This is a genomic window from Marivirga lumbricoides (assembly GCF_014636295.1).
Taxonomy (GTDB): Bacteria; Bacteroidota; Bacteroidia; order Cytophagales; family Cyclobacteriaceae; genus Marivirga; species Marivirga lumbricoides.
Genome location: NZ_BMEC01000003.1, coordinates 288358 through 403700, shown reverse-complemented (window position 1 = coordinate 403700; position 115343 = coordinate 288358). Strand labels below are relative to the sequence as shown.

Genomic DNA, 115343 nt, shown 5'->3' with positions numbered 1-115343 from the left:
AGAAAAAAACATTTAAACACGTATAATTTGTCCTGAATGTACTGAAATTGGCTATTTCACTCTTTTATTTGGCCTAAAATTACTTAAAGAAAGAAGCGAAATTCCATTTAAAAATTAAAAAAGTATTATTTCTCTCTACTTTACAATAAGCAAATAAGGTTCTGTCAGTCAGTCTGGCTTAAAAGATTATTTAAAACTTTTTTGTGTGCTGCAATTATGTCTTCTAAATCTGTAGTGCTTAATGCCGTAGATAAAAACCATGATTCGAACTGTGCAGGTGGTAGGTAAATACCTTCCTGTAGCATTCCTTGGAAGTATTTTCCAAACATCGCTGTATCTGAGCTCTTAGCTGATTCAAAATCCGTAACAGGCTGTTCTGTAAAAAACACACTAATCATTGAACCTAATTGATTGATGGTATAGTTTTTACCTATCGCTGAATTTGCAAGAGCCAGCTGCTCGGCCAGGTACTTGCCGGAGCTTTCTATTTGCGTGTAAACTTCAGGGTGCTCATTGAGGTAGGTAAGGATAGCGAGTCCGGCAGACATTGCAATAGGATTTCCTGAAAGCGTTCCAGCCTGATAAACAGGCCCTTGAGGGGAAACATAGTCCATAATTTCTTTCTTCCCGCCATAAGCGCCAACAGGCATGCCTCCGCCAATAATTTTACCAAGCGTGGTTAAATCCGGCTTTACACCAAATATACCTTGCGCACCGGCTTTAGATAAACGGAAACCCGTCATTACTTCATCAAAAATCAGAACAATACCTTCCTTATCACAAATATCCCGAAGACCTTGTAGATAATTACTTTCTGGTAACACACACCCCATATTACCTGCTACAGGCTCCACAATGAGTGCTGCAACCTCTCCTTTATTTTTTTCAACTAAATCCTTAAGGGCCTTCAGATCGTTAAATGGTGCCGTAAGTGTGTCTTTCGCAGTCCCTTTAGTAACACCAGGTGAATTTGGAGTACCCATAGTGGCTGCTCCGCTTCCTGCAGCTATCAAAAAGCTATCGCCATGGCCATGATAACAACCCTCAAACTTAATTATTTTATCTCTTCCGGTATAGCCTCTGGCTACTCGAATGGCCGACATGGTGGCTTCTGTGCCTGAGTTTACCATCCTAACCTTTTCTATTGAAGGAACCATTGAACAGATTAATTCTGCCATCTCTACTTCCTTTGCTGTGGGTGCTCCAAAAGAAAGTGAGCTCTTTAAAGCCTCGGCAACGGCTGCTTCAATTAGCTCGTTCCCATGTCCCAAAATCATAGGACCCCAGGAATTAATTAATTCTATGTATCTGTTGTTATCTTCATCATACATGTAGGCTCCCTTAGCACTTTTTACAAATATGGGGTTTCCTCCCACTGCCTTAAAGGCCCTTACCGGTGAATTAACACCTCCCGGAATTACATGTTGTGCTTTCTCGAATAAGTCTTTGCTTCTCGTTAAATCTTTCATATTAGCTTTAGCTTGAAATTTTTAATCAGTCCTCTCAACAGGATTAATTCAGATTGAGCATCTTCAGGTCTAATTTTTCCAACTTTAATATAGGCACCAGCTGATTATCATTAGAATTAGTATAGTCAAAACCATAAAATAGTTCACCCTTCACTAAACCGGAAGTATATAAACCATGTTGAAAATAGTTACCATATTTAATCAATTGTTTACCGAAAATCATCATTGCTTCATAGCCGTCATAGCTAAACTGAGTAGGCAATACATTATATTTTTCGATATATTCAGATTTAAAATTGGCTACTACCTCCGAACTGAAATCAAAATAATTCTGCCCTACCATTAGGACGCCCATTCTTTCTAATTGTTCAAAAGAAATTTGATCAATATCCAACCAATCTTCAAAACCTATCACTGTTAGTCCATCTCTCCTGGTATCAACAGCACTCAACACATTGGAAATAAGAATGTTATTATCTAATGATGCTACCATAATATGGCCAAGACTGTCCTTATTCAGGTATAAAGAATCTTCCGGGCTAACCCGCACTTTTACTGAACGACTTGTTCTCATTGATCCGTTTCTGCTACCCGTAAAAACAGTGGTCAATTTTTTCAATACTTCTGTGGACTCCTCCGCTGTTTCCACTCTTTCCATCCATGAGATTTTGAATGATTCAGCCTCAAGGTATTTTCTGTAAGCATGTGCATAAATGGAATCCTGAGAAGAACTTCCATATAGAATAGTGGCTCTTTTTCTCGGAAAGTTTTCTATAACATACTCAGCTGCTTTTTTAGCTCTTGTTTCAGGTGTGGATTTAAGTAGAAAGGAGTATGGGTTGGTCCCTATTACTGTTGAGTTGGTGGAGAGAGGATTAATCATATTAATCCTGTTTTTGAAAGTATAATCCTTCATCAAACTTACCGGATCAGGATACAAAGGCCCTATTACCAGGTCCATTTGTAGCAACTCTCCCCTAGCCAGGATTTTTGCAGTTGTGGCACTATCTCTTTTGGTATCGTAAGTAAAGAGATTTATTTTCTTTCCATTGCTATTTAGCTTTTCCGTTGCCAACTGAATGCCTTGATACAGGTCTAAAATAAACTGATTGGCTTTGCTACCTTTGCTTGTACTTAAGCTTGAAGCCATAAAAGGAAGCATTACCGCTACATTGTAGGTATTTTTCTTTTGAGAGACATTTTTATCAAAGAAATCGTACTTCGACTTATTTAAGCCAAAGGACTCTATCAAAAATTCCAGTAATTCATTTGGCCTGTCGATCAAGGGCTTTTCACTGATTACATCAGCCAAATGTTGAGCAAGCATTTTATCGTAAGGGTTTAATTCAAGTGCCTTTTGAAGAACAGGAATACTATCATAACTCACAAGATGTTTTTTCTCTACTGCTTTTGCCAGTTCTTTTAAATCTTTCTTCTGAATAGCATTTAGTACCTCAAGACCTTTTATTAATTGGCCCTGATCAAGCAGCATATGACCATACCAAATATTCAACTCATCAATTTTATCCCATTGAGGATGTGTAATTCTTATTTGCCGATACTGCTCGAGGGCTTTTTCTTCGTCATTGGTTTGGTAAGCTGAAATGCCATAAAAATAAGCCGCGTAGAGATAAAAAGGGTTTTCCTCATTAGAATTAACAATATGACCAAATTTGTTCTTTGCCATCTGATAATTTTCCTGACGAAAATAATTTTTACCAGCTAAATATTCTGACTGATAATTAATTTGTGCTATGCCCTGAAAAGCAGTAAATAAGCTAATTATTAATAACTTATACTTAGTTGATATTACCATTGATCGTTTATTAAGTATCAAAATTACAAAATGGAGAGCTAAACATTTAGCTCTCCATCAGTATTGTGTTATTCCCACTCTATTGTTGCAGGTGGCTTGGAGCTTATATCGTAAACCACCCTGTTCACCCCTTTTACTTTATTAATAATTTCGTTAGATACGTCACTTAAAAATTCATATGGCAAATGCACCCAATCGGCAGTCATTCCGTCCACACTAGCTACTGCTCTTAATGCAACAACACTTTCATACGTTCTCTCATCTCCCATTACCCCTACTGATTGCACAGGAAGCAGAATAGCCCCAGCCTGCCAAACCTCATCATACAAACCTGTGGTTTTTAAATGGTTGATAAATATATAATCTACTTCCTGAAGTACTCTTACTTTTTCAGCAGTTACATCACCTAAAATTCTGATGGCAAGTCCGGGACCTGGAAAAGGATGTCTTCCAAGTATTTTCTGATCTATTGCCAGCGCCTTACCCACTAAACGTACACCATCTTTAAATAGTGTTTTCAGAGGTTCAACCACTTTCAGATTCATTTTAGCAGGTAAACCACCTACATTGTGGTGCGATTTAATAGTAGCTGAAGGCCCTTTTACAGAAACAGACTCTATAATATCAGGGTATATTGTTCCCTGAGCCAGCCATTTTACATTCTGAATAGTTTTGGCCTCCTGGTCGAAAACTTCAATAAAAGTTTTTCCTATTGCCTTTCTTTTCTCCTCCGGATCCGATAAACCTTCTAAAGCTTTATAAAATTGATCTTTTGCATCAACCCCTTTTACATTGAGGCCCATATTTTTATAAGACGCCAGTACTTCCTCGAATTCATTTTTTCGTAGTAATCCGTTATCTACAAAAATACAATACAGGTTTGTGCCAATAGCATGATGAATTAACATGGCAGCCACAGAAGAATCTACACCACCGGAAAGCCCCAGCACTACTTTATCGTTCCCTAGTTGCTGCTTTAGCTCTTCTACTGAGGCATCAACAAATACATCCGGAGTCCAGTCCTGCGCACAATGACAAATAGAAACCACAAAGTTTTCCAGTATTTGTTTGCCCTGGATACTGTGTGTCACTTCCGGATGAAATTGAATCCCAAAAGTTGGCTCATCTTCAATTTGAAAAGCAGCTACCTCCACGGAAGGCGTGCCTGCTATAATTTTAAAGTTGTCCGGAAGCGTTTTTATAGTATCCCCATGTGACATCCACACCTGTGTGCCTAATGTTAAATTCTTCATTAGCGGATTGGACGACTCAAAAGAGTTGAGCTTAGCTCTTCCATACTCTCTTATTTCTGAAGGAAGCACATGGCCTCCATTTTTAAAAGCAAGATACTGAGCGCCATAGCACACACCTAATACAGGTACTTTACCGCGGTACTTACTTAAATCAATCTGCGGACATTCTGCATCTCTTACAGAACACGGGCTACCGGAAAGGATAATGCCTTTAATATCCGGAGTAAGATCGGGGGCATCATAAAACGGTTGAATTTCGCAATAAACATTCAGTTCTCTTACTCGCCTGGCGATTAATTGTGTATACTGAGAACCGAAATCAAGGATTAAAATTTGCTCTGCCATGGTGCAAAAATAACAGGATGAATCTGTTAAGCATAAACTTTTTTTAGCAACCTTTTTAAATACTGATAATCAACATGTTATAAAACGAACATTAAGCTAAAAAACTAACAAAACTAATTAAAGTGCAAAATTACACAAATAAAATAACAATAAAATCAATCATATAACCTGAACCCCATCACCAGGATATCATCAATTTGCTCTGTGTTTTGCATCCATTGTTCCATGGTTTCTCTGATAATTACTTCCTGTGTTTCCACTTTCTTCTCATAGATACCTAACAATAAATCCCGGAACCTATTCTTCATAAACTTTACATCTTTACTGCTGCCAAACTGATCAACATAACCATCGGTAAAAAGATAGAACATGGTGTCGGAAGTAATATCTATTCTTTTAGTATCGAAGGTTCGCGTCTGTTTCTCTTCTTCAAAGCCTATCGTAGTTCTGTTGCCCTTTAATTCAAATAGCTTTCCATTCTGAATGTAAAGTAGTGAATGATTGGCTCCTGCAAATTCTACGATATTCTTCCTCCTGTCCCACACGCAAACAGAAATATCCATCCCATCCCTGTTATCATTTTCTTCCTGCCTTAAGAGATGAATAATATTGTTCTTCAGGTTCTTCAAAATCTCCTCAGGCTCTGTAATGTGCTTTACATTAATTACATGGTTTAAAGTATCGTGCCCAATAAAACTCATAAAAGCGCCAGGAATGCCATGTCCTGTGCAATCAGCCACAGCAATAACTACTTTATCCTTCAACTCCTTAAACCAATAGAAATCTCCACTAACAATATCTTTGGGTTTGTAAAAGATAAAATGCTCAGGAATTGATTTAGCTATTCGCTCAGAAAATGGCAAAAGTGCATTCTGAATCCTTTTTGCATAATTAATACTATCTGTGATATTCTTGTTCTTCTCTTCAATGAGCTTATTTTTATTAATGACTTCCCGATTAATAAATTTTAGCCCTTCAGATTGCGCTTCAATTTCTTCCCTTTGCATTAATATCTCTTCGTTTTGCTTACGCAGTAAAGTATTTGCTCTCTGTTTGCTCTGTTTACTTCTGAAAGTAATTAATGCAAAAATGGCAATCAGCAACAATGCTCCTAAAACTGATATATTTATAATTCTCTGTTCCTCTATCTTCTTTACCTGCAACTGTTGCTCAACACGCAATAATTCGTTTTCCTGTTCTTTACGGGATGACTCGTTAAGGATTCTAAGATTAGTAATATTTTTCTGCTTTTCAACATCCATTAAACTATCCTTAAGTACCACAAATGAATCTTTATACTGATACGCTTGAAAATAATTACCTTCTTTAATAGAAATATCTGCCAGAATATTAAATGAAGCTATCTTTAGCCTAAGCGTGCTTATTTGGTTTGAAAGTTCCAAAGCTGCCATTGCATAATCTTTAGCCCGATCAATCTTATCTAATTTAATATGGATTTTGGCCAAAAGATGTAAATACTCGACAGCCCCTAAATGATCCTGTGCTTCATTAAATAGCGCTAAAGCTTCCTCACATAAACGAAGTGCTGCCTCATAATTTCCTTCCCTGAATTTAATTTTAGCTAAAACCCCATTTGCATAAGCCATACCATCAATATCGCCTACTAATTTAAAAGTGGTCAAAGCATTTTTTTCAATATCAGAAGCTTTCTCATTTTGCCCCATTGCCTGGTAAACCTCACCGATATTTAGTTGATAAGTAGCATAGCTTCCAGGGGCAATAGCGGAATCCACCAGGGCTTTGGCTTTCTCATAATATTTAAGGGCATTTTTGTAATCTTTCTGCTCAAAATAAAAAATACCTAAAGTATTGGAGGTGTTGGCCACTCCTTTTCTCTTCCCGGTAAGTTCATACATTTGAAGTGCCTCATGCAATAGCGAAGTGGCTTTTGTATAATTACCCAAAACAATATAAGTAGAGCCTAAAATATGTAGAGATTCAGCCTGTTTTTGGTGGTTACCATTTTTAACCGCTATTGCCAGAGCATTTGAGGCATATTCCACAGCCTTATCTGACTGAAGAATACGAAAGGCTATAGCTACATCTAAATATATTTCTATTTTTGTACTGTCTGGTACACTATCAACTTTAGCTAATAGTTCATCAGTTGAAACTTCCTGACCCGAAACTTTGAAGGTAAGAAAAAAAAGAACACCGGTAAGGAATAATAAGCGCATTTAATTAAATAAAGCTTTAACTTAAATTTTAGTTGATATTGAAAATACACAAAATAAAGTAATCCAATATTTAATCGTAATCAAAATATCTATTAAAATATTTATAATTCAAGACGTAATCGTTCATGAAATTACCTTTAAAGTACAAAATCTTAGTAATGCTTTGCTATTTTATAGGAACCCTGGCTTTTGGTCAGGAGTCGCCTGTCGATAGTCCTACTCCATTAGATTCTGCGGATACCGTAACTGATGAAAATTCATTTTTTCCTTTACCTGTTGTGTATTATACTCCGGAATCGGGATTGTTTTTTGGAGCCAGCCTCCTCTACAATTTCTATATAGACAGAAAAAGACCTATAAATGCCAGCCAAATGCAGCTGGCAGCCGGTTATACCACTAAAGATCAACTACTTATTTTTATACCTTTTCAGCTTTTCTGGAATAAGAATAAATGGCGCAGCACGGGGGAGCTTGGTTTTTACAATTATGCATACCCCTTTTATGGTGTTGGCAATAATAATGATCAGGATATTTCCATCACCTATAGAGCTTTATTTCCAAGAGTAAGAATTTTTTACCTAAAGGAAGTTCAACCTAATTTATATGTAGGCCTTCGCTATTGGTTTGAGAATTATGATATCATTCAGTGGGAAGACAACGGAAATTTTATTCAAAATGAAGTGGAAGGAGCTGCTTATAATAGAACAAGTGGAATTGGACCTGCACTAATTTATGATACAAGAGATGGAATTTATTACCCCACTAAAGGACATTTCCTGGAAAGTTATATTGAAATTAATAACACTTATACAGGCAGCACACATAATTATGGAGCTATCTCATTTGATTACGCTTATTACTACCCCTTAACTAACAAAACAGTAATAGCGGGTAATGCATTCAGCTTATCGAATTTTGGAACTGTACCTTTTAACAGGTTAGCCCAATTAGGGGGAAATAAAAAGATGAGAGGCTATTTTCAAGGTTTTTTTCAGGACAAAAAACTTTTATTAGGTCAACTTGAAATTAGGCAAGAACTATTTTGGAGGTTGGGAGTAGTAGGTTTTGGATCAGTGGGTCAGGTAGCTGATCAGTTTAAGGAATTTGGAATGGACAGGTGGAATTATGCCGGAGGGGCAGGTCTGAGATTCCGATTTGATATGAAAAAGAAAATTAATGTGAGGCTTGACTATGCAGTAGGAAAGAACAGCAGTGGATTTTATATTTCATTTAATGAAGCTTTTTAAAAGCTTAGGAAAGAAATTAAAAGCATTGTTTAAAATAAATGTGACGTCCTATATTAGAAGTTTCAGTATTTTTTCGGCTTGAGAGTGAGTAGGCTATTTGCTAAATATTACCTTGTAATGAAAGAGCTGTCTCAAAAGCATTGTATCTCCTCAGTATTCATGAAGCAGCGTTCTTATAAAATGTCATCCTGATGGGATTTTAAACCCATTCAGCTTCATTGCTAACATAGTTTCGTCCGCTGGGACTGATGTCTTTGACACACTAAAATCAAGTTTGTGACCTGATATGCAAGTAAGCTAATAGCAACTGAAATGTTTCGTTGATTTAAGAAACATAACTAAAGAGGGATGTGCAATGCTCAAAACCTCGTAGAGGTGGTATTCTGGTAATATATGAACCTACCATACTTTAAAAGTCCTGTAAGGACGACATTATATCCCCTCAGTATTCATTAAGCCACGTCCTTATGAAATGTCATCCTGATGGGATTTTAAACGCATTCACCTTAATTGCTAACGTAGTTTCGCCCCGATGACTGAAAATAGTGGCGGATAGAGATTATTTTCACTTTCTCACTCATATTTAAAGGATTAAGATTTAAATAAAGCCTATCAACCAATTGCACGAAAATCAATGATATGCATCTGAAAGTCAGCAACATATTATCATCTCTTGTATAATCTAATTTTAGATTACATATATATAAAAGACTTTTAGACTGATGGCACCAAAATAGAGGCCACCGCTATCAAGTACACTTTTTATGGGGTCATTCTATTAGAACCAACCAGGCCAGGATGGGCAAGCAATTGAAATTTTCTTCCGGAAAAGCACAAAGAAACAGCCCGGAGAAGGCTTTTATTGGAGGAAGGCTTAAGAAAAAATCATAAAAAAAGGCTGTCATAAAATTTCACTTTTGAGACAGCCTCTTCTAGTTATTAATTATTATGCTTATTTAGATTCTTTTGGAAGAACATTGGTGATAATCTTCACTGTTCTGTTTTCGCCAATGTTAGAAACAATAGTAATTACCTTATTTTGTCTTCCCATTTTGCCTCTGCTATTGAATTTCACAGTAAGCTCTGCTGTTTCTCCCGGTGCTATTGGCTCTCTTGGCCATGATGGAGCAGTACAACCACAAGTAGTCTGAACGTTTGACAAGATCAAAGGCTCAGTTCCCGTATTTTCAAACTTAAAAATATGCTCAACAACATCTCCCTGAGTGATGTCACCAAAGTCATGTTCTGTTTCTGCAAATGTAATTTCCGGACCATTTTTGCTATCCGCAGTTTGAGCCATTGCAATATTTACCGCAAAAAATGCTACTAGTATAAACGCTAATTTTTTCATAATGCTGATTTAATATTTTGATCGAGTTGTAAATATACAAAATTGAATTTAAAATGGTTCCATTTAGAAAAAACGATTATTAAAATTCACTAAAAAAAGTTCATTTGTTGCTCTTGTAATAGCAGTATACAACCAGCGCACATATTCTTTATCCACCATTTCATCCGTTAAGTAGCCCTGATCTACAAATACTGCGCTCCATTGCCCACCTTGAGATTTATGGCAAGTTAAAGCATAGGCAAACTTTACCTGTAGCGCATTCAGATAAGGATCTCTTTTCATCGCCTCTTTTCTTTCCGATTTTGTAGCCAAATCCATATAATCTTCCGAAACCAACTCATAAAGCTTCCTGTATTCCTCAGTACTTAGTGATGGTGAAGGAGCATGCAGCGTGTCCATCATAATTTTAACCTGCAAATTAGGGTGATCCTGATAATCTGTAAGACGTATTTCCAAATCCGCAAAGCGCAAGCCATACATTTCCTCAAAATTGATCACCTTTACAACCTCCATAAAATCTCCATTGGCAAGAAAACCTCCGGGGGTTTCTTCTGTTTGAAAAACGTAGTTATTCCTAACGATCATCAGAAAATCTCCAGCTTCCAGCTCAGCATCCATAAAATGAATCTGTCTGCGTATGTACTCATTATACTGTACTGCCATTTTGTTGGAACGACAAATGATGGTTGTATTATCAACACCATACTTATCATAAGCATACCTGAGCCCATCTTCCAATCTCTCACCTGTCATCCTGAAAATATCCTTGTAAGATCTGGTTTGAAATTTAATCTGCAAATCTTTCTTAGGCAGCTCAGCCCTCAGCAAGGTAGCATTATGTAAAATCCCCGAGTCCTGAGCTTGTCGCATTACTTCTGTAAGCTCCGTTTCAATTACGGTACTTCTAAAAGCACTTTTTAAATAGTTGGCATCTAAACCCGGACTTTGAGCTTTACCTACAGGAGGCAACTGTGCATCATCCCCAATAAAAAGTACTTTATTTCCTTCATTCTGGAAAATATAGGATACTAAATCATTTAAAAGACTTGAGTTTCCGAAACCACTATCATCAGAAAGCATACTGGCTTCATCTACAATAAACAAAGTGTTTTTATGGTAATTCTTCTGTGTAGAAAAATTAGGTTCCCCGCTCCCCGGCTCAGCTGTTTGCCTGTATATTTTTTTATGGATTGTAAGGGCAATTCTTTTAGCATAGTTGCTCATTACCTTTGCTGCCCTTCCGGTAGGCGCTATTAGCACATATTTATAATTAAATAAAGGCAAAAACTGCACTAATGCACTCACTATAGTTGTTTTCCCTGTACCGGCATATCCTTTCAAAAGCATCATGGGCCTGTCTGAGTCTTTCAGTTCAAAAAAAACATCTAATGCTTTAAAAAACTGAACCTGACCTGGTGTGGGCTCAAATGGGAACTTTGAACGGATTATGTCTGAAGCTTTAGGCATTCATTTTATGGTTTACATCAGTTGGAGTAATTACAGCCATGGTTGTGGTTGCCTTGGCTATTAAATCCCTCTTATCGCCAGAGACAGACCAAATTTCCGCTTCACAAAAGTTTAGTTTCCTACCCTTTTTAATTACATAACCTATGGCATGCAGCTTCTCACCCATTCCTGCCTTAAAATAGGATACTTTTATTTCTGCAGTAACTACATGGCAATCTGCAGGAACGGTAGTATAGGCAGCAAAACCCGCTACAATATCAGCCAAAGTAGCTGTAACTCCACCGTGAACCAATCCTTTTTGCTGCTTGTGAATAGTTTCAATATCAAGCCATCCTTCGGTTCGGCCTTCCTCTATTACACTTAAATTAAAGCCAATGTGCTTCATAAACTCCTGACGTTCAAGAAATTTTTCTACACGTGCTTTAAAATCATCTTTTACCATATTTTCACTCATTATTATTATCTTTCCGTTAAATAAATCACAAATATATGGATATTGATGAGTGAAACAGCAAAGGAAAGCATCAATGCACAGTTTGGTGGAAAGGTAAGAGTAAGAGTTGGAGGTATACTAATAGAATCGGGTAAAATTTTACTACTAAAACATGATGGGGTGGGACCTGCTGAATACTTATGGTCTCCACCGGGTGGAGGTATGGAGTTTGGAGCGGATGCCTCAGCTAATTTAAAGAGGGAATTTAATGAAGAAACAGGGTTAGACGTTGATGTAAAAAAGCTTTTATTCGTTAATGAATTTATGGATGACAAAATTCATGCAATTGAATTATTTTACGAAGTAACAAGAATGGGAGGAGCGCTTAAATTAGGGACTGATCCTGAAATGTTCCAACATCAAATATTGACTGATTTAAAGTTTTTTAGTGCTGAAGATTTAAAAAATGAAGAAAAAAAACGGGTTCATAACATGTTTCATGCAATAAATAAACCGGAAGAAGTTTTAAATCTAACAGGATATTTTAAATTTGTGATTAATTCTTTAAAATAGCACTTTAATTTAAATTCAAAAAAGACATAATACTAGGGTAAGATGAGCAAAACAAAGATTTTTTCGATAGTCCTTTTTTTAGTTGCCGTTACAATCGGTTACTTTTTTGTAAAAAGTATAGCAGATGATATTCAACAAGAAAAGAAAATTGCAAGAGAAGAGGCACTTGTGATAGAAAAATTAAAATTAATCAGGGAAGGTTTAGTAGCCTATCAGCGAGTGAATGGTCAATACACTAGCGATTGGGACAAGCTCATTAACTTTATTGACACTGGTAGCTTCTATGTAACTGAGCGTTCTGAAACAATTATTCCCAGAGATTACGGTGGGGATAGCGTTGTAATTAATATCGATACCTTAGGTACAGTACCAGTATTTGATTCTCTTTACTCTGATGTTCCTAAATTTAAGCTGGACAGACTACCTTACAAGCCAAACACTAATACTAAGTTTAACATCTTTGCTGATAAAATAGTAAAAGGTTCAATTAAAGTAGACGTTTTTGAGGTAAGCGATCCTAATCCAATTAATCCTAAAAGGAGAAAAGATGATAATGAGAAAGCTTTAAGAGTAGGGTCTAAATCTGAAGTAACAACCGCAGGAAACTGGGAATAATATTTTGACTACCACAGGAACCACATTTTTTAAACAAATACGAAAAATAAAGGACGACAAATTCTCTATTGATAAAATTGAGCAGTATTGCTTAATTTTATCAGTAGGAAGTCGTGATTTACAGGTATGCATTATTGATACTAAAAATAACAGAACTCTACTTCTGGAAGATTATATTATTGATGCTACCGAAAATGCTGAAGAAAAAGTAACTCTTTTGCAATCTCTTTTCGACCACCATCATCTGCTAATGGTGGGTTTTTGGAAAGAGGTAATACTTTCCTTCAAAACAGATAAGTTTACTTTAGTTCCTCTTCCCTACTTTTCCAAAGAAAATGCTCGCACACTTCTTAAAATGAACTGCAGTGTTGATGATAATGATTCTGTAGGATATTATAAAGTAAACAGTAATGATGCAGTTAATATTTTCACCTATGATAAAGCCATACTTCAATGGTTTAGGTCTATCTACATTAACAGCAAAATAAAAGTGACCCACCAAAGTGGTATGTTGGTAAACAGTGTGCTCCAAAATACCCCTTTAGCTAGCGAGGTAAAAGTTTCAGTTTTTATCGATAGATTTTATCTTCATGCTGCGGTATCTCAAAATGATCATCTGCTTTTATTCAACTCCTTTAAAATCACCAAATTTGAAGAGTACATTAAATACATCAATCTGGTATTGCACGAATTTAAATTAAGCAAAACAAATTCTTCTATTAAAGTGTGGGGGTTTATCAATAAAAATTCTGCTCATTTTAACTCGCTTAAAAATCATATTCCTGCAATAAAGCCAGGGAACCGAACAACTCTATTAAATTTCGGGTACAAGTTTGACGAAGTACCTGAACATCAGTATTTTGATGTTTTCGGTAATTATTTTAATCTGTAATTATGCAAAAGCGTATCGCTTTATTCCCCGGTTCCTTTGATCCGTTTACTAAAGGTCACTATGATATTGTAAACCGAGGTCTTAATTTATTTGATGAGATTATAATTGCTATAGGATACAATTCAAAAAAGCATAACCGCTATTTTGATATTGATTTTATGGTTGAAAAGCTTAATGAAACCTTTAAGGATGAGCCAAGGGTATCTGTTATTGTTTATAACAAACTGACCTCTAACCTGGCTAAAGAATTGGGTGCAGGCTTTTTATTAAGGGGGTTAAGAAACACCACTGATTTTGAATACGAAAACAGCATAGCTACGGTAAACAAGCATCTAAATGCTAACCTGGATTCTGTTTTCCTGATTACCACTTCGCAATACGCAGCTATAAGTTCCACTATTATTAGAGAGGTACATAAATTTAAAGGCGATGTGAATGAGTTTCTGCCTTACGATCTATAGAGCTAAAAAGTATAAATTCAACCAATGAAAAAACCAGCCATATTCTTATTATTATTTTTACTCATCTCATTTGAGATTTTCTCTCAAGATTCAGTTAGTTCTGAGGTTAAAAGTACCGTAGTAAAAAATGGAATAGGGCTTGGCAGTGTAATAGCTGCAATTTTATCCTGGGAAAGAAATAAGTCAATTCTTTTTGTTATCATCTCCGGACTGCTTAGCTGGTTGTATGTAATCTATTTTGCTATTACCAGAAAAGCTGATGAAAAGAAATAATTTAAGCCCTGGGATGAAATGACTTTAAGGTTTGCTGAAGAAAATCCCTGTCCAAATGGGTATAAATTTCAGTAGTGGTGATTGATTCATGTCCCAGCATCTCCTGCACTGCCCTTAAATCTGCTCCTCCTTCAATTAAATGTGTAGCAAATGAATGCCTGAATGTATGAGGGCTCACCTTCTTTTTTATCCCGGCCATTAAAGTTTTTTTCTTTACCATGGTGAAGACTGAAATACGACTTAGGTTAGCACCAAAACGATTAAGAAATACAATATCCCTGCATGCCGGCTTAAAATTCTGATGAACCCTCACTTCATCCAAGTAAATTTTCATGTATTTTAAGGCATCCTTCCCTATGGGAACCAATCTTTCTTTACTGCCTTTCCCTATCACCCGCAAAAAGCCTATATCAAAATAAACATTAGATATTTTCAACTGAGTGAGTTCAGAAACCCTTAAACCAGAGCTGTAAAGCACCTCCAACATGGCCCTATCCCTCTGCGCATTGGCCTCAGTCATATCAATGCTATTAAGAATTTGTTCAATTTCGTTATAGCTGAGTACATCAGGAAGTTTTCTACCTAGTTTCGGAGCTTCTATCAATTCAGCAGGGTTGCTTACAATTACATCCTCGAACAGCAAGTATTTATAAAATGATTTTATTCCGGAAACTACGCGTGCCTGAGTGTGCACCGTCATCCCCAATTCATGCACATATTCCAGAAAATTCTGTATGTCTGTGCCCTCAACTTCGAGAGGAGATACATTCCGATTGCAGATGTCAAGAAACTGTTTTAGCTTTAACACATCATGAACATAGGCGCTCACAGTGTTTTCAGCTAATGAGCGTTCAAGTTTAAGATAATTTTCAAATTCAGTAAGAAAGGTCGTCCAAGCCATCAACGAAATTATACGATAAAATGCGAATCATCATCATTAATGGACCAAATTTAAATCTATTAGGGAAAAGAGAACCTGAAATTTATGGGGCAGCTTCTTTCGAAGAATATTTTAAGGAGTTAAAAAAGCTTAATCAGGGGTTAGAACTAAGCTACTTTCAATCGAATATTGAGGGAGAACTTGTAGAAGCCATTCAAAATGCTGATGATAATTTTGACGGCATTATTTTAAATGCAGCGGCTTATACACACACTTCAGTAGCCCTACATGATGCTATCGGGGCCATCGGCACGCCTGTAATTGAAGTGCATATCTCAAACATTTATAAAAGAGAAGAATTCAGGCATAAAAGTATTATTTCTTCTAAATGTATAGGGTTAATAGCGGGCTTAGGTTTAAGAGGGTATCAACTGGCTATTGACTACTTTAATCAGAATTAAATAATTGATAGATATAAAAAAATCCCGACTCTTTTTCGGAGCCGGGATTTGTATTATTTACAATACTGGTTAATGTAGTAGTCCACACTTTTTTCTCCCATACTTTTAGCTTTTTGCCAGTCCTGGCAAGCGCCCTGATCATCCTCCATCTGGTATTTTATATTTCCTCTTAATTTAAAGTATGCTGATTTGCTATTATCCAGCTCTATTGCTTTGTCTAAGTCTTTCATAGCAGTCATATAGTTTTCCAGCACAGATTTAATATTTCCTCTGTAATAATAAGCTGCTGCATCATTAGGGTTCAACTGAATAATTTTATCGTAGTCAAGCAAGGCTCCCTCCCAATCCTCTAGCTCCTCTTTCAACACTGCTCTGTTATTGTAGGCATCTGTATTATCAGGATTAAGAGTTATTGCTTTTGAATAATCTTCCAGGGCCGCTCTGGCATTACCCAGGTAGATGTAGCATTGCGCCCTGTACAGGTGAAGTGCCGGATTGTTAGGATCATTTTCAATGGCTTTGTTAAAATCTGCCAATGCAGCGTTGTAGTCCTCCACTTCTAAATAAGCCCTTCCTCTTTTAAAGTATGAGTCTGGTTTAGCGGCCCCGCCTTGTACAGCTTTTTCAAAGTAAGAAATTACACCCGGCCAATCTTCCAGAACATAATAAGATTCTGCTTTTAGTAAATACATTTCCGGATTAGCTTCTCCCAGCTGCTCAAGCTGATCAACATCATTTACCACACCTTCATAATTCTTGATTTCAAAATAAGCTGCTGCCCGGTTTTCATAGGCTCTTGCATAATCTTTATCTAGCTGAATAGCTTTATTATAATCTTCAATTGCATTTTGAAGACCACCTGTTAACTGCTTGGCTTTACCTCTGTTATTGTAGTAAATAGCTTCTTCCACTCCCCCTGAAATGGCACTATTGTAATCAGCAATAGCTCCCTGGTAGTCTTTTAACCTAAATTTAGCATCACCTCTGTAGGCGTAAGCTTTGGATAAACTGCTATTTAATTGAATAGCCTTATCAAGATCCGATAGCGCTTTCTGCCACTCTTTAGTTTCATAAAAGGCTACTCCCCTTTTATAAAAAAGATCTGCCTCTTTCACCCCGAGTTCTTCAGCTTTATTAAAATCAGCAATAGCAGGCTCAAACTCATTTTTACTGAAGAAAATTGTTCCCCGGTTATAGTAGGTCTCCCCATTTTTATCTCCCAAACTTACTGCCTGATTTAAATCTGCAAAAGCCAGTTCCTGATTTTTGAGATTGAAATATGCATTACCTCTTGCATAAAATAAATCTGATGTTGGGTTGGCTCTTTGAGAAGCCTGGTTCATCGTTTCAACCACCTTCTCGTAGTTTTGAAGCTTGTAATAGCTGAGCCCCAGATTAATAAAGGTGTTTTCATCGGTTAGATTGAGTAAAATAACTTTATCATAATCTTTTATTGCATTTTCATGTTGGTTAGTAATATAGAAGCTGTTGGCCCTATTTAATAATGCCTGGCCATACTCAGGTTTAATTTGCAAAGCCTTATTATAATCCGCCAGTGCTGCATCATGGTTTTTTAGCATAGCTTTTGCCTTTCCTCTATTGTTGTAAATCACTTCATCCGTTTTACCTAATTCTATGGCCTTATCATAAGCCAAAATAGCTTCACTGAACTTTTCGGATCTAAAAAGTGTGTTTCCATAATTGTAGAAAGTTTCTGGATTTTTGCTTCCGGCACTTGTAGCCTTTTGTAAGTAATTAGCTGCATCTTCATACCTTTTTACCTCATAAAGTGCATTACCGAGGTTTTCAATAACTTGTGGCTCATTTATCCCGGCTTCTACCGCTTTGGTTAAACCAGTAACAGCTTCTGAATAATTTTTCAACTCATAGAAAGCCTTTCCTTTATTGGCAAATAATTCTTTATCGTTAATTCCTCCCGCCTCTGCTTTCTGATAATCAGCAATTGCTCCTTTGTAATCATTTTTATTAAATAGGATATTCCCTTTAAAATAGTATAGTTGAGGGTTATTTATCCCTCCCTGTATAGCACTCTGCATACTGGCTAAGGATTTGTCCCAGGCTTGTGTTTGGTAATAAGCTAATGCCAGCATCTCATGTATTAATACATTTTTGGGTTCTGCCTTTTCTAAATCTGCAATGGCGGCAGCATAATTTTTTTGCTGATAGTAAGCTGTACCTCTGTTTAATAAAGCTTGTGCAAAACCAGCATCTTTTGTTAAGGCCTGGTCATAATCTTTTATGGCCTCACTAATTTTTTCCTGATTAAATTTAGCTTTCCCTCTGTTATTATAAACTATGGCTTCATTGGCACCCAGTTGAACCGCTTTGTCATAGGCAGTAATGGCTTTATCGAAGTTTTCATTTTTAAAGTGAAGGTTACCAAGAAAATAATAAACATCAGCCACTTGAGATCCCATTTCAGAAGCTTTGCTCAAGTCAGAAAGTGCAGGTTCAGCTGATTTGAGCTCATAATTAGCTAAACCTCTGTACTCATAAATATCCAGCGACTTATCCCCGAGCTCTTCTGCTTTCTGCAGGTAAACAACCGCAGGTTTATAATTTTTCAATTGATATTGAGCGATTCCCAAAGCGCGATTGATTTCTTTGGAGTTAAGTCCGCCCTGGATTGCTGCACCCAGTGCTTTAGAGGCTTCCTCATATTGCTTTTGATTAAAGTAAGCCAAACCTAAATTCTGGTATACTTCCGGTGCGGTATTTCCCTGGCTTACTGCTTGCTTTAGTTGAGTTATAGCCTTTTCATAGTCTTGCTTTCCATAATAAGCCATTCCCAAACCTGCAGATAAGGAATTATCTTTAACCCCACCAGCTTCAGCTTTTGTTAATTGTTGAATGGCTAAATCCCATTGCTGATTTTTAGCAGCTATTAAACCACTATAGAGCAATAATTTAGGAGATTTTGCTCCTGCCGATAGAGCCTTTTCTATGCTCGATTTAGCTTCATCATTTTTCCCGGTTTCATAAAGTAGAATAGCATAATCCGCCAATACTTGAGGATTTTTAGCTCCCAGGGCAATCCCTTTCTTATAGAAATCCACTGCTTGCTCATTTCTATTGAGTGCCTGGTTAGCTTTTGCTGCATACACAAATAGGGCACTATCCTGAATTCCGAAAGAAATAGCTCTTTCCAGGTTGGTTACAGATTCCTGATAATTATTACTCTTGTATTGAGCTTCACCCAGCAATTGAAAAATAGCACCATCATTTGCTCCTCTGCTGATAGCATCTTTAAAATCTGAAGCTGCTTTTGCGTAGTCATTCACTGTTAAATAGGCTTCTCCTCTTAACTGGTAAACCTTTGCGTCATTGTATCCGGCTTGAATCGCTTTCGTAAAAAATTCAGTAGCCTGCTTTTTATCGTTGCTTTTTAAATAAGCAACTGCCAGGTCATAAAAAACCTGTTTATCAGACAAGCCCAAATCAATTGCCTTTCTGTAATCCTTAATGACAGACTCCCATTTTTCAAGGACAAAATTTGCTGCTCCCCTGTTTTCGTATGCTTTATCATAGTTTGCTTTTACAGCTATTGCCTGGTTATAATCCTCTATAGCAGCTTCATATTGCTTTAAATTATATTTTGCTTTTCCTCTATTGTTAAATAGCAGCTCACTTTTCATATTCTGACCTACTGCAACATCATAAGCTTTAATGGCTTCAGCATATTTTTCCTGTTTAAAAAGAGCATTTCCTAAATAATACGCCACCTGAGGATCTTCTGCTTTTAAAGACATAGCTTTTTGCAAGTCAGGAATGGCTAATTCAATCTGATCCAATTCATAATGAGCAATCCCTTTTGAGGCAAACCATTTAACTTCATCTCTTTTTTCTGCAGCGCCCTGGCTGAAGTCACTTATAGCTTTCGCATAGTCTTTAGTATTAAAATATGCTAAACCTCTTGTGGAAAATACTAGCGCATCTGACTTTAATTGTAATGCCTTGCTTAAATATTCTATGCTTTTTGTAAAATCCCCTTGCTGGTAAGCAGCAAAACCTGCCATCTTCCATCCAAATTCTTCTTTAGGACTGCCAGAGGCATAACTGCCAAATGCCGTAGCTGCTTTCTGCCACTCCCCGGAAGCATAAAAGCCCAGAGCAGCTAAAGCACTTTGATCAGACTTTATACTTTTAGCAAAATTTGAAAATCCATTTGTTACATTTCCCATTTTAGCAATTCTGTCCGCATCTACCAGCACAGTTCCATTTACACCACTAATGCCCGGCACAACTACTGCTACTAACTCATTATTTTTAAACACAGCTGCTCCTGTAGAGGATTTTTGAATATTATCCGGTACCAGATAAAAGTTTCCATAACCTGTCAGATTAGATGAAATAGAAAGGATAACATTCTGATTCTCTACTTTTTGAATAGCAGTGCGGGACAACAGTTTTGCACTCTCCTTTTCTTTTAAAGGCGAAGAAGAAACCTTAGCTGGCTGAAATTTTACTGTGAGGTTATTATCAACAGAAAACTTTACCAAGCCGGAGGCTGCATCAAAACCATTTATAGTGGAGATGTTGTGAACAGAGCTATCCATTGTAAAAACTTTGGCACTTGTAGCTCCTTCAAAACTCTGTTGATGGGTAACACCAGTACCCTGCTGATCTATAATGATGGCTGTGCCTGAATTAAGTGCTTTGCCTGAGGCATCGTAAGTTTGAAGAAAATATAAGCTATTTTGTTCCTGAGCATTTACATTATAAATAAAGGCAATGGAAAACCAGACTATTAAAAAAGTATAGAATTTACTCATAAATCAAAGATTTAAATAATAGTAGGAAAATTATTCATTTTTTGGCGCTTATGGAAGAAAACCCAGGCTATAATTGCAACTATTAATTTTTCTGATTCTCATTATTATGTAACTTCCCTTTCAAAAATTTACAAAAATCACATCAATGAAAAACTTATATTTTGTAAAATGGATAGTAGTGATACTTTTCCTGGGTGCTGCTTGCCAGTCACCTGAGTCCAATAAAGATAAAAATGTTGAAAAAAGTCCTTCAGCAGATGCTGGTGAAAAAAGGCAAGGACCTATAAGTCTGGTTATTCATGGCGGAGCTGGAACCATCAAAAGAGAAAATATTTCTCCCGAGCAGGATTCAGCCTACAGGGCAAAACTTACAGAAGCATTGGAGGCAGGTTATGCTGTTTTAGAAAATGGAGAACCAGCTAGTAAAGCCGTAATAGCTGCCATACAAATTATGGAGGAATCACCATTATTCAATGCTGGAAGAGGTTCTGTATTTACGAGTGCTGGCACTAATGAAATGGATGCTGCTATTATGAAAGGTGAAAGCAGAGACGCAGGAGCCGTTGCCGGACTCACAAAAGTTAAAAGCCCTATTTCTGCTGCCTTAGCGGTAATGGAAAACAGTCCGCATGTAATGATGACTGGCCCTGGTGCAGAGCAATTTGCAAAAGAGCAAGGGCTGGAAATTGTTGATCCATCTTATTTCTTTATACAAAACAGGTACGATGCACTACAAAGGGTAAAACAAAAAGAAACAGAAAATGGAACTGCTGCAGCCCTGGCCGCTTTTCCTGATAGTAAATTTGGTACTGTGGGCTGTGTGGCGCTGGACAAACAAGGAAATATTGCTGCGGGAACTTCCACAGGAGGAATGACCAATAAAAAATATGGTCGTGTAGGTGACGTACCCATTATTGGTGCCGGAACCTATGCCGACAATGAAACGTGTGGTGTATCAGCAACAGGGCATGGAGAGTACTTTATTAGAAGTGTGGTAGCTTATGATATAGCTGCTAAAATGAAATACAACGGCATGAGCTTAAAAGAAGCAGCTGATAAAGTTGTGATGGATGAACTAGTAGATTTTGGAGGTGAAGGTGGTATTATTGCCTTAGACAAAGCAGGGAACATTACTATGCCTTTTAATTCCAATGGAATGTTCAGAGGGTATAAAAACTCTTCTGATATAGCTAAAGTATTCATCTATAAAGATGAAAAGGAATAATCACCTTAACATTAATCAGCTACTTCTATAGAAAACAAGTGGCTGATTACTTTCCCTAATAGACTGGCTATGTAATATTTAACTGAATATTTGCATTACACAGTTAATGTAATTAACTTCATAACAACCTTAAAAAAACGGTAATGAAATGGAAGTTGATTTTATGCATTTTTAGCTTTTTAGCTTTTCATCAATCAAAAGCTTCACACCTATTAGGAGGTTATATTCACTCCGAATGGATTAGTGGAAATCTATATGAAATTACTGTTTACCTGTTTGTGGATTCAAAATCAGATGTTGGGGCTGCCTCAGGAATATTAAGCTTTGGGGATGGCACAAGCTTACAAGCTCCTTTTAATAGTAAAACAAAAGAAATTTCGGAAGGTTTTAATTTAGTAAGCTTTGTAGTAGCGCATACGTATAGTGGTAGCGGTACTTATACAATCTCCTATTCTGAAGAATTCTATAACAATGGCATTATCAACTTTCAGAACTCAAATTCTATCCCTCTTTATTTTTCTTCCTCACTTCTGGTTTCTCCTGTTAGCAGAACTAACAGCTCTCCACTTTTAAAATTGACTACTATACAGAGGGGTTTAAAAGGAATAATACAAAGAACTAATCCTGTAGCTTACGATGCTGATGATGACAGCCTTTCCTACGAGTTGATTATCCCTGAGCAAAGCAATTCATCTCCAATTATTAGTTACAGATACCCTAATGACTCACTCTTCTATATCAACTTTAGCAGAGGTAATCAAGAAAAAAATGGCAAGCCAGAATACTCAATTTCACCAATAACCGGAGAAATCATTTGGGATGCTCCGGATTTGTTAGGAGAATATGCTATTGCTTACAAAATTATTCAATGGCGTAAACTGGGAGGAGATTGGCAAAATATTGGAGAGAATCAGGTTATTCTAATAGATAAAATAGTTGATGCAGACAAAGAAATTGACATAAGCACGTCTGATTTAAATTGCTACGAGACTGCTAGTCAAATTGACAAGCAATTAATTATAGAAAACAATGGAAGCACTAATGACACACTCAGGGTATTTACAGATTTGCCCGGCTTGGTACTCAACAATCAGATAGCAAAAGAAAATGAATTTACTGAATTTCAGGTCAACGGTCCTTTCACTTTGTCAGTAAGACTGCCTGATAGCGTAGCATTTACTTCATTTAAGCCCTATAGAGTAATTCTAAGTATTTCTACTCCTTATCAAACAGTTACCAGTTCATGGGCATTTGCTTTAGGGTGTGAAGAGCTTCCCGAAAATATTTCGCCTGATCCGATTATAAGAGAGGAAAAGCCCAATTGTGAAGAAATGGTCATTTACCCTAATCCAAGCAATCACCGCCAATACCTTCAAGTTTGTTTGCCTTCCATTTCAGAAACAAATAGTGTAGTAAGAATAATAGATCTGAAAGGAAGAAAGCTTCTGGAACAGGACATTACCCAATCCACTTCTCAACTTACGTTGGATGTTAGTTATTTAAAGCCTGGATTTTACTTTTTACAGGTAGGAAAAATGTCTGCTAAATTTGTTGTTGAATAAAAATCAAAAAAGCCTCCATTTAAAAAAATAGAGGCTTTTTCAGAACTAGTCATCCACTTTACACCTTAAAACGGCAGTTCATCATCTTCACTTGGAGGTGGTGCATCTTGCGGACCACTCATTCCCTGGCCCATTGGGGCTTGTGATTGATAAGCTCCTGAAGAAGGCGCTCCAGCTGAAGAAGTACTTCCCTGGCTTCCCCCTCTTTCAACTGCCCAAATTTTAACATCTGTATACCATTTGCCATTATACTCGCGGCTTTCAATATTGATTTTAGCTGTTAGCTCCTCTCCTTTCTTAATATTAAAAGAATCTATTTTATCGCCCCAGGCTACAGCACATACTTTTTTGGGGTACTGCTCTTGTGTTTCAATTACAAAACTCTGCTTACGCCACTCTCCGTTTCTTCCGTTGCCTTTTTCTTCTTCCAGTACATCTATTACTTTTCCGGTCAGTTCCATTTTTTTCAGTTGTATGTTTGAGTAAACAAATTTGTTAAAATATTTTATTGAGACCTAATTGAACGATATTAAATTGAAATAAAATTGCTTTAAGCGCTTTTGGGTATTTTCTTTGTAACTATGGGATACACAATGAAAACAGCGCTCGGCCGATTACGAATTATGGCCATTTTAGAAGGAATCTCCTACATTTTACTGGGTATAACCATGCCTTTAAAATATCTTAATGATATGCCTTTACCAAATTATATAGTGGGAATGATTCATGGAGTATTATTTATTATGTACTGCCTATTGGTTGTAATAGTAGCCGTTAAAATGAAGTGGAAATTTAAAATGATAGTTTTAGCATTTCTGGCCTCCCTTATTCCATTTGGAACTTTCTATGCTGATTGGAAGTGGTTTAAGATGATGGAAATAAATAACAGATAATACAGCTTCACCCTTCCAAATCTTTCATTTTCCTTATCTTTGCAATCTTAAATTTTAATCCCTATGGAATTAACCAGCTTAAGTGCCATTTCCCCGATAGACGGCCGATACAGAACTAAAACCTTAAATTTAGCCCCATATTTTTCGGAGTGGGCACTTATTAAGTACAGAGTGCATGTTGAAATAGAATATTTTATAGCACTTTGTGAGTTACCTCTTCCACAGCTAAAAGGTATTGATAGTACAAAATTTTCTGAAATGCGTAAAATCGTCAGTGATTTTACTGAAGATGACGCGCTAATAATAAAAGGAATTGAACGGACTACCAACCATGATGTAAAGGCTGTAGAGTACTTCCTTAAGCAGAGGTTCGATGAAATAGGTGTTGGTGCCCAAAAAGAATTCATCCATTTTGGATTAACTTCTCAAGATGTAAATAACACAGCCACTCCTTTAATGTTAAAAGAGGCTGCTGAAAAAGTATATTTACCTTTATTGGAAGAAACTTTATCTATTCTGGAAACATACGCAAAAGACTGGGCTAAAATACCCATGCTTGCTAAAACCCATGGCCAACCAGCTTCTCCTACAAGGTTAGGTAAAGAACTTGAGGTTTTTTTAGTAAGAGTTAAAGAACAGCTTCTATTAGAAGCACAAATTCCTCATGCGGCTAAATTTGGTGGAGCAACAGGTAACTTTAATGCGCACCATGTAGCCTATCCTGAAATTGAATGGAAAGCCTTTGGAGATAATTTTACAAAAAACTATTTGGGCTTAAAAAGAAGTGAACCTACCACTCAGATTGAGCATTATGATCACTTAGCTGCGCGCTTTGACAGCTTTAAAAGAATAAATACTATTCTAATTGACCTTTGCAGAGATGTTTGGCAGTATGTTTCAATGAACTATTTCAAACAAAAGATAGCAAAAGATGAAGTAGGTTCTTCTGCAATGCCTCATAAAGTAAACCCTATTGACTTTGAAAATGCTGAAGGGAATTTAGGAATTGCCAATGCTATTTTTGAGCATTTATCTGCAAAGTTACCTATTTCAAGACTGCAACGGGATTTAACTGATTCAACAGTCCTAAGAAATATCGGGGTACCTTTAGCGCATGGAGTTATTGCTTTACACTCTATTATTAAAGGTTTAAAAAAACTTGAGCTTAACCAATCAGCCATTGAGCATGACTTAAATGAAAACTGGGCAGTTGTGGCCGAAGGTATACAAACAGTGCTAAGAAGAGAAGGCTACCCTGCCCCTTATGAAGCCTTAAAAGCGCTTACAAGAAAGAATGAAAAGATAACTTCAGCTACTATTGCTGATTTTATTGATGGATTAGAAGTACGTGATGCTATTAAGAATGAATTGAAAGACATCACTCCTTACAACTACACAGGAATTTAAAATAAAAGCTAATAAATTGTTTAATTTGTTAGCTTATCAGCAAATCCGTAACTAAATGAATAGCTCTACGGATTTGCTTTTAAAATAAATTTCTGAACTGCCTCCAACAGGTTTTTACATACCAATCCGTTTTGGGAAGTATCATTAGTTTCATTCACTAAAATCCCTTTTACACCCACTTTATCAGCGGCAATTAAATCCCTTTCAGAATCACCCACCATCCACGACTTATCAGGGTCAATATTATACCTGGCAATTGCTTTCTCCAACATAAGGCTATCAGGTTTGCGCAATAATGACTCGGTAGATACAGGGTGATGTGGGCAATAATAAATATCATCAATTAATTTACCTGTTTGGTTCTGGAGGTATTCGTGACATTGCATTACATCATTATCCGTATACAAACCTTTAGCTATGCCAGCCTGGTTTGTAATCACAATAAGGAGGTAATCCTTCTGCTTCAATAGTTGCATAGCTTTCTTTACCCCATCAATAATTTTGAAGTCTTCTACACGAAAAGTATACTCTCCTCGTTCTTCATTTAATACCCCATCTCTATCCAGAAAAACACATGCTTTTAAATTCATTTTAATAGTTTTGAAAAATTAAGATTCAATATCTCAAAAGATTTTTTAGTTTTGAAGTTGATCTAAATATATGAATGATAGTTTAGTAATCATACCAACTTACAATGAACGCGAAAATATTGAGGATATACTTCGCGCTATCTTTTTATTGACTAAAAAATTTGATGTTTTAATCATTGATGACAATTCACCTGATGGAACAGCTGAAATAGTTAAGGAACTTCAGAAAGATTATCCGGAAAACCTTCATTTGCTGGAAAGATTAGGTAAAATGGGTCTTGGAACAGCTTATATTACGGGTTTCAGGTATGCGCTGGAAAGAAATTATCAGTATATTTTTGAAATGGATGCTGATTTCTCACATAACCCGCTTGATCTACTGGAACTTTATAAAGCTTGTAAAAGCAATGAAGATGTTCAGTTAGTAATCGGATCCCGGTATGTTACGGGTGTAAATGTAGTAAACTGGCCTATGGGACGCGTACTGATGTCTTATTTTGCCAGCAAATATGTAAAGTTTGTAACGGGCCTACCTGTTTACGATGCCACTGCAGGTTTTATATGTTATCATAGGTCTGTACTTGAAACTTTAGACCTTGATAAAATACGTTTTATTGGCTACGCTTTCCAGATAGAAATGAAATTCCTTACATGGAAATATGGTTTTGGTATTAAAGAAGTACCTATCATCTTCACTGACAGAAGTAAGGGGGAAAGTAAAATGTCTCAGAGAATATTTCGAGAAGCTATATTTGGAGTAATTCAAATGAAGCTTTATAGTCTATTTAAAAAGTATAAAAGAAACGCTTCTTAATAAACTAAATGTGAATTATAAAAAAGTTTGAAGGGTGGGTTCGTCAATATCATGCCCTCCTTTAAACAACTTATGTTCTACCTCTACTCCTAATTCATCTATTATTTTCTGTTGTTCTTTTTGCTTTTCTTCATTGATAAAAGTATCCTCATCTCCTCTTACCATCCATATTTCTTTCCCTTCAAGTTTCCTCTTAATGGCAGGAATTTCCATATCATGAGGAAAAGCACCCGACCATAATATAAGGCGATGAAAATTTATCCGAAATTGTTGCACCCACCGGCATACAGTAGCTGCACCCTGAGAGAAACCAAGTAATGTAATTTTGCAGGTAGAGTCTCCGAAATATACATCTTCCAGCACTGCATGAAGGTAGCTAACATAATTTCTAATATCTACTTCACGCTCTTCTTTTGTCATCCAGGTGCTACCTACCCTACCGGAAAAGCCTTCTAAGTAAAATCGGGATAAACCACCGGGAGCAATGATAACACGTTCACTGCTGGCAATAGAATCAAACTTTCTTAAGAAGTACTGAGGTAGCTGTCCATATCCGTGAAGCACAAACCAAAGTTCTTTTGTGTTTTCAGTAATAGGACCTGATTGATGATAAGATGCTTCAAAAGAAAATTTAACTAGATTTTTCATAACACTATTTTAGATGTAATGTAGTAAGAACAGAAATAAATAAAGGAAGGCACAAAAAAAGAGCAGACTTTATATGAATCTGCTCTTTCAATATTCTTATAAATACAATTATCGTTTAAACCCGAGAACACTTCCTCCGCAGTAATTAGAACTGCCTTCAAAAGTATAAGTGATATAATAGATACCTGTTACCTGACAAGGAAATGCTATAGCAGAAAGTGTTGATCCCTGATATTTAGTGGACGCAACTGCTTTTCTATTGGAATCATACAAAGTTAAAACTATACCATCTGTAGATTGACCATCATTACATATTAATATTTGATAAGTTGCTCCTTTGGTAAATACGTAAGAGTATTCAACTTTATTTTTAGCTCCTCCTTCTCCATCTATGTTGTAGCTTTTCAAAAAGGTAAAACCTTCTTGTAATTTAGGTATACAAGCTTCAATATATTTTTCAGTGTTGCACTGTGCAACAGCTTGATTAAGGGTTGAGGTTACTAATATTATTCCTAATGCGAAGATTAGCTTTTTCATACAGGCTATTAATTAATAATGTTATTTCTTATTTCGTAAACCATATTTCTAATGGAAACAATATTTTCATCAGTCATGATGATCTCACTGCTGCTGTTGTCCTTAACAACAAGCATGCCATCTACAACTTCATAAGTTGGTTCACGATATACAGTTTTAATTTCTATCTTGTTAAACTCTTCTTGCAGTTGACTAAATTTCGCTGCTAAGTCCTTGATATTAGGATCGTTATTTACATAAAAAGAAAGAAGCAAAGCAACGTTATCCATAATGATTTTCTGTTCACCAATGGTTTCTTTTAATTGCTCATTTTCAGGATTTTTTTCTGAAACCTTTGACACAATATATAATGCTTCTAACCAACCTCCTGAAAGCAGTAAAACACTTAAGTTAGAACGTTTTTGGCTTTGAAGGTAAGCATTGATACTATTAAAGTTCTTAGTAGTTATCAGCAATAGTGAATCAAGGTTTTTACTATTAGTCGCCAATCTCTTAATTGTGCCAATATCGAAAAACTGGCCAATACTTAAATCATCTGCTAAAGATTTGATGGCATTTAAATAGAACAAAGCATCCTGATTTTGACCATAGATGTTAGTATATCCTAAATCTGTCCCATAAATACCTAAAGCCAATGCCTTATCAAAGTTGGTATTATAATTAGAGATATTTTCTGGATCATTCAAATGACTCTTATCATATTTTGTCTCTGCTTCTTTTAAAAGCGTAGATATTTCCAAAGGAGATGGAATCTGCTGAATGATGTCAGAAATAACCTCTTCAGAGATTGCAGGCTCTTCTATCTTGACTGAATCCAATACCCCGGAAATTTCTTCAGCCGAAGGTTTTTTCTTCGAATCACAGGCAAAGAGAACCAAAAACCCGAATAACCCAATGAGTGTGCTTTTCATAAAACTTAATTTTACCATAACAAAAATAGAAATTCCCTTACTTTTTACAAATTATCAATTTTTATAATTTAATTAAATACAATTAAATCCTTATTTTCACTTTCAATCTATTGATTATCAAACACTTAATATTTCATTTTATTTGCTTTTCTTTTTTAAGCTTAAGCCACCAAAAAAGGAGATTAACTTTCCAAATAATTCAAAATACAGTGTAAGGTAAAGCAATAAAGACATAAACCAAATCACAATAATATTAAAATAGAAAGTATCAATATACATTCCCGCAAAATACTTTTGAGGAGCAAAGAAGTGTGTCCTGTAATTCAGCGGGTTATCCGGCTCTACCGGTTTATGGAATATCGGGTCTATCTGTTGAATTAGTTTGCCTTTATATTCAATCACTCTATCCGCAACAGTTACGTTTCGAACCAGGTCCGATAAGCTCTCATTAAAATACTCATCCTTCGCTTGATTAAGGTCAAAATCATAAGCCTCATTATTCTCAAGATAGTACTGTAAAGTTTCCTTCTTCTTCACCGCCTCATTAAATTCTTCCAGATAGTGATCCCTCATTGCATCAACATAGGTATCTATTTTCTTTATAGTTTCTTTATTAATGTTTTCCTTTTTAAGGAATTCATCAAGATCAACATCTTTTAAATTAGCCTTGAGGGTATCATTCTCAATAGCATTTTTGATGATGCGGATTGCTTCATCTACGGCTTCTATATCCTCTTCTTCCTTGGAATCAATCTGGTTTTCTATTAGTCGAAGCTTCTCACGTATTTTTTTGGTCTTAAAGGATGATTTATAATCAGCCATTTTCTCAACAGCCTCTATATCATAAAAATATTCCTGATAACCGTTGTTTTTGAACATGTCAACTGTCATTGCTTCATAAGCCCAGCGGGAAGTCATTAAATCAGCAACTATAGGCACTTGTCCTTTAGTACTTACAAAGTCATTCAGCTTATCGAAACTAAATAATAGCCCACTTAAAATCATTTGAGGTATAAGCAGCAGTGGAATTAATATATAAACAGTTACGGCTGATCTAAATGCAGAACTCACGTTTAAGCCCAGTACATTTGCAAAGCATGAAGTGGAAAATAAGACCGCCCACATACTTAAGGTCATCCCTTTAATCTCCAGTACCAGTACTCCTATAATTACATAAGTCAAAGTTTGAATGGCAGACAGCGTAAATAATATAAGCAATTTAGATTGCAGATAGCTATTCCAGCTTAAATTAAGGAAAGACTCTCGCTTTAAAATCTTCCGATCCCTGATAATTTCCTCAGCACTGACAGTAAGCCCCATAAAAAGCGCTACAACAATACTCATTAAAAGAAATGCAGGTAAATTTTCGTTAAACCTGAATACATATTCCTCTCCACCAGGGGCACTTTTGTATTTAATAATAAATGCAAGAAGTAAGGCCAGTAGAGGTGCCTCTAATAAATTAATCAGTAAATATTGTTTATTGCTGATTTTAGAGAGAGTATCTCTGACTGTAAAAATATACGACTGCTTTATTCTGTTAGGGATGCTCAATGTAGAATGAGGAGCTTCTTTCTCATCCTCAACTCTACTTAGCTGAAAGTTATCTTTGAAAAACTCTCTCCACTGAACAGGATTTACCTTTCTCTTGCTTGTGAGCTGGCCGTACTCATCCACCACCTTTGCCTCAACAATATTAAATATTTGTTCAGGGTTCACATTTCCGCAAGTAGGGCAAACACCTCGCTCTGCGTCTACCTGGTTGGTAGTCTTCTTAAAATAGGTAACGGCTTCAACGGGATGACCATAAAAAATCTGGTATCCTCCCGTATCCATTATCACCATTTTGTCAAACATTTTATAGATGTCCGATGAAGGCTGGTGAATTACCACAAATATTAACTTCCCTTTTAAGGTAAGTTCTTTTAATAAGTCAATTACATTCTCTGAATCACGAGAAGAAAGTCCTGAAGTTGGTTCATCAACAAACATGACAGCCGGCTCCCTGATAAGCTCAAGCGCTATGTTTAGCCTTTTTCTTTGACCTCCAGAAATTGTTTTATCCAATACACTTCCCACCCTTAAGTCTTTTCTTTGGTCAAGGCCAAGACTTTCAAGCGTTTCCATTACTCTCTTGTGTATCTCATCTTCACTGGTACCTGCAAAACACAGCTTTGCATTGTAGTAAAGGTTTTGATAAACAGTAAGCTCTTCTATTAATAAATCATCTTGTGCTACATAGCCAATAATACCCTGCAATTCATCATGGTCGGCATTGAGGTCATATCCATTAATAAGGATCTTACCTCTGGTAGGCTTTTCAATTCCGGCCAGTACATTCAGCAAAGTAGTCTTTCCTGCTCCGGAAGCTCCCATAATACCTACCAGTTGACCGGGGCCTTCAAAAACATTTACATTCCTAAGGCCTAATTCACCATTTGGAAACTGAAAATCAATATTTTCAGCATTGAAAGAAAGTTTTACCACCTCTCCATCTGAGAGGAACTGGCGAATAAGGTCTGAATAATAAAGAGCTGCCCCTTTAGGTGTTTTGATAGTACTTCCATGGGAAAATAAGTATACATGAAAAGGCTTCATAATAAAGCCATTAAGATTTATTTCCTCTTTTCCTGTATACTTAACAAAGTACATATCCACACTATCCACACTCATAAAAAGAATCTCTCCTTTAATATCAGCATGCACATGCAAAGTTTGTTCAACAGAAGTTTGATCACTCACTGCTAAAATTTCTTCAAACTCCTTCAAGTCTGCCGCACTTTGTTTAATTACAAAGCTTTCTATCAGCTTAAATTCATTCTTAATAATGTTAAAGACTGTGGATACGGTATCAATAATTTCCATACGCTGAGGCGTGAAATTATTATCAGAAGATACCAGCTCTAACAATTTAATTAAAACAACTACCTTTTGCTTTTGAGTAAGTGTTTTATTGATTTTCTTACAAATAGCAAGCGTTCTAACGGAATCACGAACAGAAGTTAATTTTCTCTTCTTTTTTTTCTCGTCTTCTTCACTTTCTTCTCCTGCCCCTTCTTCTTCCCCATAGCCGGCAAACTTATCATAAAGCTCTAAATATTCTTTAATAGAGTCCTGATCAAGCTCCTGCTGAAAGAAACCTATAACAAAATTTCTTTCCTTCTCGGTAACACCTCCATCTTGCTTGGTAATGATGGCGAAAAGTTGGGTTAAGGCTTTGAGTATTTCTTCACTCATAGAAAAATGCTATTAGTTTAAGTGTTTATGAAAAAACTTTAAAAGTTTCCTCATTATTTGCTGTTCATAGCAAAATAAAATTCAGTACAATAGGCCAGTTTTAATGGCCTATTGAGAATTCATTGGTGTATAAATTAATAGGTTTTGAAGTCAAATGGTATTTCTACCAATTCAGAGAATTCTTCACCTGCTTCTTCCATGTCTTCATCGTCCTCATGAAAATACCAGTCGATGGATACACCTTCAATATCTTCAAGGGCTGATAACACATCCAGTATCAGTTTAGATGAGGCTGTGTTAAAATATTCTAATTTGAAAACGAATGAAGTCTCCGGATTTGGATCCTCCCCATAGGCGCTGATCCAATCTAAAACAGGCTGGTAAAACTCAGCTGAATCTTCAGGAAGGGATCTGCCGGAAATTTCAAAGATGCCATTGCCTTTATCTAGTAATATTTTCGGGGTATCTTCTGTTCCTTCTAAATTTATGATTTCCATATTCTTTATTAAAATTTATATGTTTAGATAATTTCTTAAAATCGGAGTACAGTAGTAGTAATAGAAAAGAAGTGGAATCCTTCTCCCATGTCTTCAAAATCATACTCAAGCTTCTGACCTGACTTTCGGGCCATATCTACAAAACCAAGACCTGCACCACCTTTGTCTGATAAATGGTTGGTTTTAATAATGTCTTTGTACATTTTTTTGAGACCTTCCTTATCCAATCCGTTAATCTCATCAATTCTTTTCTTCAAAGAATTGGCAGCTTCAGTATCCACAGGGTTGCCGCTGGTAACTATATAGCGGTCGTCTTCTTTCCCTACAATAAAGATTGCCGCATTCCTTTTGGATGAAAGAGGGTTGAAATCTTCAGAATGTTTCACAATATTCTGTAAACACTCCACCATCACATTAAAAACCTTTCTTTTAATGCTTGATTCTTCACCCATTGAATCCATATTTCTTTCAGCCATGGCTAAAACAGATTTAGTAATCTCCTGGGTGAATTCTCCTTCATAAACCAAAATCAGGTTTCTGGACAACATGGTCTTATGCAGATCATATATATACTTCATGTTTTCTAGATTAATTGCTTTTCATTAAAACCGGATTACTCCAAATTTGGCTTCAAATTAAATAATTTTATTTATACTTTATCTTTTACTTATTAAAATCTAATACCAATTAGCAGTACATCGTCTGTTTGTTTGTAGTCAGATTTCCAATTTTCCCATGCCTCATCAAACACATTATGCAGTTCATCCATTGATTTGCTTTGATTATCGACTATTAGCTCTCTAAGCCTTTTTGGTCCAAATTTCCTGTTATCTGGCCCTCCGAATTGATCAGGGAAACCGTCTGAACAGAAGAATACAGAATCTCCGGCTTTATATTTAATTTTATGATTATCGAAGTTGGTTTGGTTTTTATAAATACCTCCTCCAATAGGGAATTTATTTCCTTTTATTTCATCGAGCTCACCTGAAGCATGCAAGTAGTATAGTGGTCTGTGCGCCCCAGAATATTCAATGGTATTGTTCTTTTTATTGATTTTACAGAAGGCGATATCCATACCATCCTTAGTGGTCGAATCATCTCTATCCTGCCTCAAAGTAGCAGTAACCCCAGCGTCTAGTTTATCCAGAATGATCCCCGGATCACTTATCTTCTGGGACCTTACAATATCGTTCAATAAGAAATATCCAATTAATGATATTAAGGCACCCGGAACCCCATGCCCGGTACAATCCACAGCTGCAATGTAGATGGCATCTCCTACTTCAATATACCATGGGAAGTCTCCACTGACCACATCTTTTGCTTTATAGAGGATAAATGACTCAGGAAGCTTTTGTCTTATTACCTCATTATTAGGCAAGATTGAGCCCTGTATTCTTTTGGCATAATTGATACTTTCCGTGATCTTCTTATTCTTACTGGCAATTTCCAACTCAATGGCTTTCCTTTCAGTAATGTCATGGGAAACCAATAATACTGACTCCAGATTTTTCTCCTCATCATATTCAGGAATTGCATTTACCTGCATTACCCTGTCTCCCATTGCAGAAGGGAAATTCATCTCCTCGGTAATTTTGGAATTATTATCTTTTACATAGAGCAAGAGCTTATTCCATTCTTCAATGATGCGAGGCTCAATTCCAGAGTGATTTAATTCTAGTTGAATTACCTCATCAGGCCTTTTCCCGGTATAGTTTTCAATCATTGGGTTAACATAGAAGAATTTACCTTCACTGTCAATCCTGGTAATCAAATCCGGTGAGTTTTCAGAGAGTGCTTGCATTTTGCTTCGCATTCTTTCTTCCTGCTCTGCTCTTCTTCGTTCTGTTATATCTCTGGTATTGAATATAATTCCTTGTATGGCCGGATCTTCCAGCTGGTTACTTCCTGTTATTTCAACCCAAATATATTCTCCTTCGCTATTTGCATATTGATGTTGCGATGTAATAGACTCATCAGGGTTGTTAACCAATTGCTGGAACAATGTGTTAATTTCCTCTTGAGAATCCGGATGCACTTTATCAATGAAGTTGGTATTGATAAGGTCTTCCTGCTTGTAACCCAAAATTTTCTTAACGGATGGAGAAATGTAGCGAACCTGACCATCTTTTTCATAAATGGTGATAACCTCAGAAGCATTTTCAAGCAACAGCTGCATACGCTTCTGTGTTCTGTTTACCTCCTCAATTTGATCTTCCAATCGCTGGTTGGTACGCTTCAGCTCTTCCTGAGTGGCTTCCATTTCTTCAGCATTCTGTCTTAGCACTTCCTGCTGCTCCTGAAGCTCCTGACTCATTGTTTGAGATTCGGCCAGTAACTTTCTGGTTCTCTCATTAACTTTTATATTAAATACAGTACGGGCAATAATTAAACTGATCTCCTGTACAAATTTTACCTGACTAGAATCAAATTTTTCAAAACCCGCAAACTCTAATACCCCGTATACTTTTTCATCAGTAATCAATGGTACAATTAAGATACTAGTAGGTCTTTTATCACCTAAAAGCCCTGAAGTTATACTCACATAATCGTGGGGTATTTCAGTTCTTAATAAGGTATCTTGTTCAATAGCTGACTGCCCAATCAGGCCTTCAGCAAACTTAAATCTGGCTTTTAAGTACTTTTTCTTGTTATAAGCATAACTAGACTTCATTTCAATAAAGAAATCGTCAGGGTCGTCATCATTAAGTACATAAAATGCTCCTTGAATTGCATCAATTTTCTTAGTTACATATCCTAGTATTTCATCACCCAGTTGTTCCAGGTCATCATTACTTCTCAATATTTCTCCTATTTCGGCAACACCTGTTACAATCCAGTTTCTTTCTTTATCACGTTTTTCAGCTTCCTGGATGGAATTCCTCATGTTGATAAGTGAATTTCCAAGTGTATCTTCCTCTGAAATAGGTTTAAAGTCTGCCTGAAAATCGCCCTCGCCTATTTGTTTGGCAAAATTAGCAGTGCCTTTCAGGGAGCTCACAAAGCTGTCCAAAATAACTGCCATTTCTCCGATTTCATCTTCAGATTGCTTAGGCACATTATTAGGTAAAATACCTTTACCCAAAAGCTTTAAAGTTTCCTTCAGAGAAAGTATAGGACTAATAAGGACTTTTGAAAATATAAGAGAAATAATAAAAGTGAAAAACAGAATGATAATACCTGTATACACAAATGTCTCCATCAGGTCTCCAAATTGATCTTGTACTTCGCTTTCACGCACAGTGCTTGCCAGACCCCAGCCTATTGAAGGAATAGGATTCCATACTGCCAGTACAGGTGTGCCGGTATAATCAAGGTCTTTCGAATAGCCAGTTTTGCCTTTCGCTGCATTTTGCACCGCTACACTAAACTCATCACCCATTGATACAGCAATAGGTGCTATGCTATCAGGCACAAATCTTAATTTACTGAGGTAAATCGCCTGATTATTCTCTTGATAAGTTAGAATATTTTCTGAAGTCTTAAATTCAGTATTTTCATCAGCTATAATCTCCAATACAGGTGCTATATCCTTCACAAGCACAAGTACTCCTGCAGGGGCATTATAATCATTAATTAAAGGTCGGCCATATAAAACATATTTACTCCCTTCTACAGTAACCACTTTACTAAAAGTGTTAGCCATTAACGCAGCTTCAAAAAACTCAGGTTGTAAAACCTTTAGATTTCCTCCCAGATCATAATCAATACTAATTGTACTGGTATTAAGTAGTACATCACCTGAAAGATCAGTGATAAATATTGAGTGAATAGCGTAGTTATCGGTAAATTTTCTCAGCTGATTTTCCATTTGGAAAAGTACTGCAGAGCGAACACTATCCTGATTAACTGTGGAATCTTCCTCCTGAAGCTTTCGTACTCCCGATTGAATAGTTTGTAATTCAGATATATGATCTGAATTGGAAATGATATTTTCAAACCTAAGGTTGATCTTATCCGCCTTCAGGCTCGATTGAACCATTAATTTTTCATAATTAAGCTTTTCAACAGATTGCCTATTCATGTTATAGGTAATAAAGCTTATTATGACAATACTCAGCAGTACTACAAAGAGTAAAACAGCTATTATTTTAGTTCCTATTTTAATATTTTTGAACATGTGCGTTTATTTCTACTCTTACTATTTCTCCGGATTAACTTTTTGACCCTTTTCTGATAAGCTTTCGGCTATTAAACTCATAGCATCTTCAATTAGCTGTTCCTCCTTTTTACCCATTTTCTTAAAAGAAGCTATTTCTACAACACCAACCAACTGATCATCTTTTTTAATAGGGCAAATGATTAGGTAAGAAGGCTTTGCCTCACCTAATCCTGAAAGGATGGTAATATAGCCTTCAGGGATATCAGATATATTGATAAGTTTTTGTTCTTTTGCCACCTGACCCGCCAATCCTTCTCCAAACTCATAAGAAACTGTTTGACTTTCAGGAAGCACAAAAGCATAGGAAGCATACAATGAAATAATATTTTTATCTCCCTCTTTACCTGCTTTAAAAATAGCTCCCTGGCTTGCTTCAAGCTTCCCCGCCACTGTGGAAAGCAATAATTCAGCTTTTTTCTTGTTATCCTTTTGCTTTGAAAGTGCCTGGGCAACTTCAGTTAACTCAACAGACACTTCTGCTTTTTTGCTTTCATTATTGAAATCTTGCGACTTATCTTTTTTACTGTCTTTGAATTTTTCTATATATACCACATTACTATCATTCTCACTATTTTTAGAGAAAATCAGCATTATAATGGCCAGAAATCCTATAATTAATGAAACTCCGCAAAAAGTATAGAGCTCCAATAATACAGGACGAAGGGCTTCTATATCCATCAGACTAAAAACATGCGTTTGATTAGCAATACGTTCAGGAAAAATGTAGAGGTAATACGCTAAACCAATAATACTGAGGGTAAATACCAGCGATAGTATCAGCGCTAAATTTTTGTAAACTGCTTTCATCTATTTTATTATCTTTTTCTAATTGCCACACACCCCAAAAAGAATCCATGTATTAATTACTGATTGACCAGTTAGTTTAATAGCCTGGAGACTAATCTTACATGTATGCAAATGTTAAATACATTTTAGTTTGCTTTAGCCAGCCTTACGAATGAGGTTTTTCTTCTTACGGAGGCTAATTCTATTAATTTTTTAATTCCTTTTTACCCTTCTGAAATTTTCAGTAAGTATAAACCATACAAAATCCTAAAACCAATCAAATATATATTATTTATTACTTTGAGCTTATTTAGCAAAAAAATCATTTTATATATAGTTTATCCAGTTCTAGTAAAAATTCAATAATCTCTTTTATTTTTAGTGTATAATCTATTTCAGTAATATTTCTTGCAGCATTAGGCATTGTATCAATCATACATTCCTCAGGATCCTGAATGATAGTTACGCCTTTTCTATCTTTAATTCGCTTCATCCCTAAAGCTCCATCCTTATTAGCCCCTGAAAGCAAAATCCCTATCAATTTATCTTTATAGTTATAGGCGGCTGTATCCAGAGTGATGTCAATAGAAGGTCGGGAGTTATTGTACATCTCTTCAGTAGAAAGTGCAAAAGTATTTCCCAACTCAATGCATAAGTGATAATTAGCCGGAGCCAAATACACTTTACCTTTCTTAATTCCCTCTTTATCAAATGGTTCTACAACAGGCTTAATACTTTTAATGGATAAAGCTTCCACAAACCCATTTCTTACATGCTTTAACCTATGCAAACAAAGAATGATAGGCAAGCTGAAATCAGAAGGTAATGCAGAAAGTATTTGCGTGATCCCCTGGAAACTCCCGGCAGATCCCCCAATTACAATCGCTTTATACTTATTATCGAGATTAAATCGACTCATTGAGTATCAGTTAGCTGAGATCAGTCTTTTATTTTCTTATACACTTTTTCTTCATTGTTTACTACAATGAATTTATTGGCGATTTCACACCAAATAAGTGATTCCTTAGAGCCAATTACCAGATACCCATATTTAAACAAGCTTTCATGATGCTTTTTAAGTACTTCGTTTTGCAGGTTCTGGTTAAAATAGATCATTACATTTCTACAGAGAATAAGGTCAAATTTATTAAAAACCACACCCTGAACTAAATCATGCTCTCTAAATGACACGTTTTCAATCAAGGACTTATCCATTATGGCTTTCCCGTTGCTCTCTGTGAAGTAATCTTTAAACTTATTTTTACCCTCAAACCTGATATAGTTCTTTTCATTAAGTTCCATGTTCTTCATGGAATAATGTCCCATCTTAGCTTTATCTAGGATTACTTTATCAATGTCCGTAGCAATTATCTTGGCCTTATGCAGAATACCCATTTCTTTCAACAGAATAGCCATTGAAAAAACTTCTTCTCCTGAGGAACAGCCGGCATGCCAAATACTAATGGTGTTATGGTTTAGTAAGATGTTAGGTATTACGTTATCACGAAGCTCTCTCCAGAAAGAAGGGTCTCTGAACATTTCTGTAACATTAACTGTAATTTCAGAAATAAATTCATCAAAAAAAGACCTGTCATCTTTCAATCTTTTTATAAGTAAATCTGCAGAACCAAATTTATAAAGCTCCATAATCCGCAGTATTCTTCTCCTAAAAGAGGACATAGCATAATTGGTAAAATCATACTTGTATTGCTCTTTCACTAATTCCGTTATTCGCCTTAAGTCTGATATTTCTATATCCTGTCTCTCCATAGGGATTTTGTATCAGTTGGTTTTAATTTATTTGCTCTACTCATTTATGGTATGCGTTTGCACTGGTAAATGACTTTTTTAACTATTCTTTCAACTTTAAGTAATTCGCTATCTAAACGAGGGCGTTAATTACGAAAAAAATGAGAATAAACGAGTTAGATGTATGATAAAAGCAGATATTGTATTTAAAATTACACCTTCCTCAACTTCATATTTCATGTAATGTTTTGGTCTGATTACTTTAAAATTTATAATAATATTAAGACTAAACACTACCAATTGCAATATTAAAGGTTGCAGAGGAAAAAAAGCAGTCAATTTGTCATTTTTCGACCAAATATATATTCCGATAGTTTTTTGTCCTGTTCATAATGATAACTTTGTTCTTGTAAAAAAACAATAAAGATGCAAAATATATTGGTATTAGGAGCCGGTAGATCTGCTACCTCGCTTATTAATTATCTGAAAAACAATGCCCAACAGCAAGGTTGGAATATCCGACTGGGAGATTTTGACATTAGTTTAGCAAAGTCTAAAGCACAGGAACACCCTTCTTTTACGGCCATCCAGTTTGATATCTTAAACAAAATACAAACCCGCGAAGAAATAGGAAATGCTGACCTGGTAATCTCCATGCTTCCGGCTTTTTTGCACTTTAAAGTAGCAGAGGTTTGCGTTGATTTAAGCAAACACCTTGTAACTGCCTCTTATAATAACCCTGATATTGATGCATTATCCGATATAGCAAAAAGTAGTAACACTCTGATATTAATGGAGTGTGGTTTAGATCCCGGAATTGACCACATGACTGCCATGGCAGTGATTGATGAAATAAAAGAGAAAGGAGGAATACTCCAGTCCTTCAAATCCTTCACTGGCGGACTTATTGCTCCTGAAAGCGATAATAATCCGTGGCACTATAAATTTACATGGAACCCTAGAAATGTGGTGTTAGCAGGACAGGGAGCAGCGAAATTTATCAGAAATAGTAAATATAAATATATTCCCTACCATCGCCTTTTTACCAGACTGGATCATATTCATGTGAAAGGAATAGGTGACTTTGAAGGCTACCCTAACAGGGATTCCCTCTCCTACAGAAAAATTTATGGATTGGAAAATATACCTACTTTGTTAAGAGGTACTTTAAGGAAAGTTGGATTTAGCGAAGCCTGGAATGTATTTGTTCAGTTAGGAGTGACAGATGACACTTATGAAGTAGAAGCCCTGGATCAGATGACCAACAGAGATTTTATCAATGCTTTCCTTAAGTACGAGGATACTCAATCGGTAGAAGATAAATTATGTGATTATACTAAAATAAAAAGAGGCTCAGAAACTTTTGAAAAACTGAAGTGGTTAGGAATTTTTGATAAAACGCCTCTTCCTATTCAAAAGGGCAGCCCTGCAATGGTACTGCAAGCACTTCTTGAAAAAAAATTAAAGCTGGAGGAAGGGGATAAAGACATGATTGTAATGCAACATCAATTTGTGTATGAGCTGGAGGGCAAGACACATCATATCGACTCTTCTATTGTAGCATATGGTGAAAATGAGCATGATACTGCTATGGCCAAAACAGTAGGATTACCGGTAGGAATAGCGGTAAAAAATATTCTTAATGGCACTATTAAATTAAGAGGTGTACACATACCTACTGTTAAAGAATTGTATGAGCCCATATTAAAAGAGTTAGTGGAGCATGATGTGTCTATTAAAGAAACCCGCTATTGATAAATACAAAGCGAAAAGAAAAAAAGCGGGAGTTTTTAGCTTCAGAAAATAGTAAGAAAGGGCTTTAAAAGCTCAATATATCCAGGGTGGAATTCATTATTTTCATCCCTGATATAAATCACCTTCTCTGCAGGTTTTTCTGTTTCATGTTTACTGAAACCATGAATAATTCTTAATGCTGGTTTGTTTAAGCTATGATGAATTTTTAATATATGTGAAATAGAAAAACCTTGCATCTTTATTTCATCCACAAATAAAGTCATTTCATAAGCCGGCAACATAATAAATGCTTCTCCTGAATCCTTCAATACGAGAGAAATTCCAGTGGCTAATTCTTTAAATGAAAGGGTATTAGTATGGTAGGCAGTATTTTTTTCCCTAGTCACAGGAGACTGCAAATTTTTGGTAAAAAACGGAGGGTTAGAAAACACTAAATCATACTTATTTTTATTTTTAGCAGCGGCATAAAACAAATTAAAATCGACATGGTGAGCTTGTAATCTGTTCGCCCATGGGGATCGTTGAAAATTCAAACTTGCTTCATTGTATGCTCTCTCTTCTATTTCTACAGCATCAATAGCAAACCTCCCTCTTTGCGAAAGCATTAGAGAAAGAATACCGGTGCCCGTACCTACTTCCAAAGCAGCGCTTACATTTTCAGAAAATGGAAGTGAAGCTCCAAAAATAGTGGCATCAGTAGTCAATTTAGCTGCACTATCTGTTTGTTTAAGAGTAAACTCCTTAAATTGAAAAATGGACATTAATTAATAATTTCTCAGAAATAAAAAAAGGTGCCTTAAGCACCTTTCTTATAAAGTTGATGAAATATTTTTAGAAATAAAATCTTAACGATACACCTGCTCCGGGATTAAACCAAAACCCTGGCGCAAAATCGAAACCGGGTTTAAAGTCAACACCAATTACAAAAGGGATATCAGTAATGGTATACTCTATTCCTAAGATAAAGTCAATTCCTAAGATAAACCCATCCCCATCTCTGTTTCTGTAGTAGTAGTTATCATATCTGTCATTGTACGCGCCAATGTGAAAACCTGGTCCGTAGTACCAGCTTAAGTAAGGCACGTCAAATGCGTTAGCATGAATTTCGTAAAGACCAGTAAATTCGAAACCTCCTCGGTAACCACTCAACATCCCTTCCAGCGCTACATTTTCTTTAGTGAAAAATTTTCCTGTTAGTGCTGTAGGATATCCACCTCTCAAACCAATAGATCGGGAATAATCCTGAGCGGAAGATTTAGACACAAATAACACACATACTAAACCGATTAAAAATACAGTTTTTTTCATATACTTAATTTAACGTTTAAATTGAATGCTTGAATTTTTGGTAATAATAAGTACAATTCTACGAACGGCTTCAGAAAAGGTTAGAAGAATTCTGCTGTTCTTCAAAAGGTTCATCTACCATATGAGGTCCATTTTCGGCCTTTTGAACAGCTAATCTATCGCACCTTTCATTATCAGGATTGCCGGCATGCCCCTTAACCCAATGAAAAATTATTTGATACGGTTTAGATACTGAAAGATACTTCTTCCATAAATCAACATTCTTTTTCCCTTTGAAGCCTTTCTTCACCCAGTTAGCCAACCATCCTTTTGAAATTGAGTCGATTACATATTTGGAATCACTATAAATATGTACCGGATATTTAGTAGTTTTTAGCTGCTCAAGGGCTACAATTACAGCCATCAACTCCATCCTGTTATTGGTAGTATTTCTATAGCCAGCAGCCACTTCCTTCTTCTTTTCGCCAAAACGCATCACTATTCCATAACCACCGGGGCCGGGGTTACCCAGAGCAGATCCGTCTGTATAAATTGTGATCATTAAAAAAAGTTTTTAAACAGCTTAATTGATATTGCCAATAAGATAATACCAAATACTTTTCGCAATATACTAAATCCTGCCTGCCCAATTTTTCTCTCCAGCCAGCCACAGGTTTTCAGCACTATAAAAACCAATATTAAATTTAAGACTACTCCTATTATAATATTAATTTGTGAGTACTCTGCTCTTAACGATATCAAAGTTGTCATAGTACCTGCTCCAGCTATTAAAGGGAAAGCTATGGGCATAATTGAGGCACTGGAGGCAGTGGTTTCTTCATGCTTAAACAAAGTAACACCCAATACCATCTCCAGACCTATCAGAAACATTACAAGTGCACCGGCAATAGCAAAAGACCCTATGTCAATTCCAAAGAGTTTTAAGATAGACTCCCCTAAAAAAAGGAATACAATCATGATAAAACCGGCTACAATGGTAGCTTTACCTGACTGTATATGGCCTAGTTTTTTGCGTAAATCCATTACGATAGGTACTGAGCCTAAAATATCGATCACGGAAAACAAAATCAGCGATACTGAAATAATTTCTTTAAAATTGAGCATTACTTATAAAATTTCGCGCAAAGGTACGATAACAATTTGGGCTATCAATACTATTTAAAAAACTGATTTAAAAAATTACCCAATCTGTTAAAATCATCCTGCTGAATAGCTGGAAAATTGGCAATCCTAAAAGTTGATTGCTTTAAGGCTCCATAACCGCTACCCATAATTATTCCTTCTTTATATGCTGCACTTTTCAGATCATTCAGAAGTTCAGGAGTAACATCAATGCAAAACACTGTATCTGACTGAAACTTACTTTCTGAAATATGACCTTTTAATTGTGGAAAATGATCAATCATCTGATAAAAACTTTGTCTTCTTCCAGTCAATTGATTGTGAATTTCCTTAATGTTTTGCCGCTTCTTCAGCACTCTGTTAAGTAAAAAGATATTGGTTATGTTAGGCGTATGGTGGGTTTGATGTTTTTCAGCATTTGCCAGCATATAGTTGAAAGAATTATAATATCTCTCATCCTTCAGTTCCCGAGCCCTGGCTACTGCTTCAGGACTTACTACCATTATAGCCATCCCCGGAGGTAAACCAAAACACTTCTGAACGGAAGCATACCATATATCCCCTAACTCCCACTTTAATGCATAGCCTGCCATTGAGGACGTAGCATCATAAGCTATTAATTGATGAGGGAATTGCTTTCGCACATCCTGCTGAAAAGCAAAGGGTAAAGCCGTTCCGTTGGAGGTTTCATTGTGCGTAAAAGCCAATAATTCCTGCTGACCTGATATAGCTTTAATATCGGGGATACCCTCCTCAGAAAATTGAAGGCCTTGTGTTTCAGAATGGATTTTTTTCGCATACTGAAACCATTTCTCGCCAAAAGCACCATTATAGAAATGAAGACTACTTTTTTCAATAAAAGATTGAGAGATGATTTCCCAGCATTCGGTAGCGGAAGAAGTAAAAACTATTTGGTAGTTAGCCGGAATATTAAGCCTGTTGTGTAAAAGCTCTTTAGTTTCAGCATCCAGTTTCATAAAGGCCTCGGACCTGTGGTTCATTTCAAGGATCCCGGACGCAAAAGCTTCCTGTAAATAAGCTCCTATTTCCGGATAAAGCTGTGAAGGACCTGGGTAAAAGTTGCTCATGATGTTTTGTTTACATATAACCATACAAGGTTTTGGCTCCTTGTCAGTTTCACTTCAAATATAAGTGTTCTCTATAAATATTTGCTCATACCCGCAATACCATGCCACACAAACCCCCTCGCGATTCTCACCCAAAGTGTTTATTGTTTTGAATGGGTGAGATTTCAATTCCAATATGGTGCGATTAAGAGTTAGCTACAGCGGTTGCAATAGTTGAACAAAAAAGAATTTCAATTCCAGCATGGTGCGATTTATCCTTAAAATATAAGTACTCTCCATAAATATTTGCTCATACCCGCAATACCATGCCGCACAAAACCTCTCGCGATTCTCACCCAGAGTGTTCGCTTTTTTTGAATGGGGGAGAATTCAATTCCAGCATGGTGCGATTAAGAGCTTAGGGTAATGTCCGGTGTAATAGCAATACCTGTATTTCAATTCCAGCATGGTGCGATTTATCCTTAAAATATAAGTACCCTCTATAAATATTTGCTCATACCCGCAATATCATGCCGCACAAAACCCCTCGCGATTCTCACCCAGAGTGTTTGTTTTTTTGAATGGGTGAGAATTCAATTCCAGTATGGTGCGATTAAGAGTGCATGAACTGTATAATAATAAGGTTCTGGCTTATCATTTCAATTCCAGCATGGTGCGATTAAGAGTTCCGGCCTTTATACCTTACCTTGAAAATATTTTATTTCAATTCCAGCATGGTGCGATTAAGAGGTTTGTAGTTTCGAAAATCCATAACTTAAGTTTCTAGATTTCAATTCCAGCATGGTGCGATTAAGAGTCCCCAGCCGGAATACCTAACCTGTCTTTAGTGGTATTTCAATTCCAGCATGGTGCGATTAAGAGTTTTGACTTTGAAGTAAGTCTGCCCCCCATGTGTTTATTTCAATTCCAGCATGGTGCGATTAAGAGAGTCGCCAAACTCTTTGCCTGAAATGCGCAGTAAAAATTTCAATTCCAGCATGGTGCGATTAAGAGAACGGTGCAAGGGTTTATGCTGTAGTTGAAAGCAAAATTTCAATTCCAGCATGGTGCGATTAAGAGTTTATTATGCAGATTTTACGGCATGGGGAGTAGGTAAATTTCAATTCCAGCATGGTGCGATTAAGAGCTTATTATATTGTTCTTTCTCATCACCATCTTGTACATTTCAATTCCAGCATGGTGCGATTAAGAGTGTGTGGTCATATCTCATATACAACAGCTTTTTAGCAATTTCAATTCCAGCATGGTGCGATTAAGAGCAGCTATAATTTTAACTTCATCACCCGGGTTAGTACCATTTCAATTCCAGCATGGTGCGATTAAGAGAAAAATCATTAACAGAACATTTTGAGGCACTAATATTTCAATTCCAGCATGGTGCGATTAAGAGATTGACCTGAACTGTTGATGTATCACTTGCTCCTGCATTTCAATTCCAGCATGGTGCGATTAAGAGTTGCTAGATAACAGCAAATAAACCACATTAAAACGAATTTCAATTCCAGCATGGTGCGATTAAGAGTGTAATACTAAGAAGAGATTGAAAAAAACTTCTCAATTTCAATTCCAGCATGGTGCGATTAAGAGGGAAGAAAGAAGCCTTCGAGCCTTTTCCATCCTCAGATTTCAATTCCAGCATGGTGCGATTAAGAGAGTACTTGCAGTTGCTCCACCGGTAGCAAAAGCACGATTTCAATTCCAGCATGGTGCGATTAAGAGAAGTCGTTTACCGCTCCGTAACCTCTTCTTAGCAACATTTCAATTCCAGCATGGTGCGATTAAGAGAAGTCGTTTACCGCTCCGTAACCTCTTCTTAGCAACATTTCAATTCCAGCATGGTGCGATTAAGAGTAAATAGCTTCGTACTTTGCTATTAGGGAATCACGTATTTCAATTCCAGCATGGTGCGATTAAGAGTAAAAATAATGCATTGTTTTATAAAAGTCCTGCCCCATTTCAATTCCAGCATGGTGCGATTAAGAGTACAAGCAATGCAATGATTTGGTGATTGATCAATCTCATTTCAATTCCAGCATGGTGCGATTAAGAGAAATATCAGTGTACAAAAGCTATTGAACCTCACACATTTCAATTCCAGCATGGTGCGATTAAGAGTCAATTAGGTTGCATTCAACGCATAGCCAATTCATATTTCAATTCCAGCATGGTGCGATTAAGAGCCACAGCCGTATTGCGGACGATCTGGCAGAATTAAATTTCAATTCCAGCATGGTGCGATTAAGAGGATTTTACAGCTTTTAGCCTTGCATTAACTTTTCTGATTTCAATTCCAGCATGGTGCGATTAAGAGATCACTGAGCAATCAAAACCAACAAATGTTTATAGATTTCAATTCCAGCATGGTGCGATTAAGAGGCAATGGCTATAAACCATCTGTTTTCATCCAACACATTTCAATTCCAGCATGGTGCGATTAAGAGAATTCCTGCCTGATTACTTTCCATGTGCCTGAGCTTAATTTCAATTCCAGCATGGTGCGATTAAGAGATGTCATTTCTTTTTCTGATTTCGAGTTCATGTTCAATTTCAATTCCAGCATGGTGCGATTAAGAGTACGGTGGAGATCCGGAAGTGAAAAGAAGCGTACACCATTTCAATTCCAGCATGGTGCGATTAAGAGCTTGATTCGCTTGAAAAAGGCCATCATTTTGAAAAATTTCAATTCCAGCATGGTGCGATTAAGAGTTACTGCATTTAATACCTCCTCGGCTTCATTTGATTTATTTCAATTCCAGCATGGTGCGATTAAGAGTTTTAGTTTGCATTTCAAGGGTTTTATTATACATTCATTTCAATTCCAGCATGGTGCGATTTATCCTTAAAATATAAGTACCCTCTATAAATATTTGCTCATACCCGCAATATCATGCCGCACAAAACCCCTCGCGATTCTCACCCAGAGTGTTTGTTTTTTTGAATGGGTGAGAATTCAATTCCAGTATGGTGCGATTAAGAGTACATTGCTGGTTTCAATTGGCGGAGTAATAACTGAATTTCAATTCCAGCATGGTGCGATTAAGAGAATAATATATTTAATTTATAATCATACAATCCTACGCATTTCAATTCCAGCATGGTGCGATTAAGAGAATCATTTTCTATCATTAAATCTATAAAAAAAGCCCATTTCAATTCCAGCATGGTGCGATTAAGAGGTCTTGACGTAAATCGTCAATATCTGTAATATCCAAATTTCAATTCCAGCATGGTGCGATTAAGAGGCAATGTTGGCCGTCGGCCAGGGACTTTCACAAGGATTTCAATTCCAGCATGGTGCGATTAAGAGAGTCATAGAAGGTTCATTGTTAATTTCTCGAGCTTTATTTCAATTCCCGCATGGTGCGATTAAGAGTTGGCATCATAGGAGCTGTTGTCCCATCCTTTCCTCATTTCAATTCCAGCATGGTGCGATTAAGAGAAGGTTCAACAGGATCTAGAGTTATTACGCAAACGCATTTCAATTCCAGCATGGTGCGATTAAGAGATTTTCAAATATGTCTCTTCCAATACCCTTATACAAATTTCAATTCCAGCATGGTGCGATTAAGAGTTGAATAGCCAGGGAGGCAACACGCTTAGCGGTCAGTAATTTCAATTCCAGCATGGTGCGATTAAGAGCATACATTTTCAGACGAAAACCCATAAAAAAAGCCCATTTCAATTCCAGCATGGTGCGATTAAGAGTAACTTTTACTAATAGATAGAAATTTTTTTTGAGTGATTTCAATTCCAGCATGGTGCGATTAAGAGTAAGCAATGCGCTATCCAGCATCAGCCGGAATCGATATTTCAATTCCAGCATGGTGCGATTAAGAGCATACTGAAAAGGTTCTAGAAGATACGGTAGTATCATTTCAATTCCAGCATGGTGCGATTAAGAGCAATCGCCTATTATCATCTATATCAGTAAGATCAAGATTTCAATTCCAGCATGGTGCGATTAAGAGGTTAAGTATTTCTCAATTACTACAAAGAGAAATTCAATTTCAATTCCAGCATGGTGCGATTAAGAGATCATTGTTTCTGTCTTACCTTTAAATTGATCTCCATTTCAATTCCAGCATGGTGCGATTAAGAGCACATACTGAAAAGGTTCTAGAAGATACGGTAGTATCATTTCAATTCCAGCATGGTGCGATTAAGAGTAGTGTAGGAATAGTGTAGGAAACTATTAAAAACTAATTTCAATTCCAGCATGGTGCGATTAAGAGACAGACTGAGACCTACAAAACGGCTATTGAGGCACATTTCAATTCCAGCATGGTGCGATTAAGAGCCTTCCCAACGCAAATCAACATCCACGCCTATGTAAATTTCAATTCCAGCATGGTGCGATTAAGAGAGATTCCAGATAATTTACTTTCAGAACAAAAGAATTATTTCAATTCCAGCATGGTGCGATTAAGAGCTTTTTTAAGGCTATTGGCAATTTCGGCATACATCATTTCAATTCCAGCATGGTGCGATTAAGAGAAGAACTGAATTATCAACTTAAAACAAAATAACAAATTTCAATTCCAGCATGGTGCGATTAAGAGTGCGCAGGCTGTCGGAATCTCCTTCATATTCTACCAATTTCAATTCCAGCATGGTGCGATTAAGAGACCTTAATTCTTTTTCTTAAGGCTAGTATTGCGTTTAATTTCAATTCCAGCATGGTGCGATTAAGAGAACATTTGTTGGTTTTGATTGCTCAGTAATTTCAAATTTCAATTCCAGCATGGTGCGATTAAGAGTAAATAGCTTCGTACTTTGCTATGAGGGAATCACGTATTTCAATTCCAGCATGGTGCGATTAAGAGTGTTTTCGTTTATTCTGCGCTCTACCTCACCCTTTTATTTCAATTCCAGCATGGTGCGATTAAGAGAGAAAGTAATTGCCATTAATAGTAAAACTGATCAACATTTCAATTCCAGCATGGTGCGATTAAGAGTGAAACAGAATTACACGGACCGGGCAACGATTTAAGATTTCAATTCCAGCATGGTGCGATTAAGAGTGTAGACGGCAGTCAAATACTTAATAAATGAAATAATTTCAATTCCAGCATGGTGCGATTAAGAGAATAAATTTATGCACCAAAATAGGTTTCAAATAAAATTTCAATTCCAGCATGGTGCGATTAAGAGAGTACTTGCAGTTGCTCCACCGGTAGCAAAAGCACGATTTCAATTCCAGCATGGTGCGATTAAGAGTAGAGTATGATAACTTTTTTGCTGATTTGCTTAAACATTTCAATTCCAGCATGGTGCGATTAAGAGAACTTATCCCGACCTTCAAGAAATTAAAAATGATAGATTTCAATTCCAGCATGGTGCGATTAAGAGTAGATATATTTTATGTAAAGGAAGATACACTAACGCATTTCAATTCCAGCATGGTGCGATTAAGAGATCGAAACTAAACATAAAATGAGAGACTATAATGAAATTTCAATTCCAGCATGGTGCGATTAAGAGGAGCATACTTAACATTAAAGCACACCACCCACAACCATTTCAATTCCAGCATGGTGCGATTAAGAGAATTGAAAGAGCTGAATTCACAGCTTAATGAAGAATATTTCAATTCCAGCATGGTGCGATTAAGAGCCCACATCTCCATTGCATTCCTATAGTCATTCCATGATTTCAATTCCAGCATGGTGCGATTAAGAGAATATCTTTTGATGAATCTATCAATTTAGTCAATGAATTTCAATTCCAGCATGGTGCGATTAAGAGTTCGATATTGTTGCTGTGGCCTCTATAAAAACAAAATTTCAATTCCAGCATGGTGCGATTAAGAGTATTATGTTTTAGATTTTATGAATTTTAAAGCTGAATTTCAATTCCAGCATGGTGCGATTAAGAGATGCTTTTAATCTTTCGTGCCAGTTCATTTTTTTATATTTCAATTCCAGCATGGTGCGATTAAGAGATATTTAGGAGAAACCACTTCAGCGTTTTCAGCTTTATTTCAATTCCAGCATGGTGCGATTAAGAGCCGATAAATACAGTGATAAGTTATTTAATCTCACTAATTTCAATTCCAGCATGGTGCGATTAAGAGTATGATCAAGAATAAGGTTTCTCTTTCTTGTTCTTATTTCAATTCCAGCATGGTGCGATTAAGAGTTTACTTTGTTTAAAGGTAACTGAGACTTTAAATATATTTCAATTCCAGCATGGTGCGATTAAGAGAATCATTACCTTCAACATCTCAGATGCAAAAAAGAAATTTCAATTCCAGCATGGTGCGATTAAGAGATAATTGAGTGTCGCTTGACGGCTCATTTGTTTGAGATTTCAATTCCAGCATGGTGCGATTAAGAGAAAGATATTTTGTGATATAGTAAATACTGATAATACATTTCAATTCCAGCATGGTGCGATTAAGAGTTTCCATCGGCTTCGATTGTTACAAATTCCAGTATATTTCAATTCCAGCATGGTGCGATTAAGAGACAAATTCTACTGCATCAACTCAAATGAGTTTCAGTATTTCAATTCCAGCATGGTGCGATTAAGAGTAACAGCAGCGATAATATGCACACCGATTTTTGCGGATTTCAATTCCAGCATGGTGCGATTAAGAGGTTTGATTTCTGTGATGATTACTTAATTAAAGTAAAATTTCAATTCCAGCATGGTGCGATTAAGAGCAGGAATTTGACTCGTTAGATGTTGAAAAATACTAATTTCAATTCCAGCATGGTGCGATTAAGAGTCGTGTATTCTTGATTGATAATAAGAATAAAATCATATTTCAATTCCAGCATGGTGCGATTAAGAGAGCGCGCTAAAATACTTTCTTACCAGCCTGTTGAAAATTTCAATTCCAGCATGGTGCGATTAAGAGAAAATTAACTATTGCTTTTTTCCTATTTGCTCCTTCATTTCAATTCCAGCATGGTGCGATTAAGAGCCGTTAGCTTCAGTTCAAAAATAGGCTTTTTTCCAATAGATCAGATCTTTTTTAATGACTTTTTCTTCCGCAGATCGTCAACCTGCAATAAACGATTTTTACCGGAGGTTCGACAACCTCCTTTTTTGTTAAAAGAATAAGGTTTTTCTAATTGTTACAGCAAATCCGTTCAGATGAGATCAGGATGTTTTTAATCTTTGACGACCTAAATAGCTATAGGAAGGTATCAAGGTCGTTTTTCTCATTTCCAATAATCTCTTTTTCTAACCAGCGCTCTTCCCTGCTTTTAAATATAATAACGCTATCCGTTTCAGGACGCATAAACATTTTAGCCTGGCTTAAGAGTTCCTTCAATTTTACTTCTGTTATTTCGCCCTCAAAAACGGAATTCTGAATCCAGTTCAAATACTGCCGGCATAGTTTTAACATTTTCACTACACGCTTTTCTCCCATATCGTATACTAAAATTACATACATGTTGAATTATTGAATAAATAAATAAATGAATGATTGAATAGCTGAATTAAATCTAACTTCTTGGTTCTATCCTTCAACCCTACTTCTTAATTTTAGCATTTTTTCTTGCACTTGAAAATATTTTCAATAATTCCTCCGGATTCTTTAAATAATTTTTGAAACTTTGACTCATCAATTAAATCAGAATCATGACGCATTTCTAGCCAGAAGGAAGTTTCATCAGCTTCTTCTACCACAATAAACATTTTACTTAAAAACTCCGCACCTGATCTAGCCCTGCATGCCGCGCGGTAATTTGCAGCCTGCGAAGTCGCACTTTTAATAATTTGATAAGAAATAACATCAGAGGATTTTTTCTTGGGTAAATCATCACACATCTTTATCACATCAAGAGCAAAGCATTTTGACCTGGTTTGCATTTTTTTCATAAACTCAAACGCTCCTGAGACTCAACATTTTTCTTCATTATCTGATAATATTTACAATACTTATTTTAGTCAATACTTCCTACCTTCAACCTTACCACCAAATTTTAAAAGGTTTATAAGTTTCAATTCCTAATAAGTGCTTGCTTAATTTGTAACACTCCAACTTGACCAAATGCTTGTAGCTTACACTTTTGTTCAGCGTCCGGTGCTTAATAGTTTCATTCAACCGCTCTTCAAATGCTCTTATAAAAGCTTTCTTTCCCGATTCCTTTAACACTACTTTATTCACATGGAAATCAAAATCTTTCGACTGCACCTCTTTTTTGTTCAACACCCTAAATATAGTCCTATCCACTAAAATAGGTTTAAAAATTTCTGCTAAATCCAAAGCAAGTGAAAAACGTCTGTAACCTGGCTCGTGTAAAAAACTAATAGTAGGGTTGAGCTGTGTATGGTAGATCTGATCCAGACATAAGGTGTAACACATCATATTGCCAAAGGAAATTAAAGCATTGATTTCATTCATGGGAGGTTGCTTGCTTCTTCCCTCCATAGCATGGTCTTTCACTATAGTATTAAAAGCGTCATAATAAACCTGCCTGATGTTTCCTTCTATTCCCATCAACACAGGCACTTCTGTAGTAGAATCAATTAATTGGCTAAAAGCTGTGATTTTTTCCAAATGCAAACTTACATCCCGATCCCTGTTCAGGTAATAACGCAAGTTTTTGCTGATATTAAAAGCAGCTCCTTCAATAAAGCTTTTTGCAATCTTTAATCTTTTATAGGAGTCCAGATAGTGGGAGGTTTGCTGAATTTGCATTTTACCTGCCAACAAATATTCTTTAGGTTGAAAACTTCCGGTATAGTGTTCATAATAGTCGAAGAAATGGACACTTATACTATTTTTACCCAGAAAATTGTACATAGCACTGTTTGTATCCAATGAGCCGAAGCAGTACAAATCAGAGACACCTTCCACAGGAATATATTTTGCGGTACCCTCCTTCCCACTTTCATCTACAGGAACAAATTTTAAGGTGTTGTCCTTTCGGCTCAAGCGGCCCGGGTTAAATAAGTAGTAGGTTTTCTTCATGTTCAGGAGCTAAAAAGCTATTCTAATACTTCACCTGAATAGCAAAAGTCATAATAGCTGCATTTTTTACAAATTTTCAGTTTTACCAGAGGCGGGCAAGTTTCCAGATTAATTAGTTTGCGAATCTCTTCCACCCAAAACTCAACAGTAGCTTTATCTCCCTCCTCCCACCCAATCATCTGCTTCTGACGCATTTTAGGATACTCGATAATAGCAGAAGCATCATCAATCCCATTTTTGTGCAGGATGTACAAATAATATTTTACCTGTGCTATATGTGCTTGCTCTACCTTGTCGGACTTCTTTACTTCATGCACCACTTTGTTTTTGGCATCGTAGAAGTCGATTTTAATCCCATCAATAGCCAATTCTGTGTATTTCACGGCCCTTTCAGCATAGGAAGTTTCTCCTATCAGCTTACCCTCGGCCACGGTTTCTGAAGTATGCTCCATCTGAATGCCATTGGCGTATAGCCAGAGCTTGCGGTGGCAGGTATGGTAATAGGCGATATGGGTTCCGGTTATGAACATTTATCTATTTAAGCCTGGCAATTAAACCCGCAAGGTTTTGGAAACCTTGTGGGTTTTTGGGATTAATCTCTTGCTAATTGATTTTCGTAGTCAAAGGCTAACAGAAGTGCAACAAGAGCTTTTTCTGCTGTTTCCAATGCATCCACTTTTTCACTCTTAGTATGAATATATGCGCCAGCCTGAAGCGTAACAAAAGTATCTACACCATTTATGTTTTCATCAACAATAGGGTCGGCTCTCCTTGAATCTTCTTCAGAAAGCTTAGCTCGGATGCTTCCTGCTATTAAGTTAGCATTATCGCTTATGGAAAGTGCAAGTGTATCCATTAAACTGAAGGTGCGTGATTGGTTAGAAGTAATTCTCCAGTTGATAATCGCTTTAGCTAAGCCAGGAATCCATTTTTCACGCAAAGTCTTAGGTGCTACCAAGCATTTACCAAATACATTTTCTGATTCCACCCATCCTTCTCCTTTTAGTTTTTCTATGGTCTCATCAGACATTTCAGGTTCTAATTGATTGATACTGACATTAAAAAGGCGCCTGAGGTCAATAGCAACATCCATTATAAAAAGCCCGGTTGCTCTACTGTTATTTGGAATCCATTTACGACTTACACTTCTATCCTTTTCTTCAAGTAAAGAAACTACTTCTTCTTCATTTAGCTGATTGCCTTTTTCATCTCTGATTATTACCTTATTATTAGGTCTATCACTTCTATCAAAAGAAGCATTCTCAATATCCAAACCCGCAAGAAGTGGGTGCAAAGCCCTCATTGCTGAAATTGATAAAGGGCTTCTTCTTTTTAAAGTTCTCTCCTTACCACCTTTAGCAGCTTTCATCCATCCGCCAAATAGCTGATCGGCATAAGTTGGATCGCAAGTTGCATATACCTCTCCTTCCTTCAGTTCTTTTTGTTTATTTACGTCAAATAGAAAGGTTGTAGGAGAAGGAACTTGGTTGATTGTTTCACAAAGCGTATCAATCACCGATCTTTTAACTTGCTGACCGCTAGAATATGGAATCCTTCTTCCAAATTGATTATCAAAATAATATTTTTGACCATCTGAAACATTGAAAACTGTGTGCTCTGCTCTTTTTAATGTTCTAATATATACTGTGTTCATAATAATGCTTTTATTGTTTTTTTGATGATATTTTACTTCATATAATATGTTTAGAATAATGCTAAGCTTGTTTTTCTACAAAAGCATAGTCAAATTTGAGTAATGTACAGAAATATCCATATTCTTCATTCGTCATAAGATGCACTTCGTCTTTAAGTTGCTTGATACTAAGCAGCGCTTCACCATCTAAATCTTTAATCATCTTAGTGAGTGCTTCTATAAAGCCCCTTTTGGAAGGAGAGGCAAATAGCTCCTTTTCAATGAGGTTTTTCCGATCTAATTTTGTACCCTCTGCTCTATACTTTTGGAGAATCTTTGCTAAATCCATAGTATAATCTGTGATTTCTTCTTTGTTTTTTGTTAACATAGCTACTAACCAGGTTTTATATGCTTGATAATTGATTGTGTCTTCTTCTTTTTTAAATGACAGATTTTTATCTTCCTTCATATATTTTTTAAGACCTTCAGGCCTTAGTGCTTGCAATCCAATACTGCCCAATTCACAGGCTCTTTTAATATGCATACCAAATAGACTTTCGAAAATATTTTTATCTACTTTTTGCCCGCCGAATAGGTGTTGATAAACCTCCCAAAGTTTTTTCCCTGACTTTAGGTGGAATGGAATGAAACCAATGGTTTTATTAGTTTGTCCAAATCCATATACATAACCCATCATTTCTTTATTTGGAAATTGAAGTGAGAGACTGAAAAATAAACGAGACCAGTTTACAGTATTTACCTCCGCTAAAGATGTTTCCACCTTAAAGATCTTATAATCAGTAAGCGTAGAAAAATCAAAGTCTGCTCTAAAATCTTCCTGGTTCATTGAATATGCCAGCCATTGTCCATTCCAAGTATTAATCTGATTTCCTCTCAATTTTTCTAATACAGGATCATTCAAATACTTACGATAAACCTTCCAACCCTCATAAGTTTGTAAGGTAATGGCAGGATCATCAAAAAGGATGGTAAATCCACCTGCTACTCCTATCCCTAAACTGCTTCCAATCCATGATAGGTATACTTCATTTCCATCGACAGGAATCTTCACTTCACTTACTAAACCGGATGTACTAGCAAATTCTTTGGATTCAGATGCAGGAAACCCTAAAGCAAAGCTTGCATCAGGAATCTCATTCTCTGCCTTCTCAAATAAATTTTCTAGCTTTTCCTTTCTGTCTATTTCTGTCAATAGATGGGGCTTTTGTCCCTTCTTCATTTGAACAAAAGGTGAGTTTGTTACCCATTGGAGATACTTAGGGTGGTTATAAAACAATTCCCAATATTCATCTTCGAAGAATTCTTTTGGAGAAAGTTTCTTTTCATTTTTCTCATTGTATGCATCCAAAAAGGTTCTTCCTATTACTGATGGTATCATAGTATATGATTATTTACGTCAAAATTATGCTCTGAAATCTTTCTTACATCTAATCCTGAATGGTACTCGTAAGCTTTGTCCGGTATAACAAATGGTTTATTTCCTTTTTGGGCTTGATTCAAATTGCATACGGCATAATATCTAATAGGAATTTCTAATTCCAACCTCCTTTCAAAATAGGAATTTTCATATTCCTCTAAATCTCCTTCACAAATACAGGAAACGGAATCAATTTCCAACAATTCAAAAAGTATTGATTTACTTCTGTGCGTTAACTGATTAATAGAAATCTTTCCATCTGCTTTAAAAACTGAGTGATTCTCTATATTCAAAAAATCTATAGTTGGAAATACATAATCAATTTTCGTCTGTAATTCCCTTTCCTTCAATACTTGTTTATCGGGCAAAATTTCGAATGATCTTTTTAAAACCTCTACATCGTAAGGCAGAGCGTCATTTTTATTCTCAGGTGGCGGAATCACATAAATAGGCTTAGTTTTGCCAATTGTAGCTGCTGTTCTTTTCCTGTTTACTCTGCCAAATCGCTGAATAAGTGCATCGATTGGTGCAGTTTCAGTAATCATTAAATCAAAACTAATATCCAGGCTAACTTCAACAATTTGAGTGGATACTACTATACAAGCTTTGGATGATGTATTGAATTCCTCAAGAGAATTCCCTTTATCATCTAACCCCATTAATATTTTTTCCTTTTCATTTCGATCTCCTCGTTTGAATCTACTATGAAGTAGTAAAATGGGGACATCCGGATAATCATTTTTTAAGAATAAATATGCTTCTTGTGCTCGTGCTACTCTATTAAAAACAATTAGTATTTTTTCATTTTTTTCAATAGCCTGATCAATTCGTTCAGTAGCATCATTGAACGATTTAATTTTATGAATTTCATGTCGATCAAATTGATCCATCTCTTTATCAGTTAATTTGACTTCATAAACATCTTTCCCAAGCACTTCCAGAATTTTATTATATAATTCTGTAGGCATAGTAGCTGTTCCGATATGGATTCTGCAATCTAGCTGATTAAGTATTTGAACCAATTTTAATACGATAGCCTGTGAAACACCAGTATAGGTATGAATCTCATCCAGAATAATATCACATCCTTTTAAATCCAACAGCAATGCTTCAAACCCTCTCATTCCAAAGGCAATAGAGGCTAACTGATGCGGTGTTAATATTTTAATAGATGAACCAAAAAGTGATTGCAGTACAGTTTCTTCCTCTGCACCTTTCCTTTTAACTACCATTGAAGCCGAGTGCAAAACGCGGATATCCAAATCAGGATTAGTTGGTTCTAAATCTTTTGCAAGACGCTTAAACATGGCATTGATGGAAGCTTGAAAAGGAAGTGTATAAAAAACCCTTCCTTTCGTTCTTTTAAACAGAAAGTCTGTTTTTCCAGCTCCTGTACACGCAACAACAATAGTGTGTTTTTGGGGAGAATTGGTTTCTTTTAACGACAAAGGATATAGCTTATGCGTTCGGTTGAAGAAAGTCAGTTTGGGAACTTTAAAAGCCTTTTCTAATTTATTTTGTGTTTCATCAATCAAGGCTGATGCATAATGGTCAGCACCCATGAGTAGACCCCTCCATTCTGAATAGCCTCTTTCTTTCGATTTTTTCTGGCAATAATTTACGGCATCTGATAAGTTTTCTCTCGCTTGACCTTCTGAAAAAGGCTTGCAACTGATACCTAATTCATTAAGTAGTTCAAATGCTGCAAGACTCCACTCTTCCCATGTACCTATGTGATAATCTTCATAATCATAGCCATCTTCCAAATCCAGTAGACCTTTATCACCTGCATCATTCTTTATAGATTTATGATGCCCTGCAACCATTTCTATTAATTGAGCTCGATCCTCAACTGGAAATACAGAAAGAAATAATAATGAACTTATTTCATGCCTAAAAATCTTTGAATTTCTGCTTAATGATGTCAACCTTTTTTGAAATTCAGGATGTGCCTTGCCAATATCGTGAAGAATCGCACCTTTGTAAGCTAATTCTTCATCCATTTTCAGATAGGAGGCGAATGCTTTAGCTGCATAAGAAACATGTAGCAAATGTTCTTTTAGTGTAGTCCATTCAGGTCCTGATTTGGCTGCTAATCTATTCATTTCATACAGCATTTACAGGTTGACCAACTACGCGTATCCATCCGTGCATAGGTTCATTACTTATTCTATGGTAACCTACTAAAAAGGATTTCTCATTTTTCTCAAATACAAGCTCAAATCCAGTGTATTTTTCATCACTTGTTTCAAACTCTTCTTTTGTACTCTCTGAAATTAATTCAGGGAATAATATGTCTTCATTTCGGCACAGGCAAACATGTTGTTCAGCAGCACTTATCGCTTCTTCTTTATTTAAAAATGCAAGGTGAAGAATTGGATTTTGTAATACTCCCCTAACCAAAATAGCTTTGGGGCGGTCAAAAAGAAACTCTTTACCTTTTCTGGTAGAATTCCATCCACGGGTTTGAATAACTTCTTGTTGTCCAGATACCTGATCATAAGAAATACGATGCCCTACGATTTTATGGATGCCTGAGACGCTTAGTGTCTCAGGAAACAATTTCTTCTCCATACCCTCAACTATAGAAGGTGTCAAAAATTGCTGACTAAATGTTTCGCTGTCCCTCACTGCCGTCCATGGTTTGATAAAACCAAATGGCCCTGAATATTTAACTACATAATAGTTCATAATATCTTCGTTTAGACCCGCAAGGTTTTGAAAACCTTGCGGGTTTGTTTAAATTCTATTTTAAAGCTCCGAATCCTATTCCCGTAGAATTTCCAATACCAACATTCCAGGCAAAGGCTAATTGTTCCGGACTTCCTTCTATAATAACCGGACACATACTTGCCCTACAATCAATCCCATTAAAAGAGATCTTTTTTGTTTTAGGATTCTGATAGTTAGGATCAAAATATACTTTTACCCCTTCTTGATTAAGACCAGCTTTTTTTAATTTGGTTTTTAATGTAGCAATCATCAAATCTTCACTTTCTTTATCTGAATAGAGGTAGAATTTTATCCTTTCGCCTTCTTTTCTTTTAATAAAAATTGGGCTGTTAAGTAAAAACCTTTGTTTGGTTTCAAATTGTGGTTCTTGACAAATTGTAACTCCATCCACTTTCATCCCAAAATGGATCTTAGGATCATCTTGGATATTTTGGATCAACTTTTTAAGTAACCCCACATCATAAGTGCTAATCGCCCATTCTGCGCCATTTCTAAAATCTAATCCATCCTTAATCCTCTGACCTCCCTGCAACCACGATAATGAATAAAGTGAAACATCATCATGTACTTCATTTCTACCAAGCCATTTATGAAAGGCTCCTGCCAGGTATTTTTGATAATCGAAAGGTACAGTGCTTTTATTAGCTGAAATTTTTAGTATTAATCTCATAATTTTATTCTCCCAACCCGCAAGGTTTTTCCAAGGTTTTTCCAACCTTGCGGGTTTTTAGTTTTTTATTTAATATTTATATTTCTAACTCAAAATCAACAGTGGGCTGGTGCTGATGAAATTTCTCAAATTCTGTTTGCCCTCCAAACCAGTCTAAAGCCGCTTTCCGCTTCAATCGTGTAGCCTTTTTACTTAAAAATGCATGGTAGCTGCTATGTTTCCAACCCTCTAAATCCTTCACAAATCCATGGTGTACGGGGTTGAAGTGGATATAATGAATCAACTGCGTGAAATAACTTTCCTCCTCTACTTTCTTTCTCTTAATGTTATCCAAAAATAAGCTCCCACGCCTGCCGTACTTTTTATTATAGGCTTTAGCATAAGCATTTAAAAAATTACCAAATGTCCGGCTAATAAGACCCGCAAGGTTTTCGAAACCTTGTGGAGCTGCTTCTAACTTCTTTTTATACACTTGCAGCAAATCTTGCTCTTCCTTTATCCTTATAGCGAAATGAAAATGGTTCGGCATTAAGCAATAGGCGAACGTATCTGCAATAGGTGTTATGTACTGATTATACTTCATCAGGAAATAACGAAAATTCTCATCAGATCGAAATATGTTATCAGTACTGTTTCCATGATTATAAACATGGTATAAAATATCCGGTAAAAAAGGTTCTCGCTTATTTCCCATTCGTCTCTATTTTATAATTTAGACCCGCAAGGTTTTAGAAACCTTGCGGGTCGTCTGTAGTATAAATTCTATTTCACCCCAACGCATCCAAACCCCTGGCTTCCCAAATTGCCAAAACCGGCATAGTAGCCTATTTCCTGCAACTCCACCGGGGCTGTTAACTCAAATTCAAAACTATAAGCAATCAGCTTGGAAGCCTGAGCAGTATTTTGCTTGATGGTTATTCCCTTTTTATAAACTTTTCCTGTAGGTTTCAATTTTAAAGCCACTTCATCAGATGAGTAATCCATTGGTGAGCCTGCTAAAGCAAGCGCCTGTGCTTTGGAAACCAGATTGGACAGCAACAGCTTTTCGTAACCTTCATCATTTGGGTGCAGGTAATCCTCTCCCCCATCAGGCCTTTTGCTTCTGATAAATATGGGGGACAAGCAGCGGTAAGTCGTTTTCTCTATAAAAACCGGAGGTGCTAATGCCTCAATATGAGACACTCTATAATCTACTTGCGTTATTTTATCCCCTAAAGTAAATTCCTGATCCATGAAAATACCTTTGATAAACTCTTCAGCAGTCCTATCCACCATACAACTAAATTGAAAAGAAGCTTTATCTCCATAATGCTCCAACCTGCCTGCTTCAGGAATTACTTTTGCTTTATCTAAATCAAGATGGGAGAAGGTAAATAGTCGAAAGGGTTTATTTCCGTTTATGTATCCCTGATCATGTAGAAAGCGCGCAAAATCACTATCAGCCGTATGAATGATTTTATAAATCACTGATGACAGTTCATACTGGTAATTAATAGGCAGAAACCTATCTCTGCTAACTCTCTCTAAATGTATCTTAAACCTCATAATTATTAATAATGATTATCGTGTCCCCAAGGGCCAAAGTACATTTCATTTTTGACAACTTGTGTCGCAAACCTCAGCCACTCATTTTTATTCTAATCTTTATGGTTCTAATATTTGTCTTAATCTGCAGCTAAATATCTCTTTAGGATTCAAAATAGACACTCTGAAATGTAAGCATCTTACTTGTTTGCATCAATTCGATTTTCCTACTCCACCGAATTGGTTTGCCAAATGCAGTTTTTATTTTCCCAAACCAGCAACATTCCGTGCATTCAGGTTGAAAAAAGATTCCATTTTTTTATCCAGGTAGTCAAGTAACCCTTTATTATTAACGTGAAGCACTTCGCCAGGAAGCCCCAAAATAAACCGGCCAATACCTTCATATCCTCTGATAGGACCATAAAAGAAATAACTATCTTCTTCTTTTAATAAATAATCGATAGTGGCCGGATATTCCTCCCTCATTAAATTATAGGCACGTAAGCTCAATTCAAGTTTTATCCAAATGGAAGCTGCTCCGGACATACCAAAAAAGTCTCGTTCCTGCTTTGTATGTTGCGCTTCAAACTTCCATGCCTGTTCCAACACAATCACTCCAGCCATTCTTTCCAACTTGAAAAACTTAGTTTGCCCAGCTTCAACATCAAAGGCCTGAAGGGTGGAAAAATCATTTTCTATAGACAAAGGCTCAACCAATCGGTCCGCTACCCTTCCACTTTCCGCTGAATGGTAGTGCTTAACCACTACTTGCCTTTTTTCCGTTATACCAAATTTTATCTTTTCAATTAGTTGGCTTAGGCGTGCCTTAACTATCAATTCCTTTACTGGCGGCAACTCTGAGCTTTCATAAAGCTTATGCAGGACACTGTCCATTAAAGGATGTTTATTGATGGCTGCAACCTGACGCATTAATGCCAGTTCATCAGTAGTAAATACAGGGTTAATCTTTGCATCCAGGTCTTGATGGACAAAATAATTACCATGGAAATCTTTGTCAATTACAAAACCAGATTCTTCCAACAACGAAAGATAGCGGTAGATGCTTCTTTCACTCAGCTCAAGTATTTTAGCTAATTTCGGAACAGAATATCGTTGCTTTGAGGAGAGCATACTGATAATCTTTAATAAACGAAGCAATTTTGCCTGAGGAGCCATAAGGGTTTGGTTTAAATAACTCATTATAAAAATAAATAATGAATTATTTAAACTATTTCCATAAAATCTCTCGACTAAAGATTAAAAAATTGAGAAATACTAAAGCAAAACCTGCTAGTTACTTTTCCCTCTTCTTAAACCCATAAAAAAGTTGTCCTTTCAAAGTATTAGGAAATTCCTCTACTTTCTCAAAGCCCAGTGGCTCATCTCGGCCATCTGAAGGAATATAATGTGTACCAAACAGGTAGTCCCAAATACTTAAGCTGATGCCATAGTTAACCCCATGCTTTACGGGCAAATGTTTGGCGTGATGCCAGATATGCATCTGAGGATTATTAAACAGGTATTTCAGAGGCCCAAGAGGTACTCTTATATTGGAGTGATTAAAATGACCAATTGATAAGGCGAATAAATGCACTAACAGAAACTCCTGAATGCCAAAGCCAATCATTGCCAGGGGAATATATTCGATTGTTCTGTAAACAATAGTTTCCATCCAGTGAAAACGCAGATGTGCAGCAAAGCCCATCTGCTCAACAGAGTGATGCACCTTATGAAACTCCCATAACCAGGGTACGCGGTGCAAAAGCCGATGTACATTCCAATGAATAAAATCCCGAAGTATAAATAAAGTAAGCAACTGAGCCCAAACCGGCCAGGTTTGTATTTCGAAAGCTACCAGATTTGTAATTCCAAAAATTGCCAGAAAATCGTTAAAAAGCTGTACAAATACATTAGAAAAGGCATAATACCCTACTAATGAGAAAAGAAAGAAGTTGAAAAACATATAAAAAGCATCCAGCCAAAAATCCTTCCTGATGCGAGGTTGATTCTTTCTCCAAGGAAATACCAGTTCCAGTAAATAAAAGAAAACGGATATGGCTATTAGCCAATAAAAATAATTACCCCAATGCGCATTTAACACCTCATTGCCCACATAGCGGGCATAGTCGGTAAATGATTGAATAAATATTTGAAAGTAACGTGTCATTATTTGTTGCAATAACCGCAAATATGGAGGAAAAGTTGGTAACAAAAGTTACTCATTCAATTTCAAATTCTAATATCTTAAAATAGATACAAAAAAAGCACCACTTTGAGGCGGTGCTTCTTTTGCAGCGGGCTTTCAATACAACACTGCTGAAAATTAAGGCCCAAGTTTCAGCAATGCTCAGCTATATATTATATTTGTTTTATTTCAATCTCTTTTTTGTTACCGGTATTATTTCTTCCAATCGGGATAAAAATCTCTAAATTACTTTCATGGTATACGGCTTCTATGTCGTCAGTGTTTGCAAAAATTGGCAAATCTAACTTTCTATAAAAAACTGGCAATATAGCCGGAGTAGATCCTTCATCAAAACCACTTAAAGTGGCATAGATCTGTAGTGAACGTACATCTGAAATTACCTTCAGGTGCTCCGCTGAAATTCCAGGTGCATGAACTGTTATCGCAAATCCATCCTCCTGCTTTCTTACATCCATAGTTACCTGAGATACTCCTCCACTTAAAGTATTTAACTGATCTCCTTGTATCAACAGATTTCGTAATAGTTCTTTATTATTGAGTAAATTCATTGCTTTTATTTCTTATTTGCTGTTTAAACATCAAATAATATTCCAAAAGCTTTGGAGCTTACGTTTAAGCCATATTGACAGATTAAATCAACTAAACTGACATAATAGCGGTGATCTCCCGCTTTAAGCCTTATACTTACGCCAAATTGGTGGAATTCTTATTTTTCCTTCTCTGAAGAGACCCTATTCTCCAGGTGATTGAAAATGTGTTTTCTTTAATTAATAATATTTGTCGAAATAAGGACATTATAAAATAGGTGAATTAGTACCTTTGCACCCTTAATTCAGCAATGGTACGTCCGAAAATATCAGTTATTATCCCTGCATTTAATGAAGAAAATGCTGTAGGTCTTGTAGTAAAGGCTATCCCAAAAGAATGGGTAGATACTATTATAGTAGTAAACAATGCTTCTACTGATGAAACTCGCTATGCAGCCGAAAAAGAAGGAGCTTTGGTAATTGATCAGCCGATAAAAGGATATGGAAATGCCTGCCTCAAAGGTATTGGTTACCTGAAGAAAATGGAGGTAACTCCGGACATTGTAGTTTTTCTTGATGCTGATTTTTCAGACTACCCCGAAGAACTCCCTTTACTGGTAAAGCCTATTATTGAAGATAATGTGGATATGGTAATCGGCTCCAGAGCACTAGGCAACCGGGACAGTGGCTCCATGACATTCCCTCAGGTATTTGGAAACTGGCTTGCCACACGGCTGCTAAAATTATTTTACAATTATCGGTTTACCGACTTAGGTCCTTTTAGGGCAATAAAGTACAGTGCCTTGCTGGATTTACAGATGGCAGACAAAACTTATGGGTGGACCGTAGAAATGCAGGTAAAAGCTGCTAAGCAAAAACTAAAATGCACAGAAGTACCTGTAAACTATAAAAACCGTATTGGAACTTCTAAGGTATCAGGCACCGTTAAGGGAGCAGTTTCAGCAGGATACAAAATTTTGTACACAATATTTAAATATTTATAAATGCTTTGGGAGTGGATTGTCATATGGTTGTATAGCATTAGCCTGCTCTTTATATTTCTTTTTAGCCTGGGCCAACTACATCTTACCTGGCATTATTTAAAAGCCAAAAAACAGTTGAGCACCAATCCGGAACCGCAACATGATAAAGCTGTACAAAATTGGCCAAAGGTATGTGTACAGCTACCCGTTTTCAATGAACGATACGTAGTGAAGGATTTAATCAATAAAGTATGTGAATTAGATTATCCTACCGAAAAATTAATCATTCAGGTATTAGATGACTCCACCGATGACACTACAGAGATCATCCGGAAAAGCATCTCGGAATGGAAAAACAAAGGGTTTTCCATCGAACTGATCAGAAGACAAAATAGAGAAGGTTATAAAGCAGGGGCATTGCAATATGGATTACAATTGACTGATGCTGAATTTATTGCGATTTTCGATGCGGACTTCCTACCCGACCCTCAATTTTTAAGGAAAACTGTGCCACAATTTAAAAATGAAAAAATTGGTGTAGTACAGACACGGTGGGGGCATACGAATAAAAACTACTCATTGCTTACACGGTTGCTGGCGTTCGGGCTGGATGCTCATTTCACCATTGAGCAAGTAGGGAGAAGCCACGCAGGCTCTTTTATTAACTTTAATGGTACAGCAGGTGTTTGGAGGAAAGAAACCATTATTGATGCAGGAGGCTGGTCAGCAGATACGCTAACAGAAGATTTAGACCTCAGCTACAGAGCACAATTAAGAGGCTGGAAATTTCTTTACCGGGAAGATGTAGAGTCTCCCGCTGAATTGCCCATCATAATGCCTGCTATCAAGTCACAGCAATTTCGCTGGAATAAAGGTGGGGCAGAAACTGCACGAAAGAATTTTGGAAAGATATTAAAATCACCAATAGGCTTTTCGCATAAAACACATGCTTTCTTTCACTTGTTCAATAGCTCCATTTTTATTGCTATTTTGGTAACAGCTCTTTTGAGCTTACCTATGCTCTATATTAAAAGCATCAGACCGGAACTTGCTCTTCTGTTTCAGATAGGAAGTGTATTTTTGCTAGGCTTTTTCTCTATCGGCATTTTTTATTGGGTAGCTAATAAGTTTCTTTTGCCAAAAAATCATACTTCTTATTTTTTCAAAACATTTCCGGTTTTTATCACCGTTTCCATGGGCCTCTCCCTGCACAATGCACTAGCTGTAGCTGAAGGCTTATTGGGTATTAAGTCAGCTTTTATCCGAACGCCAAAATTTAATTTATCCGGCAAAGGCCAAAGCTGGAAATCTAACAGATACATTAAATTACAGTTTAGCTGGCTTACATTACTGGAAGGACTTTTGGCTATATACTTTGCTTTTGGAATAGTTTTAGGAATTCAGTTAAAGGATTATGGATTGCTCCTTTTCCACTTTATGCTGATGATAGGTTTTTCAATGGTTTTCTATCATTCGGTAAAACCCAAGGTTAAGTAATTCACATGAGAATTTTGCCTAAAATAGCTTTTCTGTTGCTCGGCACTCTTTTCATCACCATTTCCTACTTTACTAAAAGGAATGAATCCTTATTGCTTTTAAGCCAGTACGGTTTACTATTTGGGTTGTATTTATTGATTTCTAATGCAAAAGAAAATTTTACCATAAATTACATAACAGGCTTTGCCATTGTATTCCGCCTAAGCTTGCTGCTCTTGGTTCCTAATTTATCTGAAGATGTTTTTCGTTTTATTTGGGACGGAAAAATGTGGCTCAATGGATTAGACAGTTACGCCATGCTTCCTTTTGAAGCTGTCAATTTAGGCTATTCCGATTTATCCCAACCGCTATTTAATAAACTAAATTCACCAGAATACTATACTATTTACCCTCCTGTTAATCAATTAATCTTTTATATAGCTGCATTTGCTAACACCACATTAGGTAGTATTATTATCATCAGGCTATTCATTTTACTAGCTGAAGTTGGCACCTTGATTTTACTACCTAAAGTATTAAAACAGTATGATTTAAATCCCAAATATGTGATCTGGTATGCATTAAACCCTCTGGTAGTCCTTGAATTGTCCGGAAACCTGCACTTTGAAGCTTTTGTCATATTTTTTGCAGTGCTGGCAATTTTTTACTTTAACCAGCACAAACTCAAAAAAAGTGCAATAGCTACTGGCTTAGCTATCTCTTTTAAGCTAATCCCGCTTATTCTGTTATGGGGGTACTTAAAAAAAATCAAATTAAATTATTGGGTTCAATATTGTTTGATTTCAATACTCATTGCTTTATTCACTCTTCTACCTCTCTTTTTTTTAGAAGTTTTTAATGGGATATTCACAAGTTCAGCCCTTTATTTTAAGTCTTTTGAATTTAATGCAAGTATCTATTATCTGGTTAGAGAAATAGGATTCTGGCAAAAAGGCTATAATATTATTGCCATAGCTGGTCCATTAATGGGTATCTTAACGGCCTTTAGTATAATACTATATAATCTGCTGGCCAAAGAATCTACCCAACTCTCCGAGCGGTTTTTATGGACCTGGCTTTTCTATTGTTTATTTGCTACCACACTACACCCATGGTATTGCCTTCCATTAGTTGTATTCGGTATTCTCTCAGAATACAAATTTCCTATTGTATGGACATTTCTCATTTTCTTCACTTATATTGGTTATACAAAATCCGGATTTGATGAAAACTTATGGATAACTTTTCTGGAGTACATCTTGTTGTTTGGTTTCATCGTATTTGAAATAATACGAAAAAGAAAAATGGTTCCGCTTTATCATTTAAAATGAAAATATTCTTGAAAATATTACTTTTTTCCTTTCTGAATACACTCCTGGCTTGTGGTCAGCAGACTTACGATCAGAAACTGAATTCTTTATATAAAAAAACAGTACCTACTATTAAGCCTGCTCAATTAGATTCATTAAGAGCAATTGATAACCTTACTATTCTCGATACAAGATCGCCTGAAGAATATAAAGTAAGCCATATAAAAGATGCAGAGTTCGTCAATTATGATAAATTTAAAGTAGATCAGTTTCAGCAGGCTGATAAAGAAAAACCAATCATCATATACTGCTCGGTAGGCTACAGAAGTGAAAGAATAGGTGAAAAGCTACTGGAAAGAGGATATAAAAACGTCTATAATTTGTATGGAGGTATCTTCCAATGGAAAAATGAAGGCTATCCTGTATACAAAGAGGATAAAATAACAGAAGAAGTTCATGCTTACAATAGGTTGTGGGGCAGATGGCTTGAGGATGATAAAGCAATTAAAGTGTATGACTGATAAAAGGCTCCTGATTATATTTGTTAAAAATCCTGAATTAGGAAAGTGTAAAACCAGGCTTGCTGCCACTGTGGGAGATGAAAAAGCCCTGCGATTTTACGAGAAAATGCTTGAAAGAACGCTTGAAGTAGTGACCCCTGCTAAAGCGAACAAAGCTATCTATTACTCTTCCTTTATAGACAAGAACGATCTATGGCCTGAGAATGAGCGATTTAATAAAGGGATTCAGATAAATGGGGACTTAGGAAGCAAAATGTCCGCAGCCTTTTCAGAAGCATTTCAGCAAGGGTATACATCCGTCTGCATTATAGGAAGTGACTGCTATAAATTGGATACCTCAATAATTGATAAAGCCTTTGAAGCATTACAAAATAAAGATGCTGTAATAGGCCCCAGCACCGATGGAGGTTATTATTTGCTTGGCATGAACCACCTTATTACTGAAGTATTTGAGAACAAAGAATGGAGTACTGATAGTGTTTGTCTTGAAACTGAAAAAGATTTCAGAAAGCTTCATTTAAGCTTTAGTAAGTTGCAAGCTCTCACAGACATTGACACAGAAGAAGATCTTAAAACTATTCCGGAGGAAGTGGTTACCAGCTTTTTAAAATGAGTTGATTATTAATTAGATATCTTTCATTTTATATCCATAGCTCGTATACAAATACCTTTCTAATTAAGCACTTAACTTCCTATATTTAGGAAAATGAGCCAATAAAAAAGGCTCCTGAAAGGAGCCTCTTTAAACTAAACTATTTGGATTTGGCAATTAACCGATTGCAACTCTTTTGAAAGTAGCAACAGTCATTCCTTTATTTACGCTATCCAGGTATTGTGCGATAGATAATTTATTATCCTTCACGAAAGCCTGGCTTAATAATGTATTTTCTTTGAAAAACTTGTTCAATTTACCTTGAGCAATTTTTTCAAGCATTTCTTCCGGCTTACCTTCCTGACGTGCAGTTTCTTTACCTATTTCTATTTCTTTTTCAATTACTGAAGAATCAACGCCTTCTTTATCTACAGCAACCGGGTTCATAGCAGCAATTTGCATAGCAACATCTCTACCTGCTTCAGCAACATCAACACCACCAGTATTTTTTAAAGCTACTAAAACTCCTAATTTACTTCCTGCATGCACGTAAGAAACTACTTTCTCACCTGTGATATGCTCATAGTCACTGATCTCAAGTTTTTCGCCAATTTTACCAATGTTCTCTACCACTTTTTCCTGAACAGTAGTATTGTCTAATGGTAAAGCTTTTAATTCTTCCAAAGAAGCAGGCTTTTTGTCAGCTACTAACTCAATTATTTGCTTTCCAAGATTTTGAAAATCTTCATTTTTAGCAACAAAGTCAGTTTCACAAGTTAATGTAATCAAAAAAGCTTCAGTGCTATCTGCATTGGTTTTAATGAATACGTTTCCTTCAGAGGTTTCTCTGTCAGCTCTTTTCTCTGATAATTTTTGTCCTTTTTTTCTAAGGATTTCAATTGCTTTGTCGAAGTCACCATCGGCTTCTGTAAGTGCCTTCTTACAGTCCATCATTCCGGCACCTGTCATTTGTCTAAGCTTATTTACTTCTTGTGCTGTAATAGCCATGCTTGATAAATTTTAATGGTTTATATTTTTTGTTTACTTGAAAGTGATCGTAAAAAAAAATTGAACATCGAAGCTAGCCCAATGTTCAATTTTTCATTACTCAATATTATTAGTTTGAGATAACTTATTCAGCTGATTCCTTGGACTCCTCTTTGGTGTCAACTGCCTTTTTCTCTTCCTCTGCTTGTTTCATTTTAGCATCATCCTTCTCAGCTTTTCTTTCCATTAAACCTTCTTCAATTGCTTTACCGAAAGTTTTCAAGATGATACTGATTGATTTCCACGCATCATCATTTGCCGGAATTGGATAATCAACCTGGGTAGGATCAGAGTTAGTATCAACCATTGCGAAAACAGGAATATTTAATTTCTGTGCTTCTTTAATAGCGATGTGTTCTCTTTTGATATCCACTACGAAAAGTGCTGAAGGCAAACGATTTAAGTCGCTGATACCTCCTAAGATACGCTCTAATTTTTCACGCTCACGCTGAATCATTAAACGCTCTCTTTTTGCAAGGTTTAAATAAGCTTCTTCTTTCATTAGCTTATCAATACCTGACAATTTTTTTAATGACTTACGGATAGTTGCAAAGTTGGTCATCATACCACCCAACCATCTGTCAGTAACGTAAGGCATGTTCAACCTTTTAGCTTCTTCCTGCACGATGTCTTGTGCCTGCTTTTTAGTTGCAACAAACATTACTTTTTTACCAGAACGTACATGTTGCTTAATAGCGTGACAAGCCTCATCAAGAGCTGCCAATGTTTTGTTCAAGTCAATAATATGGATGCCATTACGCTCCATAAAAATGTAAGGAGCCATTCTTGGATCCCATTTTCTTGTTAAGTGTCCGAAATGTACACCAGCTTCCAGTAAGTCTTTGTACTCAAGCTTTGCCATAGAAATTTATATTTATTAAGTATGTATTGATTAACGCTTGCTAAACTGGAATTTCTTCCTTGCTTTTCTTCTTCCGTACTTCTTACGCTCAACCATTCTTGGGTCTCTTGTAAGAAATCCTTCTTTCTTTAATGCAGGTCTGTTTTCGGGATCAACCTCGCACAAAGCACGGGAAATAGCCAAACGAACAGCTTCAGCTTGTCCTGCAGGGCCACCACCATCTACATTAACTTTTAAATCGAAAGAACCTTCAACATTAGAAGTAGCTAAAGGTTGCTGTACAATTGCTTGTAAAATTTCAGTAGGAAAATAAACTTTGAAGTCTTTTGAATTCACAGTAATGCTTCCTTTGCCTGATTGTAAGAACAAACGGGCAACAGATGTTTTTCTTCTACCAATGGTATTTATAACTTCCATCTATTATATTTTTAGATTTCTTTAATTGTTGGTTTTTGTGCCTCATGCTGGTGCTCAGCGCCTTCATATACATAAAGGTTTCTAAACAACTCTCTACCTAATCTGTTTTTAGGTAACATTCCTCTTACTGATCTTTCTACTAATAAAGCAGAAGATTTAGCTTTTAACTGACGAGGAGTTGTATCACGCTGTCCACCCGGATAGCCAGTATACCTTTGGTAAACTCTATCATCCCATTTCTTACCAGTTAATATGATCTTATCAGCATTGATTACAATCACATTATCCCCACAATCCACATTAGGAGTATAGCCGGGCTTATGTTTTCCTCGGATTAATTTTGCTACATCACTTGCAAACCTACCTAAAACTTTACCCGCTGCATCTACTACGATCCAGTCTTTGTTTACAGTAGCGTTATTTGCCGAGATGGTTTTGTAACTAAGCGTATCCACTATTTTTTCTTTTTGATTGTTCTTAACTTCTTATAAATAAGCCTTTTAGAGTTATGTATAAGACTAAATAAGGCATACTTCCCTCTAAATGGGACACAAAGATAGAAGCTTAATAATTTAAATGCAACACTCTATGGAAAAATTAGTATGAATTGACTGCAAAAGCACGCTTTAATGCTTATTTTTTTCCAATTGCTTTACCGCTACCGCAAAATCTTTAGGGTAAGGTGCTTCATAAGAAATAAAATTACCGGCTAAGTCGGTGAGTCCCAATTGAACAGCATGTAAAGCAAACCTCTTCATAATAGGCAATTCTTCTGATTCCTTTCCTGAATGGTATTTCTTTTTAAACTCCGATAATAGCAATGGCGTTCCGCCATATGCCTCATCTCCTGAGATGGAAGCTTTAATAGCTGCCAGGTGTACTCTAATCTGATGCATTCTACCCGATTCCGGTAAACATTCCACCAAAGTGTGCTTTTTATATGCTTCCAGCGTATTGAAAACGGTTTTGGCCGCCTTTCCCTTTTTATGTGACACTTTTACATAGCCTGAAGAAGTGATATGAAGTGGCAGGTCTACCTCCTCTTCTTTAAACTGATGTATACCATCAGCAATGGCATGATATTTTTTTACTACCTGCCGCTTTTCGAACTGGATAGCTGCATTTCTATAAGCTTCCGGATTTTTAGCTATCAGCAAAATTCCAGAGGTTTCTTTGTCAAGGCGATGGCAGATCTGCGCATCATCCCAATACTCCTTAGCAAGTGACAAGATTGTAATAGTATCGTAGCGATCCGAAAGTGTGGAAAAAAAAGGTGGTTTATTAATAAAAATATAATCGTCTGACTCTGCAAGAATCAGTGTTTTCAAAGAGTTAATGTACATATCTTGCTTTTAAACTGCTACTTCACTTCAGGCAACTTTGTTTTTTGTGATGCCTTTTCTGCTTTATCTTTTTGCCGGGCCTTTTTTGGCAACTTGAAACTAAAAGTAGATCCTTTGCCCAGGGAACTGGTAACTGTAACCGATGAGCCATGCGCCTCCACTATATGTTTTACGATAGCCAGGCCAAGCCCTGTACCTCCCCTGTCCTTCGATCTGCTTTTATCAATCCTGTAAAATCTTTCAAAGATTCTCTTGATATGATCGGGTGAAATACCTGTTCCATGATCTCGCACAGAAATCTCCACTTCACTGGATTTTATTTCAAAGCCTACAATCACTTTTGTATTGTCCTCTGAATATTTAATAGCATTGGAAATTAGGTTAAGCATTACCTGGTAAATCCTGTGGTAATCAGCATATACTTCAATTTCCTTGGTATATGCTTTATCAAACTGCAAATCAATGCTTTTCTTGTCTGCTTTGCCCTCAAATTGATCGAAAACATCCTCCATAAGTGAAAGGAGGTTAAAAGTTTCGAAGTGCATTTTAATTTCACCGGCTTCTATATGAGACAAAGTGAGGAGGTCATTCACCAGCATTTCCAGGCCATCCAGGCTTTTGGCAGCTTTTTTCAGAAATTTCCCACGCACTGCCTTGTCCTTTACAGCACCATCCAATAAAGTATAAACAAATCCCTGGGCGGCAAAGATAGGTGTTTTTAACTCATGCGAAACATCTGCTAAAAACTCTCTGCGGTAAGCCGCCATTCTTTTTAGCTCCTCAATTTCCTGTTGCTTAATGGCAGCATAGGAGTAAATTTCCTGGTTTATCTTCTTAAGGGGGTTGAGTGATTTCTTCTCCTCCATTTCCTCCACAAAAGAATAATCTTTTTCCCCTAGTTTATTAAAAACATCGTAAATCTTATTTATTTCTTTAAAAAAGAGAAATTCCAGTACTATTGAGATTAGTAAATAGGAGCTTGAGCCGGATAATATAAATGTAAGAATAAGAGCTACATCAGAAATATTTTCCAGCAAGCTTAAAAAGGCAGTTGTAACGATGGAAATCGATAAAGCCAATAAAATAGAAACACCCCTTGAATTATAGAACATAACTTGTGAGTGCAAATATAACTAAACCAAATCGAATTTATATCCTACACCTTTTACTGTAGTAATATAACCTTCTCCTACTTTTTCCCTTACTTTTCTTACGTGAACGTCTACAGTTCTTGCAAGCACATATACATCTGATCCCCAAATATTCTGCAATAAATCATCTCTGTTAAATACTTTATTAGGGTTTTGCGCTAGGAAGTACAATAACTCAAATTCCTTTTTAGGAAGGGTAATTTGTCTGTCGTCAACGGTAACCGTATAACTGGTTCTGTCAATAGTGAGCTTACCTACAGAAATTTTGTTACTGTCTTTTTTCTTCTTTACATCTCTTCTGAAAAAAGCATTAATTCTGCTCATTAAGGCACGTGGCTTAATGGGTTTTGTAATGTAATCATCCGCACCGTTCTCAAAAGCCGCAACTTCAGAATATTCTTCCGAGCGTGCTGTAAGGAAGATTACAAATGAGTTCATTGTTTCCGGCAAATCACGTAGTTGGCGGCAGGTTTCTACCCCATCCTGATTAGGCATCATAATATCTAACAATACAAGTTGGGGCTGAAAAGCTTTAGCAATTTCTACAGCCTTTCTTCCATCGTTAGCAGTTTTAACATCGTAGCCTTCTTTTTTCAGGTTGTATTCCAACAATTCTAAAATGTCTGACTCATCATCCACGACAAGCACTTTAAGGCTTTGCTTGTTTCCCATAATTAGATCATTTATTTAACAGCATAAAACTCGCTAAAAATATTTATAAATTAAGCAATATCTCTCTTAATAACAATTTCTTAACATCAGGAACACATGAGACAACATTTATTCCTAAACACATTACAGCGAATTGAAATGAGTAGCGTAATAATTAAGCATTTTCTTTAAATCCGAATGGTGCTCGCGCTTAAATTCCTCTTCCAAGACAGATTGTGTTCCTCCATACCGCTTATACGACAACAAATGTGCATTATTAAAATCCGGGTTTTCAATGATAAATTTGCCGTAATCCGGGTTGAAAAACTGAACCTCCTTTAACTCCGCTTTAAAATTTTCAAAAGTTTCGTACTTAATTTGTTCCTTCTCTACAACGGAAAGATGCCTTATTTCCTGGTAAACCCTTTTAAACCTGGGAAGCCATCCTGATATAAAAGTATTAAGGGTTTCTTTATCAGTCAGCCTTTTTTTGTACCGTGATAAAATGGTACTGTCATTGGGGTAATGCTTTTGAAGAAAACCGACAGCCCCTTTTGCGCCTATAAATGAAGCCAGGTTCTCATTAAAATTCACACTGTCTTTTATATAGACCACATCATGGGTTAATTCATGGATAATCATCTCAGCCAATCTTCCTTCGGAATAAGCTAGCACATTGCTTAAAATAGGGTCGTTAAGCCATCCGAGTGTTGACCATGCACCAACACTTCTTAAACGGGTATCATAGCCTTTACTTCTAAGCTCGCTTTCCAGTTCTAAGGCTTTATCATAAATAAAAAAGCCCTTGTATTCAACCTTTCCTAAAAAGGGGAATTCCCAGCTGTAATTGCTTAGTTGGTAAGGATGGGAAGCTGTTACTACCCAAAGAATATCCTTTCCTTTCTGATCGTACATTTTGGTGTACTGATCGGAAGCAGGCATATTAAGCTCAGTTACAGCGTAAGACTTAATCTCGTTAACTAAAAGGATTTTTTGTTTGATAGAATCAGGCACTTCATCGCTTTCCAGGAAATCTTCCAGAGGTTGGGCTTTGGAAATTACTTCCCACTGTCCTTTTGCCTGCATTAACCCATAGGAAACTAGCTCCCACTTTGCTGCAACTATTAATGCCACTATCACCAGAAATATGCCGGCTATATGCCTTGAGCTTATTTTCATAGAACTCTGTTAGTTATTTTGAGGTGCTTAAATAATGAAAAAAATATAACTACTTGTCCGCCCTATTCTTTTAGATATATCTTATATTCTATTTCTTAATAGGAATTGTTTTAAAGATATTAAAATAAATAGCATGTGAAAACTCAAATACGTCATTTTCAAAGTCCCAATAGGGCTCAAACCTTAAGAGTAACTTGGCAGAATTACCAATGTGAAACTCGTTCATTACCCTCAGAATCAAGAGCTGCCTTACGTCCTGAAAATTACGGGAATCTGTAATAGTAGAATAGGACTGATAAATCCTCCCTCCTTTGTAAGAATAAAAGTGGTCCCCGTACCAGTAACTGAGCATAAAATCACCCAATTTAGTTTTTAAAGTACCGTTGAGGTAATAGCCGTATCCCTGGATATACGGCAGTTCGAAAGAGTTTGAATTATCCAGAAAATGCACATAATGTCCTTCCCACTTATAACCTTTGAAGAGATGGTTGTTCCATTTTTTCTCATACGAAAGCCCTAACGAATTATTAAACCGGGTAACAAGTGGCTCATCAAAAACGGAATCAATTTGCCCCGCTTTATGGTAGGCCCTGAACTGATAATGAAACTGCAAATGATCATTTTCATCTTTGTGCAAATCGTAAGTACTTACCAATCCTCCTGATACTCTTTCCTGAAAAGGAGAGTTGGTATAAATCATTCTTTCCCAGTTAATCCAGAAATCAGCAAAAATCTTCTTTTTTTTATAGATATACTGAATGCCACTTTCAGGCACATCATATAAAAGCCTCTCAAAGTCTTCCAATGGTTCAATTTGGCGGTGATGGACAGAGCCGTTTATATTCCCAAGCAAAAGCTGGCTATTTCGCCAGTCATATAAAATGGCCAGAAAGGGAATGGCGTAGGTAAGTTGATTGTTGCCAAAATCTTTTTGCAGAAAAACTCCACCCTCTACTTTAACCTGCTTATTAATTTGCCATCCTACAGCAGGTGTTATTCTATAACCAAACAGGGTGTAACCTTTTACAATTGTGTTAAAATATTCATTGTTTTTATTAAATGCCAAAGTACGAAGTGTAAAACTGAAGGGCGTTTCCAAAGTGGTGTCTTTAACTACCGGTTGCTCCAATCCACTATTATCCAGCTGGGCTTTTAAAGAAGAAAAAGGGATTAATAAAATAATAAATACTAAAATAATAGATTTTCGGGCGTGCATGAAGGGCTAATTTAAAAAGCAAATATAAAGCATTTGGCAATTGACACAAATCCTGCTAAATTCGATTCGGCAAGTTACAAATTAGGCATATACAAATAAGACCATGAGCGAAAAAAACGAAAAATTAAAAGCTTTACAGCTTACAATAGATAAATTAGACAAGACATACGGAAAAGGTTCGGTCATGAAACTCAGCGATGAAAAAGTGGTTGATGTACCTGCTATTCCTACCGGCTCTTTAGGTTTGGATATTGCTTTGGGTGTGGGAGGAATTCCGCGCGGTAGAGTGATTGAAATCTACGGCCCTGAATCCTCCGGTAAAACCACTTTGGCAATGCATTGTATTGCTGAAGCACAGAAAAAAGGAGGCATGGCTGCAATTATTGATGCAGAGCATGCTTTTGATAAATCTTATGCTGAAAAGCTGGGAATAGATACGGAAAATTTACTTATCTCACAGCCTGACAATGGTGAGCAGGCTTTAGAAATAGCTGAGCATTTAATTCGTTCAGGAGCATTGGATATTGTAGTGATTGACTCTGTTGCTGCTTTAGTACCAAGAGGTGAACTGGAAGGCGAGATGGGTGACAGTAAAATGGGATTACAGGCAAGATTGATGTCTCAGGCTTTAAGGAAGTTGACCGGAGCTATTAGTAAAACTGGTTGTGCCTGTATTTTCATTAACCAGTTAAGAGAAATTGAAATTTTATGCCTCTGTAAGGTTGGATATTCGAAGAATAGGAAGCATTAAAGAAGGGCCCGATAATATTACCGGTAACCGCGTAAAAGTGAAGGTAGTTAAAAACAAGGTAGCACCTCCTTTTAAAGTGGTTGAGTTTGATGTGATGTATGGCCAGGGAATTTCTAAAGTAGGAGAAATTATTGACTTAGGAGTAGAGCTGGATGTTATTAAAAAGGCCGGGTCATGGTTCTCTTATATGGATAATAAATTGGGACAAGGCAGGGATGCTGTAAAAACATTGATCTTAGACAACCCTGAACTAATGGAAGAACTGGAAACTAAAATCAGAGACATAATTAAGGGAGGTGCAACTGAAGAGAAAGCAAAACCCAAAAAAGAAGCTGTAAAAAAATAAGACTTTAAGTTCTATAATAAAAGCCAATGAGATTCATATTTCATTGGCTTTTTTTCTGGTGGAATTTAAACCCGCTAATCCTTATTTTCAAATGGGGTTAAAACGTTGAGAAAAGCATCTGCTGTCTCCTGAAAACCAGCCAATATTTCTACATTTTGTTCACCAGTTAAATCGAAAAAATACTCTGTTGGAGACTTATTTAGCTTCTCTATCTTTACACTTGCAATGATCTGTGGGGGCGAAGTGAAACAGTTATAAGAAGGATGACGTGGATACGTTATTCCTTGATCTTTATCATCCCACGGAATAATTTCTTCTATGCGATCTATTAACTTCTTTAGCTCCTCAAAATGGATAAAATAGGCTGTCTGAAATAAGAACTTATTTTCAAAAGGTGAAATATAATTATTAAGTTGATAATGATAAGCAAGTATTGAATCATTATCAAACTTTTTAAAAACCCACTTATTATGTATTGTATTATAATCAAACGAATTCTCACAGTGACCTTTTAAAGCATAGGATAATTTAAAAATTGTTTGTTGAGAATATACTTGTGTATATGAACAAAAAAGAATTAAATAAAATATACCTCTCATCATCCTATAGAAATTCTATTTACATTCTTCAGCGCTAAGTGCTTGTTGTCCTCTGCCCTCTCTACACTTCCAGGCTGTATTAATTTGAGTTACCTGCCAAATGCTTCCTCCCAATTTTAACTCCACTCTAAAATACTGATCTTGCAATCTTTTATCTTGCAAGTTTTTCTTTTCAACCAGCACCACTGCATGAGTCACCAGTTCATTTCCGCTCAAGCTTTTTGAGACCACATTCAATTCAGAACTAACCATTTGCTGACCTGCTATCCGCAGTGCGATTGTCAGCGGACTATAGGCCCATGGCAAGCGCATGGAAAGCGCTTTTTCTATGCTTTTATTATATTCATCAATAGGAATACTCTTGCCGCTTTTAAGAACCTCAGCTTCATATAACCATAAAGTATTCTCAGCCGTTTCATTTTTTGTTTCAGGAGAACAAGCTGAAATAATTAATACAATAAAACACCAAAACCTCATCTTCATTTAATAAAATATTTTTAATGAAAGATTTTTGGTTGAACTGTTCAATGTGAACTTAGCCTCCTCATACTTAGGGGCGCTGAAAGTATTTACTGCATCATTACTGGTACCATATCCTTCCTTTGGCGCACCTACAAAATTGGTATCCATATCTTCATTATCATTTTCATCGTGCAGAAAAATAACAGCATATTCGCCATATGGCACATCTTCAAAAACTACTTCATGCACTTTTTTATTCACTTTCACTTTCTTAGTCCTAAAAGCTTTTTCACCCTTATCAGGAAAATGTTCACTGGAATTAAAAAGGGAAACCAAAAGATGACCTTCTGTATTTCTGAATTCTTTTACCTGCACTTTTATTGTTCCTGTTTCTGCATTCAGATTATTACCACTTATTATCATCTGAAAGGCAATTAAAATAGCATATAGCATATTAAGATAATTTATTTGTTATGAAAATGTATTAACGATATGTAATTGATATAGGTATAAAACTACTTGATTAAAAGCTTATAATGAAATGAAACTTTTAAAACTGACAGTTACTCTTTACGTCATATTCTTAATTAGAATACTTTTAACCTGAGTTTGATTCTTAATTTGCTTTAAAAGCCCTTCAGATTATTCCCGCTTTGGCAGGACAAGCTATTCCGGTCCCAATCGATCGGGATTACATTTTTCAAAAAAAAATCAACTTGAGCCGACACATCGGCATCCATAGTCTGATTGTACTATAACAGGAGATATTTCAATTGGTCGGCACAGGCAGCATAATTAAGCCTTTGGAAAAAGTAAGTCTTAATTTTGCAGCATAGCCTGCCTCTCCTTAGCGGGCACGCCATTTTATTAATCGAACTGAGGTTTTTTAGGTTAATAGAGCAAGTGTAATTAATCTTGTGAAATCCCTTTTCTATTATTTCAATTATATATTTTAAAGACTGAACTTAAGAGCTGTTTTACGCTATTAGAACTTTCGCAAATCAAGCTTAAAGCTACTATTACAGCACTTTTAATATAATTCTTAATTATAAATCCTATTATCTAACATAATATTTGTTAGTTTTGCTCACACTCATAATCTTTAAAATATTATATCAACTCATATTTTATGCAAGAAGTTAATAATTTCCTTGAATTAATTGACAGTTATATTGGCAGTGCCGCGTGGTTTCCTTACGCCCTGTTGGGAACAGGATTGTTCTTTACAATTTATCTTAAATTCCCTCAGATAAGATTTTTCAGACATGCTGTAAGAATTGTTTCAGGGAAATTTGATAGAAAAGATTTGCCGGGAGATACTTCTCACTTTCAGGCACTGGCAACTGCCTTATCAGGTACAGTGGGCACAGGAAATATTGCAGGTGTTGCATTTGCCATTCACCTGGGGGGGCCGGCTGCTCTATTCTGGATGTTGATGACCGCAGTTTTAGGTATGTGTACAAAATTTGTGGAAGTAGCGCTATCTCATAAATACAGAACAAAACTTGATGATGGTTCTATGGCTGGTGGCCCAATGTATTATATGAGAAATGCTAATTTTACCCTCGGCGGAAAAAAAGTCAGTTTGAAATGGCTAGCTGCAATTTTTGCGTTTGCCACTGTTCTTTCGTCTTTTGGAACAGGCAGTTTACCTCAAATTAATAGTATCTCCAGCACTTTACTGGCTACTTTCGGTATAGATCAGGTTTTAACAGGAGCTGTTTTAGCAGTTTTGCTCGGGTTGGTTATCATTGGAGGAATTAAAAGAATTGCAGCAGTTACCTCCAAACTTGTACCGGGAATGGCCATTATTTACTTCATTGGTGCTTTTGCGGTAATCTTCTTTAACTACGAAAATATTATCCCTTCCCTTGGTGCTATTTTCGGTGATATTTTTACCGGATCCGCTGCTACTGGTGGTTTTATTGGTGCTAATTTGGCCTTTGCTTTTAACAGAGGGGTAAACAGAGGATTATTTTCCAATGAAGCAGGTCAGGGTTCTGCGCCTATTGCACACGCTTCCGCTAAAGCTAATGAGCCACTATCAGAAGGTATGGTGGCCATTCTGGAACCTTTTATTGATACCATTATTATTTGTACAGTGACTGGCCTGGTGCTTTTATCATCAGGTGCATGGAATGAAAAACATACTAATCAATTTGAGTATACTGAAATTGAAATACTTTCTAAACAATTTGCAGAAAACAATCCTGAACATGTTCAGAAGGTTTATGACCACTTAAATGACAATGAAAAGTTAGCTGAATATACTGGTAATATTGAAGTAGAAAATGGAAGAATCACTAACAATGAAGCTTTCACGTTTCTGCATGCCCGAAGCTTCGCTGACAGCATAATTGTTTATAAAGATGAAGGCTTGCTATCTGATGCATTATTCACAGGCTCAATTGCAGTTAGCAATGGAAATATTGTAGATAAAACACCTTTAAAGTTTATTGGTAAATCGCTGGTTCATAGCTCTCCTCTAACTGCTTTAGCTTTTAACAGAGGCTTTTTCGGTGACTACGGACAGTATATAGTTGCTATTGGTTTATTACTATTTGCTTTCAGCACAGCCATTAGCTGGTCTTATTATGGAGACAGAGCTATGACTTATCTATTTGGCACCAAGTCGGTAGTTTACTATCGTATCGTTTATGTGGTGGCATTTTTCTTTGCTTCTTTCCAAGATACCACCATCATCTGGACTCTATCTGCTATTACTATTGCTTTGATGACTATTCCTAACTTAATAGGTATTATCTGGCTAAGGAAAGATATGAAGAGAACCATTCGTGAGTATGGTGAGTTTTTTGAGGAGAATTTCCCAGGCGTTAAACACCCTAAGTTTAAGTAACTATTTTAGCGAGGTCACATTAAACAAACAAGGCACGGAGATGATCCGTGCCTTATTTGTTAATTCCCTTCAGAATTAACAACCATTATTCAACCAATACTCAAAGTTTTAGAATATTCTGTAGAAAGAGATATTATCCACATTCAGAAGAAAATCAGCTTTAGCCATATATTTTCTTAATTGAATATCTTCAGTTTCAAAAGAAGTCAATTCTCCTTCATAAACTACCTCGTCATTTTCTCCTAAGATTTTTACGATTGTTACGTTATCACATAGAATAACACCTTCATCAATCAGCTCTCTTTCCATTCTATCCAAATCAGATTCTGCAGTCATCTCTGCGATATATTTGGCTTCTTTCGCTTTTTCCACTGCCTTATCATCAGTGTCATTTGCCATTACATCTACTGTTGTGATGCAAGCAATTACAGTTGCTATCAAACTTACTTTTGCGGAGGTTTTTAAATTTTTCATGTTCTTAATTTTTTTAGTTTTTTGTTTCTATACTGCTAAGACGCTGCCAAATATTACATAGTTGCATATCGCCATTTAAAGCATTTAAAAGCAGTTTTTAAAAACTCCATGTTTCAGCACTGTACACTAATGAACACTTTTCATCCCAAAAAAGAACACCGTATTAAGAGATTTTTTTCAATACATCGCGGATGGAGTGCAGGTAGGAATTTCCAAATAGATTAAGATGAACAAGAAGCGGATATAAATTATATATCCCTATCCTTTCCTGAAAGCCGGGAGAAAGAGGAAAGCTTTCTTCGTAGGCTTCATAAAACTTTTGATGAAAGCCACCAAAAAGGTATGTAAAAGCTAAGTCAGTTTCTCTGAAACTATAGTGGATAGAAGGGTCAATTAAGTAAGGAGTTTGCCCTTTACCCACTACAAAGTTACCACTCCATAAATCACCATGCACTAAACTTGCCTGAGCTTCAGGAATAATATCAGGAAGTTGTTTGAACAGTTGCTCAAAAGCTGCATTATCTTTTTCACTAAGCGAGTTATTCCTGTTTGCTAAAGCTATTTGTTTTTGAAGCCTCTCTTGCACGAGAAAAGGTAAATATTGTTTTTGCTGTCTGTTACTTTGATGCAAGCTACCAATATAATTATCATGCTGCCAGCCATAAAAAGGAGCCTCTTTAAAATGTAACGCTGCCAGATTCTGTCCAAATTGCTCCCAAAACAATTTTCCAGGCCTTTCCTGCTCAATAAATGGAAGCACTAACACTTCATAGTTACCTACATTTTCACAGGCTACTACTGAGGGTGTAGCAATAGTATTGGTAGCAGCAATAGCAGACAGGCCTTCTTCATCAAAATGTATAATATCCGGAAACTGCCTGGAGTCATTATATTTTAGGAAGAATTTTTCACCTTTAGCCAAATAACTAAAGCAATTATTTATACTGCCACCCCCTGTCACAGAGACATCTGCTATATCACACTGGTGAAATTCTTTAAGGAAATGAAGTATTTCTGAAGCAATCATTTCTAAATTTTATAAAAATCCGGCAGAAATGAAAGGGGTGAAAAACTAAGACGTGATTTTACTTGGGGAATGCAGTCAATTCTTCTATTTTTGCACAAACTTAAAAATGAGTATTAATGAGCGTTTTAGTAAATAAAGATTCCAAAGTTATAGTGCAAGGATTTACCGGTTCTGAAGGTACTTTCCATGCTGAACAAATGATAGAATATGGTACTAACCTTGTAGGCGGAGTAACTCCTGGAAAAGGTGGCCAAACTCATTTGGGCAAACCTGTATTTAACACAGTTAGTGAAGCTGTTGAAAAAGCAGGCGCTAATGTTTCTATCATTTTCGTTCCACCAGCTTTTGCTGCTGATGCAATTATGGAAGCTGCTGATGCCGGTATAAAAGTTATTATTACTATTACTGAAGGTATTCCTGTAAAAGATATGATGCAGGCTAAAACCTATATTCAAGATAAAGATTTAGTTTTAATAGGTCCTAACTGTCCGGGAGTTATCACTCCGGGAGAAGCTAAAGTTGGTATTATGCCAGGCTTTGTTTTCAAAAAAGGTAAAATAGGTATTGTTTCAAAATCAGGGACTTTAACTTATGAGGCAGCCGACCAAATAGTGAAAGCCGGGTTTGGTATTTCTACAGCTATAGGAATTGGTGGAGATCCAATTATTGGTACTCCTACTAAAGAAGCTGTTAAGATGTTAATGGAAGATGATGAAACTGATGCCATTGTAATGATTGGTGAAATTGGTGGAAACTATGAGGCTGAAGCGGCTCGTTGGATCAAAGAAAATGGTAACAAAAAACCAGTTGTAGGTTTTATTGCTGGTAAAACTGCTCCTGCAGGAAGAAGAATGGGACATGCTGGTGCTATTATCGGTGGAAAAGATGATACAGCGGAAGCTAAAATGAAAATTATGGCTGAGTGTGGAATCCACGTAGTACAGTCTCCTGCTGACATAGGCGAGACAATGAAAAAAGCACTAGCTTAATTAGAGCTAAGACAAAACTTTATAATTAAGAGGGGATGATGAAAATCATCCCCTTTTTATTTTGTTTGAATTAAATTAATAGTAATAAAAAACACATCCCTAAACTGCTGAAAATGTATGCTTTATAACAAAAGTTGTTTTTATTTTACATTTTTTCTTTTTAAGGGGTTACTTTTGTTCTGCGAGATGTATATAACTATACAAACACACAAATTTATTCATACACCTGTTTAACACACAGAAAGCCTCTTTTTAACACGGGAGGCTTTTCTGTTTTAAAACTTTTTAACATGCTGCATTTCAAATGCATTTCAGCTATTCTTGTTACAAAAGAGGATGAGTAAAGCAGTCTTTCATTTAAAAGTTACCGGATCAAAAAATTGTTGTAACTAGTTGTGTCAAAAGCAGAATTCAGGCAACAACCAGAATTACCCCTCTGAGCCTCCATACCATGTGTCTCACGTACCATCATCTAATCTTAGTTTTTTACGAGATTTTTGTTTACTAAAACCCATTGACTATCAGACGCTTGAGATAAAGTTAACAATTATTTAAAATTTCTTTTAATTGAAGGGTTACTTTTATTCTGCGAGATGTATATAACTATACAAACACACAAATTTATTCATACACCTGTTTAATATTAAAGCCTTCTTTGAAAAAAGAGGGCTTTTTTTATGCTCCACACTTTTTTATGCATTTGTGCTTTTTATCTTTACAGTATGGAATTCATAAAAGTAGACAACAGCTATAAAAAACACATTGCACTTATCACCCTTAACCGACCTAAAGAATTAAATGCTTTAAACCTGCAGTTAATGGGGGAGCTGAGAGATGCATTAAAAAACTTAGATGAAGATGATACAGTGCGTGCCATCATTCTAACAGGCAACGAAAAAGCATTTGCTGCCGGAGCAGACATTAAACAAATGGCAGGTAAAACGGCTATTGACATGCTCAATGTAGATCAATTCAGCACCTGGGATCAAATCAAAAAAACCAAGAAGCCTATTATTGCAGCTGTTTCAGGATTTGCTTTAGGTGGTGGTTGCGAGTTAGCCATGACCTGCGATATGATAGTTGCTTCGGAAACTGCTAAGTTCGGCCAACCTGAAATAAAAATTGGGGTGATGCCGGGAGCAGGTGGCACCCAAAGGCTCACCCGAGCCATAGGTAAAGCAAAAGCTATGGAAATGGTTTTAACAGGCAAATTTATATCAGCTGATGAAGCAGAGAAGGTGGGACTAATTAACAAAGTAGTACCGGTGGAAATGTATTTAGATGCTGCAGTAGAACTTGCAGAACAAATTGCCCAACTATCTCCTGTAGCCGTAAAATTAGCGAAAGAATCAGTTAACAGAACTTTTGAGACTCACTTAGATGAAGGGCTGCATTTTGAGCGTAAAAACTTCTACCTGACATTCGCCTCTGAAGACCAAACCGAGGGGATGAATGCCTTCGTGGAAAAAAGAAAGCCGGATTTTAAAGGGAAGTAATCCAGATACAATTTAAATCGTAATTATAAAATTATCCCCCTCTTGGCCATGGTACGTGTCTCACGTTCCACTATACATTAATAAATGCCTGTTTCTAATACTGATTGCAAACAAAGGTTTATAGCTCAGGAAGTATACGACTCCTAGTTACTTGCTATTAGTATTCTCAAATACAATACCTCCCCTCATTGTTGCAAACAAGTATGAGGGGGAATTCAAAAGATTGCCGCGCATAATTCTCCCCTAAAGGCAGAATTGAATGCTCGCAATAACCAAACCTCACTAAATTTAAAAAATGTCTTGGCCATGGTACGTGTCTCACGTTCCACCATACATTAATGAATGCCTGTTTCTAATACTGATGGCAAACAAAGGTTTATAACTCAGGAAGTTTGCAACTCCTATTTACTTGCTATTAGTATTCTCAAATACAATATTCCCCCTCATTGTTGCAAACAAGAATGAGGGGGGATTCAAAAGATTACCGCGCATAATTCTCCCCTAAAGGCAGAATTGAATGCTCGCAATAACCATAGACATCTTATGCAAAGACATCTCTAAAAAAATAGAAAAACATGCATAAAATGCCTAATTTTGCAAGCTTAATAAGAAATACATAATAAAATAGCATGTCGGCAACAAAATACAATCCAACGGAAATAGAAGACAAATGGTACCAATATTGGATGGAGCACAAGTTTTTCGCATCCAAGCCTGATAAGAATAAAGAGCCATATACTATTGTCATCCCTCCTCCCAATGTTACAGGGCAGTTGCACATGGGCCACATGCTCAACAATACCATCCAGGATGTACTTATTAGAAGAGCCAGAATGCAAGGGAAAGAAGCCTGCTGGGTACCAGGTACCGATCATGCTTCCATTGCAACAGAAGCTAAGGTAGTAAACCTGCTTAAAGAAAAAGGTATTAAAAAAAGTGACCTTACCCGTGAGGAGTTTATGAAGCATGCATGGGAATGGAAAGAGAAATACGGAGGCATCATCCTCCAGCAACTTAAAAAATTAGGGGCTTCATGCGATTGGGACAGAGAGCGTTTCACCATGGAAGAAGACCTTTCAGCTGCTGTAATTGAAGTTTTTGTAGACTTATACAAGAAAGGTTATATATACAGGGGCATTAGAATGGTAAACTGGGATCCTGAAGGAAAAACTGCACTAGCTGACGATGAAGTAATCTTTAAAGAGGTACCCTCAAAACTATATCATATAAAATACCGCGTGGAAGGTGGTAATGATTATTTAGTAATTGCTACTACACGCCCGGAAACTATTATGGCGGATGCCGCAATATGCATTAATCCAAATGACTCACGTTTTGAGCACCTAAAAGGTAAGCGTGCCATCATTCCTATCATTAATAAGAGCATTCCTATTATCGAGGATGATTATGTTGACATGGAATTTGGTACAGGTTGTTTAAAAGTAACTCCTGCTCATGATATTAACGATTATGAAATCGGCTTGCGCCATAACTTACCTGTTATCGACATTATCAATGATGACGGAACACTTAATGAGAAAGCGCAGATTTTAGTAGGAGAAGACAGGTTTATCGCCAGAAAGAAAATAGCTAAAATGTTTAAAGAAGATGGCATTTTAGAGAAAGAAGAAGAGTATACAAGCAATGTAGGACACTCCGAAAGAACCAATGCCGTAATAGAGCCTAAGCTTTCACTACAATGGTTTGTAAAGATGGAAGAGCTGGTAAAGCCGGCTTATGAGAATGTAATGAATGATACTATTCAGCTCATTCCGCCTAAATTCAAGAATACTTACAAGCATTGGATGGAGAATGTACGCGATTGGTGCATTTCCCGTCAACTATGGTGGGGACAGCGAATTCCTGCCTATTATTTGCCTAATGGTGATTTTGTAGTGGCCAAATCGGAGGAAGAAGCACTTGAACTGGCAAAAGAAAAAATGTCTGATTCAACACTTACTTCAAAGGATTTGAAGCAGGAGGATGATGTTTTGGACACGTGGTTCAGCTCCTGGTTATGGCCAATGTCTGTTTTTGATGGATTTAAAGATCCTGATAATGAAGATTTCAATTACTATTACCCTACTAATGATTTAGTAACAGGGCCGGATATTCTATTCTTCTGGGTAGCCAGAATGATTATTGCCGGTTATGAGTTTAAAGGAAAAAAACCTTTTAACAATGTTTACTTAACTGGTATTGTGAGAGATACGCAGGGACGTAAGATGTCCAAGCAACTGGGTAACTCACCTGACCCCTTGGACCTGATCAAAAACCATGGAGCAGACGGTGTTAGAACAGGACTTTTGTTATCATCAGCTGCCGGAAACGACTTGCTGTTTGACATTAAACTATGTGAGCAAGGTTGGAATTTTGGTAATAAAATATGGAATGCTTTCCGATTGATTAAAGGTTGGGAAATTACTGATACAGAAACTCCTGAAGCGTCAGTTAAAGCACAAAAATGGTTTGAAGCACGTCTTAACCAATCTCTAGTTGAAATAGAAGATCATTTTAGCAAATTCAGAATTTCGGATGCTTTAATGACCGTTTACAAGTTAATCTGGGATGATTACTGTTCATTATACCTTGAGCTGGTAAAGCCACCTTATGGAGATCCTATAGATCAAAAGAGTTATGATGCTACCATTACCTTCTTTGAGGAGTTAATGAAAATCTTGCATCCATTTATGCCGTTCCTTACCGAAGAGCTATGGCAACAGATTCAATCAAGATCACCTAAGGAAGCATTAATTATTGCACAATGGCCGGAAGCCAAATCATTTGACGAACAGATTGTACTACAAGCACAGGTTGCATTCGATTTAATATCTCAAATCAGAAACATTAGAGCCTCAAAAGGCATTTCTCCTAAAGAAGCATTAAAGCTCTATGTGAAAACAGATGAGCAGATAGTTTATGAAAAGTACAGCGCATTTATCTACAAGCTAGCCAATCTCGAAACTATAATTTTCACAAGTGAAAAGATTGATAATGCTGTCAGCTTTTTAATTAAATCTGATGAATGTTTTATTCCCATGGAGGGCGCAATTGATGTTGAAAAAGAGAAGGCGGAAGTAACCAAAGATCTGGAATACACTAAAGGTTTCCTTAACAGTGTAGTGAAAAAGTTGAGCAACGAAAGGTTCGTAAATAATGCTCCTGAGCAGGTAATTGCCATGGAAAAAAAGAAACAGTCTGATGCGGAAGCTAAGATTAAAACGTTGGAAGAGAGGTTAGAGAGCCTGAAATAAGTTTTAATAAGTTAGCAGGTATTCAGGTTGATATATGTTGATGTTGACAGTTTTTTTAAGTTTAAGGCCTTTATTTTCAAAGTCATCTTCTGGTCTAAGCAGTGGTACGTGTCTCACGTATCACTGTTATGACACTTTTCTTGTTATTTGTTTGAGCTTTGGATAGTTAAACTTTAAACTGGCAAGTACGAAGGGTTATATTTATACCAGTTGACCTCAATCAGTTACAAGTTTATCATTTTCATATACGATTTTGAGCATTTATTTAGCTACTAAGCCTAATAAATAACGGTTTACTCAATTACCTTGGGTTTTACTGCAACGAAGACTTGTACTGTACTCCTCCTCTATTTTTTGCCAAACAAGATTCTGATCATACTTAAGAATAGAAGGCCTTGCATTTTTAGCTAAGGCCCTTCTTTCTGATTCATTCTCCATTAACTGTTGCATAGCCCTCCTCAAAGAAGCTGATTCTTTTGCAGGAACAATAAGCCCGTTAAAATCCTTCTGAATGATTTCATTACAACCATTAATATCTGAGACAATAGCCGGCAAGCCCATGGCTGCAGCCTGGAGTACCACATTGGGAAAACCCTCTCTGTAAGAGGGGAAAACGAATATATCTGAAGCTGCAAGATAAGGCCTTATATCTCGTTGAAAGCCTACATGTTTTATTTGTACATTGCTTTTGATTTCCTCTTTCACATCTAGTCTTACCGGCTCGCGCTCATCTTCAAAAGGCCCCACCAATAATAAGAAAGCATTCCCTTTTAATGCAGTAAAGGCCTCTACCAGCTCATGAATACCTTTATCCTCCACCAACCTACCCACAAAGACAAACAAAATAGCCTCCCCTGGTATTGCAAGTTGATTCCTAAGTTCAGACAGTTCTGCACTATCCAATTGCTCCATAGAAAAATGCTTTGTATTTATTCCATTAGAGCTACCCTCTCCAATTATTTTAAACTTATTTTCATAAAAAGAAAACGCTCTTTCCATGTAATTCATTAACTGGAAAGAATTAGGATACACCTTACTTGCACAGGCATAGGTCAGCCTTTCAGTTACTTTCAAAATACTCCTGGTGGCACCTGTAGCTTCCATTAAAGGCATTCCCGCTACAGTATGCATCCTTACTTTTACCCCACAATATTTTGCGGCCATCATACCTAAAAGTCCTGCCTTAGGTGTGTGAGTATGCACTATATCCGGCTTTTCTTTTTTAATCAACCTAATTAATTGCCAAAGTGCCTTTAAATCCTGCAAAGGACTTAAGGTTCTTGTAAAGGTGATTGGGAAATGTTTTACTCCTTCCCTCTTGCAAACTTCTTCGATCTCCGGACCCGCTGCACTGGCGGTAATCACTTCATAACCTTTACTTTGCATATAGTGAAGCTGTCCTTTAAGCAGGATATTAAGGGAAATGGGTACTGTAGTAATGCGAAGGATTTTAGTCACTAGATTGCAAAATTAGGAAATGGGCGTAGTATTTGACAAAGCAGTTTTATCTAATTTATCAGCTATTTCTGACATATTCAGACTTCGCATATTGAATTTATTTTGTAAAGATTTAAAGTGCTGCAAAATTTCAGCTAATCCTTTCATACTTTGTTCTGGATATAAACCAAAATTATGCGGGTGCCACCAAAGATGGTAAAATTCACCATTTTGTGCCGCTATGGACATCTCCTTTTTTATTCTGTTAATTTTCTTTTGATTGAGAAAAGTTTCCTTCGGATTGTAAGGCCTTAGCAGCCTGCTAGCAGGTAGCAAATATACATTCTCTTCTTTCTTGATAGCCTGAGAGGTGTAACTAGTTTTACCTCCAATATTAAAATAGGCATCTAACCCTCTGTTGAATCTCTTCCATTTTGATTCTTTCAATGCTCCATCTGCAGTATTCCACCACCAATCCACAGGGTTAGCCCTTACAATTTTGATTCCGTTATTATGACACACTTTTAAGTAGTCTGCATTAAACTGGTTTCGGGGAAACACTAAAGATTGTAGATCTTGATTATATTTTCTCGCTGCATATTGGATGGCCTTACAATCAGCATCAAATTCTTTTACATTCTGCCCCTCTTCATTACAATAATAATGTGCAAAACTGTGGGAAGCCAGCTCCTGCCCTTTATAATCAGGGATTTTCTTTACCAAACTATGCGCAAAATGATAAGGATCTTCTTCTTCATTATTACCGATACCCTGTGTTTCAATAAAACTGTAAGCAGAAAGTTCTGATTGCTTATATCTTGGCTTCAGAGCTGGAAAGTTCTCAATCAATTCTGACTTTTTAGTGTGCATAAGCATACCGACAGTAGCCCATGTTACATGTACTCCATATTGTTCAAATTGCCTGAGAAGTTCGGGTATGAGTTCTCTGGTGTTATCGAAATAACTTCTTTTTGCCTGATCAAGAGGCCATTTCTCAAAGCCTCCCCAGTGGAGTTCTAAATCTAGTGATATGGTGAAGGTTCCTGTCAAATTACTGTTTGTTGAATTGGCAAATATAAAAAAAGATAGCCGCTTGAATGTGGAAATTTAAGATATATAGAACCTAGACGCTACAAGCTAGATTAAAGTTAGAAACCACTTTCTTTTCAAAAAACCTCTAAATCCCCTAATGCAGGGTGCCAGTTTTTAAACTGTTGAAATTCCTCTACCTCCCTTTTAGCAAGAGGGCGTATTGTTACATCCGGGCCTATATTCATTTTCCTTTTAACTAAACCAGGTAAGCATATAGAAGAAAAACCAGTGATGCTCATATAGTCAAAAGTGCAGTTTTTATAAACATGCTGCAAAAGTTTTTCAATTGCTGACTGCTGTCCGAAAGTATCACACACCCGTAACTCAATGCCCAAAGCCCCTGCTTTTAATCTAAAAATACAGCATGCTTCTTTATTATAATGTGCATAGTAAGGAATGATGGGGATTTCGGCATAACGCCAATGTAAGTACTTCAGGTCATAAGCTGTCTGCCAATGATTCTTGGGTTCAAAATCGAAAGTATAATTATCCAACGCAGTTTTCAAATCGAACTGATTAGCATTTTTCACCTTTAGAAATTGAGTTTCTTTTCCACCTTTAATTTTTGCCTTCAAGATATGAAATGGTCGTTTGAAGCTTATTTTTATTGGTAATTTACCTGCTTCCTGCCAGCCCATTTTTAAATAGCCTGGTTTACTCTGACTATTAGGAGTGTTGAAAACCAAATCTATTCCTTCTGCTTCGCATTGCTCCAACAGCCCTAAGGTCAGTTTCTTAAATATACCTTTTCCCTGATGGGAAGGGTCAGTTGCTGTATCAACCGCACGAATAGCATTTAATACCATACCTTCTTTTTCCCAACTCCACTGCATGAACGCACGAACACCTATCAATTGGCCCTCCTCTTCAGCCACCCATACCGGTGAGGCTCCAAAAGGATTGTTTATATGTTTCCATTGCCAGTATGCTTCTGATTTTGGCATGAGTGATTCTCCAAGACTATTTTTTAGCAACTGAATGATTTGAGGTATATCTGAATGAGTAGCTTTTCTAATATTCATAATTTAAATTAAAAAAGGTTAATGTATCGATTGATTATATAACATCTCTAGCTCCTCCACCATTCTTCTCAAGCTAAAAGCCTCCACCACTCTGAGTCTGGCGGCTTCAGCAAGTTTATTTCTTAGCGTATCATCTTTCAACCCTTTAAGCTTAACTGATAATTGTTCCCATTCTTTTACTGGCACCATTAATCCGTCAATACCATCCCTTACTACCTCTTTTACACCACCAGCATCTGTAGTTACTACGGCACATCCCGTACTCATAGCTTCCAATAAAGCAATGGGTAAACCTTCAAATTCCGAACTCATCATGAAAACATCCATTATAGAAAACCATTCCTTTGTGTTGGTTTGCAAGCCCGGAATAAAGAGCTTGTTATGCAGCTCCAATTCATCCCTTAGCTGTAACATTTGCTCAGCAAAAGGGCCGTTTCCTACGATAACACCCCTTAAATTTTCATTTTCTTGTGTTGCTTCATGAAAAACTTTAATCCATTCCAACATGCGTTTTTGAAACCTGAAAACGGCAACACTTCCTACAACCAATAATTCATTATTTGATTGCTTTAGCTTCAAAAACTCCTTTAAAACATTATTACCATTATCAAATGGAAGTTTCTTTTCAGCCTTTTCACCAGTTCTGAAACTATTAGCATCTTCCACTTCAAGAGGTAAACTCTGAATTGAAACTGCTAAATCGCTGAGAGAATACCTTTGAAAATAATCCGTGTTTACACCGTTCAGAATTGTTTTAACAGATGTATTAGGTTTTATATTTTTTTGAATAGACTCAGCCACATCCTTACTCACAGCTACTGCAGCTGACTGCCAATTAAAAGTTAGTTTATTTAATAGAAAAGTTATTTTGTGGTAACGCTCCTGCTTATTATGTTCTGTATAAATGACCGGGATACTGGTACTTTTATATATAAAGCGAGACAAAAATCCTGCCCAGGGCAAGTGCGCATGCACTAATTGAATATTGTTTTTCTTAATATATGCCTTCACTTTACCAATTTGTTGCATGAGCTTAATATTATTGCTCGCTGGCATACATGTAACTTTTCCTCCGGCTGTCTCTAAAGTGGATACCATTTGGTCTTTCCACGGAAGGAAATAAATATAATGGAATTCAAATTTCTCCTGATCATGCAGCTTCAGCGTTTCAGGTAGAAGCATTTCCGCCCCACCCCGACCAAGGGATTTGATGATATGGAGGATTTTTATTTTGTTAGGTTTTGAAGTTGTCATTTTGGGGAATGGTCAAGTTAATGGTTCATTATAAATTTTTAGTTGACAATTCAATTCTTTTAACAAATCTTTAGAATCAATTTGCTATTTAAGGCACAAAGCTAAAGTTTTTTTAACAACAAATACTCGAAGATACTTCGGGATTACAGTAAGGCTAAAAATTAATAAACCTCAACATTTAAATCTCAAAACAAAGTATAATGAGACATTCCATTATTTAGCTTTCGAAAACACACTTTTAAATAGCATAATTCATGTTTCTTAGCGTCTTCATACCGTAATAATTCTCTTAACGAAAAGAGGAAATTTTAAAATTCATCGCACATGAAAGCCTTTAATTTTAAATTTATTCTTTATGACTTCAGTTCCTTCAATGTCTTTTGGCTGATCTTAATTTGTTACCTTTGCATTATAATTCTATTATCTAATGATCTACGGCATCTTTATCATCATCATTTCATACTTTATCTCCATGGCGGTGATTGATAAAATGATGCCTGTACGCAGAGGTAGAAACAAATTTTCCTTACCTAACCATAGCGCAAATGACAATAAGTTCCTCAAGAAGCTTTTTTGGTACCATCTCTTACTTTCTTTTGTGTATTATATCTATTCTGTTTTTAACAGATCAGATTCTCATTTTTATTATGAAAAGATTGTAACTGGTTTTAGAGGGCCAGATTGGAGTTCATTTTATGGCACTTCTACTACATTTATAGAATGGACAGGGTACCCATTTATAAAGTGGTTGGGATTTAGCTTTGAAGCAATAATGGCACTATTTGCATTTTTTGGTTTTTTGGGTTTTATCTATTTCTATAGGTTTTTTAGGGAGAGAATATTTTTTAAAAATACTTATGCAGGATTTGATTTATTGCATTTGTTCTTCTTGCTACCTAATCTTCATTTCTGGTCAGGTTCGTTTGGTAAGGGGGCTTTTATTTTCTTAGGAATTGGATTGCTATTCTATGGACTCAATAATATCCCAAAAAGATATTGGGTACTGCTAATCGGTGCTTTACTTACTTATCATATCCGTCCTCATATTTTATTAGTAATTTTAGCCTCTTCATTGATTGGTTTTACTTTTAGTAGTAAAGGAGTGGGTTGGGGTGTGAAAATTGTTATGATATTAATTGCTGCTATGGCACTTGGTTTTATTTATAAAGATGTTTTAAATATGGTAGGGTTGGAAACTGATACTGTATTAACTGAAGGGCTGAACATGAGCAATAGAGCCGCAGAATTATCTAAAGCCACATCAGGCCTTGACATTACTACTATGAGTTTACCAATGCAAGTATTTACTTTCTTGTTTAGGCCACTATTTTTTGATGCGCCTGGGATGTTGGGCATCATTGTTTCCTTTGAGAATGTATTTTTATTATTTATTACCCTTATTTTTCTATTTAAGGGAGGTATACTTTATATTATAAAAGGAGATTTTGCGGTGAAAACTGCTTTTTTTAGTTTCATAACAGTTTCTATTGCATTGGCGCAGATTTCAGGAAATTTAGGGATTGCAATTAGACAGAAAAGCCAAATTATGATGCTTTTTCTCTTTATTATCATTCAGATGTATGACGATAAGAAGAAGGAGGTATTCAAGAGCAGAAGGAAGACTGTTAATCAAAGAGAGACATTAATTAGGGAATAGAGGAAAGTTAAATTATGAAGGGCGCTTAATAAATAATTATAATTTTGATCAAAAATAATAGTAATTATATCAATTTCAATCACTACTGCATGTTCTTTATAATTCTATTTAATCCCTCTTCTAATTTAAACAAAGGCTGATAACTTAAAGAATTCTTTATTAAATCTATGTTAGCTGCGCTTTTTTTAATATCTCCCTTTCTGGCCTTCTGATATATAGGTGATCTAGGATAGTTAGTTATATTTTTTAGCACTTCATAAAGCTGATTTAGCGAAGTAGTTTGCCCGCTACCGACATTAAATAGACCGAACTTCTGCTCAGATTTAGCTCCCAATAATAAAGCCTGAACTACATCTTCTACAAATACAAAATCACGGATTTGTTCTCCATCACCAAAGATTTGGATTGAATCATCTTTTTGCATTCTGTTCATAAAAATAGAAATCACGCCTGAATAAGGAGAATCTGCTCTTTGCCCTGGACCGAAAACATTGAAAAATCTAAAACCTACACTTTCTATGTTCTCCCATTCCTGAAATGCTTTGGCATATTGCTCATTTAGTAATTTGCTTAAACCATAGGGGGATTGAGGATTAAGATGAGCGGTTTCTTTAATAGGCATTTGAGTTTGTTCACCATAGACTGCTGAGGAAGAGGCATAGCATAGTTTTTTAACTTTCAGCTTTCGTGCCAGCTCCAACATATTGATAAAACCACTTTCATTGGTTCGGTGAGTCAAAAATGGCATCTCAAATGACTTAGGAACGCTTACCACAGCCGCTAAATGGAAAATATAGTCGAGTTCTTGTATGGATTCTACAGAAGATGGCTTGGCAATATCTTCATTTATAAATTCTACTTCCTGCAAAGCAATAATGTCTTCTACATTGCTTTTAAGACCTGTAGATAAATTATCCACAATGTAGAGTTTAGCTGGCTTTTCTTTGATAATGGCTTTAACCAGATGATACCCAATAAAACCTGCACCGCCCGTCACTAAAATAGACTTTCCTTTTAAAAAACTATAATTCATATAAAATAATTATAAGCTTAAGCTCTGTTATAGAACTTACACAGTTATTGATACACTCCCCTTTTTTTATATTTTTTATACGTAAACTTAGTGTCTTTACGTCTTCGCGGTTAGGCACAGCCTTCGGCTGTCAATTATTTCTTTGTAGTAAGAGGAGAATTTTTCCGCTATGACCTCATTCATAAACTCCTCTTGCACCAATTCAAAAGCATTTTTGACCCTTTCTCTAGTCAATTCTGGTTTTTCAATGGTTTCTTTTATGGCTTTAATAAAACTCGCTTCATCATTTTTCTTCACCAGAATCCCCGACTCCGCATTTTTCACCACCTCCTTAACACCACCTACATCATACGCTACTACGGGTGTTTGGCAATCAAATGCTTCTAAAATCACGCCAGGCATGCCTTCAATGATACTGGGCAGAACAAATACATCTGCTTCTCTTACATATTGCATAGGATCAGACTGAAAACCCATAAATTCAACTGAATTAGTTATTCCTAAAGATTTCGCTTGCTCTTCTGTCTCTTTCCGTAGAGGGCCATCTCCCACCAATTTTAATTTTGAATTAGGATAATCAGATAAAAAACGTTTTAAAATTTTCAGTAGACCTTTATGGTTCTTTTCAAAACTAAAACCTCCAACATGCACCAATTTTATTTCGTCTTCTATATTTTTCCTGATTCGTTCCTCTCGGAATCTCCGCTGCGTTTCTACTATTGATTCAATTCCGATAGGAATCACCCTTGACTTATCTAACGTTATTGGAAACAATTGATTCAAATCCAGTTTAGACTGATAACTAACAGAAGCTATCGCATCTACTTGATTGTATAAAAATCCATTCAACTTTTTAATGATAGGGTTTTTGATGTACAAACTCACCATAGATGCATTTCGGAAAACAACTGGCTGTTTCCAACCTAATAGCAGGCGGGACAGAATAGCATATTTTAAAGTATCTCCGGCATTGGCTTGTACAATATCAGGCTTTTCATCCTCGATGACTCTAGCCAATTTTTTAAACCCATTATAATCTAACCAGCGAACCTTAGCGCTTAAACCTAAGTGAATTTGTTTTCCATTAAAACTTAACTGACCTTCTCCTTTAAATAAAGAAACTAAAACTACATCATTGCCCCGAGCTTGTAAATGATTGCTCAATTGGCTGGCAAACATCTCTGCTCCGCGTAGCTGGGGTTTCTGTATGACCTGAATTATTTTCATTTTAATTATATGCTCTGTTTTTGAGAGCTAAAGCTCTATGGAAACGCAAAGACACAAAGACGCAAAGAATGTAAACAAATTATTTAACAGTTCACTGATGGCAATACAATTAGAACTCATTAATTTAAAAAAACTTTGCGTCTTTGCACTTAGTCGCGGTCTCTGGCCGCCAATACACTTTGATAAAACTCCACCATTTCTTCGTGGATTTTATCAATTTGAAAATGCTTATTAAACCTTCCTAAACTATGATTACCCATTTCTTTTCTTACTTCTGGTTTTTCTACGAGCTCTTGAATTTTCTTTGCTAACTCCTGTTCATTTCCAGCTTCAAACATTAAAGCATTCTTACTCTTTTCAGCCACTTCATTCAATACAGGGATATCTGAGCATATAACAGGGAGAGAAGCGGATTGTGCCTCAATTAATGACCCTCCCAGCCCCTCATATAAAGAGGGAAAAAGAAAAATATCAGATGCTTTCATCATCTTAGGCACATCCTTTCTATGTCCAAGAAAATGATAAGATACTCCCAACTCATTTTCTTTTAAAAATGTCTTTAAAGAAGCACTGGCATTACCTTCTCTGCCAAGGAAAAGAACTTCCATTCGATCTTTGACATCATCTGGCAAAATAAATAATGCTTTCAAAGTATGGATGTGGCCCTTTTGGAATTCTTGTCTCCCTACCTGAATCAGCCATAATTTGTTCGTACTAAGCCCAAGCTCCTTGGCTATTCTTTTTCTCTCTTCCAGTTTATTAAAAGTATTTTTACTTCTACCTCTGAAAATCACTTGCATTTTTTTTGAGCTTAACCCGAGATAATCCTGATAATGGATTCTGACTGTATTAGTGATGGGGATATAAAAATCTCCAAATAAATGAGCTGTGAATTTGTCAAGCAACCTATAAGCAGTTAATTTATATGCAGCAATATTTTCATCTTTTAAGCGGGAAGGATCATAAGTGCAGTTGACCAGGCTTTCGAGTAAAATAAATTTTGTAAATAACTTTGCCAATCGCGCTCTCAATGTAGCTTTAAATAATACTGAATGCACTAAATCGGGTTGAAATGATGTGATATATCTGGCTATCTTTTTTGCAGTTTTTAAAGGGTTTTGCTTATCTAAAAAAACCACATCAAAACCTGTAGCAATAATCTCATTCTCTATACCTACGGATCTATGTTCGAGAACAAGTATTTTAATTTCTATACCTTGATCTCTTAGGTAATACCACAAATTGGCATTGCTACGCTCTGCGCCTCCCGTACCCAAGGAATCCTGAACAAATAATATTTTATTGAGGCTTTTCTGCCTGGTAATAGCCATATTCCTTAATTACTTTTTCTGCGCTTTCGTTTATTACCTTCCAATCCTCAATACTTAAACTTTTAAAGCTTTTTACATTTTGATTCTTAATCTTCATAGATTTACCGTGTACTTTCATTTCTTTTGAAAAGATACTGGAATTAAAATATTCAATTTCTAAGAAATCACAGATTTGATTAGCCCATTGTTGTGGATTAGCTGTAAAATCCTCATAAGTTAAATCAAATAAATTATGAATCTTAGCTTTTTCATTTTCAAAAAGCGTTTGAGAGGCCACCCATTGCTGAATACAAAGCTCCATAGGATATTGTTTACCATATTTTTGTAATTTTTCACCCATAGGCTGAGCCTTTCTTTGTATACCCTCTGCTACGGCATAAGGATTTCTCCTAATATGAATAAAATATGTATTCTTGAAATACCTTTGAAAAAAGGGGATTCTTAACATATTAGCAATTGATTTCTCTACTACAATTTGAGATGTTACAGGCATAAAAAAAGCCCATTGTCTCTTGATCGCCTCTGCTGATTTTATATCTAATTTCAAATCTGATGACTTAATCATCTCAATACACTTCCACCACATTCTGCGCCAGCCAAAATCTTCAGGCCTTTTCAATTGATTGGTAAGCATAACCCCCTCATCTGGCAAAACTGTTAATTGTGGGTGTTGATTCAGTAATTCAGCCAATAAAGTAGTGCCTGAGTTGTAACAACCCAATATAAAAACCCATTTTTTAGGTTTTAGAGGTTTTTGGGTAAGATTTAGAAAAGCATTAAGTAATGTATTATTTCTAAAACGCGTGTAAAAGCGAACCTTGAAGGATTTTTTACTCAATTTTTTGCTAAATTATATGATATGCTACTGACTAACAATGCCCACTTAAGTTTGCTCGAAGAGAGCGGATGGGAGGACAAAACAGCGGACCAGCGAAGCAGCATTGTTTTGTCTTGAATTTTTGTTTCTTTTTGTTCAAGTAAAAAGAAAAAGAAAAGAAATTCACCATTAGCTATACTCATAAAAACTGCCCAATAAATTTCACTTTTTTAAAAACCCAAAAATTCTTTTTCTCAACGGCAAAACCTTAGAATGCCATCCACTCAAAATAAACTTTAATTTCCAAAGTGGCGTATCATCATTCACACTTAAGCGTGAAATCCGCATAGCATTAATCTCCCCTTTGTTAATTTGATGATCAAATAAAAAGGCATATTTAATGCCTTCTTCTTTTAAAACCTTTTCAGCTAATTCATTATAATTCCCATTCGGATAAGCAAAAATATCATAGCCCTCCAATTGATGCTCTTTAAAAAAAGCTTTGGTCTTCTTCAATTCCTCCCTTAATTCTTCCTCAGTACATTGATCAAACATAGGATGCGAAAAGCTATGGTTGGCAATGGTGATGCCCGTACTTTGCATTTCTTTTAACTGCACAACTGTTAATTGTTGCTGCCTTAAAATCGGTTTTTTTGAAGCATTCCTTAATTCTACTAAATAGGCCGATCTTTCCTCATTAGGAATTGTCTTTAATCTCTTAAGTTCTGCCGCCCCTTTTTCATTTCCTAAATAATATATTAATTCATCCCACCAAAAAGGTTTCTCCGTACTAATTAACGAAGGCACAATAAATAGAATGGCAGGAATTTGATATTGCTTCAGTAAGGGAAAGGCATTTTGATAGAAAGAGATATGTCCGTCATCTACTGTTATTAATAATCGATTATTTAATAAATCTATTTTTTTAGATGTATAATGATTTTTAAGGTATTTTAAATGCCTTGCAAAAGCATCATTATTAAAAGTATGGTATGCTAAGACCTTCAAAAAATTACAATTTGCTTTTAATTTTCTTAAGAACTTTTGTTGGAAATAAGCTAATGTTGTAAAGTTTATTTCTAAACTGAAATCTTTGTTCATCAAAATCAGTTTCTGACAATTGCGAATCAAGCTTATTCCTACAATAATCGTATAACTTATAATCCCATTGATTGATATCTTTTACAAGCTGTTGATCAACAGGATTAATCAACTCAGCCTTCTTATTTTTCCCTTTATTTTGAGTCCAGTAATAGGGCGATTTCCAGTTCATCAGTTTACTTAATAGGAATAGAGAAGCATTGAAATTTTCAGTTAGCCCTACAAATAGAAAGTGTTTTTCTATATTTTGAATGGCTTTTTCATAATGTATTTCAGTAATTTCGCCAAATGGTACTTCATTTCCTACCCCTGAAATTCTTCTTACCTGACCATTATCCACATCTAAGATTAATTTTGATTTCAGGTATTCCTCAAAGCTCATGTTTTTGATTTCTCTATAAAAAGCACTGTGGGAGTCTCTTAAAATATGAAAATAGCCAGATTGTACTCTTTTGAAGGGGTCTCTTAAAATGGTAAAGTATTTTACCTCTTCATTGATATGTTCATGTAAGCCATAATTAAAATGACCGTAAATTATTTTATTTTGGCTTAGCTTATTGAAATCATAATTGTTTTTTAAATAGATTTCATCCTTCCAATTCGTCCAATGCCAGTTAACTACCCCGAAAGAATGAGGATACTTTTCCTTGATGATATAGCGTAATGTGGAACCAGCGGACTTAGGTATGTGTAGAAATAGATTCAAAGCTTTAATTCTGCAGCCCCCATTCTGCCGCTTAAAGCATCATTATATGCTTTTATTCTTAATTTTATTCTTTTAATTTTTTGGTTGCGCATGATGAAAGTAATTAACAAGCCTCTTATAAATTTTAACTTTAATTTAAATCCAGAAGTACCTTCCTTTAAAGCATGATAATAAGCATTTCTACTGGAGTAATACTCTCTGAATAGACTTTGCGCTGGAAAAAGAAAAACTCTGTTACCAAACTTGAGAACTTTTTTATCCTTATGCATATCATGGTGGGTTAAAGCAGAAGTAATTCTTAAGCTGTAGCCTCCCATTTTATATATTCTTTTATAGAAATCTATATCTTCCCTTCCAATAAAAAACTCTTCATTTAAAAAGCCAACTTTTTCTATAATCCAGGTTGGAAGGAGTAACCCATTAAAAGATAAGCCTCCTTTATAATTATCAAGCTTGGTTTTATCTACTATTTCTGCAAAGCCAGTAGAGTTGAAAATGAAATGTTTGTATTTGTCGAACTGGTAATCGTTTTTTTCCACAGCACAATAGCAAGCGAATTCATCTCTCTTATAATGTTTCACTAATTCCTCTAAACAATTGTCAAATGGAATGCAATCATGTTCTAAAGACCAGATAAAATCTGGATTATATTTATCTAGAGCATATTTCCAACCCGTGTTATGCCCCTTACCTACTCCCTCATTTCGTGTTAATTCCAGCAGCTCTACATCAGGAAATTCATCTAGTTTAAAACCCGGACTCCCATTATCCACTACTATTATTTGACCCACATTATAAGTCTGATTCTTAACCGCCTCTATAACTTTTCTTAATGAATTTATTGAGTTGTAATGAAGGATAACTGAGGATATATTAAAAGACATATAATAGAGATTTATTTGATAAACATTTGATGCATCATATCAGTGTGAGGAGCTTACTTCTGAATCAGATCTTGCCTGCAATTTTTACAATTTAAAACCAATACCTGAAATCTTTTCAAACTCTTCCATATCCTTTACTAATCGATCTTTTACTGATCTATAGGTTTGGTCATCTAGGGCAGGTCTTTTTATTTTTCTATTAATAAAATAAAAAAGTAGATGATAGACTTTCCGTAAAGTAGGCCTTTGAAGTCTTTTTATTTGATCGAAATTCTTAATCCAGTATTTCTTTTCCGTGGTGTTGAATTTTCCGATGGTAAAATCATATGCAGAAATGCTTAAGAAAGAGCAGATTTTATTCATTACTAACTGAGGATTCTCTAAATAATCCTCAAACTGTAGAAATAGTATATTTTCTAAACTAAAGTATTTCAAATAAGGCTCAATCTGGTAAGCATATTTACTTGTATTTACATATTTATTATCCTCTTCTAATGCAGATGATATTTGGCTAATCTTCAATCTATCTCTATATAAATCATGGTGCAAATGAGAAATCATCCTCTTTATCGGATCACGAACAACATAAATAAGCTTCATTTTTGGATTACACTCATGAATCAGCTTTGCTGTATCTACATATTCATCTCTTTTTGTATAATTTGGTGATGACTCACCATTAACAAAACCTTCCTTAAATTTTGCAGAGTACCATTCCATACCCAAATGATATTTCTCAGAAAAGAAATTTATTTCCTTTGCTGGATGACCATATATCTGTGAGTGTTGAGCTAAATTCTTGAAAATGGAGGTAGTTCCACATTTCATAGCTCCTATAATAATAAAATCAGGTAAAATCATCTACTCTTTTGTAACAACTTTAATTATTCTTTTTAAACAAATAACTAAATGTATATTTAAGAATTCTTAAGAACGAGTTAATGGTAGGTTTAGTAATAAAAGAATTAATTAAATTCTTAAATCCTACTTTATATAATTTTAATTTAAAAGCATTAACACCTACTATTGCTTCATATTTGGCCTTAGCTTTGGGTCTTTCAGAAAAGAAAGCTTTGTGCTTTGTTAGACTATAGAACGCACCTTCATATTTCATTTTAGGATTAGTCCTAATTCTTTCTCCTTTATGCATGTGAACTTTAATAAGGCAATCCTCTAAAGCTATTATGCTGGCATTTCTTTTTTGCAGTAGGGGTATTAACCGAAAACTTAATTCTGTATGTTGACCAGATTTTAAATCTTTATCGAAGCCTCCAATTTTTAAAAAATCTTCCTTCCTCAGAAAAAAGACTCCCCCATTTGTCATCTTATATCTTACTTCTCCAAAGAGGTTAGTATTTTTATTTGGTAATTTCTTTTCTACTAATTCACCATGGTGATTATATTTTTCACAGCCACAGCTAATCAATTGTGCATCTGTTCTTTGTATTAATTGAGTTACTTCAAAAAGCCAATTATCTTTTGCTTCATCATCGCTATCCAAAAACGTTAACCACTCAAAATTTGACTTCTCCACTCCTATATTTCTAGAATGCGCTGCACCTGTATTCTCTTTCTCAATTAATTTTATTCTATTATCAGAAAGAAAAGGTTGTATAATTTCTTTAGTATTATCCGTACTTCCATCATCAACAATAATTAACTCCCATTTCTTAAAAGTTTGGTTCACAACGCTATCAACAGCCCTAGAGATAAGATGAGCCCTATTATAAGTGGGAATTATTATTGAGATCATTTACTTGATATAAATCTTAATTAAGTGTGAATTTTTCATTAAAACTTTGGAAAAGTGAAACATCTTTATGAAAAAATTGCCTGATATAGAAGATACATACCTATTAATAATAATTTTTAATGCTCTTGAATCAACATTCTCCTTATTAATAAAGTCTTTAAAAACTTCCTTATGAAATAAGCTTCTTGTTTTTTTGTTCCTTGAGGATATTCTATTGTTTTCATGCACTCTCCGTATAGCAATTGGTTGATCAATCAATCCAGGATATAAGTTACCAAAATGAGCTAATCTATACCATAAATGCGTATCTTGATGTAATTTCAAACTTGTTTTGAAGACTCCTGACTTTTTCAGTAAAGACTTTTTAAAGGTTATAGCATCAGTTGTGAAACGCCCTTTATAAGATACATAATAATAAAGTAAATCTTCTGGTTTTAATTTATAGTCGAAAGTAGTTAATTTATTTTCAAGAATTTGACCCTGCTCATAGAAACCTGTGGCTCCGTAAACTCCATCTACTTCGGGGTTTTTAAATAGCTCTTTTTCAGCTTGAAACCTATTCGGTAAGTACCAATCATCAGCATCCAAAAAAGCAATATATTCAAATATTGCTTTTTCTATTCCTAAATTTCTACTAGCTCCTGCCCCTCTATTTTCTCCATTTGGATGTTGAAACAATTTAACTTTTTCAAATTCTTGTTCTAATTCTTTACATATTTCTAAAGCATTATCGGGAGAACCATCTTCAACTAATATTATTTCTCCAACTTCCTCCAAACTAACGGCTGATTCTACAGCATTTCGAATAAATTCTGCCGCATTATAAACTGGAGTGATCACTGAAACTTTGAAATCAAACATGGTCCAAAATCTTCAAATATTTTAGCATCATTTCGTTTAGTGAATAGTTTTTAAGCACAAATTCTTTACAATGATTGATTATTGTCTTATTTTCAATATTATTTAAAGCAAACTCTAATTTAGAAAGGCACTCAGGTATGGAGTGATTATCAAAAAGTAATGTATTGTGATACTGATCTGGAATTATTTCACGAATAGCTGGAATATCCGATCCTATAAAAATTTTTCCTTCGGCTAAATATTCCAATACAACATTTGGACACCCTTCTACGTAAGATGCGAGAATAGTAACATCAACATTTTTTATAAATGCATTAGCGTTTTTGAGAGAACCTAAATAGTAAATTGAGTTTTTTTCATCATAATACGGCTCAAACGGATGATTTAAACTTTGACCAATCAATATTAATGCAACATCTTTATACCTTTTAGCAAATTGTTTCCAACTTTGAACAAGCAATTCGTGATTTTTGGAGGAAAAAAAATTAGCAGTCATTAAAAAGGATTTTTTACCTTGTAGATGATCCGCGATGAATAGTGTGTCTAATTCCTTTGTTGATCTCTCAATAAAATTCGTAATATAACTTGTTCTTGTTTCACTCACTCCAAAATATATAGCTAATTCTTTTGAAGCATGTTTGGAATTAGTAATAAGAAGAGAGGAATTTTTAACTGCCCAAGTATCTAATAAGTTAGCTTTAGTTTTATATCTCTCTACTCCACTTCTTTCCATAAAAAAAGATTTCTTAGCATTAGAAAATTGCCACGCAGTATTAACTATTTTAGCTATACTATAAGTGTATGAAAAAATCACTTCTGGCTTTAATTTCTTATATATTATTCTGTTTATTCTCACCGAATTAAAGATTGAGAGATGTTTATTGCTCCAAAATCTTTTTTTCCACCATGGAGAGAAATCATAATACTCAATCGATTCCTTTTTTAATTCTTCAATAAAATCCTTGCTGCATTTATTGACTCCTGCAATTATAGGGTAATATCCATATTTAGTTAATTCAGTAGCTAGCTTTAAAACTTGTTTTTGTATACCGCCTAGTGTGAGATTAGGTATAATGAATAAAATCCTCATATTAATATAAAAAATGAAACCACTTTCGCTTATTTTCAAAGCTAAAGTTGAAATACTCTAACTCATCTTTATACTCATTATCCACTATCTTTTTTGTTCTTTGATTAAAGTATTTTGAATAATGACTTCTTTCGGCTTTCTTTTTGTGTGGTAAATCTAAAGCATTTACAGTATAGTTTCCTGTCAAATAATTTTGGAGGCTATTTTCCAAATCCTCAAACTTTAAGATATCCTTTATTGCTAAACTTCCATTTTTAAAGTGAGTATAAGATAATTGAGATCTTAGATGAACATGCCTTCCATTCATTTTAAGTAATTGCTCAAATTCCCCTCTTTTGGTCAAATAATTTTCAAATGTATCTTTTGTATTTGAAATTTTACACATAAATAGATATGCAGAAACTAATCGGTCATAAGTATTTCTAACAATGGTAAAAGAACTCAATCTTTCAAAATCACCATACTGTAAATACCCAAAATCTACAAGCTCCTGCGGAGTGGCGTGTTGTAAAGGTAAATTATTTTCTTTATCAAAACCCACTAATTTCACCTCATCTTTAATACGCCAATCAAAAGGTTTTATTTTAAATAAATATTCAATTGATGTGCCCGCACATTTAGGAATATGGATGAATATTAAATTATGTTCTCTTGAAATCATTCTATATTTCTTGTAAATTAACCATTTTATCAAACTCTTCAGAGCTTGACTTTAATTCATTAAATGATCCGTCCCCCACTATTCTACCATTTTTTAATAAAATGACTCTATCCATGTTTTTTATAGTTGCTAATCTGTGAGCCACTATTAATATTGTATATTTGCCTTTTAACGCATCTACATTTTCCTGAATTGCTTGCTCCGTCTCTGAATCCAAGGCAGATGTAGCCTCGTCCATAATAAGAATATCAATGTCTTTATATAATTCCCGAGCAATAGAAATTCTTTGTTTTTGTCCACCACTTACTAAAATCCCGTTATTTCCTAGTAAAGTTCTATCTTTTTGTGGTAATTCTTTAATGAAATTTGCGATAGCAGCTCTTTCGACAGCCTTCCAAAATTTAGAAACATTCTCTTCTGATCTATCAGCCCAGAAAGTAACATTATTATAAATATCATCACTAAAAATTACAGGCTCCTGTGTAATATACCCAATTCTTCTCTGATAGCTAGGGATATGTATATTCATACTATCAATCTTATCTATAAAAAACTTACCGTCATCTATAGGAATTAATCCAGATAAAATATTAATTAAGGTGGTTTTACCACTACCACTTTCTCCTACAAATGCTATACTTCGATTTTTACTAATTGATAAATTTATATCCTTTAACACTTTTGAGTCTTCTCCATAGCCAAAATTTACATCTTGAAGCCTTAACTCCTCTTGAAAACATTTGATTTTCACATGTCCAAAATGATCGCTATTAGACTTTAAATCAATCATAAAGCTTGTCATATTTTCTAAAGAACCAGAATTATTTAAAAATTGATTCCACTGCATTTGTAAAGCCATCAAAAATGTAAGAGATCTATAAAAAAACAATAATGCTAAAATGATAAGCCCTAAACTTTGGCCCATTAATGTAGTTTGAATCAAAATGACTCCTATCACAACTCCTACCACTAGAGGTTCCCTTGTAGCTTGAAGCAAAGTATTATACCAACCCATTTTCACCTGAATAGCTTCAATATTTTCTGCTGTAATTTTTAATTTATTACCGTATATTTTGGCAAGACCTGTTGCTTTAAAATATTTAAAAAAGGCAATTATTTGTATCAATTGGCCTTGAAATCCACTATTACCTTTAACCAATTGATTAGAATTCTCTTTTGTTTTCTTGTAAATCTGTTGATATGCTAAGTTTGACAGTCCCCCTCCAATACTTACTAAAATTGCAAATTGTGGATTTGCCATAAATGCAAGAAAAATATAGACTAACACCATTACAGAGGCTTGTATTACCTTAAAATAAGCTCTATATGCTCCCACCACTCTACCTATTTCTCCACTTAATGTATTTTGAAGATGACCAACGTCTGAATTGACAAAGGCCTTGAAAGAATAGCTTGTTAATGCATCAATATTTTCAAATCTTAATTCCTTAATGAAGAAGCGAGTCAGAATTACATTGTAAAAACTTTCAAAAAATTTAGCTATACCTTTTAATATAAAAAATATAAGCATAACAACTAAAACAGAACTTAATACCAGAGGTATATTTAAAAACTCCATTCCATCCACCAAAAATCTTAAGCTACCCATTGCTTCAGGGTCTCCCCCTTCACCATCCACCATCTGCAATAGAGGTAGAAACATAGCTAGGCCTAATCCATCTAAAGCCCCAACTATTATACTTAATGCCATAGCAATAAATATTCTATATCTCAGTCTTTGAAAGAAATAGACAAAGTGAGAAAAGTATTTTTTTATAAATTTCTTAAAGTTATTCATTCACATATCCCTTTACACTTTTCAATAAAAATTCATTAAAGACCTCAACCCCATCTTGATTTAAATGATGTGAATCATAAAAATGTAAACTATTATCTAATGGCAGTTTCTGATTGTTATAATTAATATAATTTTCCACTTTATCTCCTTTTACATAATTTTCAAAAAAGTTGTCAAATTCTCTTCTATTGTGAAGGTGTTCATAATTTTCACTAGTTATAGGAGCTTGAATTAACAGAGTAGGAATTCGCTTTTTATTTAAAAATTCAATTGTACTTTCAAAAGATTCTATTTGAAGATTATTAATTTCAGTTTTTCTGGAATTTAATTCTTCAATAGAATTATTCATTTGTTTTTTTTTTTCTACATACCCCCCAGATATATATATATCATCTTTTTTTATAATTGCTTCATTGAAATTAATAGAGTTATTAAAAGCGTAATCAAATAAGGACGCTATCCATGTGTTGTAAACTGGTATTGAATTAATTTTAAGCGCCATTCTCCATAAGCCTAATGGGTTTCTATAATTAGAGGCCAAATCAATAAAAGACTCAAATCCGTCATTTTGAAACACGTTAGGATAAACTTCATAAAGCACAATTTTTGGATTTAATCTTTCAAGATATTCCTTTACTAAAAATTCTGTTTGAATGTGACTTTGACTACTCGAACCTAAATTAAATAATTTATAACCAGCTCTTTCAAAAACTCTTGGGTCTATACCACGGTAGGCATGAGAGGAACCTAAAACAAGAATATCTATATTCTTAATAGTATCAGCTTCCTTCAAGCGGGTGAAAAGGTGCCCATTGCCCCCTTTTTTAAATTTAATATTAGCCTTTAAACTATCCAAAGAAGACAAATGCACCGACCCTATAAAAATTATATAAATTGGAACAAAAAAGAATAGGAGGATTAATAATTTTATTAAAAATTTATACATTAAAATTGAAAATAAATGAATTCGGTTTCATTAAAAGCTCCGAATAATCCTATAAGTAACAAAAGTCCAAAATAGACCACATATCTTAGGATTTTTACGCGGAGATGTTTAATGCGAATAGCAAAATTCGAATTTCTAATTTGCCATTCTACAAGCACAAAAATTGTTATACAAAAAAACACAAACAAAGAAGGTCGCATGTTGAGGTTTAAACGATAGTTCATAGAAGAAATCCTGGTTATATAACTCCAAGCATCCCCTACACTTTCTGACCTAAAGAAAACCCAGGCCAAGCAAGTTAACCCAAAAGTACTACCCATTTGCCATAGTTCTCTTAGGTTAGGCAAGACTCTATTCTCGGCTACCGTATCTGTGTTCTTTCTGTTTTTACCCATTAGTAGGAGTGGTAGAAAATAAACTGCATTTAAGGCACCCCATACTATAAAAGTCCAGTTAGCGCCATGCCAAAAACCAGAAACCACAAAAATAACAAAGGTATTGAATACCGCCCTGCCTTTGCCAACCCTACTTCCTCCCAATGGTATATACACATAATCCCTAAACCAGGTAGATAACGATATATGCCATCTTCGCCAAAACTCTGCCATATCCCTGGAAAAATATGGAGTCCTGAAATTGGTCATGAGGTCAAACCCAAATAACTTGGCTGTACCTATGGCTATATCTGAATACCCGGAAAAATCTCCATAAATTTGAAAGGCAAAAAACACAGCTCCTAAAATCAGTTCCAATCCACTAGCAGTTTGGTAGTTGGCAAAGACCTCATTTACAAAAATGGCACAGTTATCAGCTATCACAACTTTTTTAAATAAACCCCATAATATGAGGCGCATGCCATCAGCTCCTTGCTCATAGCTAAACTCTCGCTTTATCTTAAACTGTGGTAATAAGTTTACGGCCCTTTCTATAGGTCCTGCTACTAGCTGCGGGAAAAAGCTCACATAAGCGAAAAAAGCAATAGGGTCCTTTTCTGCTTTCATTTGCTCCCGATAGACATCAATAGTATAGCTCATGGTCTGAAAGGTATAAAAACTAATCCCAACCGGCAATATTACATTTAACGACCACGGATTGGTTTGCATACCTACCATGTTCAGCATATCTGCAAAGGACTCTGTAAAGAAGTTGAAGTATTTAAAAAAGCCAAGAAAACCTAAATTGGTGCAAATACTTATCCATAAAAATAACTTCTTCCTTGCTTTGGTATTACTCTTTTCTATTTGTTGCCCCGCTATAAAATCAACTAAAGAGCTAAAAGCAATCAGGGATAGAAAACGCCAGTCCCACCAGCCATAAAACAAATAGCTAATGGCTAATAAAAAGAAGTTCTGCGCTTTAAGATGTTTCTTAAATACAAACCAATACAGCAAAAAACTGAGTGGCAGAAATAAAGCAAATTCAAATGAATTAAATAACATCTATCTTTTTAATTGAATATTAACTGAATCAGCTATAATACACGTGACAGAATCTACATATTTATTTTGTATATGATTGCCATCAGTAGTGATATAAGTGTTGGACAAATATTTTAAATTAATGTATCTTCCATTCGAAATCGCCTTCATTCTTTCATCAAATTTTGGAGCTAATTCCTCCTCCAAAACTAACATTTCATTTGCTACAGGCATCCGAACTAAAAAAACTTCTCCATATTTACTTAGTTCTGCTATCGTTTCAGAAAGATATTTAAACCTTCTTTCATCCTTGATTACAGAATTAAATTTATTTGCATAAGTTTTCATTTTCGTTTTAATATTTTGATCTATTAATGTAGAATCAAATTTTTTAGTAATCACCATTCTTCCTAATTCATTTACATAGGAGTTTTCTTTTCCATCAGAAGGAATAATTAAATGCAAGTTTGGGAAATCATATCCACCAGAAAAATATTCAAAGTTAGGATGTATATTAGGAAATACTATTGAATTAGGGGGTGCATTTTCCTCTGGAAAACTGTTTAATTTACTTGATTTGCTGTAAAAACTCCAGAGGTTACATTCAATAATAAATAATGCTGAGGTATCGCACTTCTTTAATTTCTTTTTTATTGCTTTTAAATGAGAAGGTCCCCAAACAGCTCTATTCACTGTAAAGGCATAATTGTAAATTTCATGCTTTAAGTTCAAATTCTTCATCAAAACAAGCGGCTCTATTCCTTGAGAAGCCCTGGAGCTACCCAGAATAAAACTGCAGTATTTAGGACTAATTATCTTAATATATATAGTATCAGACTTATTGGTTGCAAATAGATAAATATATAAACCGCATAAAATAGTGAAGATAGTACCAAACAAAGATAATTTAAATAAAAATCTACCCATCAAAATTGAAAATAGATAAACTCTTGATTATTAAATCTCCCTAAAAGAAATATACAGAGCGCGATTGAAAAATAGATAGTGTATCTATTGATACGATTAATAGTTTTTAACCTAAAAATGCCCTTTTCTCTAAAACACCATTCGAGGAAAATGAATATAGGCAGTGTTAAATAAATGGAGTAAGGTAAATCAACATTAAAGTCATGATTTAATGTAAATAATTGCAAAATATAACTCCAAGCATCCCCTACACTTTCTGACCTAAAGAAAACCCAGGCCAAGCAAGTTAACCCAAAAGTACTACCCATTTGCCATAGTTCTCTTAGGTTAGGCAAGACTCTATTCTCGGCTACCGTATCTGTGTTCTTTCTGTTTTTACCCATTAGTAGGAGTGGTAGAAAATAAACTGCATTTAAGGCACCCCATACTATAAAAGTCCAGTTAGCGCCATGCCAAAAACCAGAAACCACAAAAATAACAAAGGTATTGAATACCGCCCTGCCTTTGCCAACCCTACTTCCTCCCAATGGTATATACACATAATCCCTAAACCAGGTAGATAACGATATATGCCATCTTCGCCAAAACTCTGCCATATCCCTGGAAAAATATGGAGTCCTGAAATTGGTCATGAGGTCAAACCCAAATAACTTGGCTGTACCTATGGCTATATCTGAATACCCGGAAAAATCTCCATAAATTTGAAAGGCAAAAAACACAGCTCCTAAAATCAGTTCCAATCCACTAGCAGTTTGGTAGTTGGCAAAGACCTCATTTACAAAAATGGCACAGTTATCAGCTATCACAACTTTTTTAAATAAACCCCATAATATGAGGCGCATGCCATCAGCTCCTTGCTCATAGCTAAACTCTCGCTTTATCTTAAACTGTGGTAATAAGTTTACGGCCCTTTCTATAGGTCCTGCTACTAGCTGCGGGAAAAAGCTCACATAAGCGAAAAAAGCAATAGGGTCCTTTTCTGCTTTCATTTGCTCCCGATAGACATCAATAGTATAGCTCATGGTCTGAAAGGTATAAAAACTAATCCCAACCGGCAATATTACATTTAACGACCACGGATTGGTTTGCATACCTACCATGTTCAGCATATCTGCAAAGGACTCTGTAAAGAAGTTGAAGTATTTAAAAAAGCCAAGAAAACCTAAATTGGTGCAAATACTTATCCATAAAAATAACTTCTTCCTTGCTTTGGTATTACTCTTTTCTATTTGTTGCCCCGCTATAAAATCAACTAAAGAGCTAAAAGCAATCAGGGATAGAAAACGCCAGTCCCACCAGCCATAAAACAAATAGCTAATGGCTAATAAAAAGAAGTTCTGCGCTTTAAGATGTTTCTTAAATACAAACCAATACAGCAAAAAACTGAGTGGCAGAAATAAAGCAAATTCAAATGAATTAAATAGCATTAAATATTAACTAATAGTTAAAATGATAAAATAATTGCCTGTTTTGAATCAGTTTTCTTCCCATAGCAAAAGGCTATCTGTTTGTTGGAACCTGGTTTGCTTATATTCCTCTGCTGTCATATACAAAAATCTAATCTTCCTCTTAACTAAGCCTTCAGCCTTTTTTACGAGCTTTGCTATATAGTCGTAATTAAAATTGTCCCCCACAAGAAGCATATCTACTATACCGCTATCTGTTCCTTTTGCGTAGTCTCCAATTAAATACACTTTCTCAACATTACCTATCTTACTACTTATTTGGTCAATAATTCTATCTATGCCCACATATTTCTTTACCATCTGATGAATTTCATCAAAGAAGGGATGTGACAAATTCGCCTTATAAATTTTTTTATTCCCTTTGAAGTCTGCATCCAACATACCCGCCTTTTCAAATTTATTCAATTCTAAACGGATAGCATTGCTGCTTTCTCCAAATTCACTTTCTAAGTTACGCAAATAGCTGCTGGTACTACCGTTCAGGAAAAACTTAAGCAATAGCTTTATTCGTGTTTTAGAAGTAATAAGGGTTTCTAGCATTATTTAGGCAAGTATGTCTGCAAGTTGGCAAGTTTACAGGTTGGGAGGATATTAAATTTTAAGGTTTTTAGTCTATTTTCTACTGTTTATTTTGGATTTTGGCGGGTAACTGATTTATCAGTTAGACGGTTCCACGATACAATTCCTATTTAAAAATTATTAATTAGGAATAAAATACTGCTCCGCCCTTTCAGTCCCATTCAGGACCTAGCAGAAAAGAAATAAAATGAGTAGTATTTCTACTCATTTTCAAAATTAGAGGAACACTTGCAATTTTCCAATCAGAGAAGAAAAGATTTATTATTATTTGTTGACCAATGTAATTAATAACATTAAATCGAACATTTCCTCGAATAATTGAGATTGAGATGAAATTTGTGAGACCAGAGATTGATACTTTCATGAGTTTTCTCTCTAATAAAAATATAATTACCAACTAACTCATAAAATATCTCAATCCTAGGATTATTTCCAAGCACAAATAAATCTGAAAAATAGGAAAAGCAATTTAATATACCAATTAAATTATTTTTTTGAAGCAAAAAACCACTACGCATTAATGCTGTAGAAGACTGTATTTAATGTTCACAATTACCACTCATCAACTATGTTAAACTTACCCCAACTGAAATACATCAAAGCAACTGGCTTAAGCAAAATATTCGGGTGTTATTTACTCTTCCTCCAAAATCTCTTTTTGGACTTTTTATGATCTTCATCATAATAACCATAGCCATAGCCACCGTAACCCATACCGTATATATAACCGCCATAATAACCATATCCTTTCTTCCGCATTTGGATATCGTTAAAAATTACAGACATAGGTTTGATTTTACCG

Annotated in this window: 100 protein-coding genes, 1 pseudogene and 2 CRISPR repeat arrays (1 of these 103 running past the window's edge); of the genes and pseudogenes, 24 read left to right on the top strand and 77 right to left on the bottom strand. The window is 35.7% G+C overall.

The window, feature by feature from the left end; all coding sequences use genetic code 11:
• Positions 1-164 precede the first annotated feature (164 nt).
• From hemL to IEV85_RS06600, 4 genes are all read right to left on the bottom strand, one after another.
• Positions 165-1469: a glutamate-1-semialdehyde 2,1-aminomutase gene (gene hemL, locus IEV85_RS06615; protein ID WP_188461469.1), complete on the bottom strand. Its 1305-nt coding sequence runs from the start codon at positions 1467-1469 to the stop codon at positions 165-167.
• Between the two features lie 43 nt (positions 1470-1512).
• Complete coding sequence (locus tag IEV85_RS06610; RefSeq protein ID WP_188461467.1) at positions 1513-3285, bottom strand: ABC transporter substrate-binding protein; 1773 nt, start codon at positions 3283-3285, stop codon at positions 1513-1515.
• Between the two features lie 68 nt (positions 3286-3353).
• Entirely contained in the window at positions 3354-4883 is a 1530-nt protein-coding gene (gene guaA / locus IEV85_RS06605; RefSeq protein WP_188461464.1) for a glutamine-hydrolyzing GMP synthase, read from the bottom strand.
• 155 nt (positions 4884-5038) lie between these two features.
• Positions 5039-7081 (bottom strand): tetratricopeptide repeat protein, encoded by a 2043-nt coding sequence (locus IEV85_RS06600; RefSeq protein WP_188461462.1) that lies wholly within the window; start codon positions 7079-7081, stop codon positions 5039-5041.
• A gap of 125 nt (positions 7082-7206) precedes the next feature.
• On the opposite strand from IEV85_RS06600, the gene IEV85_RS06595 reads away from it, so the two are divergent.
• Entirely contained in the window at positions 7207-8328 is a 1122-nt protein-coding gene (locus IEV85_RS06595) for a BamA/TamA family outer membrane protein (protein ID WP_188461460.1), read from the top strand.
• A 952-nt stretch (positions 8329-9280) separates the two neighbouring features.
• Here IEV85_RS06595 and IEV85_RS06590 read toward each other — a convergent pair.
• From IEV85_RS06590 to IEV85_RS06580, 3 genes are all read right to left on the bottom strand, one after another.
• Positions 9281-9679 (bottom strand): DUF1573 domain-containing protein, encoded by a 399-nt coding sequence (locus IEV85_RS06590; RefSeq protein WP_188461458.1) that lies wholly within the window; start codon positions 9677-9679, stop codon positions 9281-9283.
• 63 nt (positions 9680-9742) lie between these two features.
• A complete protein-coding gene (locus IEV85_RS06585; RefSeq protein WP_188461456.1) occupies positions 9743-11146 on the bottom strand; it encodes an ATP-dependent DNA helicase in 1404 nt (467 codons plus the stop codon).
• Positions 11139-11600 carry a PaaI family thioesterase gene (locus tag IEV85_RS06580; protein ID WP_188461454.1) on the bottom strand — a complete coding sequence of 154 codons (462 nt, stop codon included), beginning with the start codon at positions 11598-11600 and terminating at the stop codon, positions 11139-11141. The genes IEV85_RS06585 and IEV85_RS06580 overlap by 8 nt, the downstream gene beginning before the upstream one ends.
• Positions 11601-11645: 45 nt before the next feature.
• Between IEV85_RS06580 and IEV85_RS06575 the strand changes: the two genes are divergently transcribed.
• The 5 genes from IEV85_RS06575 to IEV85_RS06555 are packed head-to-tail and all read left to right on the top strand — an operon-like array spanning position 11646 to position 14393.
• Positions 11646-12152 (top strand): NUDIX domain-containing protein, encoded by a 507-nt coding sequence (locus tag IEV85_RS06575; protein WP_188461452.1) that lies wholly within the window; start codon positions 11646-11648, stop codon positions 12150-12152.
• A 42-nt stretch (positions 12153-12194) separates the two neighbouring features.
• Positions 12195-12767 (top strand): hypothetical protein, encoded by a 573-nt coding sequence (locus IEV85_RS06570; protein ID WP_188461450.1) that lies wholly within the window; start codon positions 12195-12197, stop codon positions 12765-12767.
• 4 nt (positions 12768-12771) lie between these two features.
• Entirely contained in the window at positions 12772-13659 is an 888-nt protein-coding gene (locus tag IEV85_RS06565; RefSeq protein ID WP_188461448.1) for a DUF3822 family protein, read from the top strand.
• Positions 13660-13661: 2 nt separating this feature from the next.
• Complete coding sequence (coaD, locus tag IEV85_RS06560) at positions 13662-14120, top strand: pantetheine-phosphate adenylyltransferase (RefSeq protein WP_188461446.1); 459 nt, start codon at positions 13662-13664, stop codon at positions 14118-14120.
• 24 nt (positions 14121-14144) lie between these two features.
• Positions 14145-14393 (top strand): hypothetical protein, encoded by a 249-nt coding sequence (locus tag IEV85_RS06555; protein WP_188461444.1) that lies wholly within the window; start codon positions 14145-14147, stop codon positions 14391-14393.
• A gap of 1 nt (position 14394) precedes the next feature.
• Here IEV85_RS06555 and xerD read toward each other — a convergent pair whose 3' ends face one another.
• Entirely contained in the window at positions 14395-15294 is a 900-nt protein-coding gene (gene xerD, locus IEV85_RS06550) for a site-specific tyrosine recombinase XerD (protein WP_188461443.1), read from the bottom strand.
• A gap of 20 nt (positions 15295-15314) precedes the next feature.
• Here xerD and aroQ point away from each other — a divergent pair, with 20 nt between their 5' ends.
• Complete coding sequence (gene aroQ / locus IEV85_RS06545) at positions 15315-15734, top strand: type II 3-dehydroquinate dehydratase (protein ID WP_188461441.1); 420 nt, start codon at positions 15315-15317, stop codon at positions 15732-15734.
• 53 nt (positions 15735-15787) lie between these two features.
• Here the strand turns inward: aroQ and IEV85_RS06540 are convergent, their stop codons facing one another.
• Positions 15788-20527 carry a tetratricopeptide repeat protein gene (locus tag IEV85_RS06540; RefSeq protein ID WP_188461439.1) on the bottom strand — a complete coding sequence of 1580 codons (4740 nt, stop codon included), beginning with the start codon at positions 20525-20527 and terminating at the stop codon, positions 15788-15790.
• Positions 20528-20672: 145 nt separating this feature from the next.
• Between IEV85_RS06540 and IEV85_RS06535 the strand changes: the two genes are divergently transcribed.
• Complete coding sequence (locus IEV85_RS06535; RefSeq protein ID WP_188461437.1) at positions 20673-21752, top strand: isoaspartyl peptidase/L-asparaginase family protein; 1080 nt, start codon at positions 20673-20675, stop codon at positions 21750-21752.
• Between the two features lie 143 nt (positions 21753-21895).
• Complete coding sequence (locus IEV85_RS06530) at positions 21896-23314, top strand: T9SS type A sorting domain-containing protein (protein WP_188461435.1); 1419 nt, start codon at positions 21896-21898, stop codon at positions 23312-23314.
• A gap of 65 nt (positions 23315-23379) precedes the next feature.
• On the opposite strand, the gene IEV85_RS06525 is transcribed toward IEV85_RS06530, so the two are convergent.
• Positions 23380-23775: a DUF3127 domain-containing protein gene (locus tag IEV85_RS06525; RefSeq protein ID WP_188461433.1), complete on the bottom strand. Its 396-nt coding sequence runs from the start codon at positions 23773-23775 to the stop codon at positions 23380-23382.
• Between the two features lie 132 nt (positions 23776-23907).
• On the opposite strand from IEV85_RS06525, the gene IEV85_RS06520 reads away from it, so the two are divergent.
• Positions 23908-24207: a DUF3817 domain-containing protein gene (locus IEV85_RS06520; RefSeq protein ID WP_229712523.1), complete on the top strand. Its 300-nt coding sequence runs from the start codon at positions 23908-23910 to the stop codon at positions 24205-24207.
• Positions 24208-24270: 63 nt separating this feature from the next.
• The gene (gene purB, locus IEV85_RS06515; RefSeq protein WP_188461429.1) at positions 24271-25614 is read left to right on the top strand and encodes an adenylosuccinate lyase; all 1344 of its coding nucleotides are present in this window, start codon (positions 24271-24273) and stop codon (positions 25612-25614) included.
• Between the two features lie 65 nt (positions 25615-25679).
• Here purB and IEV85_RS06510 read toward each other — a convergent pair whose 3' ends face one another.
• Positions 25680-26204, bottom strand: a complete 525-nt coding sequence (locus tag IEV85_RS06510) for a D-glycero-alpha-D-manno-heptose-1,7-bisphosphate 7-phosphatase (RefSeq protein ID WP_188461427.1) — start codon at positions 26202-26204, stop codon at positions 25680-25682.
• Positions 26205-26274: 70 nt separating this feature from the next.
• Between IEV85_RS06510 and IEV85_RS06505 the strand changes: the two genes are divergently transcribed.
• Complete coding sequence (locus IEV85_RS06505; protein WP_188461425.1) at positions 26275-27018, top strand: polyprenol monophosphomannose synthase; 744 nt, start codon at positions 26275-26277, stop codon at positions 27016-27018.
• Between the two features lie 15 nt (positions 27019-27033).
• Here IEV85_RS06505 and IEV85_RS06500 read toward each other — a convergent pair whose 3' ends face one another.
• The 10 genes from IEV85_RS06500 to IEV85_RS06455 all read right to left on the bottom strand — a co-directional run bounded on the left by IEV85_RS06500 (position 27034) and on the right by IEV85_RS06455 (position 39566).
• Positions 27034-27666: an alpha/beta hydrolase gene (locus IEV85_RS06500; RefSeq protein ID WP_188461423.1), complete on the bottom strand. Its 633-nt coding sequence runs from the start codon at positions 27664-27666 to the stop codon at positions 27034-27036.
• Positions 27667-27774: 108 nt separating this feature from the next.
• On the bottom strand, positions 27775-28203 hold the full coding sequence (locus IEV85_RS06495; RefSeq protein WP_188461421.1) for a hypothetical protein: 429 nt from the start codon (positions 28201-28203) through the stop codon (positions 27775-27777).
• 8 nt (positions 28204-28211) lie between these two features.
• A complete protein-coding gene (locus IEV85_RS06490; RefSeq protein WP_188461419.1) occupies positions 28212-29114 on the bottom strand; it encodes a hypothetical protein in 903 nt (300 codons plus the stop codon).
• 138 nt (positions 29115-29252) lie between these two features.
• Positions 29253-32351 (bottom strand): ATP-binding cassette domain-containing protein, encoded by a 3099-nt coding sequence (locus IEV85_RS06485; RefSeq protein WP_188461417.1) that lies wholly within the window; start codon positions 32349-32351, stop codon positions 29253-29255.
• Positions 32352-32485: 134 nt separating this feature from the next.
• The gene (locus IEV85_RS06480) at positions 32486-32848 is read right to left on the bottom strand and encodes a DUF1987 domain-containing protein (protein WP_188461415.1); all 363 of its coding nucleotides are present in this window, start codon (positions 32846-32848) and stop codon (positions 32486-32488) included.
• A gap of 35 nt (positions 32849-32883) precedes the next feature.
• The gene (locus IEV85_RS06475; protein WP_188461413.1) at positions 32884-33426 is read right to left on the bottom strand and encodes a SiaB family protein kinase; all 543 of its coding nucleotides are present in this window, start codon (positions 33424-33426) and stop codon (positions 32884-32886) included.
• Between the two features lie 92 nt (positions 33427-33518).
• Positions 33519-36968, bottom strand: a complete 3450-nt coding sequence (locus IEV85_RS06470) for a PAS domain S-box protein (protein ID WP_188461411.1) — start codon at positions 36966-36968, stop codon at positions 33519-33521.
• Between the two features lie 21 nt (positions 36969-36989).
• The gene (locus IEV85_RS06465; RefSeq protein ID WP_188461409.1) at positions 36990-37817 is read right to left on the bottom strand and encodes a GAF domain-containing protein; all 828 of its coding nucleotides are present in this window, start codon (positions 37815-37817) and stop codon (positions 36990-36992) included.
• A gap of 301 nt (positions 37818-38118) precedes the next feature.
• A complete protein-coding gene (locus IEV85_RS06460) occupies positions 38119-38715 on the bottom strand; it encodes a chemotaxis protein CheB (RefSeq protein WP_188461407.1) in 597 nt (198 codons plus the stop codon).
• Positions 38716-38735: 20 nt separating this feature from the next.
• The gene (locus IEV85_RS06455) at positions 38736-39566 is read right to left on the bottom strand and encodes a CheR family methyltransferase (protein ID WP_188461405.1); all 831 of its coding nucleotides are present in this window, start codon (positions 39564-39566) and stop codon (positions 38736-38738) included.
• Positions 39567-39971: 405 nt separating this feature from the next.
• On the opposite strand from IEV85_RS06455, the gene IEV85_RS06450 reads away from it, so the two are divergent.
• The gene (locus IEV85_RS06450) at positions 39972-41300 is read left to right on the top strand and encodes a saccharopine dehydrogenase family protein (protein ID WP_188461403.1); all 1329 of its coding nucleotides are present in this window, start codon (positions 39972-39974) and stop codon (positions 41298-41300) included.
• 41 nt (positions 41301-41341) lie between these two features.
• Here the strand turns inward: IEV85_RS06450 and IEV85_RS06445 are convergent, their stop codons facing one another.
• From IEV85_RS06445 to IEV85_RS06355, 19 genes are all read right to left on the bottom strand, one after another.
• On the bottom strand, positions 41342-42061 hold the full coding sequence (locus IEV85_RS06445; RefSeq protein ID WP_188461401.1) for a tRNA1(Val) (adenine(37)-N6)-methyltransferase: 720 nt from the start codon (positions 42059-42061) through the stop codon (positions 41342-41344).
• Positions 42062-42131: 70 nt separating this feature from the next.
• On the bottom strand, positions 42132-42608 hold the full coding sequence (locus IEV85_RS06440; protein WP_188461399.1) for a hypothetical protein: 477 nt from the start codon (positions 42606-42608) through the stop codon (positions 42132-42134).
• 70 nt (positions 42609-42678) lie between these two features.
• Entirely contained in the window at positions 42679-43149 is a 471-nt protein-coding gene (gene rnhA / locus IEV85_RS06435; RefSeq protein WP_188461397.1) for a ribonuclease HI, read from the bottom strand.
• On the bottom strand, positions 43149-43712 hold the full coding sequence (locus IEV85_RS06430; RefSeq protein ID WP_188461395.1) for a MarC family protein: 564 nt from the start codon (positions 43710-43712) through the stop codon (positions 43149-43151). The genes rnhA and IEV85_RS06430 overlap by 1 nt, the downstream gene beginning before the upstream one ends.
• Positions 43713-43762: 50 nt before the next feature.
• Complete coding sequence (locus IEV85_RS06425; protein WP_188461394.1) at positions 43763-44818, bottom strand: aminotransferase class V-fold PLP-dependent enzyme; 1056 nt, start codon at positions 44816-44818, stop codon at positions 43763-43765.
• 568 nt (positions 44819-45386) lie between these two features.
• Positions 45387-47657: direct repeats of the CRISPR family, unit length 30 nt; unit sequence ATTTCAATTCCAGCATGGTGCGATTAAGAG.
• 107 nt (positions 47658-47764) lie between these two features.
• Positions 47765-51746: direct repeats of the CRISPR family, unit length 30 nt; unit sequence ATTTCAATTCCAGCATGGTGCGATTAAGAG.
• Between the two features lie 213 nt (positions 51747-51959).
• A complete protein-coding gene (gene cas2 / locus IEV85_RS06420) occupies positions 51960-52223 on the bottom strand; it encodes a CRISPR-associated endonuclease Cas2 (RefSeq protein WP_188461391.1) in 264 nt (87 codons plus the stop codon).
• 92 nt (positions 52224-52315) lie between these two features.
• Positions 52316-52651, bottom strand: a complete 336-nt coding sequence (locus IEV85_RS06415) for a four helix bundle protein (RefSeq protein ID WP_188461389.1) — start codon at positions 52649-52651, stop codon at positions 52316-52318.
• Positions 52652-52742: 91 nt separating this feature from the next.
• On the bottom strand, positions 52743-53747 hold the full coding sequence (gene cas1b, locus IEV85_RS06410; RefSeq protein ID WP_188461387.1) for a type I-B CRISPR-associated endonuclease Cas1b: 1005 nt from the start codon (positions 53745-53747) through the stop codon (positions 52743-52745).
• Positions 53748-53764: 17 nt separating this feature from the next.
• Complete coding sequence (gene cas4, locus IEV85_RS06405) at positions 53765-54277, bottom strand: CRISPR-associated protein Cas4 (RefSeq protein WP_188461385.1); 513 nt, start codon at positions 54275-54277, stop codon at positions 53765-53767.
• Between the two features lie 62 nt (positions 54278-54339).
• The gene (locus IEV85_RS06400; RefSeq protein ID WP_188461383.1) at positions 54340-55401 is read right to left on the bottom strand and encodes a CRISPR-associated protein Cas7; all 1062 of its coding nucleotides are present in this window, start codon (positions 55399-55401) and stop codon (positions 54340-54342) included.
• A 61-nt stretch (positions 55402-55462) separates the two neighbouring features.
• The gene (locus IEV85_RS06395; RefSeq protein WP_188461382.1) at positions 55463-56779 is read right to left on the bottom strand and encodes a hypothetical protein; all 1317 of its coding nucleotides are present in this window, start codon (positions 56777-56779) and stop codon (positions 55463-55465) included.
• Positions 56776-58923, bottom strand: coding sequence for a CRISPR-associated helicase Cas3' (gene cas3 / locus IEV85_RS06390; RefSeq protein ID WP_188461380.1), 2148 nt, complete (start codon positions 58921-58923; stop codon positions 56776-56778). The genes IEV85_RS06395 and cas3 overlap by 4 nt, the downstream gene beginning before the upstream one ends.
• Before the next feature lies 1 nt (position 58924).
• On the bottom strand, positions 58925-59509 hold the full coding sequence (locus tag IEV85_RS06385) for a hypothetical protein (RefSeq protein ID WP_188461378.1): 585 nt from the start codon (positions 59507-59509) through the stop codon (positions 58925-58927).
• Positions 59510-59564: 55 nt separating this feature from the next.
• A complete protein-coding gene (gene cas6 / locus IEV85_RS06380) occupies positions 59565-60221 on the bottom strand; it encodes a CRISPR-associated endoribonuclease Cas6 (RefSeq protein WP_188461376.1) in 657 nt (218 codons plus the stop codon).
• Positions 60222-60297: 76 nt separating this feature from the next.
• Positions 60298-60915 (bottom strand): hypothetical protein, encoded by a 618-nt coding sequence (locus IEV85_RS06375; RefSeq protein WP_188461374.1) that lies wholly within the window; start codon positions 60913-60915, stop codon positions 60298-60300.
• A 68-nt stretch (positions 60916-60983) separates the two neighbouring features.
• The gene (gene cas6, locus IEV85_RS06370; RefSeq protein ID WP_188461372.1) at positions 60984-61766 is read right to left on the bottom strand and encodes a CRISPR-associated endoribonuclease Cas6; all 783 of its coding nucleotides are present in this window, start codon (positions 61764-61766) and stop codon (positions 60984-60986) included.
• A 240-nt stretch (positions 61767-62006) separates the two neighbouring features.
• Positions 62007-62945, bottom strand: a complete 939-nt coding sequence (locus IEV85_RS06365) for a helix-turn-helix transcriptional regulator (protein WP_188461370.1) — start codon at positions 62943-62945, stop codon at positions 62007-62009.
• Between the two features lie 94 nt (positions 62946-63039).
• Positions 63040-63912 (bottom strand): sterol desaturase family protein, encoded by an 873-nt coding sequence (locus tag IEV85_RS06360; RefSeq protein ID WP_188461368.1) that lies wholly within the window; start codon positions 63910-63912, stop codon positions 63040-63042.
• Positions 63913-64103: 191 nt separating this feature from the next.
• Positions 64104-64499 (bottom strand): Hsp20 family protein, encoded by a 396-nt coding sequence (locus IEV85_RS06355; RefSeq protein ID WP_188461366.1) that lies wholly within the window; start codon positions 64497-64499, stop codon positions 64104-64106.
• 290 nt (positions 64500-64789) lie between these two features.
• Here IEV85_RS06355 and IEV85_RS06350 point away from each other — a divergent pair, with 290 nt between their 5' ends.
• The 5 genes from IEV85_RS06350 to IEV85_RS06330 are packed head-to-tail and all read left to right on the top strand — an operon-like array spanning position 64790 to position 69381.
• Positions 64790-65482, top strand: coding sequence for a glycosyltransferase family 2 protein (locus IEV85_RS06350; RefSeq protein WP_188461364.1), 693 nt, complete (start codon positions 64790-64792; stop codon positions 65480-65482).
• Positions 65483-66958 (top strand): cellulose synthase family protein, encoded by a 1476-nt coding sequence (locus tag IEV85_RS06345; protein WP_188461362.1) that lies wholly within the window; start codon positions 65483-65485, stop codon positions 66956-66958.
• A gap of 5 nt (positions 66959-66963) precedes the next feature.
• A complete protein-coding gene (locus IEV85_RS06340) occupies positions 66964-68268 on the top strand; it encodes an MptA/MptB family glycosyltransferase (RefSeq protein WP_188461360.1) in 1305 nt (434 codons plus the stop codon).
• Between the two features lie 8 nt (positions 68269-68276).
• Positions 68277-68768 carry a rhodanese-like domain-containing protein gene (locus tag IEV85_RS06335; RefSeq protein WP_229712522.1) on the top strand — a complete coding sequence of 164 codons (492 nt, stop codon included), beginning with the start codon at positions 68277-68279 and terminating at the stop codon, positions 68766-68768.
• The gene (locus IEV85_RS06330; RefSeq protein ID WP_188461356.1) at positions 68761-69381 is read left to right on the top strand and encodes a TIGR04282 family arsenosugar biosynthesis glycosyltransferase; all 621 of its coding nucleotides are present in this window, start codon (positions 68761-68763) and stop codon (positions 69379-69381) included. The genes IEV85_RS06335 and IEV85_RS06330 overlap by 8 nt, the downstream gene beginning before the upstream one ends.
• 156 nt (positions 69382-69537) lie before the next feature.
• Here IEV85_RS06330 and tsf read toward each other — a convergent pair whose 3' ends face one another.
• The 9 genes from tsf to IEV85_RS06285 form a co-directional block, all read right to left on the bottom strand.
• On the bottom strand, positions 69538-70368 hold the full coding sequence (gene tsf / locus IEV85_RS06325) for a translation elongation factor Ts (RefSeq protein WP_188461354.1): 831 nt from the start codon (positions 70366-70368) through the stop codon (positions 69538-69540).
• A gap of 124 nt (positions 70369-70492) precedes the next feature.
• Positions 70493-71269, bottom strand: coding sequence for a 30S ribosomal protein S2 (gene rpsB / locus IEV85_RS06320; RefSeq protein WP_188461351.1), 777 nt, complete (start codon positions 71267-71269; stop codon positions 70493-70495).
• Between the two features lie 30 nt (positions 71270-71299).
• On the bottom strand, positions 71300-71686 hold the full coding sequence (rpsI, locus tag IEV85_RS06315; RefSeq protein WP_188461349.1) for a 30S ribosomal protein S9: 387 nt from the start codon (positions 71684-71686) through the stop codon (positions 71300-71302).
• An 11-nt stretch (positions 71687-71697) separates the two neighbouring features.
• Complete coding sequence (rplM, locus tag IEV85_RS06310; RefSeq protein WP_188461347.1) at positions 71698-72141, bottom strand: 50S ribosomal protein L13; 444 nt, start codon at positions 72139-72141, stop codon at positions 71698-71700.
• A 171-nt stretch (positions 72142-72312) separates the two neighbouring features.
• Positions 72313-73029, bottom strand: a complete 717-nt coding sequence (locus IEV85_RS06305) for an RluA family pseudouridine synthase (RefSeq protein ID WP_188461345.1) — start codon at positions 73027-73029, stop codon at positions 72313-72315.
• A 17-nt stretch (positions 73030-73046) separates the two neighbouring features.
• Positions 73047-74141, bottom strand: a complete 1095-nt coding sequence (locus IEV85_RS06300; protein WP_188461342.1) for a sensor histidine kinase — start codon at positions 74139-74141, stop codon at positions 73047-73049.
• A gap of 21 nt (positions 74142-74162) precedes the next feature.
• Positions 74163-74852 carry a response regulator gene (locus tag IEV85_RS06295; protein WP_188461340.1) on the bottom strand — a complete coding sequence of 230 codons (690 nt, stop codon included), beginning with the start codon at positions 74850-74852 and terminating at the stop codon, positions 74163-74165.
• A 123-nt stretch (positions 74853-74975) separates the two neighbouring features.
• Positions 74976-76010, bottom strand: a complete 1035-nt coding sequence (locus IEV85_RS06290) for an aminopeptidase (protein ID WP_188461338.1) — start codon at positions 76008-76010, stop codon at positions 74976-74978.
• Positions 76011-76098: 88 nt separating this feature from the next.
• Positions 76099-77226 carry a hypothetical protein gene (locus tag IEV85_RS06285; RefSeq protein ID WP_188461336.1) on the bottom strand — a complete coding sequence of 376 codons (1128 nt, stop codon included), beginning with the start codon at positions 77224-77226 and terminating at the stop codon, positions 76099-76101.
• 103 nt (positions 77227-77329) lie between these two features.
• Here IEV85_RS06285 and recA point away from each other — a divergent pair.
• Positions 77330-78323 (top strand): annotated as a pseudogene (gene recA / locus IEV85_RS06280) (recombinase RecA).
• Between the two features lie 74 nt (positions 78324-78397).
• Here recA and IEV85_RS06275 read toward each other — a convergent pair.
• From IEV85_RS06275 to IEV85_RS06265, 3 genes are read right to left on the bottom strand one after another with little or no spacing between them, the layout of a single operon-like run.
• On the bottom strand, positions 78398-78925 hold the full coding sequence (locus IEV85_RS06275) for a hypothetical protein (RefSeq protein WP_188461334.1): 528 nt from the start codon (positions 78923-78925) through the stop codon (positions 78398-78400).
• A gap of 12 nt (positions 78926-78937) precedes the next feature.
• On the bottom strand, positions 78938-79399 hold the full coding sequence (locus tag IEV85_RS06270) for a hypothetical protein (RefSeq protein WP_188461332.1): 462 nt from the start codon (positions 79397-79399) through the stop codon (positions 78938-78940).
• A 6-nt stretch (positions 79400-79405) separates the two neighbouring features.
• Positions 79406-79837 (bottom strand): DUF2141 domain-containing protein, encoded by a 432-nt coding sequence (locus IEV85_RS06265; RefSeq protein WP_188461330.1) that lies wholly within the window; start codon positions 79835-79837, stop codon positions 79406-79408.
• 676 nt (positions 79838-80513) lie between these two features.
• Here IEV85_RS06265 and IEV85_RS06260 point away from each other — a divergent pair.
• On the top strand, positions 80514-82241 hold the full coding sequence (locus IEV85_RS06260) for an alanine/glycine:cation symporter family protein (RefSeq protein WP_188461328.1): 1728 nt from the start codon (positions 80514-80516) through the stop codon (positions 82239-82241).
• A gap of 108 nt (positions 82242-82349) precedes the next feature.
• Here IEV85_RS06260 and IEV85_RS06255 read toward each other — a convergent pair whose 3' ends face one another.
• Positions 82350-82715, bottom strand: coding sequence for a hypothetical protein (locus tag IEV85_RS06255; protein ID WP_188461326.1), 366 nt, complete (start codon positions 82713-82715; stop codon positions 82350-82352).
• A gap of 163 nt (positions 82716-82878) precedes the next feature.
• Positions 82879-83742 (bottom strand): fructosamine kinase family protein, encoded by an 864-nt coding sequence (locus IEV85_RS06250; RefSeq protein WP_188461324.1) that lies wholly within the window; start codon positions 83740-83742, stop codon positions 82879-82881.
• A gap of 116 nt (positions 83743-83858) precedes the next feature.
• Here IEV85_RS06250 and sucD point away from each other — a divergent pair, with 116 nt between their 5' ends.
• The 3 genes from sucD (at position 83859) to IEV85_RS06235 (ending at position 89481) form a co-directional block, all read left to right on the top strand.
• Complete coding sequence (gene sucD / locus IEV85_RS06245) at positions 83859-84731, top strand: succinate--CoA ligase subunit alpha (protein WP_188461322.1); 873 nt, start codon at positions 83859-83861, stop codon at positions 84729-84731.
• Positions 84732-85453: 722 nt separating this feature from the next.
• Positions 85454-86227 (top strand): enoyl-CoA hydratase-related protein, encoded by a 774-nt coding sequence (locus IEV85_RS06240; RefSeq protein ID WP_188461320.1) that lies wholly within the window; start codon positions 85454-85456, stop codon positions 86225-86227.
• Positions 86228-86856: 629 nt separating this feature from the next.
• Positions 86857-89481: a valine--tRNA ligase gene (locus IEV85_RS06235; protein WP_188461318.1), complete on the top strand. Its 2625-nt coding sequence runs from the start codon at positions 86857-86859 to the stop codon at positions 89479-89481.
• A gap of 297 nt (positions 89482-89778) precedes the next feature.
• Here the strand turns inward: IEV85_RS06235 and IEV85_RS06230 are convergent, their stop codons facing one another.
• The 4 genes from IEV85_RS06230 to IEV85_RS06215 all read right to left on the bottom strand — a co-directional run bounded on the left by IEV85_RS06230 (position 89779) and on the right by IEV85_RS06215 (position 94286).
• Positions 89779-90939, bottom strand: coding sequence for a glycosyltransferase family 4 protein (locus IEV85_RS06230; RefSeq protein ID WP_229712521.1), 1161 nt, complete (start codon positions 90937-90939; stop codon positions 89779-89781).
• A 12-nt stretch (positions 90940-90951) separates the two neighbouring features.
• Positions 90952-91968, bottom strand: a complete 1017-nt coding sequence (locus IEV85_RS06225; protein ID WP_188461312.1) for a polysaccharide deacetylase family protein — start codon at positions 91966-91968, stop codon at positions 90952-90954.
• A 116-nt stretch (positions 91969-92084) separates the two neighbouring features.
• Complete coding sequence (locus IEV85_RS06220) at positions 92085-93032, bottom strand: GNAT family N-acetyltransferase (RefSeq protein ID WP_188461310.1); 948 nt, start codon at positions 93030-93032, stop codon at positions 92085-92087.
• A gap of 18 nt (positions 93033-93050) precedes the next feature.
• Complete coding sequence (locus tag IEV85_RS06215) at positions 93051-94286, bottom strand: glycosyltransferase (RefSeq protein ID WP_188461308.1); 1236 nt, start codon at positions 94284-94286, stop codon at positions 93051-93053.
• 427 nt (positions 94287-94713) lie between these two features.
• Here IEV85_RS06215 and IEV85_RS06210 point away from each other — a divergent pair, with 427 nt between their 5' ends.
• Positions 94714-95943 (top strand): hypothetical protein, encoded by a 1230-nt coding sequence (locus IEV85_RS06210; RefSeq protein WP_188461306.1) that lies wholly within the window; start codon positions 94714-94716, stop codon positions 95941-95943.
• 82 nt (positions 95944-96025) lie between these two features.
• Here the strand turns inward: IEV85_RS06210 and IEV85_RS06205 are convergent, their stop codons facing one another.
• From IEV85_RS06205 to IEV85_RS06115, 19 genes are all read right to left on the bottom strand, one after another.
• Entirely contained in the window at positions 96026-96976 is a 951-nt protein-coding gene (locus IEV85_RS06205; protein ID WP_188461304.1) for an NAD-dependent epimerase/dehydratase family protein, read from the bottom strand.
• A 96-nt stretch (positions 96977-97072) separates the two neighbouring features.
• The gene (locus IEV85_RS06200; protein WP_188461302.1) at positions 97073-98203 is read right to left on the bottom strand and encodes a glycosyltransferase; all 1131 of its coding nucleotides are present in this window, start codon (positions 98201-98203) and stop codon (positions 97073-97075) included.
• Between the two features lie 149 nt (positions 98204-98352).
• Positions 98353-99534, bottom strand: a complete 1182-nt coding sequence (locus IEV85_RS06195) for a glycosyltransferase family 4 protein (RefSeq protein WP_188461300.1) — start codon at positions 99532-99534, stop codon at positions 98353-98355.
• A complete protein-coding gene (locus tag IEV85_RS06190; protein WP_188461298.1) occupies positions 99503-100372 on the bottom strand; it encodes a sulfotransferase family protein in 870 nt (289 codons plus the stop codon). The genes IEV85_RS06195 and IEV85_RS06190 overlap by 32 nt, the downstream gene beginning before the upstream one ends.
• A gap of 201 nt (positions 100373-100573) precedes the next feature.
• The gene (locus tag IEV85_RS06185) at positions 100574-101359 is read right to left on the bottom strand and encodes a polysaccharide deacetylase family protein (RefSeq protein WP_188461296.1); all 786 of its coding nucleotides are present in this window, start codon (positions 101357-101359) and stop codon (positions 100574-100576) included.
• 4 nt (positions 101360-101363) lie between these two features.
• Complete coding sequence (locus IEV85_RS06180) at positions 101364-102158, bottom strand: sulfotransferase family 2 domain-containing protein (protein WP_188461294.1); 795 nt, start codon at positions 102156-102158, stop codon at positions 101364-101366.
• Positions 102155-103042: a glycosyltransferase family 2 protein gene (locus IEV85_RS06175; RefSeq protein WP_188461292.1), complete on the bottom strand. Its 888-nt coding sequence runs from the start codon at positions 103040-103042 to the stop codon at positions 102155-102157. The genes IEV85_RS06180 and IEV85_RS06175 overlap by 4 nt, the downstream gene beginning before the upstream one ends.
• An 84-nt stretch (positions 103043-103126) precedes the next feature.
• Entirely contained in the window at positions 103127-103903 is a 777-nt protein-coding gene (locus tag IEV85_RS06170; RefSeq protein ID WP_188461290.1) for a sulfotransferase domain-containing protein, read from the bottom strand.
• A 19-nt stretch (positions 103904-103922) separates the two neighbouring features.
• Complete coding sequence (locus tag IEV85_RS06165) at positions 103923-104795, bottom strand: glycosyltransferase family 2 protein (protein WP_188461288.1); 873 nt, start codon at positions 104793-104795, stop codon at positions 103923-103925.
• A complete protein-coding gene (locus IEV85_RS06160) occupies positions 104796-105656 on the bottom strand; it encodes a glycosyltransferase family 2 protein (RefSeq protein ID WP_188461286.1) in 861 nt (286 codons plus the stop codon).
• Positions 105649-106785 carry a glycosyltransferase gene (locus tag IEV85_RS06155; RefSeq protein WP_188461284.1) on the bottom strand — a complete coding sequence of 379 codons (1137 nt, stop codon included), beginning with the start codon at positions 106783-106785 and terminating at the stop codon, positions 105649-105651. Before IEV85_RS06155 ends, IEV85_RS06160 begins: the two co-directional genes overlap by 8 nt.
• Positions 106748-107407 carry a sulfotransferase family 2 domain-containing protein gene (locus tag IEV85_RS06150; RefSeq protein WP_188461282.1) on the bottom strand — a complete coding sequence of 220 codons (660 nt, stop codon included), beginning with the start codon at positions 107405-107407 and terminating at the stop codon, positions 106748-106750. Before IEV85_RS06150 ends, IEV85_RS06155 begins: the two co-directional genes overlap by 38 nt.
• Before the next feature lies 1 nt (position 107408).
• Positions 107409-109205, bottom strand: a complete 1797-nt coding sequence (locus IEV85_RS06145) for an ABC transporter ATP-binding protein (RefSeq protein ID WP_188461280.1) — start codon at positions 109203-109205, stop codon at positions 107409-107411.
• Entirely contained in the window at positions 109198-110151 is a 954-nt protein-coding gene (locus IEV85_RS06140; RefSeq protein WP_229712520.1) for a hypothetical protein, read from the bottom strand. Before IEV85_RS06140 ends, IEV85_RS06145 begins: the two co-directional genes overlap by 8 nt.
• Positions 110151-111590 (bottom strand): MBOAT family O-acyltransferase, encoded by a 1440-nt coding sequence (locus IEV85_RS06135; RefSeq protein ID WP_188461276.1) that lies wholly within the window; start codon positions 111588-111590, stop codon positions 110151-110153. The genes IEV85_RS06140 and IEV85_RS06135 overlap by 1 nt, the downstream gene beginning before the upstream one ends.
• Positions 111591-112310 (bottom strand): hypothetical protein, encoded by a 720-nt coding sequence (locus IEV85_RS06130; RefSeq protein WP_188461274.1) that lies wholly within the window; start codon positions 112308-112310, stop codon positions 111591-111593.
• Between the two features lie 185 nt (positions 112311-112495).
• Complete coding sequence (locus IEV85_RS06125; RefSeq protein ID WP_188461272.1) at positions 112496-113923, bottom strand: MBOAT family O-acyltransferase; 1428 nt, start codon at positions 113921-113923, stop codon at positions 112496-112498.
• Positions 113924-113971: 48 nt separating this feature from the next.
• Complete coding sequence (locus IEV85_RS06120; protein WP_188461270.1) at positions 113972-114502, bottom strand: ArsR family transcriptional regulator; 531 nt, start codon at positions 114500-114502, stop codon at positions 113972-113974.
• A gap of 669 nt (positions 114503-115171) precedes the next feature.
• A protein-coding gene (locus IEV85_RS06115) for an exopolysaccharide transport family protein (RefSeq protein ID WP_188461268.1) crosses the window boundary here: on the bottom strand, positions 115172-115343 show its 3' portion. The gene runs 2231 nt beyond the window's last position; 172 of the gene's 2403 nt are visible here — the last part of the coding sequence; the start codon falls outside the window, past its right edge; its stop codon occupies positions 115172-115174.

Bases quoted from the DNA above. Each gene is read 5' to 3' on its own strand.
- hemL (WP_188461469.1), bottom strand. From the start codon at position 1,469: ATGAAAGATTTAACGAGAAGCAAAGACTTATTCGAGAAAGCACAACAT.
- IEV85_RS06610 (WP_188461467.1), bottom strand. From the start codon at position 3,285: ATGGTAATATCAACTAAGTATAAGTTATTAATAATTAGCTTATTTACT.
- guaA (WP_188461464.1), bottom strand. From the start codon at position 4,883: ATGGCAGAGCAAATTTTAATCCTTGATTTCGGTTCTCAGTATACACAA.
- IEV85_RS06600 (WP_188461462.1), bottom strand. From the start codon at position 7,081: ATGCGCTTATTATTCCTTACCGGTGTTCTTTTTTTTCTTACCTTCAAA.
- IEV85_RS06595 (WP_188461460.1), top strand. From the start codon at position 7,207: ATGAAATTACCTTTAAAGTACAAAATCTTAGTAATGCTTTGCTATTTT.
- IEV85_RS06590 (WP_188461458.1), bottom strand. From the start codon at position 9,679: ATGAAAAAATTAGCGTTTATACTAGTAGCATTTTTTGCGGTAAATATT.
- IEV85_RS06585 (WP_188461456.1), bottom strand. From the start codon at position 11,146: ATGCCTAAAGCTTCAGACATAATCCGTTCAAAGTTCCCATTTGAGCCC.
- IEV85_RS06580 (WP_188461454.1), bottom strand. From the start codon at position 11,600: ATGAGTGAAAATATGGTAAAAGATGATTTTAAAGCACGTGTAGAAAAA.
- IEV85_RS06575 (WP_188461452.1), top strand. From the start codon at position 11,646: ATGAGTGAAACAGCAAAGGAAAGCATCAATGCACAGTTTGGTGGAAAG.
- IEV85_RS06570 (WP_188461450.1), top strand. From the start codon at position 12,195: ATGAGCAAAACAAAGATTTTTTCGATAGTCCTTTTTTTAGTTGCCGTT.
- coaD (WP_188461446.1), top strand. From the start codon at position 13,662: ATGCAAAAGCGTATCGCTTTATTCCCCGGTTCCTTTGATCCGTTTACT.
- IEV85_RS06555 (WP_188461444.1), top strand. From the start codon at position 14,145: ATGAAAAAACCAGCCATATTCTTATTATTATTTTTACTCATCTCATTT.
- xerD (WP_188461443.1), bottom strand. From the start codon at position 15,294: ATGGCTTGGACGACCTTTCTTACTGAATTTGAAAATTATCTTAAACTT.
- aroQ (WP_188461441.1), top strand. From the start codon at position 15,315: ATGCGAATCATCATCATTAATGGACCAAATTTAAATCTATTAGGGAAA.
- IEV85_RS06540 (WP_188461439.1), bottom strand. From the start codon at position 20,527: ATGAGTAAATTCTATACTTTTTTAATAGTCTGGTTTTCCATTGCCTTT.
- IEV85_RS06535 (WP_188461437.1), top strand. From the start codon at position 20,673: ATGAAAAACTTATATTTTGTAAAATGGATAGTAGTGATACTTTTCCTG.
- IEV85_RS06530 (WP_188461435.1), top strand. From the start codon at position 21,896: ATGAAATGGAAGTTGATTTTATGCATTTTTAGCTTTTTAGCTTTTCAT.
- IEV85_RS06525 (WP_188461433.1), bottom strand. From the start codon at position 23,775: ATGGAACTGACCGGAAAAGTAATAGATGTACTGGAAGAAGAAAAAGGC.
- IEV85_RS06520 (WP_229712523.1), top strand. From the start codon at position 23,908: ATGAAAACAGCGCTCGGCCGATTACGAATTATGGCCATTTTAGAAGGA.
- purB (WP_188461429.1), top strand. From the start codon at position 24,271: ATGGAATTAACCAGCTTAAGTGCCATTTCCCCGATAGACGGCCGATAC.
- IEV85_RS06510 (WP_188461427.1), bottom strand. From the start codon at position 26,204: ATGAATTTAAAAGCATGTGTTTTTCTGGATAGAGATGGGGTATTAAAT.
- IEV85_RS06505 (WP_188461425.1), top strand. From the start codon at position 26,275: ATGAATGATAGTTTAGTAATCATACCAACTTACAATGAACGCGAAAAT.
- IEV85_RS06500 (WP_188461423.1), bottom strand. From the start codon at position 27,666: ATGAAAAATCTAGTTAAATTTTCTTTTGAAGCATCTTATCATCAATCA.
- IEV85_RS06495 (WP_188461421.1), bottom strand. From the start codon at position 28,203: ATGAAAAAGCTAATCTTCGCATTAGGAATAATATTAGTAACCTCAACC.
- IEV85_RS06490 (WP_188461419.1), bottom strand. From the start codon at position 29,114: ATGAAAAGCACACTCATTGGGTTATTCGGGTTTTTGGTTCTCTTTGCC.
- IEV85_RS06485 (WP_188461417.1), bottom strand. From the start codon at position 32,351: ATGAGTGAAGAAATACTCAAAGCCTTAACCCAACTTTTCGCCATCATT.
- IEV85_RS06480 (WP_188461415.1), bottom strand. From the start codon at position 32,848: ATGGAAATCATAAATTTAGAAGGAACAGAAGATACCCCGAAAATATTA.
- IEV85_RS06475 (WP_188461413.1), bottom strand. From the start codon at position 33,426: ATGAAGTATATATATGATCTGCATAAGACCATGTTGTCCAGAAACCTG.
- IEV85_RS06470 (WP_188461411.1), bottom strand. From the start codon at position 36,968: ATGTTCAAAAATATTAAAATAGGAACTAAAATAATAGCTGTTTTACTC.
- IEV85_RS06465 (WP_188461409.1), bottom strand. From the start codon at position 37,817: ATGAAAGCAGTTTACAAAAATTTAGCGCTGATACTATCGCTGGTATTT.
- IEV85_RS06460 (WP_188461407.1), bottom strand. From the start codon at position 38,715: ATGAGTCGATTTAATCTCGATAATAAGTATAAAGCGATTGTAATTGGG.
- IEV85_RS06455 (WP_188461405.1), bottom strand. From the start codon at position 39,566: ATGGAGAGACAGGATATAGAAATATCAGACTTAAGGCGAATAACGGAA.
- IEV85_RS06450 (WP_188461403.1), top strand. From the start codon at position 39,972: ATGCAAAATATATTGGTATTAGGAGCCGGTAGATCTGCTACCTCGCTT.
- IEV85_RS06445 (WP_188461401.1), bottom strand. From the start codon at position 42,061: ATGTCCATTTTTCAATTTAAGGAGTTTACTCTTAAACAAACAGATAGT.
- IEV85_RS06440 (WP_188461399.1), bottom strand. From the start codon at position 42,608: ATGAAAAAAACTGTATTTTTAATCGGTTTAGTATGTGTGTTATTTGTG.
- rnhA (WP_188461397.1), bottom strand. From the start codon at position 43,149: ATGATCACAATTTATACAGACGGATCTGCTCTGGGTAACCCCGGCCCC.
- IEV85_RS06430 (WP_188461395.1), bottom strand. From the start codon at position 43,712: ATGCTCAATTTTAAAGAAATTATTTCAGTATCGCTGATTTTGTTTTCC.
- IEV85_RS06425 (WP_188461394.1), bottom strand. From the start codon at position 44,818: ATGAGCAACTTTTACCCAGGTCCTTCACAGCTTTATCCGGAAATAGGA.
- cas2 (WP_188461391.1), bottom strand. From the start codon at position 52,223: ATGTATGTAATTTTAGTATACGATATGGGAGAAAAGCGTGTAGTGAAA.
- IEV85_RS06415 (WP_188461389.1), bottom strand. From the start codon at position 52,651: ATGAAAAAAATGCAAACCAGGTCAAAATGCTTTGCTCTTGATGTGATA.
- cas1b (WP_188461387.1), bottom strand. From the start codon at position 53,747: ATGAAGAAAACCTACTACTTATTTAACCCGGGCCGCTTGAGCCGAAAG.
- cas4 (WP_188461385.1), bottom strand. From the start codon at position 54,277: ATGTTCATAACCGGAACCCATATCGCCTATTACCATACCTGCCACCGC.
- IEV85_RS06400 (WP_188461383.1), bottom strand. From the start codon at position 55,401: ATGAACACAGTATATATTAGAACATTAAAAAGAGCAGAGCACACAGTT.
- IEV85_RS06395 (WP_188461382.1), bottom strand. From the start codon at position 56,779: ATGATACCATCAGTAATAGGAAGAACCTTTTTGGATGCATACAATGAG.
- cas3 (WP_188461380.1), bottom strand. From the start codon at position 58,923: ATGAATAGATTAGCAGCCAAATCAGGACCTGAATGGACTACACTAAAA.
- IEV85_RS06385 (WP_188461378.1), bottom strand. From the start codon at position 59,509: ATGAACTATTATGTAGTTAAATATTCAGGGCCATTTGGTTTTATCAAA.
- cas6 (WP_188461376.1), bottom strand. From the start codon at position 60,221: ATGAGATTAATACTAAAAATTTCAGCTAATAAAAGCACTGTACCTTTC.
- IEV85_RS06375 (WP_188461374.1), bottom strand. From the start codon at position 60,915: ATGGGAAATAAGCGAGAACCTTTTTTACCGGATATTTTATACCATGTT.
- cas6 (WP_188461372.1), bottom strand. From the start codon at position 61,766: ATGAGGTTTAAGATACATTTAGAGAGAGTTAGCAGAGATAGGTTTCTG.
- IEV85_RS06365 (WP_188461370.1), bottom strand. From the start codon at position 62,945: ATGAGTTATTTAAACCAAACCCTTATGGCTCCTCAGGCAAAATTGCTT.
- IEV85_RS06360 (WP_188461368.1), bottom strand. From the start codon at position 63,912: ATGACACGTTACTTTCAAATATTTATTCAATCATTTACCGACTATGCC.
- IEV85_RS06355 (WP_188461366.1), bottom strand. From the start codon at position 64,499: ATGAATTTACTCAATAATAAAGAACTATTACGAAATCTGTTGATACAA.
- IEV85_RS06350 (WP_188461364.1), top strand. From the start codon at position 64,790: ATGGTACGTCCGAAAATATCAGTTATTATCCCTGCATTTAATGAAGAA.
- IEV85_RS06345 (WP_188461362.1), top strand. From the start codon at position 65,483: ATGCTTTGGGAGTGGATTGTCATATGGTTGTATAGCATTAGCCTGCTC.
- IEV85_RS06340 (WP_188461360.1), top strand. From the start codon at position 66,964: ATGAGAATTTTGCCTAAAATAGCTTTTCTGTTGCTCGGCACTCTTTTC.
- IEV85_RS06330 (WP_188461356.1), top strand. From the start codon at position 68,761: ATGACTGATAAAAGGCTCCTGATTATATTTGTTAAAAATCCTGAATTA.
- tsf (WP_188461354.1), bottom strand. From the start codon at position 70,368: ATGGCTATTACAGCACAAGAAGTAAATAAGCTTAGACAAATGACAGGT.
- rpsB (WP_188461351.1), bottom strand. From the start codon at position 71,269: ATGGCAAAGCTTGAGTACAAAGACTTACTGGAAGCTGGTGTACATTTC.
- rpsI (WP_188461349.1), bottom strand. From the start codon at position 71,686: ATGGAAGTTATAAATACCATTGGTAGAAGAAAAACATCTGTTGCCCGT.
- IEV85_RS06305 (WP_188461345.1), bottom strand. From the start codon at position 73,029: ATGTACATTAACTCTTTGAAAACACTGATTCTTGCAGAGTCAGACGAT.
- IEV85_RS06300 (WP_188461342.1), bottom strand. From the start codon at position 74,141: ATGTTCTATAATTCAAGGGGTGTTTCTATTTTATTGGCTTTATCGATT.
- IEV85_RS06295 (WP_188461340.1), bottom strand. From the start codon at position 74,852: ATGGGAAACAAGCAAAGCCTTAAAGTGCTTGTCGTGGATGATGAGTCA.
- IEV85_RS06290 (WP_188461338.1), bottom strand. From the start codon at position 76,010: ATGAAAATAAGCTCAAGGCATATAGCCGGCATATTTCTGGTGATAGTG.
- IEV85_RS06285 (WP_188461336.1), bottom strand. From the start codon at position 77,226: ATGCACGCCCGAAAATCTATTATTTTAGTATTTATTATTTTATTAATC.
- IEV85_RS06275 (WP_188461334.1), bottom strand. From the start codon at position 78,925: ATGATGAGAGGTATATTTTATTTAATTCTTTTTTGTTCATATACACAA.
- IEV85_RS06270 (WP_188461332.1), bottom strand. From the start codon at position 79,399: ATGAGGTTTTGGTGTTTTATTGTATTAATTATTTCAGCTTGTTCTCCT.
- IEV85_RS06265 (WP_188461330.1), bottom strand. From the start codon at position 79,837: ATGCTATATGCTATTTTAATTGCCTTTCAGATGATAATAAGTGGTAAT.
- IEV85_RS06260 (WP_188461328.1), top strand. From the start codon at position 80,514: ATGCAAGAAGTTAATAATTTCCTTGAATTAATTGACAGTTATATTGGC.
- IEV85_RS06255 (WP_188461326.1), bottom strand. From the start codon at position 82,715: ATGAAAAATTTAAAAACCTCCGCAAAAGTAAGTTTGATAGCAACTGTA.
- IEV85_RS06250 (WP_188461324.1), bottom strand. From the start codon at position 83,742: ATGATTGCTTCAGAAATACTTCATTTCCTTAAAGAATTTCACCAGTGT.
- sucD (WP_188461322.1), top strand. From the start codon at position 83,859: ATGAGCGTTTTAGTAAATAAAGATTCCAAAGTTATAGTGCAAGGATTT.
- IEV85_RS06240 (WP_188461320.1), top strand. From the start codon at position 85,454: ATGGAATTCATAAAAGTAGACAACAGCTATAAAAAACACATTGCACTT.
- IEV85_RS06235 (WP_188461318.1), top strand. From the start codon at position 86,857: ATGTCGGCAACAAAATACAATCCAACGGAAATAGAAGACAAATGGTAC.
- IEV85_RS06220 (WP_188461310.1), bottom strand. From the start codon at position 93,032: ATGAATATTAGAAAAGCTACTCATTCAGATATACCTCAAATCATTCAG.
- IEV85_RS06215 (WP_188461308.1), bottom strand. From the start codon at position 94,286: ATGACAACTTCAAAACCTAACAAAATAAAAATCCTCCATATCATCAAA.
- IEV85_RS06210 (WP_188461306.1), top strand. From the start codon at position 94,714: ATGATCTACGGCATCTTTATCATCATCATTTCATACTTTATCTCCATG.
- IEV85_RS06205 (WP_188461304.1), bottom strand. From the start codon at position 96,976: ATGAATTATAGTTTTTTAAAAGGAAAGTCTATTTTAGTGACGGGCGGT.
- IEV85_RS06200 (WP_188461302.1), bottom strand. From the start codon at position 98,203: ATGAAAATAATTCAGGTCATACAGAAACCCCAGCTACGCGGAGCAGAG.
- IEV85_RS06195 (WP_188461300.1), bottom strand. From the start codon at position 99,534: ATGGCTATTACCAGGCAGAAAAGCCTCAATAAAATATTATTTGTTCAG.
- IEV85_RS06175 (WP_188461292.1), bottom strand. From the start codon at position 103,042: ATGTCTTTTAATATATCCTCAGTTATCCTTCATTACAACTCAATAAAT.
- IEV85_RS06170 (WP_188461290.1), bottom strand. From the start codon at position 103,903: ATGATTTTACCTGATTTTATTATTATAGGAGCTATGAAATGTGGAACT.
- IEV85_RS06165 (WP_188461288.1), bottom strand. From the start codon at position 104,795: ATGATCTCAATAATAATTCCCACTTATAATAGGGCTCATCTTATCTCT.
- IEV85_RS06160 (WP_188461286.1), bottom strand. From the start codon at position 105,656: ATGTTTGATTTCAAAGTTTCAGTGATCACTCCAGTTTATAATGCGGCA.
- IEV85_RS06150 (WP_188461282.1), bottom strand. From the start codon at position 107,407: ATGATTTCAAGAGAACATAATTTAATATTCATCCATATTCCTAAATGT.
- IEV85_RS06145 (WP_188461280.1), bottom strand. From the start codon at position 109,205: ATGAATAACTTTAAGAAATTTATAAAAAAATACTTTTCTCACTTTGTC.
- IEV85_RS06140 (WP_229712520.1), bottom strand. From the start codon at position 110,151: ATGTATAAATTTTTAATAAAATTATTAATCCTCCTATTCTTTTTTGTT.
- IEV85_RS06135 (WP_188461276.1), bottom strand. From the start codon at position 111,590: ATGTTATTTAATTCATTTGAATTTGCTTTATTTCTGCCACTCAGTTTT.
- IEV85_RS06130 (WP_188461274.1), bottom strand. From the start codon at position 112,310: ATGAAGAATTTGAACTTAAAGCATGAAATTTACAATTATGCCTTTACA.
- IEV85_RS06125 (WP_188461272.1), bottom strand. From the start codon at position 113,923: ATGCTATTTAATTCATTTGAATTTGCTTTATTTCTGCCACTCAGTTTT.
- IEV85_RS06120 (WP_188461270.1), bottom strand. From the start codon at position 114,502: ATGCTAGAAACCCTTATTACTTCTAAAACACGAATAAAGCTATTGCTT.